This is a genomic window from Bacillus sp. ISL-75 (assembly GCF_018613095.1).
Genome location: NZ_JAGGQX010000038.1, coordinates 1 through 115,343, shown reverse-complemented (window position 1 = coordinate 115,343; position 115,343 = coordinate 1). Strand labels below are relative to the sequence as shown.

Here is a 115,343-nt window from a genome sequence, read left to right as displayed (position 1 = left end):
AATTCGGCTTAAATTTCTTTTGTCTGATCGTTTACATCTTTTTGGCTGCCCCGATTGTCGTTGTTTTATTGTCTTCCCTGACAACCACTGAGTTTATCGTGTTTCCTCCCAAAGGGATCACGTTCAGGTGGTATGTCGAATTAATCAATCATCCTGAATTTATGCAGTCCTTTATGCTCAGTATTAGCGTTGCATTTGGGACATCAATCCTTTCAACGATTATCGGAACGATGGCTTCTATTGCTGTTGTCAGATATCAATTTAGAGGGAAAACAGCCATCATGCAATTAGTTGGTTCACCTCTCTTGATCCCCTCCGTTGTATTTGGGGTGGCTCTTTTGCAGTTTTATTCCTGGATTGGTTTGGCCGCGAGCCCGGCAGCTTTAATTATTGGTCATATAATCTTAACCATCCCCTTTGTCATGCGCCTGGTTGTTGCCAGTTTAGTAGGCTTCGACCGCACGATCGAGCAAGCGGCTATGAATCTAGGGGCGGGAAGCCTCAGGGTATTTTTTCAAATTACACTTCCTATCATTAAATCGGGTGTAATAGCAGGAGCTATTTTTGCCTTCATTACCTCTTTCGACGACTTAACCGTTGCCCTATTTATTGTCAGTACCGATGTGGTTACGCTGCCAGTGCGGATTTATACCTATATGCAGTATCAGTATGATCCTATCATTACCTCTGTTTCTAGTATCATGATTCTTTTAACAGTCGTATTAATGATTGTCATCGAAAGAGTATTAGGCGTAGGAAAAGTATTTGAATCGAAAAATTAATAAGTAGGTGTTTTTATGCACATTAAACATCATCCCGTATTGGGGGAACAGCTTCAAAAACAAGTAACAATCTACTTTAATGATGAACCGTATAAAGCTTATGAACACCAATCCGTCGCTGCAGCATTGTTAGCCAATGAAATAAAAAAATTAGGGCAGAGTAGGAATTTAATTCAGCCAAGAGGCTTGTTTTGCTCGCGGGGCAGATGCTGCAGCTGCTATATGACGGTAAATGGGGAGGATCATGTACGAACGTGCATGACGAAGGTCGAAGAAGGCATGAAGATTTATCCGAATGATGGAGATCCAGACGTAAGGAGTGAATGCCGTGGAGACTGATGTTCTAATTATTGGTGCTGGTCCCTCAGGTCTAACAGCTGCTTTGGAAACAGCATCTAGAGGCTTAGATGTAACCATAGTAGAAGAATCTCTTTCAATGGGCGGACAATTAATTCAACAGACCCAAGTCCTTCATTCGCTGCCTTCTTCCTATCAACCTATGCGCGGGTTTGAGTTGGCCGATCTTTTAACGAAACAATTAGAAGATTACTCTATTCGTTGTTTGCTAGGTCATCGAGTGATTGGTTTTTACAAGGATGGAAGTGTTGGTATTTCCGATGAGGTCAATGTATTCCCTCTAAAAGCGAAAAAAATAATCGTGGCTACGGGTGCGGCTGAAAATGCCCTTGCTTTTCCGAAATGGACGCTTCCGGGAGTCATGACCATAGGTGCAGCCCAAACCTTAATGAATCGGGATTTTGTGATACCAGGTAAACATGCCGTTATCGTAGGATCCAGTGACTTTGCGATGGATGTTGCGCTCCAGCTTTCTGAGCTAGGTGTACAGATTAAGGGGATAATTGAAAAAACTCCAAGCTTAACGGCACGGGATGCAGAAAAAGAGGAAGAGGTTCGAAAAAATGGTATGCCAGTTTATGTCAATTCCTCCATTAAGGAAGCCAGGGGAATTGGTAAGGTAGAGGAAATTGATATCGAGAACGGAGAACAGATTCTTACCGTAAGTATTGATGTCGTATGTATAGATGGCGGCCGATCGCCTATTCTCGATGTTTTTTACCAGCTTGGCTGTTCATTCAGTTATCAAAAAGAACTAGGAGGCTGGATCCCGCAATACAACAAATCTTTACAAACAGACCGGGAAGATGTTTTTTTAGCGGGGAACGCTGCCGGGGTCAGTTCTCAGGGAGTTTTACTAACAACAGGTATGATAGCCGGGGTTAATGTTTCTGAATCCCTGGGAGCTATCAGTAAGCAAGAGGCCGATATCGAGACCATGTCTCTATGGAGAGAACTCGAAATTCTTGAGACGAAGCTTCATCCAGATGCATGGAAAGCAAGAATGCAGCATGTTGAAAACTTTGAACATCCCGTCCTTAAGGACCAATTTATCTCTTAGTTCGAAAAGATTAAGAGACTAGAAGGTGAATAAATTGGATAAAACCACGATTATTTGTCGATGTGAAGAAATCAGTTACGAAGAAATCGAGGAAGTCATTTCGAATGGCGCCAAGAGATTTGATGATATTAAAAGAATGACACGCTGCGGCATGGGACCATGCCAGTCAAAAATATGCAATAGCCTGGTGGCCACTATAATTCAGGAGAAAACAGGCATACCTATTCATGAGATTCCACTGCCGCGTATGAGGATGCCGATAAGTCCAATTAAGCTTGAAACCCTAGCAACGAATAGTACCTCATTTTCCTCGGTGAAATCTGTTTTAGATGAGGTGGAGCTAGAGGATGGGAAGGTGAGATAAATGGAAACTAGTTATGAAACGATCATTATCGGGGGAGGGGTCGTCGGAAGCAGCATCGCTTATCACCTTTCGGAACGAAAAAAGGAAGGAATTCTGGTACTGGATCAAAAATTCCCTCTGTCGGGAACTTCAGGTTCCACACAAGCGTGGGTATGGGTTCATAATAAAACACCTTCTTGGTATGCAGAGTTTAATATGTACAGTGCCGAACTTTATCCTTATTTGTCAAAAAAAATTGGGGATGTAGAATATAAACGGACTGGCGGACTTTCCCCATTTTTTAATGAAGCCGATCGCGAAAAAGCGTTACGGCTTGCGGAGGCCTACAAAAAAATTGGCATCAAAATTAAGGTTTTATCCCGTGAGGAGGCCTTAGAAAAGGAACCATCGCTCAATCCGGAGGTTGCAGGCGCAACGTATAGTTCCATTGATGGCAACGTAAATCCTTTTCGGTTAGTCGATATGTATATGAGGGCGGCCCAGAAAAATGGAGTTCACTACTCTACTTATAATAAAGTAATGGAAATTCAAAAGCTTCCTAGGAAATTCATTGTTGTCTCACAAAAGGGAACATTCGTTTGTAAGAATCTTATTCTTGCTGGCGGCACCTGGTCAAGAGAATTAGGAAAATTAGTAGATATCAACATTCCGGTCAACCAGTTAAGAGGGCAGATTCTTGTTACCGAACCCCTAAAACCATTTTTACATTATACCATCAGCGGGTTAAGACAGGCCTTTAATGGCGAGGTATTAATCGGTTATTCAATGGAAGAAGAAGGATTTAACAGAGCAACCACATTGGATGTCATTCAAGAAACGGCTAATATGGCTGTTCACTATGTTCCGCAATTAAAAAAAGCAAAGGTTGTTCGCGCTTTTTCAGGAATTCGAGCCATGCCGGAAGATGGTTTTCCCATTCTGGGGAATATCCCGGGTATTGAAAACCTTTATGTGGCAGCTACGCATAGCGGCGTAACTCTATCGCCGCTAATAGGGACTCTTATGACTGAGTTAATTCTGGATGGGGAAACTTCAATCCCAATTGATCGCTATTCCATCAGCAGGTTTGATTTGGCCCTTAGATAAATTAGTGTCATAATTTATATAGTAAAAATTTATCAAACCCTTACAGGAGAGATTTGTATGCCACATTTAATCATTAGAGGAGTTTCAGTGGATCAGGTAAAAACGGTTAGTACTTCATTAGTACAAGATTTGGCGGATTTATGTGCATGTGGAACGGACAATTTCACCTTAGAAATTGTCCATTCTTCCTATGTATTTGATGGGAATGAAGTGCCGGGTTACCCATTAATTGAAGTAAAATGGTTCAATCGCGGTCAGGAAATTCAAGATCAATTTGCCAGCATTGTAACCAAACATATTCAAGCACTAGACTTTCCAGAAGTAGAAGTCGCTTTCAGCACATTTCAGGAGTCCGCTTATTACCTGAACGGAAAGAGTTTTGCCTCATCGTGACATTTGTATTGGCAAAAGAGCAAGTTAAATCTTAATCATACTAAATAAGTGAATATGCATTAACGTAAACAGTTTATCTCCGATTATAAGGCTATTACTGTCACAATCCTTTAATACTAAAATAACAGAAAACGTACCAAACCTTCGTAAATTTTATCTGCGAGGGTTTTTTTATGCATCCTAAAGAGCATATTGAATACGATTTACGAATAACTTGGGTTTTGACTGACACGACTTTTATTTTAGAGATAGAATTAAATGGAAATGAAAAGTATAAACTATTTTTATGTGAAAGGTATTAACGTTACCATCATTATTTCAGTATTGATGGGGATATCTAAGTACATTATTTGAATGTAAGTAGTTGCACTGGCTTCAGAAGATATCATAGGCCTATTTTTTTAAGAAGGGATGTTGTCATGAAAAAGCTTGGGTATCCGAGTGCACAAGGTTTATATCTGCCTGAATATGAACATGAAGCTTGTGGAATCGGAATGGTCGCTAATATAAATGGAAAAAAGTCACACGACATCGTGGAACATGCGATAACGATTTTATGTAATTTAGAACACAGGGGCGGACAATCCGCAGACATTAGCACTGGAGACGGTGCTGGTATTCTGACCCAAATTCCACATTCTTTTTTTGAGAAACAATGTGAAAAAGAAAATATTGAACTCCCTGAAGCAGGGAGGTATGGGATTGGTATGGTCTTTTTACCGCAAGACCCAGAGATTAGAAAAAGGGTCCAAAAATTAGTTAAAAACGTCATTGAAGAGGAAGGACAGACTTTTCTAGGCTGGAGGACCGTACCAGTTAATGATTCTTATGTCGGTGACCTAGCCAAAAAATCAAAACCGTTTATTCGTCAAATGTTTATCGCTCCTTCTGGCGACCTTAAAGATAGAAGTGATTTCGAAAGAAAATTATATGTGATCCGAAAACGATTAGAAAACGAAGTTTCCCCTTCTGATCTTGAACACCAAGAAGGTCTATACGTTTGTAGTTTATCATCAAGAACCATTGTGTATAAAGGCATGTTAATTCCAGAACAACTCGATTCCTTTTATATTGATTTGAATCACCGCGACTTTAAGTCGGCATTAGCCCTTGTCCATTCGCGATTTAGTACCAATACATTTCCAAGTTGGGAAAGGTCCCATCCAAATCGATTTACCATCCATAATGGAGAATTTAATACCATTAAAGGAAACGTGAAATGGATGCAGGCTAGAGAAGCCCTCTGTGAATCTGAATTGTTTCGTGGTAACGATTATCAAAAGCTATTTCCGGTCATTGATACAGATGGCAGTGATTCTTCGATGTTTGATAATTGTTTTGAATTTCTGCATCTTTCTGGACGTTCACTAGCTCATACGGCCATGATGATGATTCCTGAGCCATGGGCAAATGACGTTACAATGGATGATGAAAAGAAAGCATTCTATGAATTTCATAGCTGTTTAATGGAACCATGGGATGGGCCTGCAGCCATTGTATTTACGGATGGGAAACAAATAGGAGCATGTCTTGACCGAAATGGGCTGCGACCTGCCCGGTACTATGTAACAAAAGACGGGATGATTGTTTTGGGGTCTGAAGTAGGTGCCTTAGATATTTTTGTTGATGATATTGAATATAAAGGCAGACTTCACCCTGGAAAAATGCTTCTTGTTGATTTAGAAAAGGGCAAAATTATTCCAGATGAAGAAATTAAAGCGGAAATCGCGTCTGAACAACCATATAAAGATTGGTTGGCTAAGCATCTAGTTCGTATAGATGACCTGCCTGAAACGAGCCATCATCAAAAAGTTTTTACTATGGATGACCGAATGAAACAACAACTTGCCTTTGGGTATACAAACGAAGAGCTAAATAAAGTTTTGAAGCCAATGGTAACGGACGGGAAGGATCCTGTTGGTTCTATGGGGTATGATTCGCCGCTTGCGGTCTTATCTAAAAAACCACAGCTGCTTTATAACTATTTCAAACAGCTGTTTGCGCAAGTAACAAATCCGCCAATTGATGCGATTCGAGAGGAAATTATTACTTCCGTTGTCACAACAATTGGCCCGGAAAGAAACCTTATCAAACCTGAGCCTGAGAGCTGTAAACAAATTCAAATTCAAACCCCGATTTTGACGAATAGTCAGCTAGGCAAGCTGTATAAATCTAGCTTTAAGTGCGAAACTCTATCGATCAATTTTTCTGTTAAAGCTCCTCATTTTGAACAGATTTTAGACGATCTATTTTCGAAGGCTGACAACGCGATTGACAATGGGGCTTCCTTACTCGTTTTATCTGATCGCGGAGTCAATGCCGAATATACAGCGTTGCCTGCCTTACTCGCCGTTTCTGGCTTGCATCATCACCTGATCCGAAAAGGGACACGTTCCAAGGTAAGTATCATCATTGAATCAGCAGAACCTAGAGAGGTCCATCATTTCGCAGCATTACTTGGCTTTGGGGCAGAAGCCATTCATCCGTATTTAGCATTTGAGTCACTGCGAGGTTTGATTGAAATGGATGATATACGTGAAATTCAGGTTGAGGATGCTATTGATGTTTACATAAAGGCATCGACAGACGGAATCGTTAAAGTGCTATCGAAAATGGGGATTTCGACCATTCAAAGTTATCGTGGTGCACAAATCTTTGAGGCCATCGGAATTGACAAGGACGTTATTGATAAATACTTTACTCGAACTGCCACGCGAATAGGCGGAATCGGGTTAGATATTATTGCCGAAGAAGTGATGATGAGGCATAAAAGAGCCTTTGATGAGTCAAGAGGTGAGGAGAGGACATTGGAAACAGGTGATGATTTTCAGTGGCGCCACGACGGGGAAGATCATCAATACAATCCTCGGACGATTCACCTGTTACAACAAGCTTGCCGAACAAATAATTACAAGCTGTTTAAGGAATATTCATCCTTACTGACAGATCCGAAGCATAATCTTCAATCGATTCGAGGCATGCTATCGTTTAAAAAACGAGAAGCAATACCGCTAGACGAAGTGGAGTCCATTGAAGAAATTTGTAAACGGTTTAAAACGGGAGCAATGTCTTACGGCTCGATAAGTAGTGAAGCCCACGAATCGCTTGCGATTGCAATGAATAAAATTGGTGCCAAAAGTAACTCTGGAGAAGGGGGAGAAGACCCTAACAGATTTACACCTGATCCAAATGGCGATTTGCGTCGTAGTGCGATTAAACAAGTTGCTTCTGGTCGATTCGGAGTGAATAGTCATTATCTAGTAAACGCCGACGAGATCCAAATTAAGGTGGCCCAAGGTGCTAAACCAGGAGAAGGGGGACATCTTCCGGGGAAAAAAGTATATCCATGGATTGCAGAGGTTAGAGGTTCAACACCAGGTGTAGATTTGATTTCACCACCGCCGCACCATGATATTTATTCCATAGAAGATTTAGCTGAATTAATCCATAACTTAAAAAATGCAAATCCTTCCGCAAGAGTGAGTGTCAAGCTTGTATCTGAAGTTGGTGTAGGAACCATTGCGGCTGGTGTTGCTAAAGGGAGAGCAGATCTTGTTCTTATCAGTGGATATGACGGCGGAACTGGAGCGGCACCAAGGACAAGCTTGAAACATGCTGGGTTACCATGGGAAATTGGGCTGGCAGAGACACATCAAACCTTGCTCTTAAATCGTTTGCGTGACCGGATCGTTGTGGAAACAGATGGAAAAATGATGACAGGCCGGGATGTTGTGATTGCTTCCTTACTTGGTGCGGAGGAATATGGATTTTCAACCGCACCGTTAGTCGTACTTGGATGTATTTTAATGCGTGTTTGTCACCTTGATACATGTCCTGTAGGGGTAGCCACTCAAAACCCAGAGTTACGAAAAAAGTTTACGGGTGAACCCGAGCATGTTGCTAATTTTATGAGATTCATTGCTATGGAAGTGAGGGAACTCATGGCAGAACTTGGGTTCCGGACCATAAATGAAATGATCGGAAGGACAGATGTTTTAGAGACGAATAAAGCCATTACCCATTGGAAAACCAAAGGGATTGACTTATCGGCCCTTCTCTATCAGCCTGAAGTACCTAAACATGTTAGTCGTTATGCAACGGTTGAACAGGTTCACGGACTCGATAAAACATTAGACAAACAAGAATTAATCCCGTTATGTAAAGAAGCCCTTGAAAACCAAGAACCAATAGAGGCGACTTTATCGATTCGGAACATTAACCGGGTTGCAGGAACCATGTTAGGCAGTGAAATTACGAAACGCTATGGTGCGAAGGGGTTACCTGAGGACACCATTCGCCTAACTTTTACAGGATCTGCCGGTCAAAGCTTTGGTGCATTTATTCCACCTGGATTAACCATGAGACTAGTTGGAGATGCCAATGATTTTATCGGAAAGGGATTATCAGGGGGGAAAATTATTGTTCGCCCTTCACGAAAGGCTACTTTTATCTGGGAAAACAATATCATCGTCGGAAATGTATCATTTTACGGGGCAACTGCAGGCGAAGCTTATATAAGCGGAATTGCTGGAGAGCGCTTTTGTGTGAGGAACAGTGGTGCAAATGTGGTTGTAGAAGGTGTTGGTGACCATGGTTGTGAATACATGACAGGTGGAAAAGTCATTGTATTAGGAACAACCGGGAAAAACTTCGCAGCTGGTATGTCAGGTGGAGTTGCCTATGTATTGGATGTAACAAACGATTTCCGAGTGAAATGTAATCAAGAACAAGTGTATCTTGATTCGATCCAAGAGGAGACAGAACTCCAAACAGTCTATCAATTCATCGAAAACCATGTTCGTTATACGCATAGTCCCTATGGGATGAGAGTGTTAGATAGCTGGGCAGATATGAGTAAGAAATTTGTACGAGTGATTCCGAAAGATTATTTTGAGATGCAAGAGCGAATTAGAACCTTGCGGGAAAGCGGGTTGAGTGAACCTCAAGCAGCACTCCTGGCATTTGAAGAAAGCAAAAAAGCTGTAAATTCGATGAAAGATGGAGGGTGAACGATGGGAAAACCAACTGGTTTCATGGATTACGAACGACAACCAAGGCCCGAACGTGACCCTGTAACACGAACGGATGATTGGGACATTTATACGTTACCTCTTGAAGAAGAGGAATTAAAACAACAAGGTGCTCGTTGCATGGATTGTGGGATTCCCACTTGTCATACAGGCACGATCATAAACGGGATGACTTCTGGTTGTCCCGTCCATCACTTAATCCCGGAGTGGAATGATTTAGTTCTTCAAGGGCAATGGAAAGAAGCCCTAAAACGAGAACATAAAATGAATAACTTTCCTGAATTTACAGGATTGGCTTGTCCGGCTCCGTGCGAAGGAGCTTGCGTGCTTGGAATTAATGAACCACCGGTTGCTATCCGGTCAATCGAGTTAGAAATTATTAGTAAAGGCTTTAAGGAAGGGTGGGTGAAACCGGAGCCGCCAGAAATCCGAACGGATAAAAAGGTGGCCGTTGTTGGCTCTGGTCCAGCAGGTTTGGCTTGTGCTGCCCAACTTAATAAAGCAGGGCACCATGTGACTATTTTTGAACGTCATGATCGTATTGGGGGCCTTTTAACGTATGGGATACCTGAAATGAAGCTTCCTTATTCTGTTGTGGAGAGAAGAGTCAATCTGCTTAAAGCAGAGGGTATTACGTTTATGACAAATACAGAAGTGGGCAGGGATTACCCAATCGCTACGTTACAATCAGAATTTGATGCGATCGTTCTTTGTGGTGGTGCAACAAAGCAACGAGATATAAACGTAGAAGGGAGAGAGTTAAAAGGTATCCATTACGCAATGGATTTTCTTCATGCGAATACAAAAAGTTTATTAGATTCTAACCTTGAGAACGGTGATTATATATCCGCCAAAGATAAAGATGTGGTTGTCATTGGCGGCGGGGATACAGGTGTAGATTGTTTGGCTACTGCTCTCAGACATAAATGCAAAAGCTTAACACAGTTTGATATTTATCAGAAAAAGGGTGAGGTTCGGGCTGATGATAATCCATGGCCGCAATGGCCAGTCATTCATCGGGTTGAATATGGTCAAAAAGAAGCAGCGGCTGTCTTTGGAGAGGATCCTCGCGCCTATGCCGTGATGACGAAAAAGTTTGTAGGCGATGAAAACGGTCATGTCAAAGAGGTTCATACGATTAACGTTGAAACGAAAACCGATGAAAATGGTCAGCGAATTCGAAAAGAGATTCCAGGTACAGAAAAAATCTGGCCTGCACAGTTAGTCTTACTAGCGATCGGATTTAGTGGTCCAGAGCCAAGCTTCCTTCAAAAAATGAATGTCGAAACAGATGAACGAACAAATGTAATGGCTGAGTATGGAAAATATAAAACAAATATCGAAGGAGTTTATGCAGCGGGTGATATGCGTCGAGGTCAAAGTCTAATTGTCTGGGCCATAAATGAAGGTAGAGAGGCTGCAAGGGAATGTGACAGATATTTAATGGGTGAAACTAATTTACCTTAGAACAATCCATCAAATTAGATATAAAATGTCTGATAACAGTAGCCACGGAAGGGTAATAAACACTAACATTTATTTTAAGCAACTACTGAGGATTGAACTCTGTATTGTACAGGGCTCAATCCTTTTCGTTCTAAAAGTAAACATTTATGTAGGTTTACAGTTTAATTATTGTTCTTTTTACTTAAAGGTTAAACTAAGACCAACCGATATTGTTTTTTTTAGAAAACATGACTCTCCCAATCAGTATTATGAAAGAAAATAGATTCATATTTTTATGCTTTTTCATAATGATTCCTCCTTATTTTGCAACGCCCGTTTGCTTTTCTATTTTGATAATAACACTGCACAAACATTATTTCGTGTTTTATGTAAGGAATTCTAACATGGTATTTTACATGTTATATAATATGACAATATTAATGTTCCGAGTTATCTGAGATAAACAAAGACCTTCTAAAGTTTTAAATTCTATTATTTGAAAATTAATAAAGCCGAAGCCTAAATTCTTATGATTTAGGCTTTTTGAGTGATAATTTCTTAATTTATCCCGTATTCACGGGCAGTAGACCCTCCTGCAAGACTTTAAGGGAACTTAGCTAAAGGTTTCTTTTCTTGGATCAGGAAGAGATAAATCAATTATTTTTTAAAATTTTTTTATTTTTTTAAAACCTTTTTAAATCAATTGATAAAGCGTTTGCAACATGTTTGTAATGTGAGAGCAGTAAAAAAATTTGGAAATTAAGTATTTTATTTAACATTTTCATGTGATAAAATCTAACGCAGGTTGAAAAAATAGAATTTTTTATTATTTTTGCGCAATTCATAAATGTTGATTATTTCAGTAACTTTAAATGAAGTTCACTGATTTTTCATTTTACCGAAACTTTGAGGGGGATTTTACATGAAGAAAAAGAAGTTGGTGCTCGTTGGTAATGGAATGGCAGGTGTAAAAACAATTGAGGAGATCTTGAAAATCTCAAAAGAGCATTTTGAAATTACGATTATCGGAAAAGAACCTTATCCGAACTACAATCGAATTCTGTTATCAAAGGTATTGCAAGGAGACACGGAGGTAAGGGACATTACCTTAAATGATTGGGATTGGTATAAAGAAAATTCGATTACTTTACATACAGGAGAAACAGTTATAAAGGTAGATCCCCTTCAAAAAATAGTAACCACTGATTCAGGCCGAACCGAGCCATATGATGAAATAATATTAGCTACTGGGTCCTTGCCATTTATCCTTCCTATACCAGGAGCAGATAAAAAAGGAGTGACAACTTTCCGGGATATTAAAGATACGGACGAAATGGTTGAAGCTTCAAAAAAATACAAAAGGGCTGCCGTCATTGGCGGAGGATTGCTAGGATTAGAAGCAGCAAGAGGATTATTGAATTTAGGGATGGATGTGTCTGTTATTCATCTCCCATCCTACTTAATGGAGCGTCAGCTGGATCCAACCGCTGCTAATCTTTTGAAAGAGGAATTAGAGAATCAAGGGATGAAATTTTTATTAGATAAGAATACGGAAGCGATCATTGGTGGAGAACGCGTAGAGGGTGTTACCTTTAAAGATGGTACACAAATTGAGGCAGATTTAGTCGTCATGTCAGTAGGAATTAAGCCAAACATTGCTCTTGCAAAAGAAATTGGTGTTACCGTTAATAGAGGAATTGTAGTCAATGATTATTTACAAACGGACATTCCTCATATTTATGCAGTGGGGGAGTGTGCTGAACATAACGGTATTCCATACGGACTTGTCGCCCCATTGTATGAACAAGGAAAAGTGTTGGCTAAACATATTTGCGGTGTAGATACAGAGCCTTATAAAGGGTCGATTTTGTCCACTCAATTGAAGGTGTCAGGTGTCGAAGTATTTTCAGCAGGCGATTTTATAGAAGGCGAAGATAAAAAAGCATTAAAGGTCTTTGATGAACAGGATGGGATCTATAAGAAAATTGTCCTTCGCGGCAATCAAATTGTTGGAGCTGTATTATTCGGTGACAGCAGCGAAGGGAACCGGCTGTTTTCAATGATTAATAAACAGGCAGACATTTCGGATACAGCTAAAATATCGATTCTGCAGCCTATGGGTCAACAGGCAGGAGAAAGTTTAGTCGCCAGTATGTCTGCAGATGAAATCATTTGTGGATGTAATGGTGTCTCAAAAGGGACCATTGTTCAGGCCATTTTAGAACAAGGCTGTACGACCGTTGATGGGATAAAGGCTTGTACAAGTGCATCTCGCTCTTGTGGAGGATGTAAACCATTGGTTGCGGATGTCCTTCAGTTTACTCTGGGATCCGAATTTAATGCCTCTGCTCAAAAAGAAGCGATTTGTGGCTGTACAACCTTATCAAGAGACGAAGTAGTCAAAGCCATTAAAGTAAAAGACTTAACACATGTTAAAGAGGTGATGAATGTTCTTGAATGGGAAACGGAAGAAGGCTGTTCAAAATGCCGCCCAGCCCTTAACTACTATTTAGGGATGGTCCATCCAACAGAATATCAAGATGAAAGAGAATCACGTTTTGTCAATGAGCGTATGCATGCCAATATTCAAAAGGATGGAACGTATTCCGTTGTACCTAGAATGTATGGCGGAGTGACAAATGCAAACGATCTGCGCCGGATTGCTGATGTCGTTGATAAATATGAGATTCCATTAGTAAAAGTAACAGGCGGACAGCGTATCGACCTTTTTGGTGTGAAAAAAGATGATTTGCCGAAGGTATGGGAAGATTTAGATATGAATTCAGGATATGCCTATGGTAAATCACTTCGTACCGTTAAAACATGTGTTGGTGAGCAATTCTGCCGCTTTGGAACACAGGATTCCATGGGATTAGGAATTCGCCTTGAAAAGAAATTTGAAGGATTGCAAACTCCTCATAAGGTAAAAATGGCTGTCTCAGCATGCCCTAGAAGCTGTGCTGAATCTGGTTTTAAAGATATTGGTTTTATCGGTATTGATGGCGGCTGGGAAATCTATGTTGGCGGAAACGGCGGTACTCACGTACGTGGAGGAGATTTACTTTACAAAGTAAAAACAGATGATGAAGCAATGGAAATTACAGGTGCTTATCTTCAATATTATCGTGAAACGGCAAATTATTTAGAACGTACATCCGCTTGGATTGAACGAGTTGACTTAAAACATGTCAAAGAAGTACTTGATGATGAAAACAAGCGCAAGGAGTTAAACTCACGTATGGATGAAACATTGTCTATATATAGAGATCCTTGGAAAGAGATTATTGAGAATCAAAAGACAACGAAGGAACTGTTTGAAACCGTGGGAATGTCTTAATTTTTTTAAATGCCAAAATATTTCGTTGAGGAGGAAATGGATATGCAGAAGACAAAAATAAAGGTATGTGTTGGTCTAATCTCAGAATTACCGGAGCGCGTGGGAAAAACGGTTCGGCTGAAAGAGGATACAGAAGTTGCGGTATTTAAGCTATCGAGCGGAAAGATAAAGGCTGTTGAAAATAAATGCCCTCATAAAGCTGGGGTCTTAAGTGAAGGGATTGTAAGTGGGGAGCATGTTTTTTGCCCCATGCATGATTGGAAAATTTGTTTGGAGGACGGTCAGGTGCAAGCACCAGACCATGGATGTGTCAAAACCTATCAAACATTAGTGGAAAATGAAATGGTCTATTTAATAGTAGAGGAATAACTTGTTGTCTATTCAAAAAGCTATGAAAGCTGAATCCTACAGAAGGAAGTGGTAGTAATGGATTATGTTATTCCAAGTAAAGTTTTAGAAAGTATGATTGATGCAGGTGCAAAGAAAGCAAAGTTATCTATTTCACAATTACTAATGCGTGGATTTTTAGGAGCAGCATTGTTAGGTTTTGCTACAACTTTAGCCTTTTTATTCGAACTTCAAACGAACATTGGGATGTTGGGAGCTATTATATTTCCTGTCGGCTTTGTTATGATCATTCTGTTAGGTTTTGAGCTGGTCACTGGGAATTTTGCCCTTATACCTGTAGCAGTCTTAGTGAAAAAAGCTACCGTCCGAGAAATGCTTTATAACTGGTTTTGGGTAATTGTTGGGCATCTAATTGGAGGAATTGTCTATGCAGCCTTGTGTTATGTTGCGTTCACAAATGATGGTCAAACGTTTGAACATCCGTTAGTGCAAAAGATCATCAAAGTAGCTGAAGCTAAAACAACAGTATATAAAGCTATGGGATCTAATGGAATACTGGTTGTCTTTGTAAAGGCGATGCTTTGTAACTGGATGGTAACAATGGGAGCAATTATGGCTATGACTACGACAAGTACGCTTGGAAAAATTATCGCCATGTGGTTACCGATTACAACCTTCTTTGGTCAAGGGTTTGAGCATGCTGTTGTTAATATGTTTGTCATCCCAGCTGGTATGATGTTTGGTGCGGATGTTAGTTTAACAGATTGGTGGTTTTGGAACCAAATTCCTGTATTAGTTGGCAACTTAGCAGGTGGATTTATCTTTACTGGACTAGCCATGTATTTGAGTTATAAAAAAGATATTACAAAAGAAAAAGTATCTACATTTTCTAGTAATTTAAAGAGAGTTTCTTCCTAACTGTAGGTTTAAAATAAAAACAACCGCTTATAAGAGGGTGCCCTAAAAATTATTTTGGGCACTTTCTTTTTGTGAAACAAGAAAATTGCTAACGAGGCAGGTTAGCATATATCCCTTCCGTTCAAATTAAATATTTGTATCTGTCATGGTTTTGGATGATAATCTTAAATGGTGAGTGCCTCATTTAATTTCAACAAGATAAAACTAAAGAAAGGATGGGGAGTAATGAACAAATGTACGAATTTAATTATTAGCCTCATTTTAATTCTGATAACAGGCTGCAGTTCAAATAATTTTGAGATTAAGCTAGTTACTCCCAAATCATTTACACCAGATCAATCTACTCCCATACAAATTAAGATTTTAGATCGAGAAGGTAAACCAGTAAAAGGTGCGAAGGTTAGCGCAGATTTGGATATGCAAGGGATGAGTCATGGAGATATTTCTATGAAAATGCAGGAAACAGAAAATGGAGTATATGTTGGACAAGCTACATTTGAAATGGAAGGGGATTATACGGCTACCATCAAAATAGATGACAACGGAGAAAAATGGATGGGTGAAAAAAGATTCTCGATTGTTTACAATGTGGCACAATAGTACCCAATTTACGAATTCGAAATGAGTGGGAATATAATGTTAGAGGATTAGAGTTCACCAACTATCAGGACTTTAAGCTTCTATAGAGACAAATCAAAGATAATAATGAAAACGTAATGAATTAAATAAAGTATTAAATAATATTTACTTAAAAAAACGTTTTACTAAAGGAAACATATGTTCTATATTTGTTAGAGATATGATAAAATATTAATGCAATAGAATAGGATTTCTTAAGGGTGGTCGGCACACTCCCAATAGAAAGGGGGTGATGCTGAATGACAGTTTTTGAAGCTTTAATGATTACGATTGCTTTTGCTAGTTTAATCGTAGCCGTACTGTCATTTAAACAAAAATAATCCACCCTTGAGTTTAGAGGCTCGGGTGGATTACTCACTCCATAGTTGATCCCCTTTGAGGGAACCGTCTATTGCTGGACCGGACATGTTACTGCATGTTGGGTCTTTTTTAATTTATTCAATAATTGGTTTTATTATAACCTATACCATTACTATTTCCAAATTTTTTAAAAGATTAGGTTCACACATTTTCTTTACATAAATAAAAATCTGATACAAGTTAGCAGACTATTAAAACTTGGACCTTTAATTCTGTTGGAATAAAAGGATCTGCCCAGATTTGCTTTGTTTACTGTCTTCATTGCTTGTAAAATATCCTTTTCATGTCCGGCTTGATCTTACTATAAAGGAGATAATTAAATTGGATTTTACTATAAAGCAAAGGGACGGAGCAAAAAAGGCGAAAATTGAAATCGTTTCCATATAATTTAATTGTTTACCCCTGAGCAAGGCTCAGGTTATAATAAAATTTATTATTTTGGATTTCGAAATAATTGCAACGAGCAAAAAATACTTCTTTTATAGAAAGGCGATGGACATTGAATAAACCTAGTGGAAAAAAACGAATACAGCTTGCAATACTTCTTGGATCACTTGGATTGTTAGGACCCTTTACAATCGATACGTATTTACCGTCTTTTCCAACGATTGTAAAAGATTTTCATACAACGGCTTCACTTGTACAAATTAGTTTAACCTCCTGTTTATTAGGCCTGGGATTAGGACAATTGGTTATTGGTCCTTTAAGTGATGTGAAAGGCCGCCGACAACCCTTGCTCATATTTATTACCCTGTACCTACTTGCATCTATAACATGTGCGTTGGCGCCCAATATCTATTTCCTTATCATCGCTCGATTAGTCCAGGGCTTTGCTGCTGCCGGCGGACTTGTAATCTCTAGAGCGATTGTTCGAGACCTCTTTAGTGGGAGGGAACTGACCAAGTTCTTTACGATGATGGTGTTAGTGGGGAACCTCGGGCCGATCGTTGCACCGATTGCTGGAGGGGGGATTCTTGCTTTTACCAATTGGCATGGGGTTTTTATTGCATTGGCTTGTGTAGGTGCGGTGCTGCTCTTCACGGTTGCTTTAAAATTAGAAGAAACGCTGCCAACAGAAAACCGTGTTCCAAGCAATTTACCACAAATCATGAACAACTTTGGTTCTTTATTCAGAGATCGAACGTTCATGGGGTACGCACTGACTCAAGGATTTACTGTTGCAGGAATCTTTGCCTATGTATCTGGGATTCCATTTGTCTATCAGAATATTTACGAAGTCACACCGCAGCAATTTAGTTTATTATTTGGGACCAATGGATTAGCATTAATTATTGGAAGTCAGTTGGTCGGCCGCTTTGCAGACACTATTTCGGAGCGGACTTTCTTAAAAATAGGTTTAGCCATCGCTAATATAGCGGGTGCAGGTTTACTCATCGCTCTACTATTAAACGCACCGCTTCTCGCAGTTGCGATTCCGATTTTCTTTTTTGTATCTTCCATCAGTATTATTGGTACCACGTCTTTTACTTTAGCGATTGAAAACCAAGGACATATTGCGGGTAGTGCCTCTGCATTATTAGGTTTATTGCCATTTGTACTTGGCTCATTAACGGCTCCACTTGTGGGAGTAGCAGGGGCGTATTCAGGCGTTCCTATGGGCGTCATTATCTCTTGCTCCAGTTTACTGGCTTTCCTTTCCTATTTTGTATTGGTACGAAAAGCAACGCTTGGGATACAACTATCCAATGAGCAGTGCTCAGTAAAGAAACCCAGTATCTAAAAATATAAATTAAAAGGAGAACACATTTCGTTAACCAGCGAATGGGTTCTCCTTTATTGATCTACTATTAATCTAACGTTAAACGTACGGATGGATCTTCGCAGCTTGAGGGCGCAGGTTAGTAAATGATAATTCCAAGATTCGCATTTTTTTAAAATTTGTCGAGGCTTATAGTAAAATGATAGGAGAGGAGTGTGATAACAAAATGAAAGCACAGGTGATTAAAAGATTTGGAGATCCATCTGTTTTCGAGATTGCTGAGCTTCCTAAGCCTGAAGCAATTCCTGGGCATGTTGTTATTCAAGTAAAAGCAATAAGTGTAAATCCGATTGATACAAAGATTCGCGGCGGAGCGGTACCAGCAGTTGCACCTGAGTTTCCGGCGGTGTTACACGGCGATGTAGCAGGAGTTGTTGTAGAGGTCGGAGAAGGAGTAACAGAGTTTAAGGTTGGTGATGAAGTCTTTGGTTGCGCAGGTGGTTTTAAAGGAACAGGCGGTGCAATTGCTGAATATATGCTTGCGGATGTGCAGCTTCTAGCTCCTAAACCAAAAAATATTACGATGGCACAAGCAGCGGCGCTTCCTCTAGTAGCAATTACTGCATGGGAGTCACTTTATAATCGTGCAAATGTTCAAAACGGACAAACGGTCCTTGTTCATGCTGCCACAGGCGGGGTAGGTCATGTGGCAATTCAACTAGCAAAGCTAGCCGGTGCCAAAGTGTTCACAACGGCTTCATCTGAGGAAAAGTTAAGCATAGGAAGGCGTTTGGGTGCAGATGTGTCCATCAATTATCGGGAACAATCAGTGGAGGAGTACGTAAAGGAACATACAGATGGAAAAGGGTTTGACATTGTGTTTGATACTGTTGGTGGCGAAAATCTCGATCGATCGTTCCAAGCTGCTGCCACATACGGAACAGTATTAGCAATCGCGGCGCGCTCAACGCATGATTTGTCTCTTCTTCATGCCAAGGCACTAACCTTACATATTACCTTCATGCTTTTAAAAGTAATTAATAAGGAGAAAAGGCAGGAATACGGGAAGATTTTGATAGAAGTAACGAAGCTTGTAGAGGAAGGGAAACTCAAGCCTTTAATCGATGAAAGAGTTTTTAATTTTGATGAAGTAAAGGAAGCACATTCTTTACTGGAATCTAAAAAGGCAATTGGAAAGGTCGTAATAACAAATGAATGGTAATTAGCACAGGTCTGCACGTATCCGATTACAAAAAACACCACTCTTAACAGATGAAAAAGATAAGTGCTGAATTTGTCGCGTTTTTCTTAACCGGATGTTTGCATTTAAGGATATACTCTCACTAATGAAACCAAGTTTTTAAATATATAAATTAAAAGGAGAACGCATTTCGTTAACCAGCGAATGTGTTCTCCTTTATTGATCTACTATTAATCTTAATAAGAACATATAGTTTAGGATTTTTCCTTTCAATATATTTTTATCTAAGGTTAATCCGTATATCTAACACCTTTTAAGATCATATTGACCTTTAATTTAGTACCTTGGACAATATTTTTTCGAAATTCCTTTGCCTTTTTGAAGGCTTCCATCATTCCTGATGCTAAAATCTTAATTTCTCTAGTACCCACTGGTTCTTCTAGAAGAAATATATATTCTTTCATGTTGTTTCACCTCTCAAGTTATAATTTTAATATAATTATATACGATTTTGAAAGCGATTACCACACTTATTTGTGAACGCTTTCACTTATTTGGTTAAATGAAAGTCATGGGGAGCCAACCACCATGACTATGTTTCTGCAAATGTGTGGGATTATCAATTGTTGCCCACTTATTTATAATGAGCGTGTTCGATCAGATGCTTAATATTTTGAAGCTGAAAAGCCCCATAGATTCTATCTTTGGAGGTAAGCTCATGGATAAAATACTGTTGTAACTGTTCTTTATCTGAAACCCGTTTTACGATGCTGTTATCCGACCAATCGTGAACCTCTTTTCCATTTTCATCGTAATTAAAGAATACCAAGGTGTTGATCCATGTTGTAATATCTTGATTTTGTAAATAATTGGATAGGATGACGGCGGTCTCCTGAACCTGACTAATTGGATTTTCATACGTCTTCACAGTTAAAGCTCCCGACTCATCCTTATCAAATACGAGCGTTTCCTCTTTTTCACTGTCTACTATCTCTGTTAAGAACGAAAACTTGTGGCTGCCCATCCTTTTTAATCCCAAAACGATGTGGCCTTTCCAGTGTTTTGTTTCTATTACATATATACCGGTTGATAAAAGGACGATGTGATCGATCTGCCGCGAAGTACCGTTTATCTCTGGAATAAAAATGTTCGGCATTATGATCATTTCATCTGGTGAAATAAGTGTTTTTCTAACTAGATCTGATTTGAAATTTTCAAGGAACTGATGGGTAATGATTTCCTCACCGTTTCGATAATTTTTCCGAATCACTTCATTTTCGATCAACAGTTTTTCTATTTCACGGTGGAATGATTCGTTCAAAAGCATGACCTTCTCATCGAATTTAGTTGCTGCTGTTTCCATCGAAGCCTTTTGCCATTCTTTAATGGCTGTTACCTCTTGGAAATGGTTGCTTCTCATTTCTTTTTGTTTCGCCTTTTCCTTTTTTACGATAAAAATAAGCCAAGCGACAGATGCAGATAGTACTGTGGAAATAATTATCCAGGTCATTTCATTTCTCCTTGTCTACCAGATCATATTTAATAGTTTTTTAATAGCATTTTATCTAATTCTCGGACTTTATCATAGGAATCTACTAATTTTTCAGGTACCAATGTTCTGCCAGAATCCCAAGCATTCGTTTCTATTTTAGCTAGAAGCTGTGCTTTTTCTTCATCCTCGAAATATTTTAATACCCTTAAATCATGTTTGTTATTCTTAAATTCTAAGTAATAACCGAGTTGACGATATAGAATAATTTTAACACAATCTTCATCTGCCTCTTTAATTTTAAAGTTAATATTTGCAATATATCCATTAATTTGTAAATAGTTAAACTTAATCGTATTCGTCGATACATTATAGCTCATAGGTGCAAGTAGTTTATTGTTCATTTCATACTCAATAGTTAATTGGTGCTCTTGCAAAGTATTTTCAATTATTGCCTCAATATCTCTTATATAAAGCATTTTCTCGATCGCTACCTTTCAAAATCTACTACTCTTATTTTTAAGAAATGATAGTAGAAAGTAAATCCATCTATTTTCCTTTAGACTTTATTCCTATGGCATTTGAGTTGATTAACATTAAAAGAAAACCCGCTAATCAAAATATGAGCGGGATATCGTATTATAAGGTCTGTTCGATGCGTATTTTCTCGAGTAATGCTTGGCAACCCTGTGAAATAAGATCATAGGTTTCCTGAAAATCGCCTGTGTAATAAGGATCAGGGACATCTTTATTATGTTCAGATAAATCAAGCAGACGAATGATTTTTGGATGATTAGGCTTGCCGGTTATCTCGGAAATATTCTTTGTGTTGCTTTCATCCATGCCGATGAGGTAATCGAATTTTTCAAAGTCTTCCCTTGTTAATTGACGTCCGACCAGACCATCTGATGAGATGTTGTATGTTTTTAAAATGGCTAGGGTTCCTTTATGTGGAGGAGATCCAATATGCCATGCACTTGTAGCAGCGGAATCGCAGGCTACTTTATTGGTCAAATTTTCTTTTTTCAGTAAGTCGCGAAACAAAGCTTCAGCCATCGGAGAACGGCAAATATTTCCTAAGCAGACAAATAAGACATTGATCATGTTAATAACTCCTTTTTCCTTATCTAACAAATAGTTTACTTAATTTGATTACTTTAAGTAAAGTGGAAACCTAGTGGTTTTGATTTGACTAAAGTGTAGACATTAGGGTTTTCCACTACGATGATTTACAATACACAATTAATATTGAGGGAATATTTACAATTCCAGTGGAACTGTTTGAAAAAATGTCCAAAGGAATGAATTCTTTTTTAGCTTCTTTTTTAATTCTTACAAGATTTTTATACTGATCGGATAAAGATAGGGCTTTTCAGGTTCATTGATTTTCTTCAAGCCTGTAATTTTAATAAGGGGTAGTTCATTCCCGTTAAATGTTGTGCTATCTAATACACCTTCTGCTTCGACCCATGTATCCTTTTCAAGGGAAGGAGAAGGTTCCGAGAACTCAGAAAGAAATCCGATTATGCTAGCATCAGCGACACAGTGTGTAATCAAAAACCTTGAAATCACTAGCTGGTTTTGGGACAAACCAGCTTCTTTATATATGAATCCCTTTAATTTTATTTTTCTACCTTTAAATTTATTGATATCCTTACTGATCTCTTCAAAATAAGCCGCATATACGTAATCGTTCATCACGATATTGGATTTTTGTTCTAACTTTTTAGTCAGATACGCATATTCTTCCTTTGAAATTTCTTTTTGATATTCCAATAGATTTAGGTCAACGGGATTATTAGATTCTGGGGATTCTTCCTGTCTATTGATTTTAGTATCTTCCCCTTGTTGAGTAGGCTTGCTGTCTAATTGATTTTTATCTTCTTGAGGGGCTTGTTTCTGGTTAGACAGAATTAGCATAGCTCCTTTTTTATTAGCAATGGAGGCATCAAGCACTTTAGCGGGAATCAGAAACCCAGGTTAGTCATTTTTATATGGAAAGATATTTTTAATAAAGTATTTCATTCAAGTTAAAGAAGATAGCTTTTTCCGCTTGACATAAGAAACAAAATTGATATAAAATGCAAATCGTAATCATTACGATTCAAAGAAGAGAAATATAAGGAGGAAAATGTTGTATGCGCGTAAAAATAACCCTGCAATGTACAGAAACAGGTGATAGGAATTACATCACCACTAAAAACAAAAGAAATAATCCTGAAAGGCTAGAATTAAGAAAATATTCTCCTAGATTGAAACGCTACACAATACATAGAGAAACGAAGTAGGAACTATGCGAGTATGAATTGAATCCAACGAACATGAGCAATGTTCGGCTTATCTATGTTTAAGTGCATCTTGTAAATCGTAATCATTTTGATTTAAAAAAAGTAATTGGAAGGAAGGATTACCATGAAAGATACAAGAATTCCGGTAACCGTTTTAAGTGGCTATTTAGGAGCAGGAAAGACGACATTATTAAATCATATTCTCCAAAACCGCGAAGGATTAAGAGTTGCTGTTATTGTTAATGACATGAGCGAAATTAATGTGGATGCCGAATTGGTAAAACAAGGAGGGGGGCTAAATAGGACAGAAGAAAAGCTAGTTGAATTATCAAATGGGTGCATTTGTTGTACATTAAGAGAGGATCTTTTAAAAGAAGTGGAACGGCTGGTGAAGTTAGGAAATATTGATTATATAGTGATTGAATCAACAGGTATTAGTGAACCGGTGCCAGTTGCGCAAACATTCTCCTACGTTGATGAAGAACTGGGGATTGACCTTACAGAGTATTGTAGACTAGATACTATGGTTACGGTTGTTGATGCAAACAGGTTTTGGCATGATTTTGCCTCAGGTGATCTGCTTTTGGAAAGAAGCCAGGCATTAGGTGAAGATGACAATCGATCCGTTGCGGACTTATTGATAGACCAAATTGAGTTTTGTGATGTTTTAGTCCTTAATAAATGTGATTTACTAAAAGAGGAACAATTAAATCAATTGGAGGTATTTTTAAGAAAGCTTAATCCCGAAGCGAAATTACACCGTTCCGTTAAGGGGAAAATTCCAACTTCAGAGATTTTAAATACAGAATTATTTAATTTTGAAACAGCAAGCGAATCTGCTGGTTGGTTAAAAGAACTGGATGCACCTGAGCATTTACCAGAAACAGAAGAATATGGGATTAGTTCCTTCGTTTATAGAAGCAACGTCCCATTTCATTCTGAAAGGTTTAATCGATGGGTAGAAGAAATGCCCGAAGAAATAGTAAGGGCAAAGGGAATAGCATGGTGCGCAACCAGGAATGACCTAGCTTTATTGTTCTCACAGGCAGGTCCATCTATACAATTAGAGCCTGTTACTTATTGGGTAGCATCTTTGCCTCCAGAACAACAAACCCAGTATCTAGAGGAAGACCCTGCTTTAAAAAATCCCTGGGATGAAAAGTTTGGAGATCGTAAAAATGAACTGGTTCTAATCGGAATCGACATGGATATAAATCTTGTGAAAGCCTCTTTAGATCGTTGTTTATTGACCGAAGAGGAGATGACACAAAATTGGAATGAAATGAATGATCCTTTTGTATGGACCATTACTACAGCAGTATAAAATTTCGGTTGTCTTCCTGCAAATGACCCGGCGAAAAACATTTTGAGGCGATTGTTTCGTATTGTAATCCAATTCGAAGCACAGTGGGATTTTTTCACTGGTTAATGCGATATATATATTACATTCTGGAAATCATGTGTAATTCTTATTGGCTAGGATGTAAGTTAGTTAAGGAAGACCATGTGTCGCCAATACATTAACGGTTGTAAAATAAGAAACCCTGATAAAACTAGTTAAATTATTTAACGAGTATTATCAGGGAATTATTTTTTCAAAAATAAAGGGATTACTCAATCAGCACTCCTGCATCAAACACATAAGGCTGCTTAGGAGCTTCTATTTTTGAAATTTGTTTTATTTTTATGATTGGGATAGAACCTCCTTCATATTGGGTTTGTTCAATCGTACCTGTTAGTTGTACCCATTTATCCTTTGGCAAGGTTGCTACATTCCCTTTTGCCATCATTCCATATACAGAGGCATCTGCAGTACAACAGGTAATGCTAAATCGAGCCACTATAATTTGATTTTGCATAAAATTCTTTTCCCTATAAACAAACCCTCTTGTGGTAACGGTTTTACCAATCATACTTGATAGATTTTCTTGAATGATATTCATCATGGGGACATAAAGCTCATCATTAATTTTTATATTTTTTGTCTGTAACATTTTCTCTTTTAATTTGGAATATTCCGTCTCAGTTAATGGCTCAGGTTGATTATCGAGTAAACTGGATGTAGGATTGATTTTACTATTATCAGAAGATGAGTTTGTTTTTGCTGATTTTGTATTATTTTTAACTGCTTTGATTTGATTAGTGTTTTGTGAACTTGCTCCAAGTTTAATGTTTCTGTTCATCGCTACAGAGCTGTCCAGCACATTATTTGCAAAAAGAAATCCAGTAGTTATAGGAATAATAAACAATAAATAAAGAAATAGACCTTTACTGAATGTAGTTGGATAAGAATGGTCGCTATCACAATCACAATGGTAAATATGTTTTTGATCCGAAGTTGCTCTTATGATCAAAAGAACTCCTAAAATGAGTAAAATAAATAGAGTAAAGTATATAAAACGAAGCATTTTAGGTGCAATCAGAAGAAAGATGTTTTTTGTAAGAAGTAATTTAAATAAGAGTAACATAAACCCAATTAGAATGATTCCCCTTAATAGATGATGGAAGGAAAAATCATGTCCTTTATTTTTCTTCTTCATAATAGCACCTCCTATAATGAATTGCTGTAAGATTACAAAATAAAAGGAATGGCTTCTAAAATAATACTTAGGAAAATGGTATTAACATTAAAAAAGGAACTTGGAATTCTAGTAAAAACGGGAAGGTTTTTAATCTCCTCTGCAAAGAGAAAGAGAAATAAGAATAAACAAAATATTAGTAGAATTAAACTATCTTTTAGAAATTTATTTATATAGGTCACAACAAAATCTACCTCCTCGAATCTATCATTCCTATCATATGGATATGCTGTCCTAGTGAATTAATTCATTAAATATGGGTTGACTAAATTAAAATCTTATTATAAAATACAATTCGTAATAGTTACGATTTACGGAAATCTAACAAACTTTGATTATATGAAATAAGTATTTTATTTAAATCGTAATAATTCCTAATTAATAACCTGCTGGAGGTAAATATGAAAAAGCTAATTGGTACATTTATTATTTTTCTTCTGTTCTTAAGCGGTTGCTCCAACGCAGTTTCGACGAAAAATGAAAAGACGAGTGAAGGATCCAAAAAACTGCAAATTGTAACTACATTTTATCCGATGTACTATTTTGCCCAAAAAGTGGCTGGCAACTCAGCAAACGTTGAACTATTAGTTCCGAACGGTGCAGAACCGCATGATTGGGAGCCCACTGCAAAGGATATGGCTAAAATTCAAGATGCAGATATGTTTATCTACAATAGCCGTTATTTTGAAACCTGGACTGAAAAAGTTTTAAAGAGTATTAATGATTCAAATTTAAAAGTAATTGAGGCTTCAAATGGGATTGAATTGATGGATGCACTAGAATCAGAAGATGAGGAAGAAGAGGGTCACTCTGAGCATGCGTCTTCCAAAGACCCGCATGTTTGGTTATCTCCGGTTTTAGCTCAGCAAGAGGTTAACAATATCGCTAAGGCTTTAGAACAGGCAGATCCCAAAAATAAAGACCAGTTTGAAAAAAATGCAGCAGCTTTAAATTCGGAGCTCTCTGATTTAGATCGCTTATATAAAGAGACTATTGATAAAGCACAGAGAAAGGAATTTGTTACACAACATGCTGCATTTGGTTATTTGGCAAAACAATATGGTTTAACTCAAATTCCTATAGCAGGTTTATCACCTGATGTGGAACCTACATTAGGGAAATTGGCTGCATTAACGGAATTAACAAAGAAGGATAATGTAAAAATTATTTATTTTGAGGAGCTAACCTCTTCAAAAGTCGCTCAGACGTTAGCCAAAGAAATAGGTGCTAAAACTGAAGTTTTAAATCCATTGGAAGGATTAACAAAAGAAGAGCAAGAAAAAGGTTTAGACTATATAGATGTTATGAAAAAAAATCTTGAGGCATTAAAACTATCTATTTTAGAGTAATACTTATATGAGGCTAGGATTATTAATCCTAGCTTTTTTTATCCTAAAAACGTCATTGGTCTGAGAATCTCCGCATAATCCTGATGCTACCCTCTATATAAACTCACCCATACTAAAAGAGTAAAAAGTTATTTGGAGTAATATGATTTTTTCTATTGTTAATTAAAGCAATACAGTGAGCCAATCGCTCTACCCCTAGTTTAATTTGACTCTCATTCACTTGAGAGATACTTAATCGAAGGAGATTTTCCTTTTTATATTCTGGTAAAAACATTCTAGAGGCATCATCAACATAAATATGCTGCTCGTTTAGCATATGAACTACCTTTTTTGCTGTCACATACTCGGGCAAACTGATGGATAGATAGAATCCTGAAGTCGGTTTTGAAAAATGAGTATTAGCCGGTAGCAATAATTCACAGGCTTCTTGAAGGATTTGCATTTTAGTATGGTATACCTCTTTTATTTTTTTGAGATGGCTATTAAACATACCACTTTTTAAATAGATTTCTAGTGCACCTTGAGAAAGTGCTGAACTATTAAAATCCGAACTAAATTTATATCGTAAAAAATTGTTAATCATTAATGTAGGAAGAACGACTGTAGCAATCCTTAACCCTGGGAGAAAAATTTTCGAAAAGCTTTTAATATAAATCACTCTCCCAGAAGGATCAAAAGAAAATAAAGGATCTGATTTTGCATTTGGGTCAAGGTCTCCTAAAAAATCATCTTCCACTATATATACATCGTATTTTTCAGCTAACTCAACGATTTTTTTCTTTTCGCTATTCGAGTAACAATGTCCAAGTGGATTGTGAAATCTCGGGATAATATAAAAAAATTTTATATCATTATTTCGAAAAATGTATTCCAGACGATCAAGATCAATGCCTTCCATCGTTAACTCAATTCCAAAAGTATTAGCTTGTTGTAGATTGATGGACTCAATGAACCCGAAATAAGTAGGCTGTTCAATTAGAATATTGTTTTTTCCATTTGGAAAAGGCATAGAAATTAATAAATTAAGGGCTTGCTGCGAGCCAGAAACAACGACTACTCTTTCAGGTTGAGTGAACACCTGTAGATTCTGCAAATATTTCACTAGCTGTACTCGTAATGAGTAAAGACCTTGTTGATCAGAGTATGTAAAAAGCTCTTCTTTATATTGTTCAATTGCTTGATTCATACAATGTTGAAATTCAAGATAAGGCATAACGTTTTTATCTGGACCAGCAGACAAGAAGTCAATCACGTCATTTTCATTCGACGCATTTTGAAATTCATTCACAACAAAGTAGCCACTTTTAGGAACTGAATAAATTAAATGCTCTTTTTCTAGTTCTTCGTATGCTTTAATGACTGTATTTTTGCTACATGATAAATGCTCAGATAGCTGACGAACAGAAGGGAGTTTACTACCTGCAATGAGCGAACCATCTTTTAGCCGAAGCTTAATTTCTTCCTTTATCTTAATATATTTTGAGCTCATATCTTTTCCTCCTTTTAACTGAACCAGGACAGAAGGGTAAAACAATGGTTTAATTTTATTGTATGTACCCGTTATTATTTTGATTATATCAGAACTGTTTTTTTAGAAAAGCAGAATATGGTACAGATATGATACAAAATAAAAAGATAGGGGTAGGATAAGATGCAGAGAGAAACCAGAGAGATATTTGGATTATTGTTGGGATTTGTAGGTGTTATTTGTTTTAGCTTAACGCTCCCTTCTACAAGTATTGCAGTAGAGTATTTTGGGACCACGGTCGTCGGTTTAGGAAGAACAGTTGTTGCTGCTATTTTAGTAGCTGTGGTATTGATCGTTCGAAAAGAAAAACTACCTTCTCCAGGCCAATTCAAAAGTCTACTTATTGTTACTGTTGGTGCAGTTTTAGGATTTCCTCTCCTCACTTCTTGGGCAATGGAATCCTTGCCTGTTTCTCATGGAGCTGTGGAATTAGCCCTGTTACCGTTAGCAACTGCCGGATTTGCTATGTTTAGAGCAGGTGAAATCCCTTCTCTTAAATTCTGGATTTCAAGTATAATCGGCTCTTTAGCTGTCATTATGTATGCACTTCATCTTGGATTCGGTCAATTGCAATTTGCCGATTTAGCTTTACTAGCAGCAGTGATTATACTGGGACTTAGTTACGCAGAAGGGGGGAAATTAGCGAAAGAATTAGGTAGCTGGCAAGTGATTGCTTGGGCAATTATGATCGGTGCTCCATTTTTCATTATTCCAGTTGGGCTAAACCTTACAACTGAAATGCTCCATGCCCCAATACATGCTTGGGTTAGTTTTATTTATCTCGCAGTGGTTAGTCAATTTCTAGCATATGTTGCTTGGTATAGCGGAATGGCTATGGGCGGAATAGCAAGAGTTAGTCAGATTCAATACTTACAACCATTTTTGATGATTCTATTTGCAACAGTATTTCTAGATGAATCCATCACATTTTTCACTCTTGTAATAGCAGTGATTGTTGTCTTTTCAGTTATATTAGGCAAAAATGCTACCGTTTCAAAAAAAGATCACTATCAAAGAAAAACTAACTAAATGTTCAGCATTGGAATAGCTAAGGGCCATAAATTTGCACGGCTCAACCTCGCATACTAAACTGACCGAAATGGCTTATACGATGACGAGCGGTTCTCAGAACGTGTTCTTGTTCCATTGACCGTAACGTAAATTGGTCTGGCTATGGGGTTTTTCATCCGTCGCGTTATAGTCAACCATTCGGCGATAAATTCGATGCATTGATGTTCCAAATTATATTCAACAGCCCTGATTTAGGACGTTGAACTCCCTTCTTTTGGGAAGGGAGTTCGTTAACCGTATGCTGTGAAAGCCACACATACGGTGTGAACAGGGGGAAAAGGGAGTGATAACTTCAAACCCTTACCTATCTGTATGAAGATGGAGCTGCGGCAGCGGCTCCTTTTCCTATTGTTCTACAGGGGCAGAATACCCCAACAAGAGCTTCCCTTTTTTAGGAGCCTAACAGGATTAATTATCATTTGTGTCGAATTTCTAACCTCATAACATTGAACACCGAAAAGGAGTGGGAGTATTTATGAAAACACGAGTAACAGAAATTTTTGGAATTAAATATCCAATTGTACAGGGAGGACTTGCTTACCTTGCTTATGCTGAACTGGCAGCTGCAGTCTCGAATGCAGGAGGACTTGGACAAATTACTGCGGCAACGCTAGGTACACCTGAAAGACTTCGGGAGGAAATCCGTAAAGTGCGTACACTTACCAACAAGCCCTTTGGTGTAAATTTTGCTATTGCAAGACACGACGGTAAATATCAGGACTTGCTGGAAGTTGCCATTGAGGAAAAGGTACCAGCAATTTCTATAACTGGAGCTAACCCGCAACCTGTTTTTGAACGAATTAAAGGAGAAAACATTCGAACACTGGTACTTGTATCCGGGGTTAGACAAGCACAAAAAGCCGAAGAACTAGGAGCTGACGCTTTAATGGCGGTTGGACAAGAAGGCGGAGGACATTTAGGACGTGACGAAATTGGTACAATGGTACTTATTCCTCGTGTCACAGATGCTGTATCTATACCAGTATTAGCAAGTGGTGGAATTGGCGATGGACGAGGTTTATTGGCAGCTTTTGCACTTGGGGCAGAAGGAATTGAAATGGGGACTCGCTTTATCGCCACTCAAGAGTGCGTACATGCAAACAAGAAATATAAACAGGCAATCGTTAATGCAAAAGAAACGGATACAGTGATTATAAAGAAAACATTGGGTTCACCAGGACGAGTCCTGAAAAGTGAAGTTACTCTCGATATTATTGAACGTGAAAAGGAAGGAGCAACCTATGAAGACCTGAAAGATATAATCAGCGGAAAAGCTAATTGCAGCTATATCTATGATGGAAATGAAGCAGGTTTCGGATGGGTTGGACAAGTAATCGGACTTATCAACAATATTCCTACAGTACAGGAGTTATTTGATGAGATGATTCTAACAGCAGAAAAAGGATTGAGCCGTATAGGTAATATTATGGGAGAGCGAACCCATAGATAATTTATTACTAAATTTATTGACGTTTTATCTGAATCCTGAATGGTTGCTTCGGTAACCATTTTTATTATGAAAGCAAAGATTGTGAAGAAATACTTAAACTCTAGGGGGCGATTCTGCAAAAAGGAAGGAACGTTTTCTTACTAACAAAGCGGGTTAGTTCAACAAAAAGAAGGAATAGATACCTTTAAAGAAGTAGTGTTTATCAAGAAATAAATGACGGAGGGGATTTTTATGAAGATAGAAAAAATATATGGTGATTTACCAATAATACCAAATTGAAGATAAATACCGCCGATCAGGTGGTCTTTTTATTGTACGAAAAAACCATTTCAAACATTCTTTATTTTAAAGGGGACACAAAGAGTGAGGTTTTTTGAACGGAAAATTGTGTATAATTAGTTGGATAACCTTTAGATAAATGAATTGGAGAGAAACGTATGTTTTTTCGATTAATGTATCATTTCGTCCTGCCTATTTATGTCGTATTTGCCATTTTTTCCTCGATAACGTTGGAGAGATCTCAAAACGATTTTTTAATCATTTTACTAGGCATTCTTTTTATAACAATCATTTATGTGGAAAGGATGTATCCCCGCTTTTTTATTTATATATCGATTATTGAAATGATTACGTTACTATTGTTTCATTTCACTAGCCAACTGAATTGGTGTTTCTCCATTTATATCATTTTACTTAGTAAATTCTTATTTCAAATCCAAGGAGTCCTTAAGGGAGTTTTTCTGGGTTTTGTCTTGATTGCCTTTTATACAGTTATACGGATTTCCTATACTCCAGTAAATTCCTATAACATACTTGCGATTGGATCGGACTTCTTAACTTCTCTTGCTGTAGTGCTAATCATTCAATACATCATTGAAAAGGAGCGAGAAAAAAATGTCCTAAAAGAAGAGAAGAAACGGGAAGAATTGCGATATAAAGAGGAAAAAATGAACCTTTTAGGTGAAATGGCTGCTGGACTCGCACATGAAATAAGAAACCCTTTGACTATCATACAAGGGTTCCTTCAACATTCCAAAGAGCAGAATTATAATATACAACCTTGGTACAATTTAATCCATAGTGAAGTCAGTAGGATGAATAAATTAACAGGTGAATTCCTACAATTTTCAAAGCCAGATGTTTCTTTATATCAAACTTATCCCATCCACGAGTGTCTAAAGAGAGTAATCTCCTTAACCGAATCCAAAGCCCGCAGTTCCGGACACCAAATCGTATACATAGAGTACAATCCGTATCTTTGTATACAGATGGACTTCGATAAAATGGTACAAGTTTTTGTAAATTTAATAAACAATGCCATTCAATCTATGATGGAAAGTGGAAATATTACGATTCGATTGGTTAATGTTGAGAACAAAGCGGTTGTTGAGGTTAAGGATATGGGTGTAGGTATAGAAGAGGCAGATCTGAAAAAAATCTTTAGTCCATTCTATACAACGAAATCCGATGGAACCGGGCTAGGGCTATCCATCTGTCAGAAAATCATTCAGGATCAGGCGGAACCATTGAGGCGGCAAGTATCCTGAACCAAGGAACCACATTTACCATTTGTTTTCCTTTGAAAAGTGGATATCACCAAAGTAAGTAAGATTGTAGTGAAAGGAACGGGGGGCGTTGATCCAAGAAGGATTAACGCTTATTTTTGTTGAATTTATTTCGCTAAAAGATAGAATGCCTAAGCCACTTCATATCAGGGTTATTAAATTTATTCTCCACATTTTTTACATAGGCATTTACTTAAGGGCGATACAACCTCTTATGAAAAAATAAATGTCTCTTATATAGATATTATATTTAATCCAAAACTTTACAATTGACAAAATGAACTGTAATGATTAAACTTACAGTATAATAACTGTAAAATTTTTTATTACATTTAAATATGTTTGCCAAAATATATGTAAGGAGTGTGTAAAAGTATGGTGACTCTTTTTACAACACCCAGCTGTGCTTCTTGCCGAAAAGCAAAAGCTTGGCTTGAGGAACATCAAATTGATTATATGGAAAGAAACATAATATCTAATCCCCTTACTGTCGATGAGATTAAATCGATTCTTCGCTTGACAGAAGAGGGGACTAGCGAAATTATTTCAACGAATTCAAAGGTGTTCAAAGAATTAAACGTAAATATTGAATCTCTTCCGCTTAATGAATTGTACAAATTAATAATCGAGCATCCCACAATGGTGCGCCGGCCAATTATCCTGGACGAAAAAAGATTACAAGTGGGATATAACGAGGATGAAATTCGTAGTTTTCTGCCCCGTAGAATTCGCTCATATTTGTACAACGAATTGCAAAAAGCGGCTAATTAATATGAAACAATAAGGAAAAAATTCTAAGTCTTAACAGTTTAAACTAACCCTGGAACTGAAAAGAAGGACGATCATCTTTAATGTGTAAATATGTTTTTAAAGGAGGTAAAACGGATGATTGAAGTATTCGTGACAGTAAATTATAAAGATCGAAATTACCATACCAATGTGATAGTGAAAAAAGATATGGCATGGAAAAAAATTAAACGGATAGCAAAAGAACAAGTCAAAAAGCAGTGGGATATTTAAATAAAACCAGCCTACCACGGACATTGAAAGCTAAATGGTTGACTAGCTAATCTGTAATGTTTAGTATTACAGTTGTTAATTTTAAAAAAAGATGCAGACAATACATGTAATAGTAAAAAGAAGTTATTGTCCTTAGGAGGCAAGCTCATGAATAGTGATTTTACCCTTGCCATTCATAGTTTATCTTTTCTTGCGCTTCAGCCGGACCGCATGTCAACTAGCGATGCCATTTCAGAAAGTGCTGGCGTCCATCCGGTACGCATTCGAAAAGTGCTAAGTTTGTTAAAAAAACATGGATTTATTAAATCAAAAGAGGGAACTGGCGGCGGATTTATTTTTGAGCTAGATCTTAGTGAAGTAAATCTTTGGGATATATATAAGATAACCTCAGAAGGTGCTCTGCAGCCGAAGTGTCCTGAATCAAATGAAAAGTGTATTGTAGGGGCGAATATGCAAAGAGTACTCTGTAGCATTTTCTTCGGTGCGGAAGAACATCTGGGAGAATATTTAAAGGATTATACAATCAAAGAGGTTGTTGATCTTGTTAATAAGCGTCAGTGACCGGTATGTGGCCGTATACTTCTTTAGCTAAAATGTAATAAAAAAATTACAGATTAATTATAACCAATAATAATACCATTTTAAAAACAGGTGATTGGATTAAGGCAGAATCACGGGATGGCGAATTAATCATTGGTTATATTGAATCACTGTCTAGTATAGAAGGAGTAGTAAAGGTAACCGGTGTTACAAGTGACAATAATCAAACGATTGGCAAAACCATACCTATTTTAAGTAAACAGGTTAAAAAGATGCCTGTTTCTAATGTAACCAACAAGGCACAAATTGAATTTCTCCTAGACCTGGCCTTATCAACAGGGGATAAGGAATGGTTTTTGGCGCTTTCTTCGGAGTTAAACGTGATGAAGCAGCTTGTTAATGGAGTACATTAAAACTTACAGATGGAATTCCGATGCTCGTGACAAGTTAAAGATGCTAGGAATATCAAATGTTTAATGGTAAAGGTTAGTCCAAATAGTGGAACGAATAGGTGCATTATTCCGGGAACGGTTTAATGCACTTTTTAATTTTTTATAGGACTCCCTATTTTATCTTTTTTATGAATATCTCCCGTTCCTGCATCCAATGCAGTCATATAATAGTTGCATTTATGATTTATGAGTTCCATTTTATGGTTTGTGTTGTATTTTGCATATAAACTTTTTGCTTGACCTAGAGTTAACTCTAGGGATAATTCTAGTTTTTGCAAGAGAAAAAGGGAGAAATGAATATCAAAGGGAAGTTAAGTATCTATACCCGGTACAAGTCAATTCTCTTGAAAAATCAAATGATAATGGAGGTTTAAACAAATGATAACAGCTAAAGCGCGAGCAGTCGACGGTCCAGACAAACCGTTTCGAGTTGCTGAAATTAAAAGACGTGACCTTGTTTTACATGATGTTCTAATTGAAATTAAATATGCAGGCATATGCCATTCTGACATCCATACTGCTCACGGCGAATGGGGTCCCGTGAACTATCCTCTTGTACCTGGACACGAGATTGCGGGAATTGTCGCAGATGTTGGTGCCGAGGTAACAAAGTATAAAGTCGGAGACCGAGTTGGGGTCGGTTGTATGGTAGACTCCTGTGGTGAATGTGAGAACTGCCGTAAAGGGGAAGAACAATACTGTCTAAAAGGAAATGTCCCTACCTATGCTGGTGTTGACAAATACGGTGAGCCAACTCAAGGCGGCTATTCTACCCATATTGTTGTAACTCAGGACTTTGTAGTTAGAATTCCAGATAATATTGGGCTTGATGTCGCAGCACCATTACTTTGTGCAGGAATTACGACATATTCTCCATTAAACCATTGGGGAGCTGGACCAGGTAAGAAAGTAGCTGTGGTTGGTATGGGCGGTCTTGGTCATATGGCTGTCAAAATTGCACATGCCATGGGTGCCGAAGTCACCGTTCTATCACAAACTTTAAACAAAAAGGACGATGGATTGCAATTCGGCGCAGACAACTACTATGCTACAAACGACCCTGAAACATTCGAGAAACTTGCCGGAACCTTTGATTTAATTATTAACACGGTAAGTGCAAAAATCGACATTAATGCTTATTTCTCACTATTAACTCTGGATGGTACACTGGTCAACGTCGGTGCGCCAGCGGAGCCGTTGTCAGTTAACGTATTCTCACTGATCGGTCATCGTCGTTCATTTGCAGGTTCAATGATTGGAGGCATCCGCGAGACTCAGGAAATGCTAAATTTCTGTGCAGAACATAATATTGTTCCTAAAATTGAAGTAATCTCGGCTGACCAAATTGACGAAGCCTACGAACGCGTATTAGCTTCAGATGTGAAGTATCGATTTGTGATTGATATCAGCACAATGTAAGTTGTGTAAGCGATAAATATGAAGATATGATCAAGGATGTCCCGAAATCCAGCTTTTGGGACATCCTTTTTAATTGCTTTCCTTAAATATTTTCCTTTACTTTTGAAAATTTCTCCTGAATTTCTTTTAAAAACAGATCAGCAGCAGCGGAAAAAACCTGATGCCAAATAGCACAAAAAAAGGAGGAGGTTTTAGTCCCCCTAATTAGGACTACTTTCAGCTCTAAACTTAACTTTTTTCACCTTTTTTCATCATCTTCTTTAATTTTTCTTCAGTAGAGGAACCCTCGACAGGAGTATAAATGCTACACCAAAAATCAGTATTACCATGAACTTGTAAAGAAGTTAAATTAAAAATCATTTTACCTGCCTTGGAATGTCTAAATTCAATTAATACTTCGGGAGCCATATTTACCTGATTTTCTTGCCATAGGGACTGAAACTCTGGATTAAGATTAGTCATTTCTTCGAGAAATTGAGTGTACCATTCATCCCCCATATGTTGTCCATAATAAACCCGAAAGATGGAAAGAAAGCCTTTCACAAAATGCTCCCAATTGACAGCTAAAGACCTCAATTCTTTCCTAGTAAACACTAAGCGAATTAAGTTTCTCTGTTCAATGGGAATTTGTTCAAAATCCAAAAAAACATAGGCTGCAGCAGGATTCCAACCAACGATTTGGAAATGTCGGTCTGTGATCAGAGTAGGGCAATATTTTAATTCTGTTAAAATTTTTTCTAAAGAAGGGGAAATTTTTGTTTGTAAAACTTCTTGTTTATACACATTTGTGTTTACTTCTAAAGCTAAATCGTATAGATACTTTCGTTCATCGTTATTTAATTGTAGAGCAGATGCTATAGAATCTAGTACAGAAGACGAGACCTTAATATCTCGCCCTTGTTCAAGCCATGTGTACCACGTAGTGCTAACTCCCGCTAACTGGGCGACTTCCTCCCTCCTTAGACCTGGGGTTCTCCGCCTAGTTCCCGTTGGTATTCCTACTGTATGAGGTTGTATATTTGCACGTTTTGACTTTAAAAATTCGGATAGGGCTTCTAATCTAGTTTTGCTATTCATGTTCACATTACTCCTATCTTAAAACGATTATCATATTACTAATTATACTATGATAAACAACAACTTGTAATAGGATAAATACAGTGTGAAAATATAGATAATCTTTACGAGGGGGAATAGATATGGAACGAGTTGTGATTACAGGAATGGGTGTCGTGTCACCCTTGGGAAACAATGTTGAAAAATTTTGGAGGAATTTAGCCGAAGGCAGATCTGGAATTTCTTACATTAATACATTTGATGTTAGTAAACATAAAACCAAAATTGCTGGACTAGTTAGGGATTTTAGAGCTGAAGATATACTTGGTCAGAAGGAAGCTAGGCGTATGGACAGATTTTGTCAATTCTCTCTAGTTGCAGCTGAACAAGCATGGAACGATTCCAAACTGAACATTACGGAAATCGATTTAGAGCGTCTTAGTGTATATGTTGGTTCAGGAATAGGTGGAATTGAGACTTTGACTAAAAATATTGATATTCTTCGAGAAAGAGGACCGCAAAGGGTAAGCCCCACGTTGGTTCCATCGATGATTGCAAATGCAGCTTCAGCACAAATAAGTATTAAATATGGTGCATTGGGACCTTCCATGGCACCTGTTTCCGCTTGTGCAATTGGAAATACTTCTATCGGTGAGGCGTTCAGAATTATTCGGTATGGTATCACTGATATAGCATTTGCTGGAGGGGCTGAAGCAGCCGTAACAGAATTGTCATTAGCCAGTTTTGAAAATGCAACTGCTTTATCTTCAAGGAATGATGACCCAAGTGCTGCTAGTCGTCCTTTTGATTCGAATAGAAATGGATTTGTAATGTCTGAAGGTGCAGGAATCTTAATACTTGAATCATTAACACATGCTTTACGAAGAAATGCACGAATTTATGCTGAAGTAATTGGATACGGTGCTAGTTCTGATGCATATCACATGGTTTCCACTCATCCAGAAGGTAGGGGAGCTTATCTTGCAATGAAAATGGCTTTAAAGGATGCGTCCATTTCTATTGATGATGTTGATATGATTAGTGCTCATGCAACAAGTACAAAGATAGGTGACATATCTGAAACAATAGCTATAAAAAAATTGTTTGGCGAACAGGCATACAGAATACCTGTTACTGCAAATAAGTCGATGACAGGTCATTTATTAGGAGCAGCTGGTGGAGTTGAAGCAATTGTATTAGCAAAAAGCCTGCAGGAGGGTATTATTCCTCCCACTATCAACTTAGAAAAACCCGATCCTTTATGTGATTTAGATTTTGTACCGAACGTAGCCCGACAAACAAATCTCAAAATAGGTCTCTCCAATTCATTTGGGTTCGGCGGGCATAATGCAGTCATTGCTTTGAAAAAATATGAAATGTAAAAATAATTTTTAAAATTGGTTAGAAAATCAACAATACTCTTTAAAAGAAAAATAGCATTATGCGGATTTTAGATTCTTTAGTTATGAAGACAAATGAAACCTGTGGTTAAAGGACGGTTATAAGGGCGATTCTTCAACATGAAGGTCGCCTTTTTCTGTGTGCCAGGCATGTCATTAACTAGGCGGTGCAAGTCCGCTATGGGCGGAGAATAAGAAGGACCTCCGAGGTTAGAATTATGATGAAGGGATAATGAAGAAATAATTCTAATCGGAGGTATATGTATGAATGACAATTATCATTTATGATTCATTTAATAGTCCTGTATTATTATTCATTTTTAGAATGAAGGCAAATTTAAGCTAACAGGACGAGGTTCCTGTCCCCCCGACCCTATATTTGAACTGGAACTTGAATTTCGAATGTAATCTCATTTGGTTTATCTGTGATTGTAATATCGACGTGCATAATTTGCAGCGCATCGCCGGTTATTTGATATCCGGTTTCATCAAGATATTCCAATATCTTACTCAAACTTTCGCTTCGATTCCATAATAATTCCCCGTTATAACGAATACACGCAAATAACCCAGCAGGAACCGTCATTTGACACTGTTTTGGTATTTTTTCTTTATTTTTTGCCACTACAAAAATAATGGATGGTTCTTCATATCGTTTCGCTCTAAGATCCGCTTCCTGGATGATAATGCCTAGTCTATTACTAGCCAGAATTGGTGTCTTCTCGGTGAGCATATTCTCTAACCTTATAACACCATAACTGAGTTCCAAATTATTATTTATTTTTTCATTTAAGGTAATTAACTTCCTTCTTCCTATTTCGCGGAAAAACACCGATTGAAGTTCCTTTTCTTTCGCTACATGCTCCAAGTATCCAATTTTCCCCCGAATATTTTCCTCCAAGTCATGTAACTCGTCCAGTTTTGACACAAGTTCCGTATGCTTGGTTTTCAGAATATCCAAGGACTTATTAAAATTACGTTCATTAAAATAATCCTTTATTTCGTCCGTACTCATCCCAAGTTGCCGCAACTCTTTAATGGTCCCTAAAACTTCATATTGAAAAATAGAATAGTAGCGATACCCCGAATCAGGATCGACATATTGCGGTTTGAATAGGTCAATCCTATCATAGTGGCGTAAGGTCTCCGTCGTTACCCCCCGTAACTTCGCCATTTCGCCAATGGTTAATTTTTCCTTTATTTTCAGTGAAATCACCCCCCTATAAAATATAATACACCTATTGACCTTTGTGTAACAACAATGTTTATAATAAAAATACGAAATCTTTTAAATCATCTAAGAATTAAATTTATTAACACGGAGGGAGTTGAGTTATGAAACAGAAAGCGCTTGCAAGAACACTTACTTTGTCACAGGTTGTTTTTTTAGGGATTGCATGGAATAACCCCATGGTGTTTTTTAATACCTATGGAATTGCTGCCGTTACCTCAAGAGGTGTTATTACGACAGCATACCTTATTGCTTTTCTAGCAATACTTTTTACAGCTCTCAGCTATGGCAAGATGGCGAAAGCCTACCCGATCTCAGGTTCAGCTTATTCCTTTACGCAAAAATCTATTAATTCTGAGGTTGGGTTCATTATCGGTTGGACGATTATGCTGGATTATTTGTTAACGCCTATGGTTACCTGCTTGATGTCCACTGTCTTTTTAAGTGCTGTATTTCCTGGAATCCCGCATTATGTGTTGGTAATTGTGTTGACTGCAAGCATAGTGTCTCCGAGCATACTAGGTGTGGAGATATCAGCAATAACTAGTAAAATTTTTGTTATTGCTCAAGTCATTTTTGTTTGCCTTTTCTGGATATTAACCTTCAAAAGTTTATCAGAAGGAGTAGGAACGGGTAGTCTTTTCTCAATTAAGCCCTTGTTTGATGCAGATGTTTCCTTGTCCGTTATCTTGGCAGGTGCTACCATTCTTTGTTTTAGTTTTCTTGGTTTTGACTCACTCACCACTTTATCAGAGGAAACAATCAATCCCGAAAAAACGATTCCAAGAGCCATTATTATCATGCTATTGTTTATCGGAGTTTTGTATATTGGCTCTTCTTACCTAGCACAATTGGTGAGTCCGGGTATTTCATTCAAACATGCTGATTCTGCAGCCCTTGAAATTGCAGTACTTGTCGGAGGAAATTTATTTAAGTCCATTTTTATTACAGCAGTGATTATTGGTAATTTCTCTTCAGGAATCGCTTCAATTACAAGCGCATCGCGAGTGTTATATGCGATGGGACGAGATTCCGTATTACCCAAAAATATATTTGGATACATTCATCCTAAATTTAAAACACCGTCACATGGCATCATTGTGATTGGCGTAGTTTCTTTACTCGCAATTCTATTAACCCTAGAACAAGTTATTAAGTTTATCAATTTTGGAGCGTTAATTGCCTTTACATCTGTAAATCTGTCTGTAATCGCCCATTATTTTATCAGAAATCATAAGCGTTCTTTTATGGATTGCATTCGGTACCTATTATTACCACTCATTGGTGCAGCGTTTACGATATGGTTATGGTCGCATTTAGAAATGGATGCGTTGATTCTAGGGGGCATCTGGATGGCATGCGGCTTGATTTATCTTGTCTATATGACGAAATGGTTCCGCAAACCACTTCCTGAGTTTCATTTTGATAAAGAAATGATTCCACAGGATGTCCAAGACATTGATCGAGAGGTTATCCCTCAACAGGTAAGGTAAAAATAAAATATTGGAGGTTTGTAAAAATGCTGAAGTTGAAAATGTTTATTAATGGTGAATGGATGGATTCATTAAGCGGAGAAAAGAGTCATGTTGTGAATCCTGCAAACGGTAAAATTATGGCTGAGGCTCCGCATGGAAGTAGAGAAGAAGCCCAAATGGCGATTAATACTGCACGAACAGTTTTTGACTCCGGAATTTGGTCAGACTTACCGGCATCTGAACGTGCATCCTACTTATTTAAAATAGCGGATAAGATTGAAGAAAAGTCAGACGAGCTTAGCAAACTTGAAACAGAGAATACGGGAAAACCCCTTAAAGAATCAGAGTTTGATATTGCTGATACTGTGAATTGCTTTCGTTACTATGCTGGGTTAGTGACAAAGCCAAATGGTCAAACGTATTCTGTTGCCGATCCTGTGCAAGCAATGGTTATTCGGGAACCTGTCGGTGTATGCGGACTTATCGCTCCATGGAATTTTCCATTGTTGACGGGAGCTTGGAAAATAGCCCCTGCGCTTGCTGCGGGAAATACGCTTGTATTTAAACCAGCTGAAATCACTCCAGTCACCACTTACAAATTATTTGAGATCATGGAAGAAGTGGGGGTTCCAGCTGGTGTTGCAAACCTAGTTTTGGGAGGTGGTTCAACAGTAGGAAATGAATTAGCGGAAAACCAAAAGGTGGATCTGATTTCTTTTACAGGTAGTACAGCAACGGGTAGAAGCATCATGAATTCAGCAACAGGAAATATTAAAAACATTTCACTCGAACTAGGCGGCAAGTCGCCAAATATTGTTTTCGCTGACGCAGATTTTGAGACAGCCATCGATTATGCGTTGAATGGGATTTTTACCAATGCCGGTCAAGTATGTAATGCGGGATCCCGTTTACTATTAGAAGAGAGCATTCATGATAAGTTCATTGCTAGATTGGTAGAAAGAGCGAAAAAGATTCAGGTTGGCCCTGGGGATGATTCGTCTACCGAGATGGGTCCGCTTGTAAGTGAAGCCCAAATGAAGAATATCCTTGAATATATTCAAATTGGCTTAGACGAAGGGGCTATATTAGCTTGCGGTGGCAACCGTATCACAAGCAACGGGCTTGAAAATGGTTATTTCTTTGAGCCAACAATATTTGTTGACACCAATCCTGACATGAAAATTGTTCAGGAAGAGATTTTTGGACCAGTTCTTGTCGTTCAAAAGTTTAAAGATGAAGCGGAAGCAATCCAGCTGGCAAATGATACTTCATACGGGCTTGCAGCAGGTGTTTTTTCACAAGATGGCGCCAAAGCTTTGAGGGTTATTAAAAAAGTAAGAGCCGGAATTACCTATGTTAATGCTTATGGCCTTGCCTATAATGAAGCACCGTGGGGAGGTTACAAGCAGAGCGGAATTGGCCGCGGGTTAGGAACCTTTGGTTTGGATACGTTTACTGAGGTAAAACAAATCAATATTAATTTAGATGTTAAGCCAACTGAATGGTTTAGCAATTAATTAAATATAGAAAATATCAACATTAAATTCAAAATATTTAAAAAAATAGGAGGAATTCATTATGTTATGGGACTTTCATTTTAATCTGCCTACATCTATAGAGTTTGGGAATGGAAAAGTAAAGAATATTGGGAAAAGGGCTAAGGAATTAGGTGGAAATAAAGCCCTAATTATTACCGATAAAGGACTTGCACAAACAGGAATTTTGGAAAAAATCACACAGTCATTAGATCAGGAAGGTGTCAATTATATTGTTTATGATGAAATATCACCTAATCCAAAAGATGTAGATTGTGAGAGTGCTTATCAACAGTTTAAAAACGAGAACATCGATCTTTTAATTGGTCTCGGCGGTGGAAGTTCAATGGATACAGCCAAAGCAATTGGGACACTTTTTACACATGGAGGAGAGCTAAGAGAACGTTACGGCGTAAATTTACTAGAACGAGAAATCCCTCCACTAATTTGTATTCCGACAACTTCAGGTACCGGTAGTGAAGTTACAAGAGGTTCTGTCATTACCGATACCGTGACGAAACAGAAGGAGGCGATACTAGATTTGAAAATCGCTCCTAAACTGGCAATTGTCGATCCTGAATTGACTTTAACATTGCCTAAATCGATTACAGCTGCTACAGGAATGGATGCACTTACACATGCAATTGAAGCTTATACCTGCAAAGTTGCTCAACCACTTTCAGATACTTTGGGACTATATGCCATTGAATTAATAGCTAAAAACCTTCCATTAGCAGTAGTAAATGGGCATGATTTAGAGGCTAGGAAAAATATGCTTTTGGGCAGTTTAGTTGCAGGTATCGCCTTTGATAACACTGATCTTGGGGCTGTACATGCGATGGCCGAACCACTTGGAGGACTCTATGATACTCCACATGGAGTGGCGAATTCTATTTTTCTTCCACATGTATTTGAATTTAATATTCCTTCAAATCCAGAAAAGCACGCCATGGTAGCAATCAAGCTTGGGGCAAATCCTGAAGGAAAAACAGTTGAAGAAACGGCGAACGAAGGTGTTGTGTTGTTAAAAGAGCTGGCAAGTAAAATCGGCATTCCTATCTTCCGAGATTTAGGCAATATAAATCCAAAAGACTTCCCTTTCCTAGCCGAAGGAGCCTTTAAACATTTGTGTACTCAGGCGAATTCAAGAGATTTGACAAAAGAAGACTATCTGAACTTATTTCAAAAGACTTATGAGGTGAAAACCACAACTTTAATTGAAAATTAATTGAGAAAAAGTATAAAAGTAGAATTTATAATCTTCGGTTAAGGAATGGCCTGCCAGCAAAAAAACTTGCATAAGGAAAAAGTGTGGATGAAAATTTAGAAGGAGGCAGCATGAATGTCTAATCGTGATGAAAAGCAGTTTTTAAATTTACCATTTACAGGAATTTGTACTTTTGGGAAATACCCAATGTGTGCGAATCTGAACCAGCTAGACGCAGATGTGGCGGTCATTGGGGTGCCTAATGACATGGGTACACAATGGAAATCAGGAGCAAGAATGGGCCCTAGAGGAATCCGCGAAGGCTCTACATTATATAGTTTCGGTCTGGATGGTGCTTATGATATTGAAAACGATATTATGTACCTTGGGCCTGAATGGAAAGTAGTCGACTGCGGTGATGTAGACATGGTACACGGAGATATTATGCAGTGCCATGAGAATACAGAAGAAGCAATCCGAAAAATTATTTCCAAAGGTGCTATGCCGGTTGTATTAGGCGGCGATCATTCCATCACAGCAGCAGTCGGAAAAGGACTAGAAGACATAGGTCCGTTTCATGTGATTCAAATTGATGCCCATTTAGACTGGGCGGATCATCGCTCGGGAATGCGGTATGGTCACGGAAATTGCATTCGCCGCTTATCTGAGCTGGATTACGTTCAGAAGATATTTCAGTTTGGCATTCGCGGGATTAGCAGCAGCAAAAAAGAAGACGTCGAAGCAGCAAGAACATATGGCAGCGTGATACTATCACCGCGTCAGATGAGAAAGATAGGACTTAAGGAAGTGCTGGAGCTAATTCCTGCCGGCGAAAAATATTATGTAACGATTGATATTGACGGAATCGATCCGTCAATTGCGCCTGGAACAGGTACACCTTCTCCAGGCGGCCTCCTCTACGATGAGGTTAATGAATTGCTTGAAGGGATTTCCAAAAGAGGAGAAGTAATCGGGTTTGATTTAGTAGAAGTTGCCCCTCCATATGATCCAACGGGCATGACCGGACAAGTAGCAGCCCGTATTGTACTAGACTTACTCAGCTATGTATTAAAAGAAAAAGAGAAAAAAGTGAATAAAAAATACGGAAAAGAAAAAGAAGAAATGCTTTTTTAATTGGGATTGCTTCCTACTGGGACGAATGGATGTTAATAAAAAGAGAGGAATGCAACGCGCTCCTCTCCTTATTTCTATAGACCCTTTCCTAACTGTATGAATAAGCAAAATATCCTCGAACTGTGCAGCAAGCAAATAGCTTTTTTATATGATAAGTATATGTTAATTTTTGTTCTTGTCCAATTCGATATTTAATGATCTGACATACGATGTTCTATCTAACTATTAATTAAGGTGGTGATATATTATGTCAGATGGTTATGGCGTTAATTTTGCTTTAATCGTGGTGCTTTTCATCCTTTTAATTATTGTCGGTATATCTTTCGTTAAATACTAGTTATCTCTCTCTTGAATTGCAAGTTTGACCTTCTAGAGCTTTTTTTAATAATGGAATCTATTTTGGTTCCTTGTATAATGAAATCCCCAATAAACTTTCAATCAGAAACCATTCCGTCCTGTTCACAAAACCTTCATATTGCACAATTCAAATGCCATCTCTTGACATTCTCCTTGGAACCATTTTGCATATTTTCCAGCCAAAATGGGCAATTTTTATCAGTATAAGACCTTGGTAAAAAATGCTTTTTGGGGAGGAAAATAATGATTTTTAATAAAGAGCAGCTTAGAGAAGAAGCGCATAAAACTGCATTAACCCACGATCCTTTCATAAGCCGAAAGAAATCAGCGCGCTTTTTACGGTCAAATGAGTCGGACTTTGAGAAATTGCGCATCTTTGTTAACGACTTAAGAGATAATCGTTCATCCTGTTCACAGCCAGCTGAAGAGTGGTTACTAGATAACGCGGAATTTTTGGAAGAGCAGGTACTTGAAGTAAACCAAAATTTAACAAAGAAATTTGCTAACTCTTTACCCCACCTTAAAAAAACGGGGGATTCCAGAGTTTTTTCTATTTGTACAGACTATCTTCAATTTAACGACGGGCATTTGGATATGGATTCATATATTTCCTATCTCCAGTCATATCAGGAAGTTTCTGTATTGGCATTGGGTGAAGTTTGGGCTGTACCGCTTATTATGAGGGTGGCTTTGATTCGTCGGCTGGCCGAAATCATGGATACAGTCAAGGAAAGACGCGATGTTTGTGTGTTGGTTGAGAAGTTACTTTCTGGTATCAAGACATCGGAGATCACACCAGAAAAACTGAAGCAAGTAATAGAGGAAGCTGGACATGAAATGCCTCTTTCTGGACCGATGATTGTCCATTTGGTAAAACATCTGCGCGAACGAGCTGATTATACAGCAACAGTCGGTGAATGGCTCATTTGCAAATTGGAGAATGGACCAGAGAGCCTGGATCACATATTGTCATATGAATTTCAGCTCCAAGCAGCATTGCAAGTGACGACAGGTAACCTGATCACAAGCTTGCGTAAGCTTTCTCGCTGGGACTGGAAGGAAACCTTTGAGCAAATTAGCATAGTTGAACAATCACTAAGGAAAGAGAAGACCGGCTTTTATGCGCAATTGGACTTCTCCAGTCGTGAAACTCTCCGAAAGAGGGTCGAGCAGCTAGCGAGACGTTTAAATCTGCCGGAAAACCTTGTGGCATCACAGGCAGTGGAACTTGCGGATAAATATGGAGAGGAACGATCAGTTGAGGCACCGCGAGAACCGGCAAAGAGCGAGGTACGAGCCGATAAAAATGGAAAGGAACTTAACGAGAGAAATAGTAAGGAGAAAAATCGGCAATTATTTGTTGCCTATTACTTATTAGATCCCAAGGGCAATATGCTATTGAGACAAGCATTAAAAATGTGTGGTAAACCACGAGCTCTCCCAGAAACAGGGTTAATGCGCCGAGCCACGGGGACGTATTTTAATATGTTAGCAGTATTCTTCGTTGTTTTCTTGATTGGCTTTTCGATCTGGATAGGTTGGGATGAATTTTTTTCACCGCTTCAATGGCTTGCTATTCTAGGAATTCTCTTGTTCCCAGCGACAGAATGGGCAGTTACTTCAGCTCATTGGTTCATTGAACGAGTCAAAGGTCCAGTCCCATTATTGAGATTTGATTTTTCAAAAGGAATTTCCGCTGATGCGAAAACGATGGTTGTGATTCCTGTCATCTGGACCTCGATAACAGAAGTAAAGGAGTTGGCGGACCGGCTTGAACTACATTATTTGGCGAATCGGGATTCCAATCTTCACTTCGGGTTATTGGGCGACTTCAAGGATGCGGAGACAGAGTCTCTCGAACAGGATGAAATCATTTTAACAGCCGCCAAACGAGAAATTGAACGATTACGAAATACCTATTCCAACACAAACTTTCATCTCTTTCAGCGAAAGCGGCAATGGAACCCGTCTGAGGGTGTATGGATGGGATGGGAGAGAAAGCGAGGAAAGTTAGTAGAACTTGTAGAGCTGCTAAAAGGGAGAAAGGATACCAGCTTTGCTTTAATAAAAGTCGATTTGACTATACTTCAGGATGTGCGTTATATCATTACTCTCGATTCAGATACGCAGCTTCCACTTGAAAGCGCACAGCGAATGATTGGGACACTGCATCTACCCTATAATCAGCCGGTTCTAAATGATACAAAGACAAGAGTGATAGAGGGCTACGGGGTGCTTCAACCAAGACTCAGTATGAGTCATGAGGCCTCAATGAAATCGCGCTTTGCTGGTCTTTGGTCAACAGATCCAGGTTTTGATCCATATGCGTTTGCAGTTTCTGATCCATATCAAGATGCGCTAGGTCAGGGAATTTTCACGGGAAAAGGAATATTTGATGTTGATACGTTTTTTCAAGTGCTATGTGAACGGATTCCGGATAACCGGGTGTTGAGTCATGATTTACTTGAAGGCAGTTTCCTGCGTGCAGGCCTACTTTCCGATATTGAATTTATTGATCATTATCCAACAAAGTTTATCGTCTTTCAAAAGCGGCTGCATCGCTGGGTAAGAGGAGATTGGCAGCTATTACTATGGTTGCTGCCAAGAATGTATAACCGAAGAGGTGAACTGCTACCAGTCGATTTGTCTGTGCTGACTCGGTGGCAGATCATTGATAATATGCGGCGGAGTCTATTGTCTACGTCATTATTTGTCACCCTTTTTTTAGCAGTCACGATCCTTCCGGGTTCACCTTTACGCTGGATCGCTTTGGTGGCTGCAACTTGGTTCTTGCCGGTTCTTCGCCAGCTTGTCACCGTTCAAATTGGTTTCATGAATCTGAGTAGTGTTTTAAACACGGGGGCTCAAGTCTTGTTAGGGATTGTTACCCTGCCGTTTCAAATGGTCCTTTTGCTCGATGCCATTGCTAGAACGTTGTACCGTTTATTGTTTTCAAAAAAACGATTGCTCGAATGGGTCTCATCCGATGAAGTGAATCGCAATAGCGAACGGAAGGGGACTCCTTTGCTCCAAGGCATGTGGGGAGGGTATGTTCTTTGTATTTTGTTTTTGGCGGCAACATTATTTAATGAAAATAAAGTGGTCCAAATCATTGGGCTTTCCTTAAGTGTGATGTGGGTATGTGCTCCAATAGTAATAAGGTGGCTCGATCAGCCGTCTCCACAGGAACATATGGTTTTTTCGGAAGATGAGCTCGAAGAATTGACGAACCTGGCTCAGCAAATATGGTCTTTTTATGAAGATTATGTTACCGAAAAAGATAACTGGCTGCCACCTGACAATGTGCAAATGGACCCGCCGAACGGGGTGGCGCATCGAACCTCTCCTACCAATATCGGGATGTATCTTACCTGTGCTTTAGCGGCAAGGGATTTTGCGTTTATTGATACCCCTGGATTAATTTTGCGGTTGGAGCGTACATTGGAGACACTTGAGCGGATGGAAAAGTGGGAAGGGCATTTATACAATTGGTATGATACAGAGACACTGAACCCGTTATCGCCAAGGTATATATCAACCGTTGATTCAGGAAATTTAGTAGGCTGTCTTATTACGGTAAAAGAAGGCTTAGCCGAGTGGCTGGAATCCTATGATAAAAAGGAAACTCCGATTTACCACTTTCATAACAATGATAAGCTGCAAACTGCTTTTTCCGAAGAAATCGCACCAGATGTCTCGAGACAACTAAATGGTAAGAAGGCAAGTATTATTTGGCGCGATAGGGGTCAAATGTTGCTTAAACGTATCGAAAAATTGATTGAAGTAACCAATTTCCAGCCACTATTTGATCATAGAGCTAAGCTATTTTCCTTAGGATACCATGCTGATCGAAATATACAGGATGAGGTTCTATATGATTTAATGGCGTCTGAGGCAAGAATTGCTAGCTTTGTCGCGATTGCGCTTGGTCAAGTGTCTGTGTCCCACTGGCATGTACTTGGAAGAACGATGACTAGAGTTGGGAAACAGCCCGTCCTCTTGTCCTGGTCTGGAACCATGTTTGAATTTTTAATGCCATGGTTGTTAATGAGGACCTATCGAAATACATTGTGGGAAAAGACGTATGCTGCGGTTGTTGATCGCCAAATTCAATACGCACACCAGCAAGGAGTGCCATTCGGGATCTCCGAGTCAGGCTATTATGCATTTGATTATCAAATGAATTACCAGTATCGGGCCTTCGGTGTTCCGGGTCTCGGATTTAAACGGGGACTTGAACAAGATTTGGTGATCGCACCTTACGCCACGATCATGGCTCTGCCATTTGCAAAGGATCAAGCTTTGGATGCTTTGAAAAAAATAGAACAGTTAAATGGTCGAGGAAAATATGGCTTTTATGAAGCAATGGATTTTACGCAAGAACGGCTGCCTAATGGCAAGCAACATAAGGTGATTCAAAGTTTTATGGCCCATCATCAAGGGATGAGCTTCCTAACTCTGGCGAACCTATTACTGCCAAAAACAATGGTAGAGAGATTCCATCGGAACAAACAAATACGTTCAGCAGAATTGCTCTTACAAGAACGGATTCCTAAAACGCCTAAGTATATTAAGCATCCAGCTTTGGGACGTGTACATAAGCCTTATTCAAAAAACGCTCAGGATGTTGAAACCGTAAGAGAATATATTTCACCTGACACAAGGGTTCCCGAGGTCAGCGTTCTTTCAAATGGTTCGTTCTCAACAGTGGTAACGAATACCGGCAGTGGTTTTAGCCAGTACAAAGGTTTATTAGTCTCTAGATGGCGCGAAGACCCGGTAATGGATCCATGGGGGAGCTATGTTTATATTAGGGATATCTCCCAAGATAAACTATGGTCAGCGTCGTACCAACCATGCCGAGTAAATTCTTCGGAACAACGCGTACAATTTGGATTAGATCGTGCAACATATATGCGGGAGGATGGAAAGGTTAAGACAAGTATGGAGATTTGCGTTTCATCAGAATGGAATGCGGAGCTGCGTAGAATAACATTGACAAATAGCGGTGAAGAAGCAAAAGTTTTGGAGGTTACTACTTTTGTTGAGCTAGCTTTGTCCAATCCCATCGCAGATATTGCCCATACTGCCTTTAGCAAGCTGTTTATTCGGACTGCTTTCGATGCGGAATCAAGCTGCCTTATCGCTGGCCGAAGACCTCGTGAAGCGAATGACCAGACACTTTGGTCAGCACATTCACTCATGGTGGACGGTGATACGCTTGGATCGGTTGAATTTGAAACAGACCGCGCTAGCTTTATTGGCCGGGGCTATCGACTCTCCAATCCCCAAGGAATTCGTACTCGCCTTCGTGGTAAGGTTGGTTCGGTCGCCGATCCAGCCTTTGTGATGAGACGGCGGATCTGCATTGAACCCGGTAAGCAAATTCGATTAGTTGCCGTTACTTCGGTTAGTGAGACAAAGGAAGATGCGATCGAAATTGTGCGTAAGTTTGCTCCTAATCAAGCAGTGGAACGGGCGTTTCAATTATCATGGAACCGAGGACAGATTGAAATTCGTAATCTGCATTTAACGAATAAAGAGGCAACTAATTTCCAAAGGCTGGCAGGTCATATTTTATATACTCCTCCGCTCAAGAAGGGCCGAGGGCAAAGTATTTCAATCAATACTAAAGGTCAGTCCGGACTTTGGAGTTTTGGGGTATCTGGGGATCGACCGATCGTCCTCGTCCGAATTGAAGACCGCAGCCAAATGCCGTTCGTGGTTAAAATATTAACAGGTCATGAATACATCAGGCGACTAGGTCTTTTATTCGACCTTGTTCTCCTTAACGAATCGGAGGAAGGCTATCAACAATTCTTGCAAGAAGCACTTCAGCAGTCGGCAGAACATGGAGTGGACCGTTTTGGTGCAGGTTTATCTGGTGTATATGTCATCGCCTCTAATCAATTGGCTGCGGAGGACAAAACATTGTTAATGGCAGTAGCTCGGGTCGAGTTCCGTGCAGGCGGAGCTAGTTTAGAAACGCAAATGCGCTTGTCTAAGGTTGAAACAGAAAATGGACTGCCTAAGGCTGAAACGGAGAATGGGTTGCCGGAACAACTTAAGCCGGTGCCTTCTGCTAAAAATAAGTACGTTTTTTCTGGGCAAACCATCCAAGAGGAAACGAAGGATTGGTTATTTTTTAACGGTTGGGGCGGGTTTTCCCCCGATGGAAAAGAGTACCGGATCATGATCAAAAATGGAAATCACTTGCCGGCGCCGTGGATTAATGTCCTGGCCAATCCTCGTTTTGGCTGTCTCATTTCCGAGATGGGATCGGGTTATACGTGGTGGGGGAACAGCCGTGAATGCAAGCTAACGCCATGGTCCAATGATCCCGTCCTTGATCCACCTACGGAAACAGCCTATTTAAGAGATGAAGAAAGTGGCCAGGTGTGGTCAGGTGCACCATCCTCAGTCCATTCAAACGAGCCATATAAAATAACGCATGGCAAAGGATTTACAAAGTTTGATCACGAAAGAAACGGCATTAAACACGAAATGCTGGTATACGTACCATTAGAGGATCCTGTGAAAATCATCAGGGTGAAGCTGCAAAACAAGACTGCGGAGCAAAGGCATATTTCTTTTACCTATTATGCCGAATGGGTTTTAGGGGTTCAACGACAAGCGAATGCACCATTTGTTGTGACCGAATGGGTTGAGTCTGAGCGGGTCATGATCGCCAAAAACACATATCAAGAAACCTTCCGTGATGCAACCGCATTTTTGGGGATGTATCCGCAGCAAGGTGCTGATACGGGCCCTGACTATTCAAACGATCTTACGTGGACGGCGGACCGCAACGAATTTATTGGACGAAATAGAAGCATGGAACATCCAGCGGGAATGGGTCGTGTTGGTTTGTCGTGTCGGATAGGCACGCATTACGAATCTTGTGGTGCGATTCAGACTAAGCTCACGCTAAAGCCAGATGAAGAACAGGTTGTCTATATTCTGTTAGGCTGCGACGACTCTAAAAAGAGCGTCTTACAGTTAGCTAAGAAATACAGCCAACCTTCCGCTTGTGATCAAGCGATGGAGGAGCTTACTGCTTTTTGGGATCATCATTTAGGCCAAATTCAAGTGTCAACCCCGTCAAAGGAAACAGATTTTTTGTTGAACGGGTGGTTATTATATCAGTCACTTGCCTGTCGAATATGGGCAAGAACTGCATTTTATCAAGCTGGAGGAGCATTTGGCTTTCGCGATCAATTGCAGGATTCGCTAGCACTCCTGCATACGATGCCAGAAAAAACAAGAGCACAAATTGTGCTCCACGCTTCCCACCAATATATAGAGGGGGATGTGCAGCACTGGTGGCATGAAGAAACTGAACGTGGTATCCGAACGACGTTTTCTGATGATTTATTATGGATGCCGTATGTGGTTTCACGTTACATCGAGCATACTGGTGATCGAACGGTTTTGGACGAAGTCGCACCGTTTCTAATGAGTGAAAAGCTTGCTGAGGGTGAACACGAACGCTATGAACCGACCGTACGATCTTCTGAAACGGGCACGGTATACGACCATTGCCTGCGAGCGATCGATCGGGCATTGGGCCGGATTGGTGAGCATGGTTTGCCATTAATCGGAGTGGGAGATTGGAATGATGGCATGAATCAGGTTGGTGTGAAGGGACGAGGCGAAAGCGTGTGGCTCGGCTGGTTTATTTGTGACGTGCTGAACCGATTTGCCGAACTTTGCGGATTACGTGGGGATTCTGAACGGGTGGAATCATTCCAGAAAATGCGCAAACAGTTAACAAACTCTCTCAACGAGCAGGGCTGGGATGGTCAGTGGTACCGACGGGCTTTTACCGATGCAGGACAATGGCTCGGTTCCATTCAAAATGAGGAGTGTCGGATCGACGCCATTGCTCAATCATGGTCCGTAATCTCAGGTGCAGCACCAATGGATCGTGCTGTTCAGGCAATGAACTCGTTCGACCGGGAGCTCGTCGAGCGGGACCTTGCTGTTGTTCGGCTATTGACTCCAGCTTTCGATCAGACCGAACCAAGCCCTGGATATATACAAGGTTATCCACCAGGAATTAGGGAGAATGGTGCCCAATATACTCATGGAGTTATTTGGGGCATCATCGCTTGGTGTCAGCTTGGTAACGGTGAAAAAGCAATGGAGATGTTTACGATGCTTAATCCGATCACGCATACTCGTACCGACCAAGAAGTAAGAAGATATACAGGTGAACCATACGCAATTGCTGCTGATGTGTATACGGCAGAACCGAATCAGGGACATTCAGGATGGACTTGGTATACGGGTGCGTCAGGTTGGTTTTATCAGGCCGGTATCGAATGGATATTAGGGATTCGGCGACGAGAAACTCGACTTTATCTTGATCCACGGATTCCAAGTGAGTGGCCGGGATTCTCGGCTACGTACCGATTTGGGAAAACTCGTTACCACATTAACGTTAAGAATGGTTCTGGTAACAGTGAAAGTGAGTTGACAGTTGACGGTGTGCAAATTCCGATTTCTGAAAAGGAAAAATCTGCTGGACCATTTGTGGAATTACGAGATGACGGACTTGACCATCATGTGGAATTGAGAATTTAGGAAAAATAAAAACATTGCTAAGCTCACTTTAATTTATAAAAAAGCTCCTGGATTAATTGAACAGACCTATTAAAGTGAGATAATGAAAAAGCACCAATTTATGCTACCTGTTCGAGTAGAATTCTTCCTACCTTTATAGTGGAGTGGAGGATTCAATGACGGCATTATCAAAGCATTTTCCTTTCCGGGACATGTTTGTGATAATGCCTTTTTCTTTTCCTATTCTTTGAAAGGAATAGGACGTCTACCCAGATGAAGAAGTTTATAGATCAATTGGGGTCAGAAGGGATTCCTACGGACGACTGTGTTTCCAATTTACTCATCTCAGTATGAAAATAAATAGAAAATATTTAATGAATAACCTAAATATGTAAAACTGATAATAGGTTATATGAAAATGATGAATAGGAGTATTCAAATGGTATGAAATTCCTGCGAAATAAAAATAAACATTCCAAGGCAGAGCAAAGAAATAAACTGAAATCTGATACAGAAGGATACTCACTCGAGCCTAATTTAGAAACTATGCTGCATAAAATTAAACAAGAAATTGGTGATAGCCCTGATCTCGTTATTCGCTCGTTTCAGATTGGGAGCACTCCAAGCATTCCAGTTGGGGTTGTTTATATAAGCGGGTTAACGGATGAGCAATCTGTTAACGAATATGTTATACGATCGTTAATGGTAGATACGGCAGACAGTAAATTAGAAATAGATTCTAATCATGTATTCGATCTTATCTTAAATAATGCTTTAACAATTGGGAATGTAAATATTCTAAAAGATTGGAATGAACTCATTTTTTCCATTTTGTCAGGCGATACAATCATTTTGATAGATGGCTATGCTGAAGCTATATCGGGCAGTACAAGAGGTGGTCAGTGGAGGGCAATTACAGAATCGACTTCGCAAGTTAATATCCGAGGACCTAAGGACAGTTTTAACGAATCCATTACAACTAATATTGCTCTTATCCGGAGACATCTTAAAAGTCCACAGCTACGATTAGAAACGATGAGAATCGGAAAGGTTTCACAGACTAATGTAGTAATTATGTATATGAAGGGAATTGTTAGTGATGAGCTTGTACAGGAGGTTCGACAGAGGCTGACAGATATCCAGATTGATGCTGTTCTTGAATCAGGATACCTTGAAGAACTTATTCAAGATCGAACCTTTACTCCCTTTCCAACTATATATAATACAGAACGGCCGGATGTAGTTTCTGGTAACTTATTGGAAGGAAGAATAGCCGTATTAGTAGATGGTACTCCGTTTATTCTCATCTTACCAACTGTTTTTTCGCAGTTCTTTCAATCATCAGAAGATTATTATCAGCGATTTGATATTGCCTTACTAATGAGATTAATTAGATATACAAGCTTTTTTATTTTATTACTGGGACCATCCTTTTACATTGCAGTTACTACCTATCATCCGGAAATGCTTCCAACCTCTCTTCTCATTAATATTATGGCTCAACGAGAAGGAGTTCCTTTCCCTGCCTTGATCGAGGCTGTGATTATGGAAGCTACATTTGAAATATTACGTGAGGCTGGCATTCGTATGCCTCGGGCAGTCGGACAAGCTGTTTCGATTGTAGGAGCGATTGTATTAGGACAAGCCGCTGTGGAAGCAGGAATTGTCACAGGACTAATGGTAATCGTCGTAGCTATAACAGGGATTTCGAGTTTCGCGATACCCGCATACAATTTGACCATTGCCGCGAGAATGATTCGTTTTCCTTTAATGATCATAGCAGCGCTGCTTGGTTTTTACGGACTGACGTTAACGATGATTTTATTAGTCGCTCATATGAATAGTTTACGTTCGTTTGGTATTCCATATCTGGCCCCTTTCACGCCTTTTTCTTGGAAAGGTCAAAAGGATACCGTGATTCGTGCTCCTTTCAAGTCTTACGTAGCGCACTCTCGTTTGATTAATCAAACAAATGCAGTGAATACAAAAACTGATAAACTCAAATCATCGGCTAGTGAATCGAGGAAATAAAGCAAAGGGGAATGCAGATGAAGCGTACGGTTTTCAGTCTTTTTTGCTTATTATGTGTATGTACAATATTCCTTACGGGTTGTTGGGATCAGCGTGAGTTAAATAAAATAGCTCTTGTAATGGCCATAGGGTTAGATAAAACAAAAGGAAAAGAGGAATATCGCGTCTCGTATGAAGTTGTGAATCCAACAGAAATTTCGGGAAAAACAGGGACAGGAAGAACTACACCTGTTACAGTTTACAATAGTTCTGGTTCTACGGTATTCGAAGCACTTCGCAATGCGGCAGAAGAAACACCTCGACAGCTAATGATTTCCCATATAAACATTATTGTAATCGGAGAAGACTTAGCAAAAGAAGGTATACACGGTATATTAGATTTTTTTGAAAGAGATGATGAAGGTCGTTTAACGTCAAATTTACTCATAGCTAAAGATGCTAAAGCGGAAGAAGTCCTTAAAACACTTACACCTATAGAAAAAGTCCCAGCATTTGCAATAAAAGGGAAACTCGACACAATGGTCAAAAAATTGTCTAAAGGCTACGATATTGAAGTGGATGAGGTGATACGGGGAGCATTAAGAAAAGGTGGCGGGCCTGCTATTAGTGGAGTTCAACTGATTAAATATGCCGAATCAGGATTAAAGGAATCCGATATAAAAAGAACCACACCAGCCACAATTATAAAAATTAGCGGTCTAGCTATGTTTAAACACGGCAAGCTAGTTGGATGGTTGAATGGTGAAACAGCACGAGGCGCTGCAGTGATTAATAATAAGCTGAGAGGGTCTGCTGTCAGTATCGGCTGTAAACAGAAAAAAAAGGGACTTAGTATTGAAGTTCGAAGTTCCAAAACTAAAATTAAAGCCAGCAGTCGAGATCGTATTCCTACCATTCACCTGTTTGTTAAACAAGAGGGCAGTATTGGACATATATTGTGTGCCATTGACCTAAAAAAGTCTAAAGAAATTAGAAAGTTAGAAGTAAAATGGGCGAAAGAAACGAAAAAAGAAGTAGAGAACGCAATATCACAAGCACAAAGAAATCACACGGATATTTTTGGTTTTGGAGAAGCATTAGAACGAACAAATAAACAAGAATGGAAAAAAATAGAAAAGAACTGGAGTAACATCTTTGCAAAATCCAAAGTAGAAGTTCATGTCGAAACGAGAATCAGACGTCCTGGGATGAGATCAATCCCATATCTTTTCAGTGAAACGGAATAGATAAAAGCGGAATGGAGAAATGTAAACGATGGAAAAAGCAAAAATTAGTGCCGGGGAGTTTTTTTCTCTCATTGTTTTGTTTAACTTTGGTACGGCTCTTGTCGTTAGTTTAGGGCTACAGGCTAAGAAGGATGCTTGGCTGGCCATTTTTTTTGGAGCAGCAGGTGGGATCATCCTTTTTTTTATATACCGTTCTCTTTTTCGAATATATCCGCAGCAACCGCTTATCAGCTATATTCAAACTATTTTAGGGAAATATATAGGATGGCCGTTAAGTTTACTGTATATCCTTTTTTTTATCTATGGTGCAGCTAGAGATGTGAGAGATGGGGGGGAAATTCTCACGAGCGCCATATTAGATCAAACACCATTACTGATTATTAACCTCTCGATCATTATAACAATCGCGTATGTTCTTTATAAGGGAATTGAAGTATTAGTCAGAACAGCTCAAATCTATTTGGTACTGGTTATATGTTTAGGGCTAATAAGCAACCTTCTTCTCATATATTCTGGAGTTATTGATATAAATAACTTATTACCCATACTTCGTGACGGATGGAAGCCTGTTTTCACAACATTTTATAGTCAAACATTATCTTTCCCCTTTGGAGAAATGATTTGCTTTGCGATGCTATTTCCATTGCTGCAAAGCGACAAGCAAGGGGTAAAAATGGGATTTTGGGCAGTCGTTTTTAGTGGTTTGACATTAAGCTATACAATCGCACTTGATATAGCTGTACTCGGTTCTGACATTGCAGGTCGCTCATCATTTCCATTGTTAACAATGATTAGTAAAATAAACATTGGGGAATTTATACAACATCTAGATTTAATTGTTATTTTAACGTTAATTATTTGCAACTTTTTCAAAATTGCTGTTTTTTATTATGCAGCTGTTATGGGGGCAACAGCTTTATTTAACCTTCAAGATTATAGGAAAATGGTAGCTCCTATCGGAATCATCATTCTCTATTCTTCTAGTATGATTGCATTTGATTTTTCAGGACATCTGGAGGAGGGAAATTTCTCACTCAAAACCATATTTCCTCTTTTTGGAGAAATCATACCTGCATTCCTTCTGCTTATAGCTGTGATTCGAAAAAAATTTAGTCAACGATTACGAGATATTTAATGAATTTTCTTTTTCACAAACATAATCATAGGCTTTAAAAACCATATTGAAATTAAAATTAAAGAGGAGGACAATTCCGTTGAATCCATCAACCAAAACGGGTTATTTAAGTTCTGCCAACATTGAGAAATTGTCTGACCTAAAAACAAGTCCATTGCAACAGCAAAACCTATACTCAGTATAAGAAGAAAAACAAATATAAAGAATGATTTCATGAAAATGAAACCTCCTGTGTGTTACAAACTTTCTCATAGTATGACTTATTGATGGTGTTTTCATTATTGCTGTTGGCAGGAACAATATGTTAAAACCTAACCATGCAAAAAACGGTTCTCCAAATAAGAAGGGTTTTTTTTGTATTGAAGGAAATTCCCCTGTTATTAAATTATAAAGATGTTTATTACTACTTGAGTCCTGAAGCAGTTAAAAAGAGGCAAATTCGTTTTGCAAAAACCTGTGTTTGATTACCAATACAATTTTGTTAACAATATTGACAGAAAAGGGTAACTATCTTATTATTCTAATTGTTAACCTATTGTTGATTTTAGTTTACAATTAAAAGCGAATGTAGTTGAAACGTTGGAATTTCAGTGATTACCGGTTTGTTGCGAGTAGATTATTGAAGTGTTTGGAACATTTTAACCTGTGCTTATTATAGTAGTTCCATTAGAAAACTATTGTACTTAGGCCTTTAATTATTGCAGAGATCCCCAGAATTATTTTTAAAATGATAGCTGATATTCCATTAACAATAAATTACAAGGTTGGGAGGTAGAAGGTATGCAAGAGGGAAAGTATTATAGCATTAGAATGAGAGCTGCCAAGAATGGACCTCATGAACATGGTGGAAAGCATATATCCGGTGGAGAACTACTTTCAACCTATAGCAATATGAAACATGCAGTGAATGCTTTATTGGAAAAGGGCTTAACTCATTCCAGAGGAAACCCAGATTTTATGCAGATTCAGTTTGAATCTATTGACGAGCCTATAAAACTAGTTAAGCCATTACAAATTGCGACAAATGAAGTGGAATCAGTAGATGAAGGGCAATCATTCGCCAGGAGACTTTTGGAGAGAGAGGGGATCCCAAGAACGAGCATTGAAAAAGCGTATCAACTGATGACTGAATATTCAGGAATCAGGGGCGCTATTTTGATTGATGTTCTTTCAGGTGAACGAATTGATGATCGGAAAGAAAAGGGCGTGCGTGTTTCCAGAATGGACTGGTTGGACACAAATTTTGAAAAATGGGCTGACTACTATAAGATGCCTAAGAATTCCAGAGTGAAGGAGGCACTTGTACTTGCAACAAAGGTGAATGAGCATCCAGCTACTGTCGCAGAATTATGTTGGTCAGATGATCCTGAATACATAACAGGGTATGTAGCTAGTAAAAAGCTAGGCTATCAACGCATTACAAAATTAAAAGAATACGGAGATGAACACGGCTGTCGAATCTTCTTTGTGGATGGCTTAAGCGATCTTCATTCATACATACACTACCTAGAAAAACAGCCAATTTTTATTCAATGGGAGGAAGAGAATGACACAAGAGTTAATTGAAAAAAGTAAAAAGTATCTTTGGCTGCCTTTCACTCAAATGAAAGATTATGATGAAAATCCTTTCATTATTGAGAGTGGAAACGGAATTAAGGTAAAAGACATTTATGGTAAGGAATATTATGATGGATTTTCTGCTTTGTGGCTCAATGTACATGGCCACCGAAAAAAAGAATTGGATCAAGCGATTAAGAAACAACTTGAAAAAATAGCCCACTCTACATTGTTGGGGATGACAAATGTTCCAGCAACAGAGCTTGCTGAAAAATTAATTGAAATAAGTCCTGAAAAGTTAACACGTGTCTTTTATTCAGATAGTGGAGCAGAAGCGATGGAAATTGCTCTTAAGATAGCGTTTCAATATTGGATGAATATTGGCAGGCCAGAGAAACAAAAATTTATAGCGATGAAAAATGGCTATCATGGCGATACGATTGGGGCCGTTAGTGTTGGTTCAATCGAGCTTTACCATCAAGTGTACGGCCCATTAATGTTTGAGAGTTTTAAAGCACCAATTCCTTACGTATATCACTCTAAGAGTGGTGATCCTGTACAGTGCCGCGATGAATGTTTAGAAATACTTGAACAGCTCCTGATTGAAAATCACCAAGAAATCGCTGCACTGACTATTGAATCAATGGTCCAAGGAGCCGGAGGTATGATTGTGATGCCAGAAGGATTTTTGGCAGGTGTAAGTAAGCTTTGTACAAAATATGATGTCTTAATGATTGTTGATGAAGTAGCAACGGGATTTGGACGTACGGGGAAAATGTTTGCCTGTGAACACGAAGGTGTCCAACCAGACATAATGGCAGTTGGGAAAGGGATTACAGGAGGCTATTTGCCAATTGCTGCTACATTGACAACAGAGGAAATCTATATGGCATTCTATGATGACTATGAAAAGTTAAAAACATTGTTCCACGGTCATTCTTATACAGGAAATCAGCTTGGATGTGCAGTTGCAATTGAAAATTTACGTTTGTTTGAATCTGAAAATATTGTAGAACAAGTAGCCAAAAAGGCAGAGTATCTCCATTTACTCCTACAAGAGCTGCAATCGCTTCCGCACGTTGGAGATATTAGGCAACTTGGTTTTATGTGTGGTATAGAGCTTGTTCACTCAAAGGAAACAAAGGAGCCCTTTTCTGCTCATAAACGAGTAGGTTATCAGGTTACTTTAAAAATGAGAGAGCTTGGTATGTTAACGAGACCATTAGGTGATGTCATTGTATTTTTTCCTCCGCTTGTTAGTACTAGGGAAGAAATTAAAGCGATGGTCATGATCATGAAAGAAGCCATCAATGAGGTAACCAATGGGGTGACGAGTGTTGGAGCTTGATAGATGGTTAAGCCATCGATTAGACAAGACCAAAGAGGCTGGTTTGTATCGAAAGTTTCGAACAATGAATACGGCTCCACTTCCTGAGATGCTGATTGATGGTCAGAGGCAGATCGTCTTTTCATCAAACAATTATTTAGGGCTGGCGAATGATCGACGATTGGTTTATGCGGCAGAAACGATCCTACATGATTTTGGAGTAGGAAGCAGTGGCTCAAGGTTAACGACAGGTCACACTGAATGGCATCAAAAACTTGAAGAAAGAATTGCAAGCTTCAAGCAAACGGAGGAAGCCCTCCTGTTTTCAAGCGGTTATTTAGCGAATGTCGGTGTGCTATCGTCATTGCCTGAAAAAGGGGATGTCATTTTAAGTGATCAATTAAATCATGCCAGTATTATCGATGGCTGCCGGCTATCCAATGCTGACACAGTCATTTATAGCCATGTCGATATGGGTGATCTTGAAGAAAAGTTGAAGGAAACAGCGTCATATCAGCGGCGTTTTATTGTAACAGATGGAGTATTTAGTATGGATGGTACGATTGCACCTCTTGATCAGATGCTCTCACTTGCTAAACGCTATCATGCCTACGTTATTGTTGATGATGCACACGCAACAGGTGTTTTAGGAGAAAATGGCAGGGGCACAAGTGAATATTTTGGTGTTCATCCTGATGTGGTGATTGGAACCTTAAGCAAAGCTGTTGGTACGGAAGGTGGTTTTGTTGCTGGTTCGAAGGTGTTAATTGATTTTCTGCTAAACCATGCGAGAACCTTTATTTTTCAAACAGCCATGCCGCCGGCAATCTGTGCTGCTTCGTATACAGCCATTGAGATCATTGAAGATAGTAAAGAAATACGCCAACTGTTATTTTCAAATGTAAAAAAAATAAAAATCAGTCTTGAAGAAATGGGTTATACCGTGAAGGGGGATCTTACACCGATTATTCCAGTAATCATTGGGGATACCGAAAAGGCTGTACAATTTGCGAAAAAATTACAGGAAAAAGGAATACATGCACCAGCGATTCGTCCACCAACCGTCCCAATTGGAGAAAGTCGTATCCGGTTAACAGTCTCCTCCGACCATGGTTCAAAAGAAATCGATTACTTGCTAGAGTCCTTTAATTTCATCGGAAAAGAGTTGAACATGATTAAATGAACGGTTTTTTTGTAACAGGAACAGATACAGGAGTTGGAAAAACCATTATTTCTAGTGGACTTGCAGCTGTATTAAAAGAGAAAAATATGGATGTTGGCGTATTTAAGCCATTGTTGAGCGGTACTTCACGTGAAGATCCAGAAAGTGATACAAGCTTACTGAAGCAACTGTCACAAACATCTTTATCCTATGAAGAGATTACCCCTTTTGAATTTAAAGAACCACTTGCACCGTATGTTGCAGGGAAGCTAGAAGGGAAGATAGTGGGGATTGAAGATGTATTAAGTCACTGGGAAAAGATTAGAGGAAAACACGAATTTTTCATCGTAGAAGGTGCTGGCGGTATTTCAGTCCCACTGGGTGAACATTTCTTAGTTAGTGACTTAATTCAGGCGTTACAGCTGCCAATCGTGGTTGTAGCCCGACCTAATCTTGGTACAGTAAATCATATTTTTCTAACGGTTCAATACGCAAAAAGTCTAGGTCTGACGATTGCCGGAATCGTGATCAACGGTATAAGTGAAAGTCCTGATCTTGCGGAAAAAACAAACCCGAAACTAATTGAAGAGTTATGTGGTGTGCCTATATTAGGCATCACACCTAAACTTAAAGAAATAACAAAAGATAACATTCAAAAAATGGTAAAGGATCACATTGATGTGACATTACTAATCAATCAAATGGAGTTAGGAAAATGAATAAATGGATGGATGGAACTTGCAGATCAAGTGTTAGATGGGAAGGAAGTAACAAATGAGGAGGTCCTTTCAATCTTAGAATGTCCAGATGAGATAAATTTAAGAGTTTTACAGAGATGTGAGTTACACATCTCTGTAAAACGATCGTGATCGTATTTTAGGGGGCAATGACATGACAACCGATTTAAATCAAACCATACCATTTTCATTTACTTCTCCTGAGTTTTTTAAAAATCCTTATCCATTTTACGATAAGCTGCGTTCCATTCATCCGATCTATTGGGGAAATCTATTAAAATATCCAGGATGGTACGTGACAGGATACGAAGAGGCGATAGCGATTCTTAAAGATACTAGATTTAAAAATCGCATCCCGCTGCCGCAGACTTCAAAAAAATATGAGCAGCTAAAAAACACCCAAAATGACATGATGCTTTTTAAAAATCAACCAGACCATAAGCGGTTGCGTTTACTGGTTAGTAACGTATTTACTCCTAGAATGGTAGAACATCTTCGTCCTTATATCCAAGAAACGGTAAACGATTTACTGCAACAGTTTCAAAATAAGAAAACAATGGATGTGGTTTCCGATTTAGCGTTTCCTTTAGCAAGTCTCATTATAGCGAAAATAATAGGAGTACCTCAAGAAGAGCGATATCAATTTAGAGAATGGGCGGCAAGCTTAATTCAAACCATTGATTTTACCCGTTCGAGAAAGGCGTTAGACAATGGGAATGCAATTACTATAATCTTAAGGGATTATTTTAAAGAACTGATTAAAAGACGGAAACACAGCCCTGAAGAGGACCTTATCAGTTTGTTAATAAAGGAGGAACAGCAAGGGGACAGGTTAACAGACGAGGAATTATTGGCAACCTGCATTTTACTTGTTATTGCCGGTCATGAGACAACAGTCAATCTTATCAGCAATTCGATCCTTACCTTATTGAAACATCCTCATCAACTGATGGACCTAAAGGAAAAACCATTACTTATTGAAGGGGCGGTTGAGGAGTTTTTGCGCTATGAGAGTCCAACACAGATGACCGCTCGGATTGCTTCGGAGGATATCGAGATCCATCAAACAACTATTAAAAAAGGCGACCAGGTATATATCCTTTTGGGAGCTGCCAATCGAGATCCGAATAAATTCCATGATCCTCATTTATTCGACATAACGAGGAATCCGAATCCCCATCTTGCATTTGGATATGGCACGCATTTTTGTTTAGGTGCCCCGTTGGCACGTTTAGAAACACAAATTGCGATTAAATCACTCCTGGTTTGGAAAGACAACCTTCAATTAGCGGCTCCTGACTTGCAATGGCGAAAAATGATGGGGTTTAGATCGTTAAACGAACTGCAAATTATATTTGACTGAGTTAGGATTTAGAGGTTGCATATTTGGAATGGTGAATACGTACGGTAAAAGAAAACGGACAAAAGTTAAGTAGTATGAAAGAGAATTGAAAAGTACCAATGTAAAGTTGAAGGAATTAGACTATTTACTTGTAATGAAAGAAAATAATTTTCTTTAAGTAAAGGTCCTCTCGCAGGGCCTTTTTTTTGTACCTTTAGTATGTCTTTAAGGTGTTTTGAAGTTTAAACAATTAATAAAAAACTATGTACGATTTCCTTACAATGTTGTTCAATACTAGTTAAAAGAGGAGTATATTCAGGTTAACAAGTTAACAAATATGTTTAAATTTTAAAAATATATAGACACTTATGTATAATCTGTTATAAGATTGGGTTAAGGCATTACATAATAAACAATAATGTTCATTCTATGAAGGAGGTTTGAAGGCAATGGAATTATTAATGAGAAATATGTTTCAATCGCTTGGGAAGAATACCTCAGCTAACAAACTAGCAAAAAAATATGGCTTGCGTTTTGGAGCAGGGCGATTTGTGGCAGGGGAAACCATCCAAACAGCCATTGATTCCGTGAAAAAGTTGAACCGTGATGGGAAAATGGTCACCTTAGACCACCTTGGGGAATTTGTTTATACAGAAGAAGAAGCACAGGAATCAACAGCTATGTGCATTCAAACTCTCGATGCTATTGCCGAAGCAGGGGTCACGTCCAATCTTTCCCTTAAAATGACATCGCTTGGCCTAGATATTAGCAAAGATTTATGTATGAAGAATATGCGTAAAATTCTTAACCGGGCTCAACTCCATCAAAATTTTGTCAGAATCGATATGGAAGATTATGATCACTGTCAAATATCATTGGATATTTATAAAGAGCTTCGCAAGGAATATGACTATGTAGGACTCGTTATTCAAGCCTACCTTTTTAGAACAGAACAGGATATTGCCGACTTAAATCAACTGAATGCAAACCTTCGTCTCGTAAAAGGTGCCTACAAAGAGTCTCCAACTGTTGCTTTTCCGGAGAAAAAAGATGTAGATGAAAACTTTAAAAAGATTATTAAGCAGCATTTATTAAACGGCAACTATACTGCGGTAGCCACTCATGATCCAGCGATGATTGAATTTACAAAAACTCTAGTAAATGAACACCGAATCCCAAAAGAGCAATTTGAGTTCCAAATGCTTTATGGAATCTGTGAGGATATTCAAGCAAGCCTAGTAAAAGAAGGGTTTAATGTCCGTGTTTATGTGCCTTACGGGGTAGACTGGTTTGGTTATTTTATGAGACGTTTGGCTGAAAGACCTGCCAATGTCTGGTTTGTTCTTAAAAATCTATTAAAATAGCAATTTTATATAAAAAGGAGTCGGAAGATTATGACAACTGCAACACAACAAGCACCTTACAAAAATGAGCCTTTTACCAATTTTTCTCTGGAAGAAAATAAGCAATCGATGACTGCAGCTCTTGCAAAAGTGAAAACGGAGTTAGGCAGGAAGTATCCGCTCGTAATCGGCAATGAAAAGTTATTTACCGAGGAACAAACCATTTCTATTAATCCAGGAAATGTAGATGAAGTCATCGGGTCTGTTAGTAAAGGGAACAAGGGATTAGCTGAACAAGCGATGCAGGAAGCGTTGAAAACCTTTGAAACCTGGAAAAAGGTTGCTCCGGCTGAGCGTGCGGAATATCTATTCAAAGCAGCAGATTTAATGAGACAGCGTAAGCACGAGTTTTCTTCCTACCTTGTCTATGAATCAGGGAAAAACTGGGCTGAAGCTGACGCTGATACAGCAGAAGCCATCGATTTTATGGAATTCTATGCAAGAGAAATGATTCGCCTTAGTGAGACAAGCATTCATCAGCCGCTTGTAAAAATTGAAGGGGAAGAAAATCAAATTTCTTATATTCCTCTTGGTGTAGGGATTATTATTTCGCCGTTTAACTTCCCATTGGCGATCATGGCAGGAACAACGGTCGCAGCGATTGTCTCAGGGAATACAGTTATTTTGAAACCAGCGGATGCTACTCCTGTTATTGCCGCCAAATTTGTGGAATTAATGGAAGAGGTCGGTCTTCCTTCAGGCGTCCTCAACTATCTGCCAGGGGATGGAATCGATGTGGGTGAGTATTTGGTCGAGCATCCAAGCACTCGATTTATCTCTTTTACAGGTTCACGTGCGGTAGGATGCCGTATTTATGAACGAGCATCAAAGGTTCAGCCTGGCCAATTATGGTTAAAGCGTGTCATTGCTGAGATGGGCGGCAAGGACGGGGTTGTTGTTGATGAAACAGCTGACTTAGATGCAGCAGCAGCGGCAATTGTCGCTTCCGCTTTTGGCTTCCAAGGACAAAAATGTTCCGCGGGCTCTCGAGCGATTATTGTGGAATCGGTTTATGATGAAGTGGTTGAGAAAGTAGCGGAGTTAACGAAAAATCTACAGGTTGGTCTTCCTGAAGAGAACTATGCGATTGGACCGGTGATCGACCAAAAATCAGTGGATAAAATCATGGGCTATATCGAAATTGGCAAAACAGAAGGCCGATTGCTTACAGGCGGCTCAAGAGCAGATGGGAACGGCTTCTACATTGAACCAACCGTAATTGCGGATGTTCAACCAAAAGCCCGGATCATGCAGGAGGAAATCTTTGGCCCGGTCCTTGCCCTTGCGAAAGCAGCTGACTGGCAGGAAGCGATTGAAATCTATAATGATACGGACTATGGCTTGACGGGCGCTTATCATTCCCAGAATGAGGAACGAGTTCAGTATGCCCTTGATAACATGTATTGCGGAAATCTTTATATTAATAAAAAGTGTACGGGTGCATTAGTTGGTGCCCATCCATTTGGCGGATTCAACATGTCAGGCACCGATTCAAAAGCTGGCGGATACGATTACCTGCTGTTGTTTACGCAAGCGAAACTGAAATCTAGAAAACTTTAATCACATCCTAAACTGGGAACCCCCTCTACTGGGGGGATTCCCCAAAAAACAACTACGTTTAAACTTTTGTTGTAAGCGCTTCATAAGATTTTTGGAGTCAAAAATAGAATGGGGGATGGGCTTTTGAATACACAGATTCTTATTTCTATCGGTATTTATATGGTGGGTATGCTGATCATTGGTTATTTTGCATACAAGCGAACGTCTAATCTAGAAGATTATATGTTAGGCGGAAGAGGGCTGGGGCCTGCTGTCACCGCACTAAGTGCTGGGGCATCTGATATGAGCGGCTGGCTGCTCATGGGTCTTCCTGGGGCGATGTTTTCTCAAGGAGTGAGTGCCTCATGGATTGCGATTGGTTTAACCATAGGGGCCTATTTAAATTGGCTTTATGTAGCACCACAGTTAAGAACTTATACAGAGAACGCCAACAATTCGATGACGATTCCAGCGTTCCTTGAGAACCGTTTTGGTGATCGTTCGAATATGCTTCGCTTGACTTCTGGACTCATTATTATTGTCTTTTTTACATTCTATGTATCGTCGGGAATGGTTTCAGGCGGGGTTCTTTTTGAAACCACCTTTAATCTGCATTACCAGGCAGGACTTTGGATTATCGCTGCAGTGGTGATTGCCTATACTTTATTTGGCGGATTTCTAGCGGTGAGCTGGACCGATTTTGTACAAGGTTTAATTATGGTAACGGCACTTATATTAGTTCCAGCTGTGACCATTATGGAAGTAGGCGGATTTGGGTCCGCATTTCAGGAAATAAAGGGGATCGATCCTAAGTTATTTGATATTTTTAAAGGGACCACTTTTTTAGGAATTGTTTCGTTGATGGCATGGGGCTTAGGGTACTTTGGCCAGCCGCATATCATTGTTCGCTTTATGGCAATTTCGTCAGTTAAAGAAATTAAAAAAGCAAGACAAATTGGTATGGGCTGGATGATTTTTTCTGTCGGTGGTGCGATGTTTACCGGGTTCATCGGCTTGGCCTTTTATTCGAAACAAGGACTCACACTATCTGATCCTGAGACCGTCTTTATTGAACTAAGCAGAATTTTATTTCATCCATTAATTACTGGATTTTTACTGGCCGCTTTATTAGCAGCGGTGATGAGTACGATCTCTTCCCAGCTGCTTGTGACAGCAAGCTCGCTGACCGAAGATGTGTATAAGACGTTCTTCCGCCGGTCAGCATCAGATAAAGAACTACTGTTTATCAGCAGACTATCGGTGTTAGTCGTTGCCATTATTTCCGTTGTGATTGCCTTTGATAAAAATGGAACCATTTTATCGCTGGTCGGATATGCTTGGGCTGGCTTTGGAGCCTCTTTTGGGCCTGTCATACTGCTGAGCCTTTACTGGAAACGGATGAACAGATGGGGCGCTCTTGCCGGAATGATTGGCGGTGCAGTCACGGTCATCATTTGGGCCAGTGTACCGGTATTAAAAAATAGTTTGTACGAAATCATTCCAGGATTCATCGTAGGCTTGACTGCCATCTGGATTGTCAGCTTAATGACTCCCGAACCGAGTGCGCAATTACAAAGAGAGTTTGACCAGTATAAACACTCGGCATAACCATAATCCTGTTGACCCTGAAACAGGTGGTTGAACCAAAAGAGTAGGTTTATAGAATATTTTTGTGAAAAAGCTGATACCCGAATAATCATACGGGTTCAGCTTTTTCTATTAATGTATATTTTTATAAGGAGAGTCCTAATGTTGGGCTATTACGATATCACACCTAAAAGGGGCTGGTTCGCTAGAATAGCCGTTGAATTTATGTTAAAGTGAAGAAAAAGCATGAAAGGATTTTAGTATGTTCAAAAGTGCACCATTTATACTGGATGATTCCTTTACAATTGTAAATTATCATATACCCTTACTAGAAATAAAAAAGAAACTTAACGAGTACAATTTTGTTATTGTATCAGGTGGAACCTACTTTATCATTACTCATGATGAAAACAGCCTGATGGCCTTAGGCGAGGACTCCATACCCATTATTGATTGGCTTGAACAGCTCCATTGGCTGAAATCCACCGTCATTTCTGATGTCAATGAAATCGATACCTCTGTTGATTGGCGCAGACCTGTTCTTGTTAAAAACGAAAAGGGAATGATCGGTGTTCTTTCAGCTGAAAAGCGGATCGAAATGCTAGAGGTTGAGAACCGCCAAGTTTCAGCTTATTTTCAGACATTAGCAGAGACGATTAATGAATCGGTTACAGCGGTCGATCATGCTGGACATGTAGTTTATTGGAATACTACAGCGGAAGAAACCTATAAGATTAAAAAAGAGTACATTCTCGGAAAAAAGCTAGGGGAACACTTTCGTGATGAATCGATTGTCCTTCACAGAATTTTAAATGAAGGACGCCCGGTAAGAGGGCAATATCATCGACCTGATAAGGATACACATGTTCTCATTAACGCTTCACCCATCATGATCGAAAATAAGATTATTGGCGGCGTCGCGACCGAACATAATATCACGAATATTATCCGGCTTAACGAAGAATTGGATTCAAACTCAACCTTGCTTGTTCAAAAGTCCAATCCCTTTTCAACTCTGGTAAGCGGGAGTCCTAAATTTCAGGAAACCTTGAAGATTGCGCAAAAGGTCGCCCATGCAGATATCCCCATCCATTTAACAGGGGAACCTGGGTCTGGAAAGGAAATGCTGGCACAAGCGATTCATTATGGCGGCACAAAAGCCGAAGGTCCTTTTATCACCCTCAATTGTTCGGTCATCCCTCCTGCCTTGTTGGAAATGGAACTTTTCGGATTTCAAAAGGAAACCTTTACAGCGGAACAACAAACCTTACAAATCGGCCGGATCGAGCAAGCCTTAGAAGGTACGTTATTCATAGAAGATATTGATAAGATGCCGCTTCAGGTCCAAGGGAAACTATTAAATTATATGGTCGATCATCGTTTTTACCGGGTGGGTGGGGTTGAGAAAATTACCTCGCCCACACGAATCATTACCTCCACCTCAGAATCGATTGAGGTTCTCGTGAAACAAGGAAATTTTAACGAGCAGCTGTATTTTCATTTATCCGTTATTACCATCGATATCCCGCCATTAAGAACCAGAAAAGAGGATATCATTGCTCATGCCCAGAATTATATACAAGAATTTAGCTCTAAGTATAAAAAGCCGGTATCGGAGATCTCTTCTGACACGATGAACCAGTTAATGAACTATGATTGGCCAGGAAACATCCGTGAGCTTAGAAACACGATGGAACGGTTGGTTCTCCTTAATGACAAATCTGTTATTACCGATGAACATTTGCCTGATACTATGAAGAGTAAGTTGTTTGTGAAACAAACGAACAGCCCAATAGGGGAAAGCGGTCAACAGGAAGATGTTGTAATAAATTCTGAAGTGTTAGAGATTGAGGAAGCATTACGGAAAACGTATGGAAATAAAAGTGCAGCGGCTAACCTTTTAGGGATTTCAAGAGGGACATTATATAACAAAATAAAAGAATTTGGATTAAATTAAACGGAAAATACACCCAAAAATTATATTTAGGTTATATAAGTAAACCACTAGAAATTAAAAGGACCACACATTTTAGATATGTCTAATATGTGAGGTGTGAATTTATAATAAGTTTGATTAAAATCCTGTATTAATTTAAACAGGATTTTTTTTTATGTTCTTGTCGATGTTGTAATACTCCAGTATGATACTCCACTAAAGGGCCATTATATGGACTATGCAGGATCAGTTTCTGGGTAACAGATACTCTTTTTTTGATCATTTATTCGTTAACCCTTTTTCGAATGAATCCTCCAATTTGTTTAGTAAATGGAACATTATATCTCTAATGTGTCTTTTAAAAATTGAATCCATGTCCTTGTGGCAAAGGAGAGATAGTATTCTTTTCTCCAGGCTATACCTAAATTCCAATTTTTCTCTGGTTCAACAAGTGGCAATATTTTTAACTTAAGATTATTGTGATCAATTTCATTAAATTTGCTTTGAGGAAGAATGGTGATTCCTTGATTAATCGAGACCATTTCCATCATAAAATTCCATTGCGATGTTTCACAAATAATATTAGGTTTAAAACCGAGTCTTCCGCATTCCTCCATAATGGTATCATGAATGCTAAACCCTTCTCGAAAGATAATAAAGTTCTCATCGAGTAATTCTGACCATTTTACGCTTTCATTGTTTGCCAGAGGATGATGTTGATGGACTAGAATACGTAAGTCTCCTTTCAAGAAAGGAAAGAAATCGAATAACTCTTCATCAATTGGATAAGGCATTACAACCAAATCAAGCTCCCCCTGTATTAATGCTTTTTTTAAATTATTTGCTCCATCCTCCACAAATCGGACACTGATTTCAGGATATTGTTTATGAAATTCAGATATCATTTTAGTGAAAAATTCCGTTCCAAGCATGGGGAATATTCCAATTTTAACGTAGCCCTTTTTGCTATTCTTTGTATCATCTAATTCTTGATAAAACTGTTGTAAAGTTAGGGAAACTTGTTGTCCATATTGAAATAGGAGTCTTCCTGTATCAGTTAGCTCAAGCTTTCTAGTTGTACGGATTAACAACTTCACATCTAATTCCGCTTCTAAGTCTTTAATAACATTACTGATATTGGGTTGGGATATATACAAATATTCTGCTGCTTTAGAAAAGCTGCCATGCTTGACGACCTCTGTAAAGTATTGTAAATGTTTCAGCTCCATATTTTCACCTCTATTTATAACATTTTAAAATATATTCTATAATATATATATATTTTTATTATAAATTTAATTCATTTAAACTATACAAGTAATGCATATTAACAATAGACCTATTAGGGAGGTTTTAAAAATAATGAATAGCCAATTAATTGAATCAGGTGAAAAAACGTTAAAAGATGCGGTAGTTGGTATTTGGAGCTTAGTTTCTTACGAAGTTTCAGATATCGATGGTAATAGAACTTACCCGATGGGGGAAGATGCAACAGGATTTATTATGTATCATCCGGAAGGCTATATGTCAGCACAAATGATGAGTGCTGGGCGTCCTAAATATGCATCTGGTGCTTTACATACTGGAACGCAAGAAGAAATGGCCGCTGCAGCAGAAGGTTATCTTGCTTATGCTGGTCCATATGAAGTCGATGAAGTGAACCACGTTGTAACCCATCATATGACTGTCAGCATGAATCCAACCTGGTTAGACGATACGCAACCACGGTATGTCAACCTTGTTGAAGATATTCTCGAAATTACAAGCCCGCCAATTATTGTTGATGGTAAGGAGCAAAATACGAAATTGATTTGGAAACGAGTAAAGTAAAAATATTGAATTTTTTATTAACAAGAGAAATAAGGGGTAAAAAATATCATTTCCTAAGTTTAAAACAGATTGACACAAGGGGGATCTTCATGGGATCACAGAAAGATCGTACAGTAATTGTTACAGGTGCAGCGCAAGGAATTGGGTATGCTATTGCACAATCATTTATTGATAATGGAGACTTTGTTGCCATCTTGGACTTGAATTTGGAGGCAGCTGAAAGCGCAGCTAAAAAATTTGGGAATGCAAAAGGATATAAAGTCGATGTTGCGGATGAAGAAATAATAAAAAGTACGATTGAACAAATTATTGCTGACCGCGGAACAATTGATGTATTAGTTAACAATGCGGGTCTGCAGCATATTGCAAAAGTAGAGGAATTCCCATTAGATAAATGGAATCTTTTACTTAGTGTCATTTTGACTGGAACATTCTTAATGACGAAACATGTAATTCCTACAATGAAAAAACAACATAAGGGGCGTATTATTAATATTTCATCTGCACATGGCAGAATTCCTGATGCCTATAAATCTGCTTATGTAGCTGCAAAATTTGGCGTGGTAGGTTTTACGCAAACTGCAGCACTAGAAACTGCACAGGATGGCATCACGGTTAATGCCATTATGCCTGGACCAGTCCGGACAGAATTAATTGAAAAACAGTTACCAAAACTAGCAGCAGAGGATGGAACAACTGAAAAAGAAGCTCTAAACCATCACATCTTAGGTAAACAATGGATGAAACGTTTACTTGAGCCATCAGAAATTGGTGCTACAGCTGTTTTCTTGGCTTCGGATGGTGCAGCAGCGATTACAGGTGAAGGAATTGGTGTAACAGGCGGAATGTAGTTAGTATTCAATTAAAAAGCGATTTAATTGAGGAAGGATCACAGAAATGATCAAAATTTTTATAAAAAAATGATTCAATTGAATATATTAAGAGCGTGTTTTAATCAATCTTTTTTTCAAAACACGCTCTTTTTTTTGTTCGTTTATCCAGGTTATTCGCATCAATTTCTAAGTTTAATTTCTAAATTAAGGGAAAGTTTAAGTTCAACAGAAAACTTATTAACAGTTTTTGAAACATTAATGATACGATTGCTTTTGCCAGTCTAATCGATGCAGTACTGTCATTTACATAAATAGGAGGGGAATGTTTTGACATTTTTTCCAAAGCAACAACATGATAAGGTGAGTTCTTATAAAAATCTACGTTCATTGTACGAGCGAAACATCACTGTAAACAGTATTTCAGAAACTATGGATACTTGTCATCTTCATGACGATGCCGAAATGATTCAAAGTATGATGGTTATAAAAGACTATGATGTTTTGGGTGTTGAAGAAAACGGAATCGTCATTGGTTATGTAGTAAGAAATGAATTGAAGGAAGGATCCTGTAAAGAATATTATCGGAGTTTTAGTCCGACGGAACTTGTCTCGGAATCAACACCACTTATCGATACGTTATTTTTTTTAAAAGAGATAGAAAGATTATTTATACTAGAAGGAAATAGGGTAACAAAAGTTGTGACACTAGCCGATCTCCAGAAACCTCCGATTCGGATGTTATTATTTGGGTTGATTTCATTATTAGAGATGCACCTTTATCGGATTATTAATCATTATTTTCCTGAAGATACCTGGAAGACACATTTAAGTACCAATCGAATTAGCTTAGCTGAGGAATTATTTTCTCTTAGAAAGTCACAAAATGAAGCGATTCAATTAAGTGATTGTCTACAGATTTGTGATAAAAGAGACATTGTCCTTAATGAGAAACAATTAAGGGAACTTTTGGGTATTGAAACAAAAAGCAAGGGTAACCATTACTTCAAACAATTAGAAAAATTAAGAAACAACTTGGCACATTCCCAGAATATTAATACCCAAAATTCTTGGGATGAAATGTTCTTGTTAATTGAACAGACTGAGAAATTATTAGGAGCATGTGAAAAGATATGATTTTGAATTTCTACAGAAAGTGATTCAAGTGGTAGGTAAAAGATTAATAAATACAAGGTGAAGGTAATGGGTTAAGTGGTGAAAACATCAATATTAGTGCAAAAACTGTAGGTAAGAATCCTACAGTTTTCTATTTTAAATCCTTCAGAAAAAAAGCTGACTTCAAAAGATCACATTTAAGTGATTTGAAATCAGCTTTTTTTATCGTATCTATGAACTTCATAGACTATCCAATCCTATTTACTGAGTAGTATTTTTTCTTCTTTTCATTTGATTTTTATTATTTTTATTTTCCTCATCTAAGGAAGAATTTTCGTTGCTGTGAGATGCTTCCTCTTTTACATTAGCTGCTGAAATCGGTAGATAACTCTCATTTTCATTTTCCTTAAGAACAGGAGAATCTGTTAGCGTCCCGCTCGCTTTTTCATTTTTACTGGCAGAGGATTCTGGTTTATTTTTCTCACTTTGGACCGCGAGGGAACCTGTGCGTTTTTCGCGGGATTCTTGCTTTTTATCCTCATTCATTATGGTTGCAATATCGGGATTTCCTTCCACAATCAAAATATTGGGACTTTCCGTAATGACTTCTTCTTGCCCTACAACGGCCAATTGGGTGACCAGTTTCTTTTCTTCCATTGGTGAGGGGATAGAACGCTCAATCCGCGCTTCTTCTTTTCTAATGATATCCTGTACCTGCTTTGTTTCTTGAATTTTTCGCTTGCCTACAATCACTTCTTCAACGACTACCGGTCTTTTCGTTACTTCTATTCGTTCTTCCATAATGGGGATACGAATAATTTCATCCGCTGTAAACGGGCTGCCATCAACCTTTCCATTAATGACAGGACGGCGCTCTACATATATTTCTTCTCGAATAAGTGGAACTTGCACTGTTCGCTGTTCTTCAACTACTTCTTTATGGAGCTGTAATTCGCCGACTTGGACACGCTCTTTTATAATATCAAGCTGTTCTTCACGGAGTCGGACGGCTCCTGTTTTTTCAGTCTCATATATTTCAGTCTCATAATGAGCTTTATTATTAGAGCTGTCGTAAGTTCCATTCGTATCAAGCAGCAAAATCATTTTCCCCTTATTTATTTCCTCTTCACACTGTTTTGCTGTAAATACTGGTAGACCTCTTTCAATAAGCCTGTTCGACAGAGTGTTTACCTTTCCTCCGCCCATTCCTGCAGTCATTATGGTAAAAAAGCTGTCCATCATAACACCTGCTAAAGTACTCACTTGTATATCCGCTTCTACCATGACTCCAGTGTGTGAAATGACCAATGGAATGCGACTTCTATTTTCTGCCACTACCATCATATCTGTTTCACGATGCCCCTGACGTTTCAATTCTTCAATCGCATACAAGACTTCTTGTTCTGAATTAAAGGTTCCAACGATTCTTTTTTCCATACTCATTCTATCGTACCTCCTAAAATATAGTTAATGTGGAATATAAAGTACATCCGCATTTATAGTATATCTACCCGAGAGGTATACACTTGAAACATGTAAAAATAGAAATGAAGTATAATATTTTGTTAAAAAAATATGAGGTTTACCGAAAAAATAAGTCAAATAGGCACATTTCTAGAGCTAAACTTGTTTAATTTAAGATAAAAAAAGGAAGAAAAAACCATCCGTTTAATTTATTTTAAAAAATCATTAGTAGGTACATCAATTTAATGGGTGAAAGTGTTGAAGTGTAGTTGTCTTTTACTTACTCTATCGTCCTTATGTTGCAGGATTCCGATAGTGAACTGAATATGAAAGGAATAATAACATTTTTTCTGCAGAAAATACTTCTATTAAATTCAAAGTAGGAGTGTATATATGGAACAAACACTTTATGAAAAAGTTGGCGGAGAAGAAGCGATTGCAAAAGTTGTGGACTATTTTTACTCCGAGTTGGTTCTTAAGGATGAGACAGTTAATCATTTCTTTAAAGAAACGGATATGGAAAAACAACGCCGTCATCAGTCAAAATTTATTAGTTTTGCATTAGGCGGTCCAAATCAATATTCTGGTCAATCTATGGCAAAAGCTCACCAAGGAATGAATCTCCAACCAGCCCATTATAATGCTATTGTAAAACACCTTCACGATGCACTTGCTCACTTTGGAGTGAATGAAAGAGACATAGATACAGCTTTAACTCAAGTAGCTTCACTAAGAGACGATATTTTGTATCAATAACTGTTATTCTGCTTACGGATCATAGTAGGGAAGATCGAGCTGCCAAAAATAAAGGTAGCTTTTTCTTTTTCAAGTAGCCTCTATTTTGTTAACAATTGAGTACATAATTAATTATGATAATGTAAAATGAGGTAGAGGAAGAATTGCGCCGTGAGCTTGGAGTAATCGAATAATTGAATATAGATAAAGAATAAACAGGCTCGATTGTATGCCTGTTTTTCTTATATCCTTACTCTTTCGTAAAGCTTCTTTATCACCGGAAACAGGTAATAAATATGGTTCATCAAACTCAAATAGTGATTTAGGATGCCCTTAGTGTTGTACCTCAATCCGGTATCAATAGAAACACGATTTCTGGATTCATGCATATCTATATGTATCTATGTATGTGGGCTTAACGATTGAATCCATAATCATCCAATTAAGGAAGGCGTGAGTATCCGATGTATACCACCAGTGATATATTAAGCTCCTCTTCATTAAATTTATCCTTTGACTTAAAAAGTGCTCCATACTTCCAGAAAAACAGTCAAAACTTCATTCTTCAGCAAACCGCTAAACAGTTTCCCGTCTTGCAAAACTTAAGCATCTTTGACGTTTATTTGAGTAGAGAACATAGCGTAGAGGCTCATTGGCACCCGAACGCGAATGAACTCGCCTATATGATACAAGGTGAAGCTGACGTTTCTATGCTCAATCCATTTACCCTGCAAGTACTCAGTTACCGTGTTAAGCCACCCCAAACGGTGTATATCCCTATGGGTTGGTGGCATTGGGCTTTCGCGATAACGGATCACACCCACTTGTTGGCTATTTTCGACAATAATTCCACGGAGGTCGTATATGGGTCAGACATCTTAAGAAAGACACCTCCTGAGGTGTTCCAGGCAATTTATGGTGTTAATGCTGCCCAATTAGCTGAAGTTCTCAAGCCTATCGATCAAACAGTTACCATAGGTCCACCTAGATCTAGCGAAATACGATGGCGTATTGGAGAGAGAGGCAATTATTGAATTTTTCTAAGTAAAAAGAAAAACGTAATCCTTAATCGTTCGTGCGTTAACATAACGGCAAGTTAAAAGGCCATTCCACGAAATGAATGGCCTTTTAACTTGCCGTTACAGGCTCAGAGTGGAATAGGTGAAAAAAAATTGCATAACGCCTATGTATGAATCGTTGTGTATATTGGAAATATAAACATGGCTATAAAAACCGGGGGAGTTCATAAATGTTGTATTCCCATTCCCGGGAGGTACCGCGGATTTACAGGAGGAGCGACCTATGCCAAATATATACTGGTACTACGGTTTAATAGTTATCGGGGCGGTAATTACCGTCTATACAATGTATAAAAAAAGAAACGTATTTGATTTGTTTTCATATTTTGTATTCGCAACTGCTTGGTCATGGATTGGTGAAGCTGTTGTCCTCTTTGCACTAAATGCTTACGCATATAAACCCGGACTTTATTCAGATCCTTTTGCCGAAAATATCATAGGGCATATAATAGCCAATACAGGATTATGGTCTTCAACAGCGATTAGTGTAATGGTTTTTCAGCTCTCATACCGCTGGATTGGATTAATATCCATCGTTTTCATGCTGGTAGAGGTTGTGTTTCTTAAAGAGGGTGTCTACACTCATCATTGGTGGCACACATATATGACTGGCATTGTAACATTTATCTATATGATGACTATGAAAAAGTGGTATTCCATAGTAAATGGAAAAAGACATAAATACCCGCGAATCATAACATTCTGGACAATCTCATGGATCATTCTACAAACTCCATCAAGCGTACTTATGCTTTTTGGAAAACAGTTCTTTCATGTAAATTGGGTTGAAAACATTTACCGGGACAGTACATTATTTAGTGGTTTTTTGTATCACGTATGTATGGCCGTAATTGTTATTTTTTGTATTTACATACCAAAAAATAAATATTGGAATGTGGTTCCTTTTTTTATTTTGCTTTTAGGCGATGTGATCCTTTTGAACATGAAAATATTAGTTTTTCATGACGATTGGAAATTGAGTTACCTGATCTGCATCCGAGCAGCAAGTTTACTTTTTTTTATACTAATTGAAAAATACACGTTAAGACTTGATAATGTTGGAAATTCGACATAATCGGCCTGCAATCCGGTTTTTTGAAAATTTATGCACAGTTCGAACAAAATGTGCAATAAAAGTTAGTAGGGCTTTTTCACGGCAAAGAGCATACATTCATGCAACTACCTACTAGATGGATATAGTAGGTAACAATTCTTAAATGAGTAGTCGATGTGGCTACTCATTTAATTTTCCTCATCCAGCCAATATATACTTATTTTTAAAAAACGTATGTTCTTTAAGAATTTTTTACTTTCTAAACTCATTTAATCTTTCGTAGGTTTCAAGTAAGAAATCATAAAACAATGCTTCGGTTGGGAGCAGTTGACGTTGTGTCGGGTAGATGACACCGACTGTGCGTGTGAGACTCGTATCTGATATGGGAATCACGACAGTGGACCGCGGTGTGTTATCTACCAATGTCATCTCTGGCATCAATGCTACTCCTAAGCCAGCAGACACTAGCCCTTTCAATGCATCAATATCTTTCCCTTCGAATGCGATTTGTGGTGAAAAACCTGCATCCTTACATGCTTGAACAACCTGTTCGCGAAATACAAATCCTTCAGGCAGGACACAAAATGGGTCATTTCTTAAATCCCGTAACCGAATCGATTCCCGATCAGATAATGGATGATGAAGAGGGATGAGGGCAACGATATTTTCTGTAAATAACGTAGCTCCTTTAATTTTTTTTTCTTTTTCCGGATTGGGCATGGGTGCCATCATGGCCAAATTAAATTCCCCATTTACCACACCATCAATTAAATCATAATAAAGTGCATTGCTCATTTGAAATTTCGCATCCGGGTACCGAATGCGAAAAGCATAAATGATGGAAGGCAATGTATGGGCGGCCATGCTAATAGGGAATGCAATTCGAACGGTTCCTTTTTCCGGATTTAAATTTTCTTCTACTTCTCTCTTTGCATCCTCCATCAAATACCACACTTGTTTCATCCGTTCATAAAAGATTCTTCCTATAGGGGTTAATTTTACGCTTCTTCCCTCACGAATAAAAAGTTTCACACCTAATTCGTCTTCTAAATTGAAGATTTGCCTGCTAACGGAAGACTGGGCAACATGCAAGACATTTGCTGCCTCTGTTACATGCTCTCTTTTAGCCACTTCTAGGAAATATTGAATTTGCCTCGTCTCCATTTTTGAATCACTCCAGATTCATGCGTTAAATGCATTAATTTCATCGGAAATTAAGATTGAAACTATTAATTATAAAATTATAAAATGAAAATACATTTAAGAAAAGTAATTTTTCATTGTTTTTAATAAATTTTAGGGGCGAACGTTATGAAAATGCTGGACAAAGTAGAAGAAAATCAAATGCAAATCGTGAAAGATTACGTAAATCGTTTATTTGAAAGTGTTCAAATGCGTAATCCAAATGAATGGGAGTTCCAGCAGGCAGTTAAAGAAGTACTTGATTCTTTAGTACCTGTCCTTGTGAAAAATCCGATATATATCAAACAGGCCGTTCTAGAAAGAATGGTCGAACCAGAGCGAATGATTACCTTTCGGGTTCCATGGGTAGATGATAAAGGGAATGTAAAAGTGAATCGTGGATATCGTGTCCAGTTTAGTAGCGTGATTGGACCTTATAAGGGGGGACTAAGATTTCACCCGTCTGTTAACGCAAGTATTATCAAGTTTCTCGGGTTTGAGCAAATCTTCAAAAACTCATTAACAGGTCAGCCGATAGGCGGTGGAAAAGGCGGTTCCGACTTTGATCCAAAAGGTAAATCTGATTTAGAAATTATGCGCTTTTGTCAGAGTTTTATGACAGAGCTTAGCCGACATATCGGGCCGGATATCGATGTTCCCGCTGGGGATATAGGAGTAGGGGCAAAAGAGATCGGTTATATGTTCGGGCAATATAAAAAATTAAAAGGTGCTTATGAAGCAGGTGTGCTAACTGGAAAAGGCGTTGGTTATGGAGGAAGCTTAGGCCGGAAGGAAGCGACAGGATATGGATTGGTTTATTTTGTAGAAGAAATGCTGAAACGTCAGGGATTAAGCCTCCAAGGAAGTACCGTTGTGGTATCCGGTTCAGGAAATGTTTCGATTTATGCAATGGAAAAAGCGATGCAGTTTGGTGCAAAAGTGGTAGCATGCAGTGATTCAAACGGCTATGTTTATGATCGAAATGGAATTAACCTAGATACGGTTAAACGATTAAAAGAAGTAGAGAATAAAAGAATAATCGAATATGTCAAAGAACATCCAGATGCTATCTATCAAGAAGGGTGTTCAGGCATCTGGGCGATCCCGTGCGATATTGCTTTACCGTGTGCAACGCAAAATGAGGTAAATAAGGAAGCGGCAGAAATGTTAGTTTCAAATGGGGTAAAGGCAGTGGGCGAAGGTGCAAACATGCCTTCTACACTAGAAGCCATCGATACTTATTTGGAGCATCATGTTTTATTTGCACCTGCCAAAGCAGCAAATGCAGGCGGGGTTGCAGTCTCCGCATTAGAAATGGCGCAAAATAGTGCAAGGCTGTCTTGGACACAAGAAGAAGTGGATATGAAATTACAAGACATCATGAAAGATATTTATAGTAAGAGTATGAAGGCATCAGAAGATTATGATGCTCGAGGAAATCTTGTTGTCGGTGCTAATATAGCTGGATTCGTAAAAGTAGCTAATGCCATGATCGAACAGGGTGTTATCTAAAATATAATATCTTGTTATGATTATAATAGAATATAGATACCGTTCAAAACAACGATGAAAGGCCACAGATTGGTGGCCTTTCATCGTTGTTATTTATTAGATATTTTTTTCTTGTCAAATAAATATGATATTTCTATCAAAAGTTTACTTATCTGATTATTTTAAGTAAAAAGGAATTTCCTCATAATCCCCCAAACAGCTTTCGAGTGTCCGCCTGCGTTGGGCCATCCGCCTTTTCCTTATTTGTTAACGGGAATTTTCAATATAGTTTACGACATCTCCCACCGTTTGAAGCGTCGCTGCAACTTTGTCACTAATTTCGATTGCGAATTCATCTTCAATTTCCATCGTCAGGTTCACCATATCAAGCGAATCAGCTTCGAAGTCATCTTTGAATGATGCTTCCGGTTTGATATTCTCCATTTTCACACCCAGTTGGTCTGCAATAATAGGTTTTAACTTTTCAAATGTGGTCATTGTAACATCCCCCTAAGTATTTCATAACCACCATTATAACAACCAATATCGGAACATAAAACATAAAAGTATTGCCAATATCCGGCGAACAGCTCCCTTTCTTCGTGCTCATGGTTGATTACTTAAACATTACAAGACAATACCTTGTTTGATGATTTCAACTTTTACATTCGTGTTAAACTTTACATTTTTAAAATAATCCTTCTTATCTTGCATTTCCCAAGTTTTGGGGTGAAACGCGATCAATCTCCTCCCAATTCCAAATGCATCACAATTCGCCTGCTGTAATTTTGTTATAACCTGTTTCGCGTCTTCTGTAAACTCCTTTGATAAAACTTTGTTTAGTCGTTCTATATCTTTTGGAACATCCCCTTTGGGATATTCTTCTACGTTTATCTTTAAATGTAAGTTTAATTGAACAGAAACCTCTCCATTTTTTACATGAACTTTTAATTTTCTTTTCATTTTGTGGACATTAAATGAAAGATAATTGATTAAATTCGGCTTCTCTTCTTTATTCACTCGTTTGGTAAATCGTGCGTATTTTCCTTTTTTGTTATCCAATAAAAGAAGGAGGCTTGAATCTTGTGGAGATAAATTTCCAGAATATATTTTTTCATTCATTAGGGCTAGGCCGACCACTACTGCGCTTTTCTTTTTATTCATTTTAAGATAGGGGAGGACGATATCTTCTCCCGGATCAAGCAGTTCTGAGGCTAGTGTCTGAATGGTTTCATTCGGAATGACCGTGTTTTCTTCTGCACTGGTAAGAGCGTCTTGTATATATTCGCTAACGTTTGGCTCATGTTTTGGATTAATTTTAAGCAAATTCACCGCTTCTCCATTCACAACCCCTAGTGTCGCCCCCAGTGAATTTCGCGGATCTCTCCAAATGACATCTAATGGTGGATAAATACCTTCAGCTGCCATCCTCTCGCCGAACATAATCAGTTTATTTTTAGATGTATCTAATATTCCAGATACTTCTCGATCGATTTTAAGTCGACAATCCCTTGGTGTATGACCTTTTGCAGAAAATGTTTCACTTTTTATCCTGGCTTGCGGTCCCCCGGAGGCTTCCTCAATTATCGGAATGGATACTCCTAATAACATTTCGTCGTTATCTGCTAAATCATAACTTAATATCTGTACCAATACGGCATTTTTCATCAGGTGCTGATCCCAGCATCCTGTAAGTAATAAACATAGAAGTACAAGAATAGGCTTTTTGCTTTTCATGGCTTATTCACCACTTCTTTTTTCGACAAAACCCACGAGAGAATGAGTAGAAGTACAGGTATGAGGCCGATAAAAATATAGTGCGTCGGCCCAAGAAAGTGATTAAAATTTTCAAAGTCTCTTCCTTGATCAGGAAGAAGAGCCAAAATTAAATAGAATCCTGCAACAATGGGCAGTAAGTGGACATAGTTTTTTTTTCTAAAAAGACTGGCCAACCCCATTGCAGATAATAATAGCCAGTTAGCAATCGAAGTTGCAACGACTACAAGCCAGAGCGATAAGAAAAATAAATCCGTCCTTTCGAGAACCTTATACGAATAGGCTTTAATCATATATAATAATGGCTCTGGAGTCAGTCCGATATCTAAATTGGGCTCGAAATAGACAAGGGCTGCAAACACCAAAAAGGTATAATAGAAGGTGACAAAAATGTTCGCTGTTGTGATGGCGATCAGCTTCTCTTTTCCGGAAGCTTGCACATAGGGATGGATAAAAAGAAACAGTTCAAAGCCCAACATAGAGAAAGCAGCTTCTTTTGAACCTTTCAATATCGTTAGAATACTATGATCCCCGACTGGAAAGATATACAGGAAGTTCGCATCCTTCATTGCATACGCAATCAACACTAATAATACAAACAGAATGGGGGATACCAGTACATAAAATCTCGCGATACTAGTTAAACCTTCATTGACGATGTAAATGCAGGTGATGAGGATTAAAACCATTGTAATCCAATTAGGGGTACGCGGTAAGATCCATTTATCCAGGATATCGCTATATCTTGCTAAAACTAAGCTCCCTGTTACCATAAAATAGAGTGCATAACTGAGAATGAATAGCTTCCCGACAACTTTCCCCAGTAATTTTGGGAGTATTTCGTACAAAGATGACGAAGGAAATCTTCTGCTTAGTCCCCAAAAGGCAAAAATAATCGCCTGCGAGATGACTCCTGCTAGTAGAGTGGAAATCCAGCCATCCTGTTTGGCTAATAATGCCACATCATGGGGCAACGATAATATTCCTACACCAATTTGGGCCTGGATAATCATAAAGACAAGCTGTTTGTTCGTAATTCTATTCTTGTTTTGTTTCATTACTATCCCAGCCCCTTGCCAAAGATTGCTTTTTCAGGGTGTTCGGTTTTGAATCAAGCGGACGTGAATTAAATTTCCATAGGGGCAAACGGATAAACGTATCTTTCATGTCTTTTAATCGAAATGGTGCCCAAGGTGCAAAGTAGGCTGTGCCAAATGATTCTAACCTGCATAAATGAGCTAAAGTAAACATAAACCCAAAGGTAATCCCTACAAATCCAAAGGTTGATGCCAAAATCATATGGGGAAAACGCAAAAATCGTACGGCATCACTCATTTCTGTGGTCGGGATGCTGTAGGCTGCAATGGCCGTAATCGCCACAACCACAATCATGGTATTCGAAATGAGGCCTGCACTGACAACTGCATCACCAATAACCAAACCTCCGACAATACCGATGGTTTGGCCAATCCTTGATGGAAGGCGTACCCCCGCTTCACGAATCAGTTCAATGGTCAACTCCATGACAAGTGCTTCAATTAACGGAGGAAAAGGTATATTTTTGATTGAACTTACAACAGGGAGAACTAAATCATCCGGCAGTACTTCAAAATGAAAACCAATCACCGCAATATAAATAGCAGGCAAATTAACCGCAATGAAAATGCTTACGAGCCTCATGGAACGGATAAAGGTTCCGATCATCCAGCGTGAATTATAATCATCAGGTGAATGGAAGAATGCAAAAAAAGTGACGGGAATAATTAAACAAGCAGGATACCCTTCCATCAACACCGCCACTCTTCCTTCAGTCAGATGACTGACTACACGATCTACTCTCTCTGTACTTAAAATCTGAGGAAAGGGTGACCATGTGGAATCTTCGATCAATTCCTGAAGAGCTCCAGTACTGGGGATATAATCCATTGAAATATGATGGACCCTCCGTTTGAATTCGGTGACCATTTCATTATTGGCAAGGTCTTTCATATAAACCATGGCTATTTTGGATTGAATCTGGTCACCCACTGTTATCTGTTCCATGGTAAGGTTTGCGGTTCGACACGATTTCCTAATTAAATGAAGGTTGGTTGAAAGATTTTCGATAAAACCTTCATGAGATCCCTGAATGACTTGTTCATTACTAGGTTCGATAATGGTCCTCTCTTTGGAGAGGCCAACTTCCACCATGTAGAATTCTTTAACACCATCCAAGAACATAATACAGGACCCATTCAAAAGTGCTTCTTGAGCTTTGAATAAGTTATCTGATTTAAGAAAGTTAGAATAAAGTACACTTTCAAACGGGGCACTATCCGCTTCCATCATCGGTTTTACAATATCTCTTTGAATCTTATCCTTATCTGCCATCGTATCTAAGAAAATCAAAATTCCCCGATTATTACTTTCATTTAATTCCTTAATCATTAAATCAGCTGAATCAAAAAATGTATGTTTAAAAAAAGAAATATTTTCATCGATTGTATGGAAAACCTCTTTAAACGATATAGAGTTCTGATTTGAAGCAACAGGTTGGATATCCCGTTTCATGAACTTTTTTAAAGCAAGGTAAATGAATTTCATTTTTTTACTCCATTATCAAAATGTTTCCATTATCATCCCCAAAATATGGTATAACTATGTATTAGTTTGTGGCATGAAGGAAGTATCAGTAAATACGCATTCCTATTCTTTTTATGGAGCAGATTAACTAATAAAAAATAAAGGATTATTCATATGAAACTAACAGTATGTTAACTAGTACAAACCTTTTGAATAATAATTGGAGAAAATAGATTATGACACTTTTATATGTAGGAATTAGTTGTATTATTGTGGGATTTGGTTTAAGTTCACTTAGTTTTTATGAAGTTAAAGATGGTTTAAAATTTATATTTGAAGAGCGGAGTAAGATAAACAAGGTAGCTTATTTCTTTACCATATTTGAATATGTAACAGGGATATTTTTGTTTGGAATACTACTCATATTGTTTGGCATATTTGCTATAGTAATGAATTTTTTTTAATACTAGATTGTCTAACTACCAGAGACACGAGCAAGTTAAATGATCGCTATAAAAAAAGAGGCAGCGAACCCAAAATCGGGGGCGGTGCCTTTTCTTTTATCTGGTAAAAAGCAGGTAGAAAACAAATTGATTCAATTGCCTTTTATTATTTGAGCCCTATCCTCCATTTGTGGAGGTTCTTCAAACCACCCATGCTTAATCTTAATTTCAATTCCTTCTTGTCCGTAGAAAAATATATCTTTAGCAATTAATGAAAATTTTATAGATATATCATTTCTTAAACTAAAAAAGGTTCCAAAACTACCTCCTACAAGTCCAAATCCATTGAGGAGGTAGACGCAATGCATCATGAGATTATCCGAAAATGGAGCGATTGTTGAAGTAGTTACCGTGCTTCCAGATGTAGCAGAGAAATGAACATTGCTCTCTAAAAGCATTTCCTCACATGTTTTGATTTGTTTCTTACAAAGTTCAATCCCTTTTACAAAATATTGTTTAACATCTTTGTTCACTGCACATTGTGCGAAACCAGTAATTAATTGCATTCCAATATTATTTGTCTCAATTCCATGGTGAATAATACCAAGCTCAAGGTCATTTAAAGTCCTCTTGTCACCAAAAGGCTTAAATCCTTGCATGTACCTTTTGCTTTTTATAAATTCATTTGTTTTTGGCATAGTGACTTTTGGGGGAAGGGTTAGAATCCCTTTTTCCAGCAAATAAAGGGTAGACAATTTATAAATTTTTTGAGTAACAGAAGTAAGTCCCTCATAAATCTGCATAACTTTATCGTTATATGCCATATTCATATTAATGGTGTACATACCCATGCTAACTTCTTTTAAGATACGGACGAACATAATATCAAATCCATTATCGAATAACTTAGGAGCTTCTACGTTGACGTCTTCTTTTGTGTATCCAACAGGTTTCACCATTTTTTGGTCTCTAAATATCTCTTCCATTTGCAAAACAAAATAATTCAGTTCCTGCCACAAACCGCCCATAATATTCGTAGCTTGTTGGTCATCCGATTTTTCTATAAAGTATTCCAACATTCTCATAATAAGGGTTTTTTCTATGTATGTAAGCCAAAGTGTTCCCACCTCTGGTGCACTTACAGGGTTTGTTAGAATCAAATCTATAACCTCCATGACTTTTTAATTGTAGTGTGTTCAAAGGGAGGGAAATTAGTCAATTTTAAAACGTTACTTCAATCAGGAGTCGAACCTTCTTCTTTTTCGGAATAATTCTTAACCTTTATACCATAATAAGACAATAAAAGAAAAAAGAGGTTACTGTAATGTTTTTTAAAGAATCTACAACAATCTCTAAAAATTCAAACGAAAATCTAGAGAAGTTAAAAGCTGTTCTTTCTAACTGCGAAGATCTAAAAATCTTTCCGTGGCAATATGGGCCGGATTTAATATATACCGCTTTCTCGGTTTATTTCGAGACATTGGTTCAAGAGAAAAGTGTAAATTATATGAAAGAATCCATGCAGGACTTGGTACCACATGAAGTTGGTCCAGCAACGATGATTAAACCGAGAGATGTCATAAAATTTTTCAGTCAACATGGAATATCTGGTCAAAACGCTGTTCTAGTGGATAGCTTTGACCAAGCTGTGGACAACATTTTACAAGGACACATTGTGATCTTTTTTGATGGTTGGAACAAAGTGTTGTCTTATGCGCAAGCGAGTCAAATTAACTCACGACAAGTCACAGAACCTGTCACTGAATCCGTAGTACAAGGCCCCCGTGAAGGAACCGTTGAAGACCTGCAAAGAAATATCGGGTTGCTTCGAACACGATTACAGAACCCTCATTTTAAAATTGAGAAAATTAGAGCAGGAGGAGCTACTAAAACCGAGATCGCCTTTGGTTATTTAGAGGGAAAGGTTAACGCGGAAATGTTAGCTGAATTTAAAAACAGGATCGAAGTTGCTAAAAAAGGAGACGTTTTAGAAACAGCATATATTGAGGAGTTAATTGAAGATTCAACTTATTCACCATTTCCCCAATATCGGTCTACTGAACGACCTGATGTAGCTGTTTCTGGTTTATTAGAAGGGAAAATAATTGTAATGGTACAAGGGACCGGAACAATATTAATTTGCCCCGGATTATTAACGGAATTCTTCCAAGCAAGTGAAGACTATTATCATCGTGTCGTGTTTTCATCATGTATTCGTCTGTTAAGAATTGCTGCCTTTTTTATCGCTCTATCATTACCGAGTATTTATGTTGCTTTAACCACTTTTCATCCTGAACTCATACCAACTAACCTTCTAATGGCCATTCTGGATACTCGAGAAGGGCTTCCTTTTCCGGCGTTTGTTGAAGCAATCATAATGATTTTTTTCTTTGAATTACTCCGAGAAGCCGGCATTCGATTGCCAAGGCCAGTTGGTTCGGCGGTAAGTATTGTTGGAGCATTAATAGTTGGTGATGCAGCCATTACTGCCAACATCGCTTCTCCTATTATTGTTATTTTAGTCGCATTAACTGGAATTGCTTCATTTTCTATACCTCACTACAGCATCTCTATCAGTTTACGGATTCTCCAATTCCCTTTAATGGTGTTAGCTGCTGTATTGGGGGGATTTGGGATTATGATCGGTTACCTGCTCATTATGTTACATATAACACAGTTAAGGTCATTAGGACAGCCATACTTTAGTCCACTAACTCCATTCAGACCGAGGCTGTTACTCGATGTATTAATTCGTGCACCAATTAAAACATTGTGGAAGTCCCCACGAGTACGTGGAATGCGTAAAAATTAAATCACCTAAGAAAGTATGGTAGACAATGAATTCAATCGCCATGAAAGCTTTGCCTATTATGTTTTTATTACTATCTTTAACAGGGTGTTGGGACAGTAGGGAGTTAACGGAATTTGGATTTATCATGGGGATTAGTTTAGACCAAACAGAAGAAGGCAGTATTGAAATAAACGCTCAATCCTATTCACCGACAGAAACGACAGGAGGAATGGGCGGCGGGGAAAAACAAGCCTATACAAATATAAAAGCGATAAATGAAAGTGTCTTTGACGGAGTTCGTGACATAAATCGATATTTAGGACGTTTACCCCGTTGGAGTCATATGCGTGTCATATTAATTGGAGAAGAGTTTGCAAAGGAACACGATATTGGGGAGATTCTTGACTTTTTTAATCGTAATGAAGATGTTCGCCTCACTACCTTGGTTATTGTTACTAATGGAAAAGCTGCTGACTATTTGACAATAAAGCCATTTATTGAAAAAACAGTAAGTCAGCAATTGCAAACTATTATCGAAAGTTCTACCAAATATGCAGGTAAGACAATTAAAGCAAGCATGTTAGATATAGATTTGCAATTAAAAAGTAAAGCGAAAACGGCTTTAATCCCGTATTTTAAAATAAAGGAAGATCAACAAAAAGCTCCCTATAGCAGCGGGGTGGCAATTATTAGTAAAGGGAAAATGGCAGAACTCCTAGAACCGAGTGACGTTCAAGAAGTTCTTATGTTAATGAATAAATTTAAAAGCGGGATAATTGAGTTTCCTTGTTTGGATGAAGGGAGTCAAGATTCTTCGAAAATGGAAGCGTTAGAAACTTCCTTTATTAAAACAAAAATAACTCCCAAATTCACCATGAAACCACCCACTATTCACATATTGACTAAAATAGAAGGAACGATTGGTGAACTAAGTTGTACTACTATAACCAATGTTGGCGAAGAAAAAAAATTAGAAGATCATATTAAAAAAATAATAGAAGAGAAGATCGAATCAGTGATTGAACGTATGCAGGAAGAGAAAGTGGATCTGTTGGGAATTGGGAATAAACTTTATCAACAAGACCCTGCCTTATGGAAAAAATGGGAAAAGGATTGGGATGACATTTTTGCTGACATCCAATTTATCATTGATGTTGAAGTGAATGTAAGAAGTACAGGCATGCCTATTGGCGAAAAAGTAACGGGGGAATAGACATTGTTTGAGAAAACTGTTTTTCTTGTTATCGTGTGCTTAGGTATTTTGTTTTGCGACGCTCCAAAATTAAAGCAATCAAATCGGAGAGATCGAATCGTTTATGGACTATTGGCGCTGCCCATCCTATACCTTAGTGGCGTTTATGTGTTGGATTTAGCATGGCCAAATTTAGATGAACTCGTTCACTTCTTTTTTTCAAAACCTGCCCATAAAATTGTCGAAGCTATCAAGGTACCCATATAAGCTCTAAATGGGATAGGAAAGGAGAGAATAAATTGAAGAAAGTGGAAACGGTAAGTTCTGGACAAATGGCGTGTTTATTTCTCTCTTTTATGCTTGGATCTTCCTATATTAACATCCCACAGCCTTTGACGTTAGCTGCTAATAATGGAGCGTGGCTATCAGTCATTATTGCGAATGGTTATGGATTACTTTTATTGGCATGTATTTTATATTTATATGGTAAAAATCCAAATTGGACTATAATCGATTATAGCAGGAAATTACTTGGAAAATGGATGACGCTATGTATTTGTATTCCGATACTGATCGTGCTTTTTTTAGTTATTTCTTACATTATCATTGATATAGGGGGATTTTTCATTACTACAATGATGACGGAAACACCCGCTTATGTATTTCATGTTCTCATATTGCTGGTAGCCGCGTTAACGGCAAGAGCGGGTATCGAAGTAATGGCCAGAATGTTTATTTTGCTTCTTTGCTATTCAATCTTTTTTGCATTGATAGTAATAATATTGAATTTACCAAATTATCACGTAGGAAATCTCCTACCTGTTTTTCCAGAAGGAATGAAACCGGTTATACATGGTACTTATTCCATACTGGGTTTCCCATATGGTGAAATAGTCCTTTTTTCATTTTTACTTCCATTTGTTAATAAGGAACAGGCCAAGTCATTAAAAAAATATATGTTCTCAGCTCTTTTGATTCAAGGGTTTTTAATCATTACCTCTATTCTTTGCACGATTATGGCTTTAGGACCACTTTCAGGTACATATAAATTTTCACTTTTTGAATTGGCACGTTTGGTTAATATTAAGGAAATTATTACAAGGAATGAGTCTTTCATTGGTATCGCCTTGATTGTTGGTTCCTATATGAAAGCAACCATCATGCTGTTTGTTTTAAAAGTGATCCTATCAAGATTATTAAAATTAAAGGATGAACAGATTATTATCTTTCCTGTTACGTTTATTACCCTCCTTCTCACACTTACCATGTTCAAGTCAGATATGGAGCATTTTGAAGCAACATTTATTATTTGGCCATTAATTGTTACTACCCTTGTCGTTCTCCCTTTTCTTTTTATTACCATCATGGCATTTTTCAGAAAAAAGAAATTAGAAGAGAAGGACGATAGCTTTTAGTTGTAGCGGTATGTTGGTTTCCCAAGGGAAATCAAGTACATTCATTTTTCATCTGTATATGATAAGCAGCCAAGGCTTTTTTAAAGCACTTGGCTGCTTCTTTTTATGCCTAACTTCTAGGAATAACTAGGTATCTTAAATAATATGAATGAGGAGACGGTATCTGTAATTGTTTCTTTTTAATATAGATCACTTTTGCTTACGGTCAGATTCAGATTATAGTTAAGCATCAATAAAGGGATGTGAGAAGCCATTGAGGAATAATTGGATTCCTTCTACTCCTTTAGAACAGATGGCCAATACCGAATACGATGTTTTGATTATTGGCACTGGTGCAGGCGGGGGAGCAGTTACCTGGAGAATATGCGAACAATGGGGGAAAAATGAAAAAAAAGTAGGTGTCGTTGAATCTGGTGATTTTTTGCTCCCAACACAAGCAGCCAATATTCCTACAATGAATAGTGAACGTATGAACAATCTCCATGAGTATGTATCAAAACCATTAGGTAAATATAATCCCGAATTTCAGGGGGCTAAACAAGTTTTTGCTTTTGGTGGAAGAACTTTATTTTGGAATGCGATCACCCCACGGTTGAATCAGTTAGAACTTGGACAATGGCCTGTCACGGTCCAAGAGATGGAATCTTATTATACAATTGCAGAAAGGGTGATGAATGTATCAAGAGAATACACAAAGGGTTCCCAGATCACAGAAATATTGTTGAATAGATTGCAGTGGAAGGGTATAACAGAAGCTGCTCCTGCTCCTATAGCCGCCGAACTTGGTCCTGGAATTTATGGACAGGGGAGTTCAGAGGTATTTTTTGGAGCAATCGATTTCTTTGCAAAAGCATTAAATCACCGTCCATTCGATTTAACTGTAAAAACTCGGGCCGTTCAAGTACTAGTTGAAAGTGGGAAAGTAGTTGGCGTAAAGGTCCTATCTTCAGAAAAAAAACCTTATATTTTAAAAGCAAAGACCGTTGTATTGTCCGCTAGTACATTTGAAACACCTCGATTGCTTCTTCACTCGGGAATTAAAGGGCAAGCCATCGGTCATTATTTAATGAATCATTCTTTTGTGTTAGCCACTGGAACAATAAGCCGTGAGGAGTTTCCGGAACCTTTAGGAACTTTAAGCATTTTAATTCCTTCAACACCTGATAGGCACTATCAAATACAGCTAAGAGGACCAAATGGATATTTTTGGTACCAACCATACCAAACAAAACCTTTTCTAAAGGAACTAGAAATAAACTTTCTTTGTTCTGGTGAGGTTGAACCTAGATTTGAAAATAAAGTTACATTAGATCCCTATAAAACGGATGAATTCGGGGTGCCAGAAGTACACATACATTTTTCCTATAGTGAAAAGGATCAAGCCATCATCCGTGAAATTGCTGGTGCAATTGAACAGATATCTTCTTTTTGTGGTATAAGTATGTATTCGAAATCGGGCCAGCCTTCCATCTGTCTAATGCCGCCGGGTGATCAAAATCATGACTCAGGGACCTGCCGAATGGGTATTGATCCATCAACCTCTGCAGTCAACAAGTATGGGCAAATACATGGTGTGAAGGGACTGTATGTTGCTGATAACAGTGTCATTCCTTCCATCGGTTCGGCAAACCTGACACTGACGACAGTTGCCTTAGCCATTCGAACAGCAGATTATATCATCCATCAGAATCAGGAGCGTGCCTTCACATGATTACATTAACAGCTTTTGGTGATGAAATTTCACCTGATTTGGAAATACAAATGGATACTTTGGCCTCCGAAGGGATTTATTATATTGATTTACGTGGTGTAGGAGGAAAAAATGTTTTACAACTGAATGATGATGAAGTTGCAGAAATAAAAAAACGCCTGGATGCTCGAGGTTTTCGCATTTCCTCCATCGCTTCACCGATCGGGATTATTCCTATAACAGATGATTTTACTCCACAGCTTAATGATATGAGACGGGCCATTTATTTAGCCAAATATTTTGGTACACCCTACATTCGGATTCGCTCTTTTATCATTCCTCAAGGAGAAAATCCTTTAAAGTATAGAGCTGAAGTTTTAAGGCGAATAAAAGATCTGACTCATATCGCTGAACATGAAAGTGTTATCCTTCTTCTTGAGAACGATACGACAATGTATGGGGATACCGGGGAACGCACACTTGATATTCTTCAAAGTATCAACTCCACTAATCTTCGTTTTGCGTTTGATCCGGTTAATTTTTTACGCTCCTCAGTGCTTCCAATGACACATGCCTATCCTCTTGTAGAGCCTTATATTTCTTACATTCATCTGAAGGATGCTCAAATAGATACTGGTAAAGTGGTTCCGCCTGGAGAAGGTGACGCTGAAATTGAAAAATTACTTACTTCAATACAAGAGAAAAAATATTCCGGATTTATATCGATTGAACCAAAGGGTATGCCAGGTATTGCTGATCGGGATTTCTTCTTGGTTGCAGCAAAAGAATTGAAAAGGCTTTTAAATAAAATAGGATTAAAATGGGATAAAAATAATCCCTATCTGGATACTTACAGTAAATTTTCTACTTCATCTGCCATTAAACAGAAACAGGCTTCTTTTCCCCCGGCTTGCCCTCAGGTGATCTCACCGGAAACTGTTGATTCCTGGATTCCACTCACCCCGTTAGAAAAAATGGCGCAAACAGATTATGATGTGTTGATTGTAGGGAGTGGAGCAGGAGGAGGAGCTGCCTTATGGCGGCTTTGTGATCAATGGAGAAATAAAGGAAAACGAGTTGGTATGATTGAAGCAGGAGACCTATTGTTGCCAACACATGTTGAAAATCTCGGATTACTCTCCCGCGAACGTGCATTACAATATATTTCTTCTATAACAAGACCACTTGGGAAAAGACTTCCTGAATTTTCAGGTGCAAAACAAGTTTTTGGCCTAGGGGGCCGGACTATACAGTGGGCAGCAGCTTGTCCTCGAATTCCTTCCTATCTTATTTCACAATGGCCTATCCCACTAAAAGAAATGAATATTTACTACAAAATCGCTGAACAGGTCTTGAATGTGAATAAAACCTTTTCGAAATCGAGTTTACCCACTCGAATCATTCTAAACCGTCTTTGGGCAAATGGATTTTTTAAAGCGACAAGTATTCCTTTTGCTGTCGACATAACACCTACTAAATATGGCGCGATCCATTCCAATGCTGTATTTAGTTCCATCCTATTCCTTGCAGAAGCTTTAAATTACAGACCATTTGATCTTGCTGTCAATGCTCGTGCCGTTCAACTGCTTATTGAAAAAGGAAAAACAGCGGGTGTTAAGGTCGTATCTCCGGATTTGAAATCATACTGGATCAAAGCAAAAACGATTGTTTTGTCGGCAAGTACTTTTGAAACTCCACGCCTGCTTCTTCATTCAGGAATTTCTGGTCCAGCCATTGGCCACTTTCTTATCGATCATTCTGCTTTAGCTGCAAATCCAATAATCAACCGGATGTTGTTACCAGAGGATTTGGGGAGGATTGGTATTTTGATTCCAAATACGAAGGACAATCCTTATCAAATCGAATTTGGCATGCTTGAAAAACCGCTTCAAGATGAGTTAGAGATGATCTTCCATGGTTATGGAAATGTAGAACCACGATTTGAAAACATGATCTTTCTTGATCCCTATGAGAGAGACAAATATGGTGTACCAAAGATCCAGGTTCATTTCAATTTTAGTAATCGGGATCGAGTTGTCATTCAGCATTTGGCAGCAGGAATGGAAAGGGTTCTTACGTCCTTAGGCATCATTGACGGGCAGCCCAAGATTTATCTGCGTGCACCCGGGGATGATAACCATGAATCAGGAACTTGCCGCATGGGTAATGACCCTTACACTTCTGCAGTTAATAAATTCGGTCAAATTCACGGCATTTCAGGACTTTATGTAGCGGATAACAGTATCTTACCGACTTTAGGGGCCAATCCTACACTTACAACAGTTGCCTTGGCCATTCGAACAGCAGATTATATTATTCATCAAAACAAATAAATATGGTTGCTGAAAAGCTTCATGGATGGTTAACTGGTGCTTATAGTAAAGAACCAGCTGCCATTGATGCGGCTTTTCTTATTGAACAAATTTACATTACGATTAATGTAAAAACATCAGGATGTGGTATATTAGGAGGATATACAGGTTATTTATAATGGAAAATAATATAATAGGTTTTAATTCGGAAAGAAAGAGTGATACCTACCTTGAAATACAAAGGAAGAATAGTAACAACCTTAATTAGTATAATTGTTGGAATACCTTATGTTGCTTATAATTATAAAACACTTCAAAGTTCGATTCGGACGTTCATAGATACAACTGTTTTGATTGTAACTACCGTGACACTCTGGTGGCTGGGAAAACAATATGACAAGGCTAAATTTTATTCCGAAAAAGACTATTTAACTGGACTTTACAATAGACGTTTTATTGAGGAGGTTTTCCCAAAACTAATATCATCAGCGAAAAAAATCGAACAACTAAGTATATTAATATTAGATTGTAATGACTTTAAACAAATAAATGATACATATGGTCATAAATATGGAGATCTGGTACTTGAAAATATTTCGATTATACTTTTAAAAAGCACTAGCGTCAGTGACATTATCGCAAGATGGGGAGGAGATGAATTTTTAATCATTTCGCCCTTCTCAGATCAAACTGGAACTGAAGGAATGATCAAGAGGATTGAACAAGGATTGAGAGAACTATCCCAAAATACAGAAAAAAAAATTTCAGTTTCTGCTGGATTTGCTATTTATCCAAATGATGGAAAAGATATGGACAGTCTAATTAAGATTGCTGATAAAAATATGTATAAATTAAAAACCTTAAGTAAAAAAGCTACCCTTAAAAAAATATGAAACAATAAAAAATTATAATTCAATTAATTAGAGCGATTGTTCAATAAGAACAGTCGCTTTTTTACTAACGAGGAGGGTGTTTAATTAGAAATGATAATTATGTGTGAAAAAATGTTCAGATAAACAACGTGGAGTCATTAGTACCGACCATAGCTTTCTACTGTTACAACGAGAGAATGGAAGAATATAACAGTATGTAGAAAGGAGTTCCACATGAAGATGATTGATGAGTACTTCGAAACAGCGATGGAAGCCTGGAGTATGATGCAAAAGACTTCTGTTGATAACCTTGGAGGTTTATCCATTGTTATTCAAGACGGTACATCAATAAAAGTGCGTAGAATGAGCAAAATTGGCTACACAATCCCATTTGATTCACATAAAATAAAGCAAATTTTAGTTTTGGGGTTGGTAATAATGGAACTTCCAAAGAATATGAGCAATAACAGAAAAGATTTCAGCGAGAAAAAAAGTAATAAAATTTTAGGACTGGAAAAAGAGGTTGCATTAGGGCTTTGGATTCAAGTAATAGGTCAGATCATTGAAATTAAAGGTTTATCAGGGCTTTTGCATATTGAGGAAGATGCAAATACAATAGGTGAACAACAAATACTAACTGGTGTTTGGATTAAGACGATTGGACAAATATTAGAGGCTATTTCTGTATCAAGTCAAATAGGAGAAACAGATTTAATTAAACTGCTGCAAGAACAAAAACTCGCCATCACAGGAGATATGCTTGTGTCAATTGGTTCAGCTTATGAAGTAATCGGAGGAATTCATGTACTTGAAGAGGAAACAGACAAAATTCCTCGCATAGTTCCATAACGAAAAAGATCGGACATTTGCAAAAATAGTATCAGTATATCCAAGCTTTAGAGATTAATTGCGATTGTTTTGAGTTTTTTGCACCAGAACCCATTTTTTTCTTCTGTTTTTATATTTGGTTTTCTTTTATACTAGAATGAGCTTAACAATGAGGTAAACTGTATGGAACATACTAAAAACTTGCTCTTACAAGTAATGATTATTTTGATCCCTGTCTTTTTTTATTCTATGTATTTAACCAATCGTCATCAATTCATCGAAACGAAACGTCAAAAATTAATTTTCAGTTTCTTGGCAACGATTACGTTAGTATTGTGCATGTCCTTCCCGATCTATTCGGATGTAAACGAGCGAAATGACCTACGGTTTGTAGCTCTTATGATAGGTATATTTTATGGAGGTGGATACGCAACAGGTATTGTTCTCACGATCATCTTATTGTTGTATCGCTGGTATTTCGGGGGGGCAGGATTTTATTCAACGGTATACGAAGTCCTTTTCTTCTTACCCATGTTTTTTTTAGCATATCCACGTTTCATCCAACAGGATCGAGCAGGTCGAATGAAACTGGCTTGGATGATAACATCGGGGATGTCCTTGATCTTCATCCTCGTGGATTTTCAAGAGATAGATTTTTTTAACCACACACTTCAGGAAATTTTAGCGATATGTGTTGCCACCATCGTAACCGTCTTTTTGATTGAAACCTTAAGGGAAAATGCCCAGTTACACATGGAAGCTCAACAGGCGGAAAAATATAAGATACTCGGAGAATTGGCCAGTTCCTTTGCTCATGAAGTACGAAATCCCATGCAGACCAATCGAGGATTTCTCCAGTTACTTCTACAATCGCCAATTTCAGAGACGTATAAAAGGTATGTTCAAATTTGTATAGAAGAAGTGGATCGAACGAATGACGTCATTACCGAATATCTTTCGCTTGCCAAGCCAGAAGCGGATACGAAAGAGTCCGTCGATGTTTGCCAAAAAATACAAACAGTCGTCAAGATTCTCTACTCCTATGCTTTAGAACGAAAAGTAAGCATTGACGTCCGACTTCCGGAGCAAGAGTGTGCGATATTGGGTCATCCCCCAAAAATGAAACAAGCCTTCCTCAATATCATCAAAAATGGCATCGAAGCGATGCCTCAAGGTGGTGCGGTTTCCATTTGCGTGAAACAGGAGTCACAGCATGTGATGATCCAAATCCAAGATGAGGGAGTGGGGATGAATGAAGACGAAGTGAAACGTCTTGGACAACCATTTTATTCCCTGAAAGAAAAAGGAACCGGCATAGGACTCATGGTGAGCTATCGCATTATCGACTCGCTTCATGGAAAAATCACCGTCCAAAGCCAAAAAGGAAAAGGAACCACGTTTACCATTCGGTTCCCTCTCCATAATTGTAAAAATATCATCGCCATTAACTGACAAACATGAGCGTTAGCTAGCGTGTCGCAAGACTACAATAAATATCCAATATTGTGCATAAGTAAGACAACAAATGATTCCTGGAGAGTTGATGAAACGTATATCAAAGTAAAGGGTCAATGGATGTACTTGTATCGTGCAGTAGATTCCGAAGGAAATACCATTGATTTTTATCTAAGTGAATCAAGAGATAAACAAGCAGCCAAGCGCTTTCTCAAGAAAGCCTTGGCTTTTTCGTATGTTTCCAGACAACGTGTCATAACAGTGGATAAAAACCCAGCTTATCCTGTAGCAATTCAGGAGTTAAAAGAGGAGAAGCGTATGCCTGAAGGGGTACGGAAACGATTCATTAGTGAAAAATGCCCAGGTTTAGGGACGATCCAGAAATTAAGTGAAACTTTTCCATTTCAAATTCTCAGGTAAATATAGCGGAAAATAAAGCATTGTTTGGTATTTAACACACACCTGCAATAGGGGACACGTCATATGATACATTAGCTTTTGAATTTAAAAGTGATTCAATCACTACTGCCATATAGAACAGTCTTATGGGGGGAGAGGCTTTTTTTAAAAAAGGTACTTCAGGAGGGACATTTTGAAGACATTAATATTGGAGAACATTTTAACAGCAATGAACATTCAACCTAATGAAAAGCAAAAAGGTATACGAATTAAGAAGGTCACTTATAACAGATTTGAAATTAGGAGTCATACGTTATTTTTTCGTTGGAACAATAGAGCGGTGCCTGTTGAATCTATACAGAAATACAAAAATGTATTCATCGTTACTGATACACCATTTCCTCATATGGAAAGATTAAATCCTAATCAAATCATTATGGTAGAGGATCTCAAAGACAGTTTCTTTAAATTTACTTCGTATTACAGGCATCTGTTTAACATTCCTGTAGTCGCCATTACTGGTACATGTGGAAAGTCTACTACGAAAGAAATGCTAAAACACATTTTGGAAGAAACACACAAGGTGCAGGCAACAATATCAAGCAAAAATGCCAATTGTTACAACCTTCCTTATTTAATGGGAATTGATGAAGATACGGATGTGGCAGTGTTTGAAACAGCCGTATCTTCAAAAGGGGATATGACGGAGTCCTGTAAGTATTTTTACCCGACGATTGGGATTATGACAATGATTGATGTGGATCATACGGATAAAATTAGATCATTTGATAATTATCTAGCGGAAAAGGCAAAAATAATGCAAGGTATGAACAATAAAGGAATTCTCATCCTCAATTCGGACGACCCATATCTCTCCACCATTGATACTTCTAAATTTATGGGAGAGATTATAACGTTCGGAAAAAACAAGGATGCTATTTTTAGGATTAAGGAGTATCAATATCAATCCTCCGGCATGACTTTTTGGATGGAATATAAGCAAAGGGGATTTAAAGGATATATACCGGGTCTTGGTGAGCATAGTGTATATAATGCAGCCGCTTCATTAGCAGCTGCTGCAATCTTAGGAGTGGATATTCACTATGCTATAAAGAGATTATCTTCTTATCATCACATGAGATCCCATTTTCAAATCATTGAAGGACGAAATCAAATTACGTTGGTGGATGATACTTGGAAGTCAAATCCTGCTTCCTTAAGAAAAGGCTTAGAAACATTAAGCAGGATTGCATTGCCATCCCAAAGAAAAATTGCTGTTCTGGGAAGAATGGCAGCACTGGGAAAATATGCAGATGAAGAATACGAAAAGGCAGGAAACCTAATCGGTGCTTCGGGGGTCGATATTCTCGTCACCAAAGGGTTTATTGCAAAAGATTTTGAAAAGCCAGCTATAGAGGCAGGAGTAAATCCGCATAATGTTTATCATTTTTCAGATGCAGATGAAATGAAGAGGTTTTTTGATTCATTTTTAATCCCAAATGACATTGTTTATTTCAAAACGGGCGGGGATGACTCAGACTTCGATGATGTCATCGAATATTTAAGAAGTTAAAATGGTAGAAACTTTCCTCATAAAAAAGCAGCTTTCCTTTAATGAACGGCAACTCAATTGTTCACAATTGGAGGTGCTGTTCATGAGTTGGCAAGCTGCCTTTTTGGAGATTAAAATATTTGTTCCATGATGATAACCTGTAATAACTTGCTAATCTGGCTTTATTTTATTTCCTGTTTGTATCAGCTAAATATTTAGCATACAAAATCGTATTTTTGGCTACATCTAATTCAAGATTATATATATTAGGTGGGCCTGGTCTCCAATTTACTTCAAAAAGCCATAGTTTTTGGTTGGCATCAATTCCGACGTCAATTCCTAATTCATCCAATTCATTGTCATATAAAGAATCAAAATGATTTGAGAAACTTATCGCAAACTGTTCAAGATACCTTTGAATATCATACCAGGAGTTACCAAACTCTGTTTTTAAAAAAATATCCAGGTAAGTACTATAACCACCACTCTTCATATTAGATGTGATGGTCCCTAAACGCCCGATCCGTGGATAAATAGAAGTAATAACCCATTTTCCTTCTCCATTTTTTTGTACATGCAACCGGAAATCAAAAACATGACCAGATTTTGTTTGACTTTTAATAAACTGTTGAACTACGTATTCTTGTTCTTGTATTTTGTGAGATAACAAGTCTAACAATTGTTTTTCATTTAAGGATGATTCTAATCCTGCATCATTCATTTTGTAATGATTTGCACCATATTTTTCAATAAAAACAACGCCCCCTCCTTGATGCCCCGTTAACGGTTTGATAATAACTTTTTTATACCGATGGATCATGTCAAAAAAAATCTGAACGTCAGTTAATTCATAAAATGGAATAAGGTAATGTGTAAATTTATTTGCCTTTTTTATTCTGTTATATACCGTTAATTTGTCCCCAATAGAATGACTTGTAAACGGAATCCTATCAAACAAATAATCAAAGATCTGTTTAGTTTTCTCACTTGCAAGATAACTTGCATTATAAATGACATCAGGGAAAGGAAATTCCTTTTCAATCCATTGTCCATTTTCATAGGCTTTTCCTAAAATTTTTTGCTGTTTTATATTCACCTTCCCTAGGGTAAAGTAAAAAAAAGTTACACCTTCTGCTTTTGCTGCAGCGGCATAAGCATATGCTTTCTTTACATTACTTGGATCACTGCGATGATGAAGCATGCCAATTAACGTCATTATCTTCTTTTCCACCTCTCCACATTCTTTTTCTGATATAAAGACTAGAATTTTTGTTCAATCATTAATAACTCATCTAAATTCTTAAAACCTCTGTTTTTATAGATCACACTCATTATTTGTCACTTGGAATTTTTAAATGGGGTCAAGGTAGAAATGTATTTCGCTAGCTGCTCTCATAGCAATTCTTTTCGCTTCGAATTTACCCTCTGAGGATGCCAAAATGTATCCGCAGCGATCTCCCATTGATAAAGGCGGACGTACTATCTGTCCTTGTCGGGGTTTTATATACACCTCTTCTACACCGGGATATTGAGTAACGCGTTCTTTCCCCGTTACCTTCATTAATTTTCCTTTAGAATCAACTGTTAAATAATGTGCATATACATACTTACTGTGTTTTTTAGTAAGGCAAGGCTCATTTCCTAACATTAATTGAATGGTTTCCTCTACTAAATTAATTCCATATCCGACTTCAATGATTCGATTCATCGCTCCACCTGAGATTCTCGGGTTAATTTCAATTAATTTCCAAACTCCATTTACTAAACGCATTTCAAGGTGACAGGCACCATTTTTCATTTGAAAAGCCTTTAAGATGGAAGTTACTGTCTCAAGGATACTATTGTATATTCTTTGATTGACATCTGTTAATAAACAATATCCGGTTACGATAAAACGTTGTAAAAGAGTAATCTGTTGTTCGATTATCGCGACAATATGAACTTTTCCATTGTGTACTAAAACTTCAATTAAATATTGGGGTCCTATTAGATACTCTTCCAGTAAAATCTGTTCATTTTTTTTTAGTAATTCTTGTAATGCCAGCTTCAACTGATTCTCGTTATTTGCCAAATAGACATCTTTTGAGCCGGCAGATGTGGGAGACTTTACAATAAGAGGTAAATAGTTTTTGGCTTGACCAATAAAATTCTCTAATGAAAAATCTTCTGGTTTATAAAGGGCATAATAAGGAGAATTTGGGTGTCCTTTGAGAAGCTCACGAGTTAAAACTTTATTTTCCATTTTTAATATTGAATCAGTAGAGACTACACTTGAACAAAATTCTTCTGATAAGGCAGCTGCTGCATGAACGTAAGAATGTACAAAACTAAAAATGCCTTTTATTCGTTTACCTTGTCTTTGTAGTTTGCTGAGGGTTTTTTTTATTTCATCATAATTGGATAATTCTACTAAAATCATTTGATGGACTTCGGGAAATTCTGTTCTTTGGTGAATGTATTTTTGCCTATTGGTTAATAACACCGTAAAATATCCGAGTCTCTCTGCAGCTTTTATTGCTTCTCTACTGGATCCGGATTTGTTAGTTTCAATAAATACAATGGTTTGCATAAGCTTTGTCATCCTATCTTTTTGGGTTTTTATTGAAGGATTTAGCTTTACCAGTTTTATTCGAATAAACTGATAAGTACAATTTATTATATTGTTATAAGACCACAGTGGTATGGACAATCGTCATGATTCTTAAGACAATTAAATGAGAAATTGTACTGAGTTCACAAAAGGAGTGTTATTGTACTACCGGTGCAGTGTTATGGAAGAGGGGGGTTTGTGTATTATTTGTAGGATGTTTAAAAAGTTACAAACGAATGGGTTTACGTGTAAAAAAAATAGGACTGCTGTTTCAGCAGTCCCATTGTTCTTTTACGTTTCAAGTAAATGACAGGGTAGTTCAATAACAATATCAGTTGTACCATATACATCTGCATTTAAAATGTAGTAGATGGTACAATTTCAAAAATAGTACCTTGGTTAAAATCAGTCACTTTCATAGAGCCATAAACCCCTAAATATAGTCTAGTTTGATCCAGATTCGTTCCCAAATTAACATAATAAGCTGATTGAGACCCAAAATTATAATCGGTTTCAATCACACTAAAATCATTTAATTTACCATCTGTTCTAACCCTGCTATAAGCTAAAACCCCTCTAACCGGAGGTCGAGATTCTTCAACACGGGCAAGGTCGGTAAACACAACACTTCCCGTTAAATTGGGGATTCCATTCCCCATAAAGGCTTGCACTCCTGTAAGTGCCGTTCCTCCAAACTTATCGGGGCGGGGATCTTTATGAAAATAACTAGTTAGAGGCTGAAGACGTCTCGCAGAAGTGTTTACAGCTTCATTGTAATAAGCAATTGTTTTCTCATCCAAAGTCGGATTTGCAGAACAGCCCCTTATAATTGACGTAGGAAAAGCCCCTTCCCACCCTCGCCAGCCAAAGTTAATAAATCCTTCTTGGTCAGGTTCGGTGGATCTTAAAGAAGCTTGAATCAGCTGAGTAACCGGTATTGGTTTATAATGAACGAATGAAAAAATCGACTCTACCAAATCCTGTCCGACATTTCCCACATATTTGATATACTGTTTATTAAACTTTTGATATGAAATGCCTGGTATATTGCGAACCCCTTTGGCAATTACCGTGAGCGTTTCCTGAATAGTTGCAGGAAGTTCATTAAAACGTGTGACTATAGGTGGATTGTTGATAAATGTATTCTTACTTACATCAATTTCAATGATTTTACCGGCGATTTCCATATCGTTCTGGCTTAAATTAAATGGATCATAGCCTGATCCACCATCTCCGGTTGTTAAAACAAGTTTTCCTGTTTCAGGTGAAAAGTTTAAGCTATTGACACCATTATGATTTAAAAATGGTCTTCTTAAGTTAAGTAAAGTCCGTCGTTTTTGAGGTTGACCATTCGATTGTAAGATCCATTCTTCAACTGTATCAATATGATCATATTGAGTTTCTCTATTTATCCACCTTAGATTTAAAGTGCTGGGATCACACGGGTTAGGATTAAAAGGTTCAGGAAGAGCACCTGGACCTTGTGTTCCAGCTACTGAATAATGAAGATAAAACAGACCGTTATAATAAAATTCGGGATGAAATGCTAGCCCTAGCAATCCCCGTTCATCATATCCACCACCAGAAACACCTAGTTTGATGACTCGCGGGCGAATATCTAAAAAAGTCTTTAAACTTGAGTTTCCTATGTAAAAGATCTCTCCTACCTGGGTTGCAATAAATAATCTTTCAATTGAGTCACCCGGAAGTATAGTTGATTTCAAAATAGTGGGTAAATTTATCTTGCTTACAATGGGCCGTAAACTAACCTTAATTTTTATCAACTAACTTTACCTCCTTCTTAATTGTTTTCTTTTTTAAGAATATGATTAGAACTGTTCTATTAGTACCAAATTAGGGCAGGGGAGTCTGACAACTATCCTGCTTACTTTAATAGAAGAAGAGATCGTCTATCAACCTGGTACTCTGGAATGTACAACGGGTGGAATGGAAAAAGAGCCAATTTTTTAGACTTGAAATGACCCAATAATTGTGATTTCATAATGAAGTAAACTTATAAAATGAAGGAGCGAGAAAGATGAAGTTTCCTAAAAAAATTATACTAGATTCTGTTGCCGAACGTAAAAACCATGAAAGTTACGGAATAGAATTTATTCAGGAACTTGGAAATGATGATGCTGGATATTCCGAGATGGTAGTAATTATTTTCAAATTCAAAGATAAATATTATAGTGTGGATATCCATCATGTAAATGGAGAAAACAATTACGACCATTGGGATGATGAAATAGATTGTCCAGAGGTAGTTAGGAAAGAGGCTATTCAATATTATTGGGAAGAAGTCAAACTATCTAAAACGACTATATCACTTTAAATAATATTATGTCTTTCATTTTAAACGATACTCATATATAATATAGCTAATTGAATATAAATAACTAGGGGAGCCCAATAAGTTGGGCTGAGAAAGAAACACGATGAAGTTTCTTGACTCTTGGGACCTGATCTGGATCATACCAGCGTGGGGAAGTTAGAATAGACAATCTTTACTACACCTATACTTCTGCATACATATTAGCCGGGTCCAACCATTTATGGTCCCGGCTTTTTGATGTACTTTTATAAGCTTTTCCACTTGTTATGTTCTGTATCTCGTCCTTTATATTCAAAAAAAGGAGAGATTTATTATGTCAACGAAATCATTAAACGAACAAAATATTTCCATCATGTCTAGTTTTCCAGGAAGTAAAAAAGTATATGTAACAGGTTCGAGATCCGACATTAAAGTGCCAATGCGTGAAATTGAGTTAAGCCCGACAACAGGTACGTTTGGTGAAGAGGAAAACCTTCCAGTACGCGTGTATGATACAAGCGGTCCTTATACGGATCTAAATTATTCTGTTGACATTTCAAAAGGTCTTCCTGCTATTCGAAGCACATGGATTCATGAACGAGCAGATGTTGAAGAATATGAAGGTCGAGAAATTAAGCCTGTAGATAATGGGTATAATGATGAAAATGATCCTCGTGCCAATCATAACGTGTTTCCGGGTTTGAAGCGCAAACCATTACGTGCAAAAAAAGGGAAAAATGTGACACAGCTTCATTATGCAAAAAAGGGAATTATTACTCCTGAAATGGAATTTATCGCAATAAGGGAAAATATGAAACCTGAATTTGTGCGTGATGAAGTTGCAAAAGGTCGAGCGATTATTCCTTCTAATATCAATCATCCAGAGTCAGAACCTATGATAATAGGACGTAATTTTCATGTTAAAATTAACGCGAATATCGGTAACTCTGCTGTTTCATCATCCATCGAACAAGAGGTTGAAAAAATGACATGGGCCACGCGTTGGGGTGCTGATAATATTATGGATCTATCAACGGGTAAAAACATTCATAAAACACGAGAATGGATTATTCGAAACTCAGCTGTTCCTGTCGGCACCGTCCCCATTTATCAAGCACTTGAAAAAGTAAATGGTGTTGCTGAAGATCTTACATGGGAAATTTACCGTGATACCTTGATTGAACAAGCGGAGCAAGGTGTTGATTACTTCACCATTCATGCTGGTGTTCTTTTACGATATGTTCCATTAACCGCAAAACGGTTAACAGGTATTGTATCCCGCGGTGGATCAATCATGGCACAATGGTGTTTACACCACCATAAAGAAAGCTTTTTATATACTCACTTTGAAGAAATCTGCGAAATAATGAAGTCTTATGATGTTGCATTCTCATTAGGGGATGGTTTACGTCCAGGGTCTATTGCAGATGCCAATGATGAAGCGCAGTTTGCAGAATTAGAGACTCTTGGAGAGCTAACAAAAATTGCTTGGGAACATGATGTACAGGTAATGGTTGAAGGACCTGGACACGTACCTATGCACCTAATTAAAGAAAATATGGATAAACAACTAGAAGTGTGTCAGGAAGCACCATTCTACACACTTGGACCTCTTACGACTGATATAGCACCTGGTTATGATCACATTACATCAGCTATTGGGGCTGCAATGATTGGTTGGTATGGTACAGCTATGCTTTGTTATGTAACGCCTAAAGAACATTTGGGTTTACCGAATAAAGAGGATGTTCGTGTAGGGGTTATTACTTACAAAATTGCCGCCCATGCTGCTGATTTGGCAAAAGGACATCCAGGAGCCCAAAAAAGAGATGATGCCTTATCAAAAGCTCGTTTTGAATTCCGTTGGAGAGATCAGTTTAATTTATCTTTAGATCCTGAACGAGCGATAGAATATCATGATGAAACTTTACCTGCGGAAGGTGCAAAAACAGCACATTTCTGTTCAATGTGTGGACCAAAATTTTGTAGCATGAGAATCTCTCAAGATATTCGTAATTATGCGAAAGAAAACAAACTTGATACGAAGGAAGCTATTGAAACAGGTATGAAGGAAAAAGCTAAGGAGTTTAAGCAATCTGGGGGCAGCATATATCAGTAACTTTCTTGGGTTATACGTATGAACTAGAAAACACCACTCTGAAGTGATGTTTTCATAGAAACTATGCTTTTACTCGGAGAAGATTTACCTAATCAATGTTCTACCAGGCTTGATACTGAAACACTTTGTTTATTATTTGGTTCATCGAGAGGATGGATTGTAGTTGTCCCGTTTTGTTGATCTACATGCTCAATATAGATACGTGTTCCGTTATACGTTACATTAGCCATAGTCGGTGAATTAGTAATTTCTTGTGCTCGTTGTACGTCCATGTCACGACCTCCTTTCTAAATAAAAGCCATTTTAAGTATTTCCTTTGAACTACTTGTTATACGTTTATTTTAGAAATAATGTTATTTGATTACCTTTTTTTGTACATTTTGGGTTAAATACGACATAACAGAAAAAAGAAGGGATAAAGATCCTTTCATGTTTCTCTCTTTTTTGTATGAATAAGCGGGCAGTTTCAAACCCGCTTATTCATAATTCATATTATTTAGCGCTAAATGTTTTTAATTCAGCAAGAGTTGCAGGAACTTTTAAAGATCCAGATTTAATTTTATCTGTCCAATCTTTAACTGCTTTATCAATGGCATCTTTGTTAGCAGATTTAGCATTAATAGGAGCTAAGCCAACCCCGTCTTCAGCTAATCCGTAGAGAATATTCTTTCCACCAGGGAAATTACCTGCTATTGCTTTTTTAGAAGTATCTTGTACTGCTACATCAACGTGCTTAAGAGCAGATGTAAGAACCACGTCTGGACCCATGTCGTTTTGGTCACGGTCTACACCAATTGCCCAGATTTCACGGCTAGGATTTTTTTTCTTTAAGTCAACTGCTTCTTTGAATAAACCATTACCAGTTCCACCAGATGCATGGAAAATTACGTCCGCACCAGAAGAGTACATTTTTGAAGCGATAGTTTGACCCACCTCAGCTTTGTCAAAAGCACCAGCATATTGGACATCAACTTTTACTGATGGTTTTGCTGCTTTCACACCTGCTAAGTAACCAGCTTGGAAACGTTCAACTACAGAACTTTGCATACCGCCGATGAAACCGACATGGTCATTCTTCGTTGTAAGGGCTGCTGCAACCCCAGCAAGGAAAGCTGCTTCTTGCTCCTTAAAAAGAATACTTGCAACGTTTGGCTCTTTAACTTCGGAATCAATAATAGCGAATTTTGTATTCTTTTGTTGCTTCGCAATCTCATCTACTGCGTTTTGCATTAAGAAACCAATACCGTATACTAAATCAAAGCCTTGACGTGAGAGTGTATTTAAATTTGTTATATAGTCAGCATCAGATGTGGACTGAAGGTAATCATATCCGCGTTTGCCTTTTTGCAAGTTATTTGCTTTACCAAAAGCTTGAAGACCTTCCCAAGCAGATTGGTTAAATGATTTGTCATCAATACCGCCAATATCAGTTACCATACCAACAGAGAACTCTTTTGCTTTGTTACCACCAGTACCTGTATTATTCTTTGCGTTATCAGTAGCCTTTCCGCAAGCACCTAAAAGTGTTCCAGCTACTAGGAAAAGCGATAGTGCCATGCCAATTTTCCGCTTTTTCAAGTTGTTGTACCCCCTAAATATTTGATTTATTAGTAATGAGAAAAACAAGCATTATTTCCGTTTTTATAATCGCTTATTAATAAGCACCACGTAAACTTGTTTATTTTAATAGGTTACCGAAAATAGGAAAGCTTTATTCATTTGATCGAAGTGCCCTCGAACTAAAACACAAAAATTTAAATTAAGATTGTGAAATATTACACTTAAACGGCAGGTAAGTGTAAGAAGGAAAAAGGAGTTGTTTTGTATATTTTTCAAAATAAATCAGAGAATAAAAAGATGAAAGAAAACAATGGAGGAATTGACAATGAAGGAAAGTAATCAAAATCAGAATGATCCTAGAAATAAAATGAAAATATTTAAAAACATAAATCAGTCAGCTTTAAACTACGTGCAGCCAGCTATTGAAAATGCGGCAGAATCGTCTCGAGATGCAACTCAAAATTTAGTTAACAATACAATCAATAACCAAGAAACGTAATGGTTTTAAGTCAAGTGATACTAGTTTTGAAAGGGGATATTATGGAAGAGAATAAAAAGGTACCGCAGAAATTAAGTTATGAATCAGATGGAAAAATGGGTAAAAACAACAATAGGGTAAAGGCTGACAAAAAAGATCCGTCTGAATTTTTTAATACTACACAAAGCAGTGAATGAAAAAATAAAAGAGGGTATACCCTTAAGCAGGTAGAATAAAAAATTTCGGCAGCCTTTAACTGCCGGGATCTTATGTCTATAGAAATGCGAAAGAAGTGCTCAAAATTTTGAGTGCTTCTTTTATTTTTTTTTTAAAGTTCTTACAATACCGGGGCCGCTTTCCAAAAGGGAAATACGAAATAAGCCAAAAGGTAATTCAATAGTTCTTTGGGAGTTAGGGCAGTGATGCCCCTTGTTTACCCGATTTTAATATTAATGAATATGTTTTAAAAAATTTATAATTCAATTACAAAAATTAGGGTTCTTGTTTCTTTTTCCATGACGGATCACCATAATCGTGAAATTTTTGATTCAGCTTATAGAATGCCATAGGAAGTAATACGGATACTACAGTAGAAAAGATGATAAGGTTGGAGGGCAATCGGCCGATTACTCTTTCCCACATCTAGCTCGCCTCTCTCTATTGTTTTTCACTTTCAATTATTGCTCCAGGAGTTTGGACAATGATGTCTGCTTGAACTTTAATGGTGCTTGTGGAAAAGTAATTTTTCCCATCATCCCAGTCTTGTTTGATTCGTTTCCATGTGTCATAATCTTTCCGTTGAAGATAACCACCTAACCCAAGAGCGTCAACTCTTAAATCTTCTTGAAAAGTTTTAATTGTTTTAGATACTTTTCGTTCAATTTCTTTTTCAACGGCTGTTTCCACTTTAGATAGGATTTTAGGATTCATGTAATCAAGAGAACCAAAAGACTCTCCAATTTGTCCTTCTGCCTCAATTTTAATATGAAACTGAATGTTTTCCTTATTCTTTGACTCGACCTTCACACTGCTTTTTTCCCTCTTTATTTCATAAACAACTAGCTTATTCTCTACTTTTGTTTTCAAAATACCCCCTTTATAGTCACCTGTTATCAAATTTAAACCTTCCGTGATATCACCGTTAATAAAGCCGATCATTTGATTATTAAGACCATGAAAGACGGCTGCCCCTGCAATGTTAATCTTTTGATTATCCATTTTTATTTTGGGAACGACAAAGCTTGTTTTATCTATTAAACGTTCATGAATGCTACCGATTCGTTTTTCAGGAAGAATCCTTGCGTTTTTAAATGAATTTTCAACAATTGAATCAATATGCATGACCGGAAGATTTTCAGGTGTTGGTTGAATACCCAATATAGGACCTGCTTCCCCTTCTGCAATCATAACTTTTATTCCTCTTCGTGTTTCACTATCTCGCAGGAAAAAATCAAGGACATTACCTAATGCTTTTGGTATTTTAGCGACATTTTCTGATATGATAATGGTTTGCAAATGTTCATTGAATGGTGTTCGACTCGTTTCTTCTGCTAAATGGCGCGATTGCCCCGATATAGTCTCATCCTCGATTACCAAATTATTATACGCCTTCTGTGAAGTGCCGCCTTGGCCGCCTTGGCCTGAATCTCCCTGGGATAATCCAGAGGGAACGACGAATTGATAGGTTCCTTTATAACGATATTCTCCTTCTGATTCATCTAATTTCTCACCTGTTTCCTCAGCTAAATCAATGGCTACTCCAATAATAAAGCCACGATCTTCAATTTCCACGTGATCCCAACACCCGGTAAGGAAAGCAGAAAATACTCCTAGGGTTATGCATAACTTGAATCTACTCATTTCCCTTGATTCCCCTGACTTTCGCTAGTATTAGTAAAACTGTTGGAATCAAAACTCCCAGTCCGAAGATAGAGTAACTTAAGTACCTGCCTAATACAGTCACCTCTATTAGATTTATGGGAAACATGGCGATTAGGTAAATACAAGGTGTTAGAAGAAAAATAAATGTTCTTTTTTTTACTTTTTGAAAGAGGGAACTGAAGGCCATTAAACTTACATCGAGGCATAAGGAGGCCGTATTAAAAATAGTCATAATCCAAATCATAAAAAATAACGATTCAATACGCCCAAAAAAGCCTCCTGGTACCTCTGCTTCTTTAGCAAGTTCAATCGTGGGATAAACGAGCGTGGCAGCTGTCTCTGCAGTGAAAACACCAATGGCCATCATATATATAAGTAGGTATAGAACTAACGGAATACCTGCACCAATCATGGCATATTTTGTCACTCCTTTCGGTCTGTTCACAAATGCAACATAAAAGAGAAGAATGTCAGAACCCAAAAGAGAAAAAAAACTTTCTTTGCTGCCTCTCCAATAGCCCTCCCAGCTTGTGGTGAACAAGGGAGATAGATTCTTAGGTTCAAAATTGGGGATATTCATCCCCAATACCAATAAAGCAATGAAAAGAATAATGGGAAAGAACAACAAATTTAACCGTATGACACCAACCCGAGAACCTGAAACTGCATAAACTATGACCAGTAGAAACAGTAACGCAATGATTTCTACTGGTGTCCGGGCCAATAAGTATTGTTTAGTAATGATTGCAACAAATCTCGTCTGATAGGCAGTACTTACCATATAATAAATAGCAAAGCATATGGTGATCAGTGCAGCTACAGGTTTTGAACAAATAGCAGATGCATACGTAAAAAATGTCTGGTTCGGAAAACGTAAGGCGAGTTTTGCGCTGATCCCTGTAATGAAAATGATGAAAATACCCGTTATCACTAAAGAAATCCAGCCATCAAAGAAATTCGTTTTCCCTGCCAATGTGCGTGGAATGGAAAGTACCCCTACCGCAATTGCATACGAAGCCACCATGAAGAGAATTTCTAGTTCTCCAATTTCCTCATCTCCATATTCAAAGGGCTTCACGATGAGTGTCCTCCTTTCTTTATCCCCATTCGTTTTTCATCTTCTGTTTGCAGATAGTTAGGGCGTCTTGTCAGCATAGTGATCGGGAAACGAAGAACAAGGTCTTTCCAGTCGCGGCCAAAGCTTGGGGCAAAGGGAGTTGTATAGGGGACACCCAAACTTTTTAAATTCACCAAATGGATATTAACTACAATGTAAGCCAGAATAATACCATACAATCCAAAAAGAGCCGCCGCCCCCATAAAACCAAAACGGATAATTCGAAAAGCAAGTGCCGTACTATAACCGGGCATAGAAAAAGAAGAAACAGCTGTAACCGCGACTACTATGACCATAACCGGGCTCACAATCCCTGCAGAGACGGCAGCTTGACCAATAACCAGCCCCCCAACAATTCCAATCGTTTGTCCAATCGGTTTTGGCAAGCGGATCCCGGCTTCACGTAGTAATTCCATGGTCGTTTCCATTAATAATGCTTCAATAAAAACCGGAAAAGGAACCCCCTCCCTGGTCGCAGCAATGGAAAATGCTAATTTAGACGGGATCATTCCAGGATGATACGAAACGAGCGCAATGTATAAAGAGGGTAAAAAAACAGCAATAAAGGCTCCGAGATATCGCAATATACGAACTAAGGACCCCACAATCCATCGTTCATAATAGTCTTCCTGGGACTGGAGCGTATTTCCGAAAGTCATGGGTGCGATTAAAACGAAAGGTGTTCCATCTAACAAAATCGCCACTTTCCCTTGTAAAACAGCCGCCACTACTTTATCCGGTCTTTCTGTATGATCTATTTGTGGAAACGGTGATAGAAAGTTATCTTCAATCCATTGCTCGATGTAGCCTGTTTCCAGGGCATCATCCATATCAATTGATGCCAATCTTTGATTTACTTCTTTCACAATATACGGATTCACGATTCCGTCGACATAGACGAGAACTAGGTCTTTTTTTGAACGTCTTCCTATCTTGTACGATTTGAAACGCAAATTCGGATCCCGAATAGATCTTCTAATCAGCATCGTATTGGTTCTCAGATTCTCAATGAACCCATCTCTCGGCCCGCGAATCACTGCCTCTGTAATTGGTTCTTCAATACTTCGGTTTTCCCAGCCTTTACTACCAATTGTTAATGCTTGGTCCGTACCATCTACGTAGAGTACGGTGTCTCCAGAAAGTATAGAATATAAGATTTCATCTGATGATGTGGTCCTTTTTCCTTCACCAACGGAGAGGACTGTGTTATATAATTGTTCGACAAGATGAACGGCCTTGTCCGATAATTCTTTTTCACTTACTACAGATTCAATTTGAATGTTTTTTATGATTTGATCGTTGATTACCATTTTGTCGGCTAAACCATCCAGATACACGATGGCACATCGATGATGTGTATTCCCTATAGTAAATTCCCTCGTAATGAGATCACTCGGTTTATCTAACATCGCTTTTATGTTATAAAGATTTTCATCAAGATTGGAAAACAATAGAAGAGAAAAATCTTCTTGTTCTTCCTGTATTGACTGAAACGATTGTTTTCCGGTCTTGTTTAGTTTAAAAAAGGGTTTTGAATCCAAATTATTATCCTTCCTTCGTCTTCAATGGATGTTTCTCCTATAATTTTTCTTTCATTCATTTTATGAATAAACCCTTTCTCTAAAAAATTAATGATATGGTTAAATAATCAAAAAGATTATTCTTTAATAGAATCTTTATGTTTTATGAAATGTAGACCCTTTCCATTAACAAAACAAAAAGGGTTTTCTTTAAATATTCATAAACTTTGGTGAACTCTCTTAATTTAAGTTAGTCAAGAAAGAGTAGCTTTCTATAAATATTTATCGTTTAACTTTTACGGTCGTATTTATATACCATCTGTTCTAAAAATATGTTTGCCAAAAAACATAAACTTATACCCTTGTAAAGCAGTAACTGAAGAGTCAAGAAGGAAAGAAAGAATAAACTAACAATTACGTTAACTTCTAGTTAATTAAGGATGGGAACGTACCTACATTTTAGGAGTGATGAAAATGAGACTTAAAGATAAAGTGGCGTTAGTGACAGGAGCTGGATCCTGCATGGTGTGCCGCGATCGCATAAGGATACCTTAAAGAAGGTGCACGGGTTGTCTTTGCGGACATTAATATAGAATCAGCTAATGGAAAGAACCTTTATCTGTGTAGGGTTCTTTTTCTCTATAAGAGGAATTATGCATTGTTTTATAACGTATCAACCATAATGTATAAAAAATTCAAAAAAAGACTTACAAACCGTCTAATGATGGTGTTTGTTATTAAAAATACAATTAGCTCATAAGATAGTTGGAATTTCAAAACAGGAGGACTTAATGTAGCGATGACAAAAAATCTTTCCAAACTTTAATACAAAAGATTCCTTTTCTTTACTATTTAACCATATTTAAAAATTATCTTGTCCTCCTGCAATTTTTTTAACTAGCCCATAATTTAATAATCTTTATTCTATTGAATATGGGTTGCGGTGTTTGTCAAGATAGTTGT

The 115,343-nt window shown here is 38.1% G+C and carries 94 protein-coding genes, 2 pseudogenes and 1 riboswitch (1 of these 97 running past the window's edge); of the genes and pseudogenes, 68 read left to right on the top strand and 28 right to left on the bottom strand.

Annotated elements, in window-relative coordinates:
• The 15 genes from J7E63_RS16475 to J7E63_RS16410 all read left to right on the top strand — a co-directional run.
• On the top strand, positions 1–782 hold the 3' portion of the coding sequence (locus J7E63_RS16475) for an ABC transporter permease (RefSeq protein WP_215014350.1). The gene continues 19 nt to the left of window position 1, outside the view; the window shows 782 of its 801 coding nt (coding positions 20–801); its start codon lies off the left edge, out of view; it ends in the stop codon at positions 780–782.
• Positions 783–797: 15 nt separating this feature from the next.
• Positions 798–1,121 (top strand): (2Fe-2S)-binding protein, encoded by a 324-nt coding sequence (locus tag J7E63_RS16470; RefSeq protein WP_215014348.1) that lies wholly within the window; start codon positions 798–800, stop codon positions 1,119–1,121.
• Positions 1,111–2,199: an NAD(P)/FAD-dependent oxidoreductase gene (locus J7E63_RS16465; protein WP_215014346.1), complete on the top strand. Its 1,089-nt coding sequence runs from the start codon at positions 1,111–1,113 to the stop codon at positions 2,197–2,199. Before J7E63_RS16470 ends, J7E63_RS16465 begins: the two co-directional genes overlap by 11 nt.
• A gap of 34 nt (positions 2,200–2,233) precedes the next feature.
• A complete protein-coding gene (locus tag J7E63_RS16460; RefSeq protein WP_215014344.1) occupies positions 2,234–2,563 on the top strand; it encodes a (2Fe-2S)-binding protein in 330 nt (109 codons plus the stop codon).
• Complete coding sequence (locus tag J7E63_RS16455; protein ID WP_215014335.1) at positions 2,564–3,649, top strand: NAD(P)/FAD-dependent oxidoreductase; 1,086 nt, start codon at positions 2,564–2,566, stop codon at positions 3,647–3,649. It begins immediately after the preceding gene.
• 57 nt (positions 3,650–3,706) lie between these two features.
• Positions 3,707–4,042, top strand: a complete 336-nt coding sequence (locus J7E63_RS16450; RefSeq protein WP_215014333.1) for a DUF1904 family protein — start codon at positions 3,707–3,709, stop codon at positions 4,040–4,042.
• Between the two features lie 419 nt (positions 4,043–4,461).
• Positions 4,462–9,051 (top strand): glutamate synthase large subunit, encoded by a 4,590-nt coding sequence (gene gltB / locus J7E63_RS16445; protein WP_215014331.1) that lies wholly within the window; start codon positions 4,462–4,464, stop codon positions 9,049–9,051.
• Positions 9,052–9,054: 3 nt separating this feature from the next.
• Positions 9,055–10,539 carry a glutamate synthase subunit beta gene (locus tag J7E63_RS16440; RefSeq protein ID WP_215014329.1) on the top strand — a complete coding sequence of 495 codons (1,485 nt, stop codon included), beginning with the start codon at positions 9,055–9,057 and terminating at the stop codon, positions 10,537–10,539.
• Between the two features lie 901 nt (positions 10,540–11,440).
• On the top strand, positions 11,441–13,855 hold the full coding sequence (nirB, locus tag J7E63_RS16435) for a nitrite reductase large subunit NirB (RefSeq protein ID WP_215014326.1): 2,415 nt from the start codon (positions 11,441–11,443) through the stop codon (positions 13,853–13,855).
• A 36-nt stretch (positions 13,856–13,891) separates the two neighbouring features.
• The gene (nirD, locus tag J7E63_RS16430) at positions 13,892–14,224 is read left to right on the top strand and encodes a nitrite reductase small subunit NirD (protein WP_215014324.1); all 333 of its coding nucleotides are present in this window, start codon (positions 13,892–13,894) and stop codon (positions 14,222–14,224) included.
• Between the two features lie 57 nt (positions 14,225–14,281).
• The gene (locus J7E63_RS16425; protein ID WP_215014322.1) at positions 14,282–15,121 is read left to right on the top strand and encodes a formate/nitrite transporter family protein; all 840 of its coding nucleotides are present in this window, start codon (positions 14,282–14,284) and stop codon (positions 15,119–15,121) included.
• Between the two features lie 225 nt (positions 15,122–15,346).
• A complete protein-coding gene (locus J7E63_RS16420) occupies positions 15,347–15,721 on the top strand; it encodes a FixH family protein (RefSeq protein ID WP_215014320.1) in 375 nt (124 codons plus the stop codon).
• Between the two features lie 278 nt (positions 15,722–15,999).
• Positions 16,000–16,080, top strand: a complete 81-nt coding sequence (locus tag J7E63_RS30550) for a putative holin-like toxin (protein ID WP_373408536.1) — start codon at positions 16,000–16,002, stop codon at positions 16,078–16,080.
• Positions 16,081–16,619: 539 nt separating this feature from the next.
• The gene (locus J7E63_RS16415; RefSeq protein WP_215014318.1) at positions 16,620–17,861 is read left to right on the top strand and encodes a Bcr/CflA family multidrug efflux MFS transporter; all 1,242 of its coding nucleotides are present in this window, start codon (positions 16,620–16,622) and stop codon (positions 17,859–17,861) included.
• Between the two features lie 205 nt (positions 17,862–18,066).
• A complete protein-coding gene (locus J7E63_RS16410; RefSeq protein WP_215014316.1) occupies positions 18,067–19,062 on the top strand; it encodes a zinc-dependent alcohol dehydrogenase family protein in 996 nt (331 codons plus the stop codon).
• 269 nt (positions 19,063–19,331) lie between these two features.
• Here J7E63_RS16410 and J7E63_RS16405 read toward each other — a convergent pair whose 3' ends face one another.
• The 5 genes from J7E63_RS16405 to J7E63_RS16385 all read right to left on the bottom strand — a co-directional run bounded on the left by J7E63_RS16405 (position 19,332) and on the right by J7E63_RS16385 (position 22,498).
• Positions 19,332–19,505, bottom strand: coding sequence for a hypothetical protein (locus tag J7E63_RS16405; protein WP_215014314.1), 174 nt, complete (start codon positions 19,503–19,505; stop codon positions 19,332–19,334).
• Between the two features lie 170 nt (positions 19,506–19,675).
• Positions 19,676–20,551, bottom strand: a complete 876-nt coding sequence (locus J7E63_RS16400; RefSeq protein ID WP_215014312.1) for a nuclease-related domain-containing protein — start codon at positions 20,549–20,551, stop codon at positions 19,676–19,678.
• A gap of 29 nt (positions 20,552–20,580) precedes the next feature.
• Positions 20,581–20,934, bottom strand: a complete 354-nt coding sequence (locus J7E63_RS16395; RefSeq protein WP_308161964.1) for a hypothetical protein — start codon at positions 20,932–20,934, stop codon at positions 20,581–20,583.
• 235 nt (positions 20,935–21,169) lie between these two features.
• Positions 21,170–21,634: a low molecular weight protein-tyrosine-phosphatase gene (locus J7E63_RS16390; protein WP_215014308.1), complete on the bottom strand. Its 465-nt coding sequence runs from the start codon at positions 21,632–21,634 to the stop codon at positions 21,170–21,172.
• A 228-nt stretch (positions 21,635–21,862) separates the two neighbouring features.
• Positions 21,863–22,498 (bottom strand): TIGR03943 family putative permease subunit, encoded by a 636-nt coding sequence (locus J7E63_RS16385; protein WP_308161968.1) that lies wholly within the window; start codon positions 22,496–22,498, stop codon positions 21,863–21,865.
• A 170-nt stretch (positions 22,499–22,668) separates the two neighbouring features.
• Between J7E63_RS16385 and rpmG the strand changes: the two genes are divergently transcribed.
• Complete coding sequence (rpmG, locus tag J7E63_RS16380) at positions 22,669–22,818, top strand: 50S ribosomal protein L33 (protein WP_168243666.1); 150 nt, start codon at positions 22,669–22,671, stop codon at positions 22,816–22,818.
• Positions 22,819–22,942: 124 nt separating this feature from the next.
• A complete protein-coding gene (locus tag J7E63_RS16375; protein ID WP_215014306.1) occupies positions 22,943–24,142 on the top strand; it encodes a GTP-binding protein in 1,200 nt (399 codons plus the stop codon).
• A gap of 286 nt (positions 24,143–24,428) precedes the next feature.
• On the opposite strand, the gene J7E63_RS16370 is transcribed toward J7E63_RS16375, so the two are convergent.
• The gene (locus J7E63_RS16370; RefSeq protein WP_215014304.1) at positions 24,429–25,358 is read right to left on the bottom strand and encodes a TIGR03943 family putative permease subunit; all 930 of its coding nucleotides are present in this window, start codon (positions 25,356–25,358) and stop codon (positions 24,429–24,431) included.
• 440 nt (positions 25,359–25,798) lie between these two features.
• Here J7E63_RS16370 and J7E63_RS16365 point away from each other — a divergent pair, with 440 nt between their 5' ends.
• A complete protein-coding gene (locus J7E63_RS16365; RefSeq protein WP_215014302.1) occupies positions 25,799–26,746 on the top strand; it encodes a metal ABC transporter substrate-binding protein in 948 nt (315 codons plus the stop codon).
• A gap of 112 nt (positions 26,747–26,858) precedes the next feature.
• Here J7E63_RS16365 and J7E63_RS16360 read toward each other — a convergent pair whose 3' ends face one another.
• On the bottom strand, positions 26,859–28,235 hold the full coding sequence (locus tag J7E63_RS16360) for an aminotransferase-like domain-containing protein (RefSeq protein WP_215014300.1): 1,377 nt from the start codon (positions 28,233–28,235) through the stop codon (positions 26,859–26,861).
• Between the two features lie 162 nt (positions 28,236–28,397).
• Between J7E63_RS16360 and J7E63_RS16355 the strand changes: the two genes are divergently transcribed.
• The 8 genes from J7E63_RS16355 to J7E63_RS16320 all read left to right on the top strand — a co-directional run bounded on the left by J7E63_RS16355 (position 28,398) and on the right by J7E63_RS16320 (position 35,791).
• Positions 28,398–29,303 (top strand): DMT family transporter, encoded by a 906-nt coding sequence (locus tag J7E63_RS16355; RefSeq protein WP_215014298.1) that lies wholly within the window; start codon positions 28,398–28,400, stop codon positions 29,301–29,303.
• A 517-nt stretch (positions 29,304–29,820) separates the two neighbouring features.
• Complete coding sequence (locus J7E63_RS16350; RefSeq protein ID WP_215014295.1) at positions 29,821–30,795, top strand: NAD(P)H-dependent flavin oxidoreductase; 975 nt, start codon at positions 29,821–29,823, stop codon at positions 30,793–30,795.
• A gap of 437 nt (positions 30,796–31,232) precedes the next feature.
• Positions 31,233–32,342, top strand: coding sequence for a two-component system sensor histidine kinase NtrB (locus tag J7E63_RS16345; protein ID WP_215014293.1), 1,110 nt, complete (start codon positions 31,233–31,235; stop codon positions 32,340–32,342).
• Between the two features lie 393 nt (positions 32,343–32,735).
• The gene (gene spxA / locus J7E63_RS16340; RefSeq protein WP_214998689.1) at positions 32,736–33,131 is read left to right on the top strand and encodes a transcriptional regulator SpxA; all 396 of its coding nucleotides are present in this window, start codon (positions 32,736–32,738) and stop codon (positions 33,129–33,131) included.
• 114 nt (positions 33,132–33,245) lie between these two features.
• Entirely contained in the window at positions 33,246–33,380 is a 135-nt protein-coding gene (locus J7E63_RS16335; RefSeq protein ID WP_215014291.1) for a BA3454 family stress response protein, read from the top strand.
• A 147-nt stretch (positions 33,381–33,527) separates the two neighbouring features.
• Positions 33,528–33,941 carry an RrF2 family transcriptional regulator gene (locus J7E63_RS16330; protein WP_214998692.1) on the top strand — a complete coding sequence of 138 codons (414 nt, stop codon included), beginning with the start codon at positions 33,528–33,530 and terminating at the stop codon, positions 33,939–33,941.
• 251 nt (positions 33,942–34,192) lie between these two features.
• Positions 34,193–34,333 carry an IDEAL domain-containing protein gene (locus J7E63_RS30545; protein WP_374193745.1) on the top strand — a complete coding sequence of 47 codons (141 nt, stop codon included), beginning with the start codon at positions 34,193–34,195 and terminating at the stop codon, positions 34,331–34,333.
• Positions 34,334–34,750: 417 nt separating this feature from the next.
• Positions 34,751–35,791, top strand: coding sequence for an NAD(P)-dependent alcohol dehydrogenase (locus J7E63_RS16320; protein ID WP_215014289.1), 1,041 nt, complete (start codon positions 34,751–34,753; stop codon positions 35,789–35,791).
• Between the two features lie 228 nt (positions 35,792–36,019).
• Here J7E63_RS16320 and J7E63_RS16315 read toward each other — a convergent pair whose 3' ends face one another.
• Positions 36,020–36,868, bottom strand: a complete 849-nt coding sequence (locus J7E63_RS16315; protein ID WP_214998698.1) for a helix-turn-helix transcriptional regulator — start codon at positions 36,866–36,868, stop codon at positions 36,020–36,022.
• A 122-nt stretch (positions 36,869–36,990) separates the two neighbouring features.
• On the opposite strand from J7E63_RS16315, the gene fabF reads away from it, so the two are divergent.
• Positions 36,991–38,229, top strand: coding sequence for a beta-ketoacyl-ACP synthase II (fabF, locus tag J7E63_RS16310; protein ID WP_215014287.1), 1,239 nt, complete (start codon positions 36,991–36,993; stop codon positions 38,227–38,229).
• A 391-nt stretch (positions 38,230–38,620) separates the two neighbouring features.
• On the opposite strand, the gene J7E63_RS16305 is transcribed toward fabF, so the two are convergent.
• Positions 38,621–39,463: a MerR family transcriptional regulator gene (locus J7E63_RS16305; RefSeq protein ID WP_215014279.1), complete on the bottom strand. Its 843-nt coding sequence runs from the start codon at positions 39,461–39,463 to the stop codon at positions 38,621–38,623.
• 119 nt (positions 39,464–39,582) lie between these two features.
• Here J7E63_RS16305 and J7E63_RS16300 point away from each other — a divergent pair, with 119 nt between their 5' ends.
• The 6 genes from J7E63_RS16300 to J7E63_RS16275 all read left to right on the top strand — a co-directional run bounded on the left by J7E63_RS16300 (position 39,583) and on the right by J7E63_RS16275 (position 53,772).
• Positions 39,583–40,971 (top strand): APC family permease, encoded by a 1,389-nt coding sequence (locus J7E63_RS16300; RefSeq protein WP_215014277.1) that lies wholly within the window; start codon positions 39,583–39,585, stop codon positions 40,969–40,971.
• A gap of 26 nt (positions 40,972–40,997) precedes the next feature.
• Complete coding sequence (locus J7E63_RS16295) at positions 40,998–42,470, top strand: aldehyde dehydrogenase family protein (protein ID WP_215014275.1); 1,473 nt, start codon at positions 40,998–41,000, stop codon at positions 42,468–42,470.
• Between the two features lie 61 nt (positions 42,471–42,531).
• Positions 42,532–43,716 carry an iron-containing alcohol dehydrogenase gene (locus J7E63_RS16290; protein ID WP_215014273.1) on the top strand — a complete coding sequence of 395 codons (1,185 nt, stop codon included), beginning with the start codon at positions 42,532–42,534 and terminating at the stop codon, positions 43,714–43,716.
• A gap of 114 nt (positions 43,717–43,830) precedes the next feature.
• A complete protein-coding gene (gene speB / locus J7E63_RS16285) occupies positions 43,831–44,829 on the top strand; it encodes an agmatinase (RefSeq protein WP_215014271.1) in 999 nt (332 codons plus the stop codon).
• A gap of 247 nt (positions 44,830–45,076) precedes the next feature.
• A complete protein-coding gene (locus J7E63_RS16280; RefSeq protein ID WP_215014269.1) occupies positions 45,077–45,166 on the top strand; it encodes a YjcZ family sporulation protein in 90 nt (29 codons plus the stop codon).
• Positions 45,167–45,429: 263 nt separating this feature from the next.
• Positions 45,430–53,772, top strand: a complete 8,343-nt coding sequence (locus J7E63_RS16275; RefSeq protein ID WP_215014261.1) for a glycoside hydrolase family 94 protein — start codon at positions 45,430–45,432, stop codon at positions 53,770–53,772.
• A 131-nt stretch (positions 53,773–53,903) separates the two neighbouring features.
• Here the strand turns inward: J7E63_RS16275 and J7E63_RS30540 are convergent.
• A pseudogene (locus J7E63_RS30540) lies at positions 53,904–54,016 on the bottom strand (IS3 family transposase); the annotation flags it as partial.
• 179 nt (positions 54,017–54,195) lie between these two features.
• On the opposite strand from J7E63_RS30540, the gene J7E63_RS16270 reads away from it, so the two are divergent.
• The 3 genes from J7E63_RS16270 to J7E63_RS16260 are packed head-to-tail and all read left to right on the top strand — an operon-like array spanning position 54,196 to position 58,143.
• Positions 54,196–55,782: a spore germination protein gene (locus tag J7E63_RS16270; protein WP_251033573.1), complete on the top strand. Its 1,587-nt coding sequence runs from the start codon at positions 54,196–54,198 to the stop codon at positions 55,780–55,782.
• 17 nt (positions 55,783–55,799) lie between these two features.
• A complete protein-coding gene (locus tag J7E63_RS16265) occupies positions 55,800–57,008 on the top strand; it encodes a Ger(x)C family spore germination protein (protein WP_215014259.1) in 1,209 nt (402 codons plus the stop codon).
• Between the two features lie 28 nt (positions 57,009–57,036).
• Entirely contained in the window at positions 57,037–58,143 is a 1,107-nt protein-coding gene (locus J7E63_RS16260; RefSeq protein WP_215014257.1) for a GerAB/ArcD/ProY family transporter, read from the top strand.
• Here J7E63_RS16260 and J7E63_RS30745 read toward each other — a convergent pair.
• Positions 58,140–58,358, bottom strand: coding sequence for a YczF family membrane protein (locus J7E63_RS30745; RefSeq protein WP_483861488.1), 219 nt, complete (start codon positions 58,356–58,358; stop codon positions 58,140–58,142). The two genes, J7E63_RS16260 and J7E63_RS30745, sit on opposite strands and share 4 nt — an antisense overlap.
• A 565-nt stretch (positions 58,359–58,923) precedes the next feature.
• Between J7E63_RS30745 and bioW the strand changes: the two genes are divergently transcribed.
• The 9 genes from bioW to J7E63_RS16215 all read left to right on the top strand — a co-directional run bounded on the left by bioW (position 58,924) and on the right by J7E63_RS16215 (position 70,754).
• On the top strand, positions 58,924–59,709 hold the full coding sequence (gene bioW / locus J7E63_RS16255) for a 6-carboxyhexanoate--CoA ligase (protein WP_215014255.1): 786 nt from the start codon (positions 58,924–58,926) through the stop codon (positions 59,707–59,709).
• The gene (gene bioA / locus J7E63_RS16250; RefSeq protein WP_215014247.1) at positions 59,690–61,048 is read left to right on the top strand and encodes an adenosylmethionine--8-amino-7-oxononanoate transaminase; all 1,359 of its coding nucleotides are present in this window, start codon (positions 59,690–59,692) and stop codon (positions 61,046–61,048) included. Before bioW ends, bioA begins: the two co-directional genes overlap by 20 nt.
• Entirely contained in the window at positions 61,038–62,210 is a 1,173-nt protein-coding gene (bioF, locus tag J7E63_RS16245; RefSeq protein ID WP_215014518.1) for an 8-amino-7-oxononanoate synthase, read from the top strand. Before bioA ends, bioF begins: the two co-directional genes overlap by 11 nt.
• A complete protein-coding gene (gene bioD / locus J7E63_RS16240; RefSeq protein WP_215014245.1) occupies positions 62,207–62,908 on the top strand; it encodes a dethiobiotin synthase in 702 nt (233 codons plus the stop codon). Before bioF ends, bioD begins: the two co-directional genes overlap by 4 nt.
• 172 nt (positions 62,909–63,080) lie before the next feature.
• A complete protein-coding gene (locus J7E63_RS16235; RefSeq protein WP_215014238.1) occupies positions 63,081–64,289 on the top strand; it encodes a cytochrome P450 in 1,209 nt (402 codons plus the stop codon).
• 428 nt (positions 64,290–64,717) lie between these two features.
• Entirely contained in the window at positions 64,718–65,632 is a 915-nt protein-coding gene (locus J7E63_RS16230) for a proline dehydrogenase family protein (RefSeq protein WP_215014236.1), read from the top strand.
• Positions 65,633–65,662: 30 nt separating this feature from the next.
• Positions 65,663–67,231, top strand: coding sequence for an L-glutamate gamma-semialdehyde dehydrogenase (gene pruA / locus J7E63_RS16225; protein ID WP_215014234.1), 1,569 nt, complete (start codon positions 65,663–65,665; stop codon positions 67,229–67,231).
• 108 nt (positions 67,232–67,339) lie between these two features.
• Positions 67,340–68,818, top strand: a complete 1,479-nt coding sequence (gene putP, locus J7E63_RS16220; protein WP_374193744.1) for a sodium/proline symporter PutP — start codon at positions 67,340–67,342, stop codon at positions 68,816–68,818.
• A 241-nt stretch (positions 68,819–69,059) separates the two neighbouring features.
• The gene (locus J7E63_RS16215) at positions 69,060–70,754 is read left to right on the top strand and encodes a sigma-54 interaction domain-containing protein (RefSeq protein ID WP_215014231.1); all 1,695 of its coding nucleotides are present in this window, start codon (positions 69,060–69,062) and stop codon (positions 70,752–70,754) included.
• A 317-nt stretch (positions 70,755–71,071) separates the two neighbouring features.
• Here J7E63_RS16215 and J7E63_RS16210 read toward each other — a convergent pair whose 3' ends face one another.
• Positions 71,072–71,962: a LysR family transcriptional regulator gene (locus tag J7E63_RS16210; RefSeq protein ID WP_215014223.1), complete on the bottom strand. Its 891-nt coding sequence runs from the start codon at positions 71,960–71,962 to the stop codon at positions 71,072–71,074.
• Between the two features lie 133 nt (positions 71,963–72,095).
• Here J7E63_RS16210 and J7E63_RS16205 point away from each other — a divergent pair, with 133 nt between their 5' ends.
• From J7E63_RS16205 to J7E63_RS16195, 3 genes are all read left to right on the top strand, one after another.
• Entirely contained in the window at positions 72,096–72,563 is a 468-nt protein-coding gene (locus J7E63_RS16205) for a lipocalin-like domain-containing protein (RefSeq protein WP_215014221.1), read from the top strand.
• Positions 72,564–72,652: 89 nt separating this feature from the next.
• Entirely contained in the window at positions 72,653–73,414 is a 762-nt protein-coding gene (locus J7E63_RS16200; protein WP_215014219.1) for a 3-hydroxybutyrate dehydrogenase, read from the top strand.
• 309 nt (positions 73,415–73,723) lie between these two features.
• Positions 73,724–74,530, top strand: a complete 807-nt coding sequence (locus J7E63_RS16195) for a hypothetical protein (RefSeq protein ID WP_215014217.1) — start codon at positions 73,724–73,726, stop codon at positions 74,528–74,530.
• Positions 74,531–74,770: 240 nt separating this feature from the next.
• Here the strand turns inward: J7E63_RS16195 and J7E63_RS16190 are convergent, their stop codons facing one another.
• Complete coding sequence (locus J7E63_RS16190; protein ID WP_215014215.1) at positions 74,771–75,952, bottom strand: YsnF/AvaK domain-containing protein; 1,182 nt, start codon at positions 75,950–75,952, stop codon at positions 74,771–74,773.
• A gap of 414 nt (positions 75,953–76,366) precedes the next feature.
• Between J7E63_RS16190 and J7E63_RS16185 the strand changes: the two genes are divergently transcribed.
• The 3 genes from J7E63_RS16185 to J7E63_RS16175 all read left to right on the top strand — a co-directional run bounded on the left by J7E63_RS16185 (position 76,367) and on the right by J7E63_RS16175 (position 78,862).
• A complete protein-coding gene (locus J7E63_RS16185; protein ID WP_168243922.1) occupies positions 76,367–76,729 on the top strand; it encodes a group I truncated hemoglobin in 363 nt (120 codons plus the stop codon).
• A 443-nt stretch (positions 76,730–77,172) separates the two neighbouring features.
• A complete protein-coding gene (locus J7E63_RS16180; RefSeq protein WP_215014204.1) occupies positions 77,173–77,742 on the top strand; it encodes a cupin domain-containing protein in 570 nt (189 codons plus the stop codon).
• Between the two features lie 268 nt (positions 77,743–78,010).
• Positions 78,011–78,862: a hypothetical protein gene (locus tag J7E63_RS16175; RefSeq protein WP_215014202.1), complete on the top strand. Its 852-nt coding sequence runs from the start codon at positions 78,011–78,013 to the stop codon at positions 78,860–78,862.
• Positions 78,863–79,093: 231 nt separating this feature from the next.
• Here J7E63_RS16175 and gltC read toward each other — a convergent pair whose 3' ends face one another.
• Positions 79,094–80,005 (bottom strand): glutamate biosynthesis transcriptional regulator GltC, encoded by a 912-nt coding sequence (gene gltC, locus J7E63_RS16170; protein WP_215014200.1) that lies wholly within the window; start codon positions 80,003–80,005, stop codon positions 79,094–79,096.
• A 147-nt stretch (positions 80,006–80,152) separates the two neighbouring features.
• Here gltC and gdhA point away from each other — a divergent pair, with 147 nt between their 5' ends.
• Complete coding sequence (gene gdhA, locus J7E63_RS16165; RefSeq protein ID WP_215014198.1) at positions 80,153–81,535, top strand: NADP-specific glutamate dehydrogenase; 1,383 nt, start codon at positions 80,153–80,155, stop codon at positions 81,533–81,535.
• 246 nt (positions 81,536–81,781) lie between these two features.
• Here the strand turns inward: gdhA and acpP are convergent, their stop codons facing one another.
• From acpP to J7E63_RS16140, 5 genes are all read right to left on the bottom strand, one after another.
• Positions 81,782–82,012: an acyl carrier protein gene (acpP, locus tag J7E63_RS16160; protein WP_168243930.1), complete on the bottom strand. Its 231-nt coding sequence runs from the start codon at positions 82,010–82,012 to the stop codon at positions 81,782–81,784.
• A gap of 129 nt (positions 82,013–82,141) precedes the next feature.
• The gene (locus tag J7E63_RS16155; RefSeq protein WP_215014196.1) at positions 82,142–83,251 is read right to left on the bottom strand and encodes a Ger(x)C family spore germination protein; all 1,110 of its coding nucleotides are present in this window, start codon (positions 83,249–83,251) and stop codon (positions 82,142–82,144) included.
• Positions 83,248–84,348, bottom strand: a complete 1,101-nt coding sequence (locus tag J7E63_RS16150) for a GerAB/ArcD/ProY family transporter (RefSeq protein WP_215014194.1) — start codon at positions 84,346–84,348, stop codon at positions 83,248–83,250. The genes J7E63_RS16155 and J7E63_RS16150 overlap by 4 nt, the downstream gene beginning before the upstream one ends.
• A complete protein-coding gene (locus J7E63_RS16145; protein ID WP_251033572.1) occupies positions 84,329–85,873 on the bottom strand; it encodes a spore germination protein in 1,545 nt (514 codons plus the stop codon). Before J7E63_RS16145 ends, J7E63_RS16150 begins: the two co-directional genes overlap by 20 nt.
• 574 nt (positions 85,874–86,447) lie before the next feature.
• A complete protein-coding gene (locus tag J7E63_RS16140; protein ID WP_251033571.1) occupies positions 86,448–87,455 on the bottom strand; it encodes a DUF3231 family protein in 1,008 nt (335 codons plus the stop codon).
• 164 nt (positions 87,456–87,619) lie between these two features.
• On the opposite strand from J7E63_RS16140, the gene J7E63_RS16135 reads away from it, so the two are divergent.
• From J7E63_RS16135 to J7E63_RS16075, 12 genes and pseudogenes are all read left to right on the top strand, one after another.
• Positions 87,620–89,107, top strand: a complete 1,488-nt coding sequence (locus J7E63_RS16135; protein ID WP_215014190.1) for a spore germination protein — start codon at positions 87,620–87,622, stop codon at positions 89,105–89,107.
• 25 nt (positions 89,108–89,132) lie between these two features.
• Positions 89,133–90,299, top strand: coding sequence for a Ger(x)C family spore germination protein (locus tag J7E63_RS16130; protein ID WP_215014189.1), 1,167 nt, complete (start codon positions 89,133–89,135; stop codon positions 90,297–90,299).
• 3 nt (positions 90,300–90,302) lie between these two features.
• Entirely contained in the window at positions 90,303–90,545 is a 243-nt protein-coding gene (locus J7E63_RS16125; protein WP_215014187.1) for a hypothetical protein, read from the top strand.
• A 41-nt stretch (positions 90,546–90,586) separates the two neighbouring features.
• Entirely contained in the window at positions 90,587–91,693 is a 1,107-nt protein-coding gene (locus J7E63_RS16120) for a GerAB/ArcD/ProY family transporter (RefSeq protein ID WP_308161967.1), read from the top strand.
• Positions 91,694–91,946: 253 nt separating this feature from the next.
• Positions 91,947–93,404, top strand: coding sequence for a GMC oxidoreductase (locus J7E63_RS16115; protein WP_251033570.1), 1,458 nt, complete (start codon positions 91,947–91,949; stop codon positions 93,402–93,404).
• Positions 93,401–95,716, top strand: coding sequence for a TIM barrel protein (locus J7E63_RS29675; protein WP_251033569.1), 2,316 nt, complete (start codon positions 93,401–93,403; stop codon positions 95,714–95,716). Before J7E63_RS16115 ends, J7E63_RS29675 begins: the two co-directional genes overlap by 4 nt.
• A 2-nt stretch (positions 95,717–95,718) precedes the next feature.
• Positions 95,719–95,874, top strand: coding sequence for a hypothetical protein (locus J7E63_RS16100; RefSeq protein WP_215014183.1), 156 nt, complete (start codon positions 95,719–95,721; stop codon positions 95,872–95,874).
• Between the two features lie 51 nt (positions 95,875–95,925).
• On the top strand, positions 95,926–96,588 hold the full coding sequence (locus J7E63_RS16095; RefSeq protein WP_215014181.1) for a GGDEF domain-containing protein: 663 nt from the start codon (positions 95,926–95,928) through the stop codon (positions 96,586–96,588).
• 213 nt (positions 96,589–96,801) lie between these two features.
• Positions 96,802–97,416, top strand: a complete 615-nt coding sequence (locus tag J7E63_RS16090; protein ID WP_215014179.1) for a hypothetical protein — start codon at positions 96,802–96,804, stop codon at positions 97,414–97,416.
• A 162-nt stretch (positions 97,417–97,578) separates the two neighbouring features.
• Positions 97,579–98,847, top strand: coding sequence for an ATP-binding protein (locus J7E63_RS16085; RefSeq protein WP_215014177.1), 1,269 nt, complete (start codon positions 97,579–97,581; stop codon positions 98,845–98,847).
• Positions 98,848–98,910: 63 nt separating this feature from the next.
• Positions 98,911–99,192, top strand: a pseudogene (locus J7E63_RS16080) (IS6 family transposase); the annotation flags it as partial.
• Between the two features lie 250 nt (positions 99,193–99,442).
• Positions 99,443–100,822: a Mur ligase family protein gene (locus tag J7E63_RS16075; protein ID WP_215014171.1), complete on the top strand. Its 1,380-nt coding sequence runs from the start codon at positions 99,443–99,445 to the stop codon at positions 100,820–100,822.
• 166 nt (positions 100,823–100,988) lie between these two features.
• On the opposite strand, the gene J7E63_RS16070 is transcribed toward J7E63_RS16075, so the two are convergent.
• From J7E63_RS16070 to J7E63_RS16060, 3 genes are all read right to left on the bottom strand, one after another.
• Positions 100,989–102,017, bottom strand: a complete 1,029-nt coding sequence (locus J7E63_RS16070) for a YheC/YheD family endospore coat-associated protein (RefSeq protein WP_215014170.1) — start codon at positions 102,015–102,017, stop codon at positions 100,989–100,991.
• A gap of 135 nt (positions 102,018–102,152) precedes the next feature.
• Complete coding sequence (locus J7E63_RS16065; RefSeq protein ID WP_215014169.1) at positions 102,153–103,370, bottom strand: ATP-grasp domain-containing protein; 1,218 nt, start codon at positions 103,368–103,370, stop codon at positions 102,153–102,155.
• 377 nt (positions 103,371–103,747) lie between these two features.
• Positions 103,748–105,175, bottom strand: a complete 1,428-nt coding sequence (locus J7E63_RS16060; RefSeq protein WP_215014162.1) for a PQQ-dependent sugar dehydrogenase — start codon at positions 105,173–105,175, stop codon at positions 103,748–103,750.
• Positions 105,176–105,429: 254 nt separating this feature from the next.
• Between J7E63_RS16060 and J7E63_RS16055 the strand changes: the two genes are divergently transcribed.
• Positions 105,430–105,726, top strand: coding sequence for a hypothetical protein (locus J7E63_RS16055; protein ID WP_215014151.1), 297 nt, complete (start codon positions 105,430–105,432; stop codon positions 105,724–105,726).
• Between the two features lie 56 nt (positions 105,727–105,782).
• A riboswitch (TPP riboswitch) is annotated at positions 105,783–105,897 on the top strand.
• A gap of 142 nt (positions 105,898–106,039) precedes the next feature.
• Positions 106,040–107,824 (top strand): phosphomethylpyrimidine synthase ThiC, encoded by a 1,785-nt coding sequence (thiC, locus tag J7E63_RS16050; RefSeq protein WP_215014149.1) that lies wholly within the window; start codon positions 106,040–106,042, stop codon positions 107,822–107,824.
• A 92-nt stretch (positions 107,825–107,916) separates the two neighbouring features.
• Here thiC and J7E63_RS16045 read toward each other — a convergent pair whose 3' ends face one another.
• A complete protein-coding gene (locus J7E63_RS16045) occupies positions 107,917–108,096 on the bottom strand; it encodes a small acid-soluble spore protein H (RefSeq protein ID WP_045522495.1) in 180 nt (59 codons plus the stop codon).
• Positions 108,097–108,316: 220 nt separating this feature from the next.
• Complete coding sequence (locus J7E63_RS16040) at positions 108,317–109,402, bottom strand: BMP family lipoprotein (protein WP_215014147.1); 1,086 nt, start codon at positions 109,400–109,402, stop codon at positions 108,317–108,319.
• A gap of 307 nt (positions 109,403–109,709) precedes the next feature.
• Between J7E63_RS16040 and J7E63_RS16035 the strand changes: the two genes are divergently transcribed.
• Positions 109,710–109,883 carry a hypothetical protein gene (locus tag J7E63_RS16035; protein WP_168243952.1) on the top strand — a complete coding sequence of 58 codons (174 nt, stop codon included), beginning with the start codon at positions 109,710–109,712 and terminating at the stop codon, positions 109,881–109,883.
• A 41-nt stretch (positions 109,884–109,924) separates the two neighbouring features.
• On the top strand, positions 109,925–110,059 hold the full coding sequence (locus J7E63_RS30185) for a hypothetical protein (RefSeq protein WP_285289944.1): 135 nt from the start codon (positions 109,925–109,927) through the stop codon (positions 110,057–110,059).
• 295 nt (positions 110,060–110,354) lie between these two features.
• Here the strand turns inward: J7E63_RS30185 and J7E63_RS16030 are convergent, their stop codons facing one another.
• Genes J7E63_RS16030 through J7E63_RS16015 form a run of 4 tightly spaced genes read right to left on the bottom strand, consistent with a single transcriptional unit; the run spans position 110,355 to position 114,401 of the window.
• Positions 110,355–110,504 carry a hypothetical protein gene (locus tag J7E63_RS16030; protein WP_214713910.1) on the bottom strand — a complete coding sequence of 50 codons (150 nt, stop codon included), beginning with the start codon at positions 110,502–110,504 and terminating at the stop codon, positions 110,355–110,357.
• Positions 110,505–110,519: 15 nt separating this feature from the next.
• Positions 110,520–111,722, bottom strand: coding sequence for a Ger(x)C family spore germination protein (locus J7E63_RS16025; protein ID WP_215014145.1), 1,203 nt, complete (start codon positions 111,720–111,722; stop codon positions 110,520–110,522).
• Positions 111,715–112,821, bottom strand: coding sequence for a GerAB/ArcD/ProY family transporter (locus tag J7E63_RS16020; RefSeq protein ID WP_215014143.1), 1,107 nt, complete (start codon positions 112,819–112,821; stop codon positions 111,715–111,717). The genes J7E63_RS16025 and J7E63_RS16020 overlap by 8 nt, the downstream gene beginning before the upstream one ends.
• Entirely contained in the window at positions 112,818–114,401 is a 1,584-nt protein-coding gene (locus J7E63_RS16015; RefSeq protein WP_374193743.1) for a spore germination protein, read from the bottom strand. Before J7E63_RS16015 ends, J7E63_RS16020 begins: the two co-directional genes overlap by 4 nt.
• Positions 114,402–115,343 lie beyond the last annotated feature (942 nt).

What these genes read in the sequence shown, in the direction of transcription:
- J7E63_RS16470 (WP_215014348.1), top strand. Translation starts at nt 798, where the DNA reads ATGCACATTAAACATCATCCCGTATTGGGGGAACAGCTTCAAAAACAA.
- J7E63_RS16455 (WP_215014335.1), top strand. Translation starts at nt 2,564, where the DNA reads ATGGAAACTAGTTATGAAACGATCATTATCGGGGGAGGGGTCGTCGGA.
- J7E63_RS16450 (WP_215014333.1), top strand. Translation starts at nt 3,707, where the DNA reads ATGCCACATTTAATCATTAGAGGAGTTTCAGTGGATCAGGTAAAAACG.
- gltB (WP_215014331.1), top strand. Translation starts at nt 4,462, where the DNA reads ATGAAAAAGCTTGGGTATCCGAGTGCACAAGGTTTATATCTGCCTGAA.
- J7E63_RS16440 (WP_215014329.1), top strand. Translation starts at nt 9,055, where the DNA reads ATGGGAAAACCAACTGGTTTCATGGATTACGAACGACAACCAAGGCCC.
- nirB (WP_215014326.1), top strand. Translation starts at nt 11,441, where the DNA reads ATGAAGAAAAAGAAGTTGGTGCTCGTTGGTAATGGAATGGCAGGTGTA.
- nirD (WP_215014324.1), top strand. Translation starts at nt 13,892, where the DNA reads ATGGATATGCAGAAGACAAAAATAAAGGTATGTGTTGGTCTAATCTCA.
- J7E63_RS16425 (WP_215014322.1), top strand. Translation starts at nt 14,282, where the DNA reads ATGGATTATGTTATTCCAAGTAAAGTTTTAGAAAGTATGATTGATGCA.
- J7E63_RS16420 (WP_215014320.1), top strand. Translation starts at nt 15,347, where the DNA reads ATGAACAAATGTACGAATTTAATTATTAGCCTCATTTTAATTCTGATA.
- J7E63_RS30550 (WP_373408536.1), top strand. Translation starts at nt 16,000, where the DNA reads ATGACAGTTTTTGAAGCTTTAATGATTACGATTGCTTTTGCTAGTTTA.
- J7E63_RS16410 (WP_215014316.1), top strand. Translation starts at nt 18,067, where the DNA reads ATGAAAGCACAGGTGATTAAAAGATTTGGAGATCCATCTGTTTTCGAG.
- J7E63_RS16405 (WP_215014314.1), bottom strand. Translation starts at nt 19,505, where the DNA reads ATGAAAGAATATATATTTCTTCTAGAAGAACCAGTGGGTACTAGAGAA.
- J7E63_RS16400 (WP_215014312.1), bottom strand. Translation starts at nt 20,551, where the DNA reads ATGACCTGGATAATTATTTCCACAGTACTATCTGCATCTGTCGCTTGG.
- J7E63_RS16395 (WP_308161964.1), bottom strand. Translation starts at nt 20,934, where the DNA reads ATGAACAATAAACTACTTGCACCTATGAGCTATAATGTATCGACGAAT.
- J7E63_RS16390 (WP_215014308.1), bottom strand. Translation starts at nt 21,634, where the DNA reads ATGATCAATGTCTTATTTGTCTGCTTAGGAAATATTTGCCGTTCTCCG.
- rpmG (WP_168243666.1), top strand. Translation starts at nt 22,669, where the DNA reads ATGCGCGTAAAAATAACCCTGCAATGTACAGAAACAGGTGATAGGAAT.
- J7E63_RS16375 (WP_215014306.1), top strand. Translation starts at nt 22,943, where the DNA reads ATGAAAGATACAAGAATTCCGGTAACCGTTTTAAGTGGCTATTTAGGA.
- J7E63_RS16370 (WP_215014304.1), bottom strand. Translation starts at nt 25,358, where the DNA reads ATGAAGAAGAAAAATAAAGGACATGATTTTTCCTTCCATCATCTATTA.
- J7E63_RS16365 (WP_215014302.1), top strand. Translation starts at nt 25,799, where the DNA reads ATGAAAAAGCTAATTGGTACATTTATTATTTTTCTTCTGTTCTTAAGC.
- J7E63_RS16360 (WP_215014300.1), bottom strand. Translation starts at nt 28,235, where the DNA reads ATGAGCTCAAAATATATTAAGATAAAGGAAGAAATTAAGCTTCGGCTA.
- J7E63_RS16355 (WP_215014298.1), top strand. Translation starts at nt 28,398, where the DNA reads ATGCAGAGAGAAACCAGAGAGATATTTGGATTATTGTTGGGATTTGTA.
- J7E63_RS16350 (WP_215014295.1), top strand. Translation starts at nt 29,821, where the DNA reads ATGAAAACACGAGTAACAGAAATTTTTGGAATTAAATATCCAATTGTA.
- J7E63_RS16345 (WP_215014293.1), top strand. Translation starts at nt 31,233, where the DNA reads ATGTTTTTTCGATTAATGTATCATTTCGTCCTGCCTATTTATGTCGTA.
- spxA (WP_214998689.1), top strand. Translation starts at nt 32,736, where the DNA reads ATGGTGACTCTTTTTACAACACCCAGCTGTGCTTCTTGCCGAAAAGCA.
- J7E63_RS16335 (WP_215014291.1), top strand. Translation starts at nt 33,246, where the DNA reads ATGATTGAAGTATTCGTGACAGTAAATTATAAAGATCGAAATTACCAT.
- J7E63_RS16330 (WP_214998692.1), top strand. Translation starts at nt 33,528, where the DNA reads ATGAATAGTGATTTTACCCTTGCCATTCATAGTTTATCTTTTCTTGCG.
- J7E63_RS30545 (WP_374193745.1), top strand. Translation starts at nt 34,193, where the DNA reads ATGCCTGTTTCTAATGTAACCAACAAGGCACAAATTGAATTTCTCCTA.
- J7E63_RS16320 (WP_215014289.1), top strand. Translation starts at nt 34,751, where the DNA reads ATGATAACAGCTAAAGCGCGAGCAGTCGACGGTCCAGACAAACCGTTT.
- J7E63_RS16315 (WP_214998698.1), bottom strand. Translation starts at nt 36,868, where the DNA reads ATGAATAGCAAAACTAGATTAGAAGCCCTATCCGAATTTTTAAAGTCA.
- fabF (WP_215014287.1), top strand. Translation starts at nt 36,991, where the DNA reads ATGGAACGAGTTGTGATTACAGGAATGGGTGTCGTGTCACCCTTGGGA.
- J7E63_RS16300 (WP_215014277.1), top strand. Translation starts at nt 39,583, where the DNA reads ATGAAACAGAAAGCGCTTGCAAGAACACTTACTTTGTCACAGGTTGTT.
- J7E63_RS16295 (WP_215014275.1), top strand. Translation starts at nt 40,998, where the DNA reads ATGCTGAAGTTGAAAATGTTTATTAATGGTGAATGGATGGATTCATTA.
- J7E63_RS16290 (WP_215014273.1), top strand. Translation starts at nt 42,532, where the DNA reads ATGTTATGGGACTTTCATTTTAATCTGCCTACATCTATAGAGTTTGGG.
- speB (WP_215014271.1), top strand. Translation starts at nt 43,831, where the DNA reads ATGTCTAATCGTGATGAAAAGCAGTTTTTAAATTTACCATTTACAGGA.
- J7E63_RS16280 (WP_215014269.1), top strand. Translation starts at nt 45,077, where the DNA reads ATGTCAGATGGTTATGGCGTTAATTTTGCTTTAATCGTGGTGCTTTTC.
- J7E63_RS16275 (WP_215014261.1), top strand. Translation starts at nt 45,430, where the DNA reads ATGATTTTTAATAAAGAGCAGCTTAGAGAAGAAGCGCATAAAACTGCA.
- J7E63_RS16270 (WP_251033573.1), top strand. Translation starts at nt 54,196, where the DNA reads ATGAAATTCCTGCGAAATAAAAATAAACATTCCAAGGCAGAGCAAAGA.
- J7E63_RS16265 (WP_215014259.1), top strand. Translation starts at nt 55,800, where the DNA reads ATGAAGCGTACGGTTTTCAGTCTTTTTTGCTTATTATGTGTATGTACA.
- J7E63_RS16260 (WP_215014257.1), top strand. Translation starts at nt 57,037, where the DNA reads ATGGAAAAAGCAAAAATTAGTGCCGGGGAGTTTTTTTCTCTCATTGTT.
- J7E63_RS30745 (WP_483861488.1), bottom strand. Translation starts at nt 58,358, where the DNA reads ATGAAATCATTCTTTATATTTGTTTTTCTTCTTATACTGAGTATAGGT.
- bioW (WP_215014255.1), top strand. Translation starts at nt 58,924, where the DNA reads ATGCAAGAGGGAAAGTATTATAGCATTAGAATGAGAGCTGCCAAGAAT.
- bioA (WP_215014247.1), top strand. Translation starts at nt 59,690, where the DNA reads ATGACACAAGAGTTAATTGAAAAAAGTAAAAAGTATCTTTGGCTGCCT.
- bioD (WP_215014245.1), top strand. Translation starts at nt 62,207, where the DNA reads ATGAACGGTTTTTTTGTAACAGGAACAGATACAGGAGTTGGAAAAACC.
- J7E63_RS16235 (WP_215014238.1), top strand. Translation starts at nt 63,081, where the DNA reads ATGACAACCGATTTAAATCAAACCATACCATTTTCATTTACTTCTCCT.
- J7E63_RS16230 (WP_215014236.1), top strand. Translation starts at nt 64,718, where the DNA reads ATGGAATTATTAATGAGAAATATGTTTCAATCGCTTGGGAAGAATACC.
- pruA (WP_215014234.1), top strand. Translation starts at nt 65,663, where the DNA reads ATGACAACTGCAACACAACAAGCACCTTACAAAAATGAGCCTTTTACC.
- putP (WP_374193744.1), top strand. Translation starts at nt 67,340, where the DNA reads ATGGGGGATGGGCTTTTGAATACACAGATTCTTATTTCTATCGGTATT.
- J7E63_RS16215 (WP_215014231.1), top strand. Translation starts at nt 69,060, where the DNA reads ATGTTCAAAAGTGCACCATTTATACTGGATGATTCCTTTACAATTGTA.
- J7E63_RS16210 (WP_215014223.1), bottom strand. Translation starts at nt 71,962, where the DNA reads ATGGAGCTGAAACATTTACAATACTTTACAGAGGTCGTCAAGCATGGC.
- J7E63_RS16205 (WP_215014221.1), top strand. Translation starts at nt 72,096, where the DNA reads ATGAATAGCCAATTAATTGAATCAGGTGAAAAAACGTTAAAAGATGCG.
- J7E63_RS16200 (WP_215014219.1), top strand. Translation starts at nt 72,653, where the DNA reads ATGGGATCACAGAAAGATCGTACAGTAATTGTTACAGGTGCAGCGCAA.
- J7E63_RS16190 (WP_215014215.1), bottom strand. Translation starts at nt 75,952, where the DNA reads ATGAGTATGGAAAAAAGAATCGTTGGAACCTTTAATTCAGAACAAGAA.
- J7E63_RS16185 (WP_168243922.1), top strand. Translation starts at nt 76,367, where the DNA reads ATGGAACAAACACTTTATGAAAAAGTTGGCGGAGAAGAAGCGATTGCA.
- J7E63_RS16180 (WP_215014204.1), top strand. Translation starts at nt 77,173, where the DNA reads ATGTATACCACCAGTGATATATTAAGCTCCTCTTCATTAAATTTATCC.
- J7E63_RS16175 (WP_215014202.1), top strand. Translation starts at nt 78,011, where the DNA reads ATGCCAAATATATACTGGTACTACGGTTTAATAGTTATCGGGGCGGTA.
- gltC (WP_215014200.1), bottom strand. Translation starts at nt 80,005, where the DNA reads ATGGAGACGAGGCAAATTCAATATTTCCTAGAAGTGGCTAAAAGAGAG.
- gdhA (WP_215014198.1), top strand. Translation starts at nt 80,153, where the DNA reads ATGAAAATGCTGGACAAAGTAGAAGAAAATCAAATGCAAATCGTGAAA.
- acpP (WP_168243930.1), bottom strand. Translation starts at nt 82,012, where the DNA reads ATGACCACATTTGAAAAGTTAAAACCTATTATTGCAGACCAACTGGGT.
- J7E63_RS16155 (WP_215014196.1), bottom strand. Translation starts at nt 83,251, where the DNA reads ATGAAAAGCAAAAAGCCTATTCTTGTACTTCTATGTTTATTACTTACA.
- J7E63_RS16150 (WP_215014194.1), bottom strand. Translation starts at nt 84,348, where the DNA reads ATGAAACAAAACAAGAATAGAATTACGAACAAACAGCTTGTCTTTATG.
- J7E63_RS16145 (WP_251033572.1), bottom strand. Translation starts at nt 85,873, where the DNA reads ATGAAATTCATTTACCTTGCTTTAAAAAAGTTCATGAAACGGGATATC.
- J7E63_RS16135 (WP_215014190.1), top strand. Translation starts at nt 87,620, where the DNA reads ATGTTTTTTAAAGAATCTACAACAATCTCTAAAAATTCAAACGAAAAT.
- J7E63_RS16130 (WP_215014189.1), top strand. Translation starts at nt 89,133, where the DNA reads ATGAATTCAATCGCCATGAAAGCTTTGCCTATTATGTTTTTATTACTA.
- J7E63_RS29675 (WP_251033569.1), top strand. Translation starts at nt 93,401, where the DNA reads ATGATTACATTAACAGCTTTTGGTGATGAAATTTCACCTGATTTGGAA.
- J7E63_RS16100 (WP_215014183.1), top strand. Translation starts at nt 95,719, where the DNA reads ATGGTTGCTGAAAAGCTTCATGGATGGTTAACTGGTGCTTATAGTAAA.
- J7E63_RS16090 (WP_215014179.1), top strand. Translation starts at nt 96,802, where the DNA reads ATGAAGATGATTGATGAGTACTTCGAAACAGCGATGGAAGCCTGGAGT.
- J7E63_RS16085 (WP_215014177.1), top strand. Translation starts at nt 97,579, where the DNA reads ATGGAACATACTAAAAACTTGCTCTTACAAGTAATGATTATTTTGATC.
- J7E63_RS16070 (WP_215014170.1), bottom strand. Translation starts at nt 102,017, where the DNA reads ATGACGTTAATTGGCATGCTTCATCATCGCAGTGATCCAAGTAATGTA.
- J7E63_RS16065 (WP_215014169.1), bottom strand. Translation starts at nt 103,370, where the DNA reads ATGCAAACCATTGTATTTATTGAAACTAACAAATCCGGATCCAGTAGA.
- J7E63_RS16055 (WP_215014151.1), top strand. Translation starts at nt 105,430, where the DNA reads ATGAAGTTTCCTAAAAAAATTATACTAGATTCTGTTGCCGAACGTAAA.
- thiC (WP_215014149.1), top strand. Translation starts at nt 106,040, where the DNA reads ATGTCAACGAAATCATTAAACGAACAAAATATTTCCATCATGTCTAGT.
- J7E63_RS16045 (WP_045522495.1), bottom strand. Translation starts at nt 108,096, where the DNA reads ATGGACGTACAACGAGCACAAGAAATTACTAATTCACCGACTATGGCT.
- J7E63_RS16035 (WP_168243952.1), top strand. Translation starts at nt 109,710, where the DNA reads ATGAAGGAAAGTAATCAAAATCAGAATGATCCTAGAAATAAAATGAAA.
- J7E63_RS30185 (WP_285289944.1), top strand. Translation starts at nt 109,925, where the DNA reads ATGGAAGAGAATAAAAAGGTACCGCAGAAATTAAGTTATGAATCAGAT.
- J7E63_RS16030 (WP_214713910.1), bottom strand. Translation starts at nt 110,504, where the DNA reads ATGTGGGAAAGAGTAATCGGCCGATTGCCCTCCAACCTTATCATCTTT.
- J7E63_RS16025 (WP_215014145.1), bottom strand. Translation starts at nt 111,722, where the DNA reads ATGAGTAGATTCAAGTTATGCATAACCCTAGGAGTATTTTCTGCTTTC.